Annotated in this window: 119 protein-coding genes, 1 tRNA gene and 1 pseudogene (2 of these 121 running past the window's edge); 57 read left to right on the forward strand and 64 right to left on the reverse strand. The window is 62.6% G+C overall.

Features of this window, described 5'->3' with window-relative positions; genetic code table 11:
- From FJ959_RS19935 to FJ959_RS19945, 3 genes are all read right to left on the reverse strand, one after another.
- Window positions 1-522 carry the 5' portion of a hypothetical protein gene (locus FJ959_RS19935; RefSeq protein WP_140493837.1) on the reverse strand. Its footprint begins 12 nt before the window's first position, so the window shows 522 of its 534 coding nt (coding positions 1-522); the start codon lies at window positions 520-522; its stop codon lies beyond the left edge, outside the window.
- A 47-nt stretch (window positions 523-569) separates the two neighbouring features.
- Window positions 570-2,801: a phosphoribosylformylglycinamidine synthase subunit PurL gene (gene purL, locus FJ959_RS19940; RefSeq protein ID WP_140517700.1), complete on the reverse strand. Its 2,232-nt coding sequence runs from the start codon at window positions 2,799-2,801 to the stop codon at window positions 570-572.
- Between the two features lie 214 nt (window positions 2,802-3,015).
- Entirely contained in the window at window positions 3,016-4,422 is a 1,407-nt protein-coding gene (locus tag FJ959_RS19945) for a PLP-dependent aminotransferase family protein (protein ID WP_140517699.1), read from the reverse strand.
- Window positions 4,423-4,516: 94 nt separating this feature from the next.
- Here FJ959_RS19945 and FJ959_RS19950 point away from each other — a divergent pair, with 94 nt between their 5' ends.
- The gene (locus tag FJ959_RS19950) at window positions 4,517-4,762 is read left to right on the forward strand and encodes a DUF1127 domain-containing protein (protein ID WP_140522056.1); all 246 of its coding nucleotides are present in this window, start codon (window positions 4,517-4,519) and stop codon (window positions 4,760-4,762) included.
- An 18-nt stretch (window positions 4,763-4,780) separates the two neighbouring features.
- Here the strand turns inward: FJ959_RS19950 and FJ959_RS19955 are convergent, their stop codons facing one another.
- The 5 genes from FJ959_RS19955 to purC form a co-directional block, all read right to left on the reverse strand.
- Window positions 4,781-5,437 (reverse strand): Pr6Pr family membrane protein, encoded by a 657-nt coding sequence (locus tag FJ959_RS19955; RefSeq protein WP_140631633.1) that lies wholly within the window; start codon window positions 5,435-5,437, stop codon window positions 4,781-4,783.
- Window position 5,438: 1 nt separating this feature from the next.
- On the reverse strand, window positions 5,439-5,849 hold the full coding sequence (locus FJ959_RS19960; RefSeq protein WP_140564697.1) for a hypothetical protein: 411 nt from the start codon (window positions 5,847-5,849) through the stop codon (window positions 5,439-5,441).
- 41 nt (window positions 5,850-5,890) lie between these two features.
- The gene (gene purQ, locus FJ959_RS19965) at window positions 5,891-6,559 is read right to left on the reverse strand and encodes a phosphoribosylformylglycinamidine synthase subunit PurQ (protein ID WP_140564695.1); all 669 of its coding nucleotides are present in this window, start codon (window positions 6,557-6,559) and stop codon (window positions 5,891-5,893) included.
- 59 nt (window positions 6,560-6,618) lie between these two features.
- On the reverse strand, window positions 6,619-6,858 hold the full coding sequence (purS, locus tag FJ959_RS19970) for a phosphoribosylformylglycinamidine synthase subunit PurS (RefSeq protein WP_140625559.1): 240 nt from the start codon (window positions 6,856-6,858) through the stop codon (window positions 6,619-6,621).
- A 69-nt stretch (window positions 6,859-6,927) separates the two neighbouring features.
- On the reverse strand, window positions 6,928-7,722 hold the full coding sequence (gene purC, locus FJ959_RS19975; protein ID WP_127282327.1) for a phosphoribosylaminoimidazolesuccinocarboxamide synthase: 795 nt from the start codon (window positions 7,720-7,722) through the stop codon (window positions 6,928-6,930).
- A 275-nt stretch (window positions 7,723-7,997) separates the two neighbouring features.
- Between purC and FJ959_RS19980 the strand changes: the two genes are divergently transcribed.
- Both FJ959_RS19980 and FJ959_RS19985 read left to right on the forward strand, forming a co-directional pair.
- Window positions 7,998-8,318 (forward strand): DUF1476 domain-containing protein, encoded by a 321-nt coding sequence (locus FJ959_RS19980; protein WP_140493820.1) that lies wholly within the window; start codon window positions 7,998-8,000, stop codon window positions 8,316-8,318.
- Window positions 8,319-8,481: 163 nt separating this feature from the next.
- Window positions 8,482-9,255 carry an HpcH/HpaI aldolase/citrate lyase family protein gene (locus tag FJ959_RS19985; RefSeq protein ID WP_140631634.1) on the forward strand — a complete coding sequence of 258 codons (774 nt, stop codon included), beginning with the start codon at window positions 8,482-8,484 and terminating at the stop codon, window positions 9,253-9,255.
- Between the two features lie 23 nt (window positions 9,256-9,278).
- Here FJ959_RS19985 and FJ959_RS19990 read toward each other — a convergent pair whose 3' ends face one another.
- Window positions 9,279-9,833, reverse strand: coding sequence for an alpha/beta hydrolase (locus FJ959_RS19990; RefSeq protein ID WP_140517696.1), 555 nt, complete (start codon window positions 9,831-9,833; stop codon window positions 9,279-9,281).
- A 244-nt stretch (window positions 9,834-10,077) separates the two neighbouring features.
- Between FJ959_RS19990 and FJ959_RS19995 the strand changes: the two genes are divergently transcribed.
- A complete protein-coding gene (locus FJ959_RS19995; protein WP_140631636.1) occupies window positions 10,078-10,890 on the forward strand; it encodes a VOC family protein in 813 nt (270 codons plus the stop codon).
- Between the two features lie 60 nt (window positions 10,891-10,950).
- On the opposite strand, the gene purB is transcribed toward FJ959_RS19995, so the two are convergent.
- Genes purB through FJ959_RS20010 form a run of 3 tightly spaced genes read right to left on the reverse strand, consistent with a single transcriptional unit; the run spans window position 10,951 to window position 13,564 of the window.
- The gene (purB, locus tag FJ959_RS20000) at window positions 10,951-12,258 is read right to left on the reverse strand and encodes an adenylosuccinate lyase (RefSeq protein ID WP_140631638.1); all 1,308 of its coding nucleotides are present in this window, start codon (window positions 12,256-12,258) and stop codon (window positions 10,951-10,953) included.
- 59 nt (window positions 12,259-12,317) lie between these two features.
- Window positions 12,318-12,842, reverse strand: a complete 525-nt coding sequence (locus tag FJ959_RS20005) for a hypothetical protein (RefSeq protein ID WP_224519150.1) — start codon at window positions 12,840-12,842, stop codon at window positions 12,318-12,320.
- The gene (locus FJ959_RS20010) at window positions 12,839-13,564 is read right to left on the reverse strand and encodes a DUF2259 domain-containing protein (protein WP_140493810.1); all 726 of its coding nucleotides are present in this window, start codon (window positions 13,562-13,564) and stop codon (window positions 12,839-12,841) included. Before FJ959_RS20010 ends, FJ959_RS20005 begins: the two co-directional genes overlap by 4 nt.
- Before the next feature lie 139 nt (window positions 13,565-13,703).
- On the opposite strand from FJ959_RS20010, the gene FJ959_RS20015 reads away from it, so the two are divergent.
- Window positions 13,704-13,958 (forward strand): DUF2171 domain-containing protein, encoded by a 255-nt coding sequence (locus tag FJ959_RS20015; RefSeq protein WP_140493808.1) that lies wholly within the window; start codon window positions 13,704-13,706, stop codon window positions 13,956-13,958.
- A gap of 11 nt (window positions 13,959-13,969) precedes the next feature.
- On the opposite strand, the gene FJ959_RS20020 is transcribed toward FJ959_RS20015, so the two are convergent.
- A complete protein-coding gene (locus FJ959_RS20020; RefSeq protein WP_140631639.1) occupies window positions 13,970-14,986 on the reverse strand; it encodes a P1 family peptidase in 1,017 nt (338 codons plus the stop codon).
- The gene (locus FJ959_RS20025; protein ID WP_140560990.1) at window positions 14,986-16,059 is read right to left on the reverse strand and encodes a branched-chain amino acid ABC transporter substrate-binding protein; all 1,074 of its coding nucleotides are present in this window, start codon (window positions 16,057-16,059) and stop codon (window positions 14,986-14,988) included. The genes FJ959_RS20020 and FJ959_RS20025 overlap by 1 nt, the downstream gene beginning before the upstream one ends.
- A 180-nt stretch (window positions 16,060-16,239) precedes the next feature.
- Here FJ959_RS20025 and FJ959_RS20030 point away from each other — a divergent pair, with 180 nt between their 5' ends.
- The 7 genes from FJ959_RS20030 to FJ959_RS20065 all read left to right on the forward strand — a co-directional run bounded on the left by FJ959_RS20030 (window position 16,240) and on the right by FJ959_RS20065 (window position 22,748).
- Window positions 16,240-16,767 carry a flavin reductase gene (locus FJ959_RS20030; RefSeq protein WP_140493802.1) on the forward strand — a complete coding sequence of 176 codons (528 nt, stop codon included), beginning with the start codon at window positions 16,240-16,242 and terminating at the stop codon, window positions 16,765-16,767.
- A complete protein-coding gene (locus tag FJ959_RS20035) occupies window positions 16,764-17,693 on the forward strand; it encodes a MoxR family ATPase (RefSeq protein ID WP_140493800.1) in 930 nt (309 codons plus the stop codon). Before FJ959_RS20030 ends, FJ959_RS20035 begins: the two co-directional genes overlap by 4 nt.
- A 5-nt stretch (window positions 17,694-17,698) precedes the next feature.
- Window positions 17,699-18,949, forward strand: a complete 1,251-nt coding sequence (locus FJ959_RS20040) for a VWA domain-containing protein (RefSeq protein ID WP_181165115.1) — start codon at window positions 17,699-17,701, stop codon at window positions 18,947-18,949.
- A gap of 57 nt (window positions 18,950-19,006) precedes the next feature.
- On the forward strand, window positions 19,007-19,345 hold the full coding sequence (locus FJ959_RS20045; protein WP_140493798.1) for an XdhC family protein: 339 nt from the start codon (window positions 19,007-19,009) through the stop codon (window positions 19,343-19,345).
- A 6-nt stretch (window positions 19,346-19,351) separates the two neighbouring features.
- Complete coding sequence (locus FJ959_RS20050; protein ID WP_140631641.1) at window positions 19,352-20,056, forward strand: XdhC family protein; 705 nt, start codon at window positions 19,352-19,354, stop codon at window positions 20,054-20,056.
- Window positions 20,053-21,663 carry a molybdopterin-binding/glycosyltransferase family 2 protein gene (locus FJ959_RS20055; protein WP_140631643.1) on the forward strand — a complete coding sequence of 537 codons (1,611 nt, stop codon included), beginning with the start codon at window positions 20,053-20,055 and terminating at the stop codon, window positions 21,661-21,663. The genes FJ959_RS20050 and FJ959_RS20055 overlap by 4 nt, the downstream gene beginning before the upstream one ends.
- Before the next feature lie 236 nt (window positions 21,664-21,899).
- Complete coding sequence (locus FJ959_RS20065) at window positions 21,900-22,748, forward strand: alpha/beta hydrolase (RefSeq protein ID WP_140631735.1); 849 nt, start codon at window positions 21,900-21,902, stop codon at window positions 22,746-22,748.
- A 16-nt stretch (window positions 22,749-22,764) separates the two neighbouring features.
- Here FJ959_RS20065 and FJ959_RS20070 read toward each other — a convergent pair whose 3' ends face one another.
- Window positions 22,765-23,802 (reverse strand): DUF1176 domain-containing protein, encoded by a 1,038-nt coding sequence (locus tag FJ959_RS20070; protein WP_140631644.1) that lies wholly within the window; start codon window positions 23,800-23,802, stop codon window positions 22,765-22,767.
- Window positions 23,803-23,944: 142 nt separating this feature from the next.
- On the opposite strand from FJ959_RS20070, the gene FJ959_RS20075 reads away from it, so the two are divergent.
- On the forward strand, window positions 23,945-24,451 hold the full coding sequence (locus FJ959_RS20075) for a DUF1993 family protein (RefSeq protein WP_140517685.1): 507 nt from the start codon (window positions 23,945-23,947) through the stop codon (window positions 24,449-24,451).
- Window positions 24,452-24,509: 58 nt separating this feature from the next.
- Here the strand turns inward: FJ959_RS20075 and FJ959_RS31860 are convergent, their stop codons facing one another.
- On the reverse strand, window positions 24,510-24,782 hold the full coding sequence (locus FJ959_RS31860; RefSeq protein ID WP_181171941.1) for a hypothetical protein: 273 nt from the start codon (window positions 24,780-24,782) through the stop codon (window positions 24,510-24,512).
- A 277-nt stretch (window positions 24,783-25,059) separates the two neighbouring features.
- Between FJ959_RS31860 and FJ959_RS20085 the strand changes: the two genes are divergently transcribed.
- Together FJ959_RS20085 and FJ959_RS20090 are read left to right on the forward strand one after the other, a co-directional pair.
- On the forward strand, window positions 25,060-25,527 hold the full coding sequence (locus tag FJ959_RS20085; protein ID WP_140494990.1) for a hypothetical protein: 468 nt from the start codon (window positions 25,060-25,062) through the stop codon (window positions 25,525-25,527).
- Window positions 25,528-25,647: 120 nt separating this feature from the next.
- Window positions 25,648-26,715 (forward strand): aldo/keto reductase, encoded by a 1,068-nt coding sequence (locus FJ959_RS20090; RefSeq protein ID WP_140631646.1) that lies wholly within the window; start codon window positions 25,648-25,650, stop codon window positions 26,713-26,715.
- Window positions 26,716-26,848: 133 nt separating this feature from the next.
- Here the strand turns inward: FJ959_RS20090 and FJ959_RS20100 are convergent, their stop codons facing one another.
- The 9 genes from FJ959_RS20100 to FJ959_RS20140 form a co-directional block, all read right to left on the reverse strand.
- The gene (locus tag FJ959_RS20100) at window positions 26,849-27,877 is read right to left on the reverse strand and encodes a histone deacetylase family protein (RefSeq protein ID WP_140631649.1); all 1,029 of its coding nucleotides are present in this window, start codon (window positions 27,875-27,877) and stop codon (window positions 26,849-26,851) included.
- Window positions 27,874-28,380 carry a GNAT family N-acetyltransferase gene (locus FJ959_RS20105; RefSeq protein WP_140631652.1) on the reverse strand — a complete coding sequence of 169 codons (507 nt, stop codon included), beginning with the start codon at window positions 28,378-28,380 and terminating at the stop codon, window positions 27,874-27,876. The genes FJ959_RS20100 and FJ959_RS20105 overlap by 4 nt, the downstream gene beginning before the upstream one ends.
- 52 nt (window positions 28,381-28,432) lie before the next feature.
- Window positions 28,433-29,362, reverse strand: coding sequence for a 3-keto-5-aminohexanoate cleavage protein (locus tag FJ959_RS20110; RefSeq protein WP_140560996.1), 930 nt, complete (start codon window positions 29,360-29,362; stop codon window positions 28,433-28,435).
- Window positions 29,363-29,366: 4 nt separating this feature from the next.
- Window positions 29,367-30,752 (reverse strand): aspartate aminotransferase family protein, encoded by a 1,386-nt coding sequence (locus tag FJ959_RS20115; RefSeq protein WP_140560997.1) that lies wholly within the window; start codon window positions 30,750-30,752, stop codon window positions 29,367-29,369.
- A 1-nt stretch (window position 30,753) separates the two neighbouring features.
- Window positions 30,754-32,394 carry a N,N-dimethylformamidase beta subunit family domain-containing protein gene (locus FJ959_RS20120; protein WP_140631655.1) on the reverse strand — a complete coding sequence of 547 codons (1,641 nt, stop codon included), beginning with the start codon at window positions 32,392-32,394 and terminating at the stop codon, window positions 30,754-30,756.
- Window positions 32,395-32,402: 8 nt separating this feature from the next.
- The gene (locus FJ959_RS20125) at window positions 32,403-33,167 is read right to left on the reverse strand and encodes an amino acid ABC transporter ATP-binding protein (protein ID WP_140631657.1); all 765 of its coding nucleotides are present in this window, start codon (window positions 33,165-33,167) and stop codon (window positions 32,403-32,405) included.
- Complete coding sequence (locus FJ959_RS20130) at window positions 33,164-33,823, reverse strand: amino acid ABC transporter permease (protein ID WP_140631660.1); 660 nt, start codon at window positions 33,821-33,823, stop codon at window positions 33,164-33,166. The genes FJ959_RS20125 and FJ959_RS20130 overlap by 4 nt, the downstream gene beginning before the upstream one ends.
- A gap of 12 nt (window positions 33,824-33,835) precedes the next feature.
- On the reverse strand, window positions 33,836-34,483 hold the full coding sequence (locus tag FJ959_RS20135) for an amino acid ABC transporter permease (RefSeq protein ID WP_140631663.1): 648 nt from the start codon (window positions 34,481-34,483) through the stop codon (window positions 33,836-33,838).
- A gap of 62 nt (window positions 34,484-34,545) precedes the next feature.
- Entirely contained in the window at window positions 34,546-35,328 is a 783-nt protein-coding gene (locus FJ959_RS20140) for an ABC transporter substrate-binding protein (RefSeq protein WP_140631666.1), read from the reverse strand.
- Between the two features lie 135 nt (window positions 35,329-35,463).
- Between FJ959_RS20140 and FJ959_RS20145 the strand changes: the two genes are divergently transcribed.
- The 9 genes from FJ959_RS20145 to FJ959_RS20185 all read left to right on the forward strand — a co-directional run bounded on the left by FJ959_RS20145 (window position 35,464) and on the right by FJ959_RS20185 (window position 43,102).
- Window positions 35,464-36,423, forward strand: a complete 960-nt coding sequence (locus tag FJ959_RS20145) for a LysR family transcriptional regulator (protein WP_140493763.1) — start codon at window positions 35,464-35,466, stop codon at window positions 36,421-36,423.
- 128 nt (window positions 36,424-36,551) lie between these two features.
- On the forward strand, window positions 36,552-36,800 hold the full coding sequence (locus tag FJ959_RS20150; RefSeq protein ID WP_006206067.1) for a ParB N-terminal domain-containing protein: 249 nt from the start codon (window positions 36,552-36,554) through the stop codon (window positions 36,798-36,800).
- A gap of 206 nt (window positions 36,801-37,006) precedes the next feature.
- The gene (locus tag FJ959_RS20155) at window positions 37,007-37,963 is read left to right on the forward strand and encodes an alpha/beta hydrolase (protein ID WP_140631669.1); all 957 of its coding nucleotides are present in this window, start codon (window positions 37,007-37,009) and stop codon (window positions 37,961-37,963) included.
- Window positions 37,964-38,111: 148 nt separating this feature from the next.
- Window positions 38,112-38,507 carry a GFA family protein gene (locus tag FJ959_RS20160; protein ID WP_140631672.1) on the forward strand — a complete coding sequence of 132 codons (396 nt, stop codon included), beginning with the start codon at window positions 38,112-38,114 and terminating at the stop codon, window positions 38,505-38,507.
- 268 nt (window positions 38,508-38,775) lie between these two features.
- Complete coding sequence (locus FJ959_RS20165) at window positions 38,776-38,973, forward strand: hypothetical protein (RefSeq protein WP_140493757.1); 198 nt, start codon at window positions 38,776-38,778, stop codon at window positions 38,971-38,973.
- A 251-nt stretch (window positions 38,974-39,224) separates the two neighbouring features.
- Window positions 39,225-40,097 carry an undecaprenyl-diphosphate phosphatase gene (locus FJ959_RS20170; RefSeq protein WP_140631674.1) on the forward strand — a complete coding sequence of 291 codons (873 nt, stop codon included), beginning with the start codon at window positions 39,225-39,227 and terminating at the stop codon, window positions 40,095-40,097.
- 208 nt (window positions 40,098-40,305) lie between these two features.
- Entirely contained in the window at window positions 40,306-40,932 is a 627-nt protein-coding gene (locus FJ959_RS20175) for a transglutaminase-like cysteine peptidase (RefSeq protein ID WP_140517673.1), read from the forward strand.
- A gap of 132 nt (window positions 40,933-41,064) precedes the next feature.
- Window positions 41,065-41,847, forward strand: coding sequence for a phosphodiester glycosidase family protein (locus FJ959_RS20180; protein WP_140631677.1), 783 nt, complete (start codon window positions 41,065-41,067; stop codon window positions 41,845-41,847).
- 172 nt (window positions 41,848-42,019) lie between these two features.
- Entirely contained in the window at window positions 42,020-43,102 is a 1,083-nt protein-coding gene (locus tag FJ959_RS20185) for a GH25 family lysozyme (protein ID WP_140631679.1), read from the forward strand.
- A gap of 295 nt (window positions 43,103-43,397) precedes the next feature.
- On the opposite strand, the pseudogene FJ959_RS20190 reads toward FJ959_RS20185, so the two are convergent.
- From FJ959_RS20190 to FJ959_RS20230, 9 genes and pseudogenes are all read right to left on the reverse strand, one after another.
- Window positions 43,398-43,762: pseudogene (locus FJ959_RS20190) on the reverse strand (VOC family protein).
- Between the two features lie 487 nt (window positions 43,763-44,249).
- Complete coding sequence (locus FJ959_RS20195) at window positions 44,250-44,873, reverse strand: ImmA/IrrE family metallo-endopeptidase (RefSeq protein ID WP_140631682.1); 624 nt, start codon at window positions 44,871-44,873, stop codon at window positions 44,250-44,252.
- Complete coding sequence (locus FJ959_RS20200) at window positions 44,870-45,235, reverse strand: helix-turn-helix transcriptional regulator (RefSeq protein ID WP_140631684.1); 366 nt, start codon at window positions 45,233-45,235, stop codon at window positions 44,870-44,872. The genes FJ959_RS20195 and FJ959_RS20200 overlap by 4 nt, the downstream gene beginning before the upstream one ends.
- Window positions 45,236-45,331: 96 nt before the next feature.
- Window positions 45,332-49,099 (reverse strand): vitamin B12-dependent ribonucleotide reductase, encoded by a 3,768-nt coding sequence (locus FJ959_RS20205; protein WP_140631687.1) that lies wholly within the window; start codon window positions 49,097-49,099, stop codon window positions 45,332-45,334.
- Between the two features lie 666 nt (window positions 49,100-49,765).
- Window positions 49,766-50,077: a PilZ domain-containing protein gene (locus tag FJ959_RS20210; protein WP_140493741.1), complete on the reverse strand. Its 312-nt coding sequence runs from the start codon at window positions 50,075-50,077 to the stop codon at window positions 49,766-49,768.
- A gap of 107 nt (window positions 50,078-50,184) precedes the next feature.
- The gene (locus FJ959_RS20215; protein WP_140493739.1) at window positions 50,185-50,673 is read right to left on the reverse strand and encodes an NUDIX hydrolase; all 489 of its coding nucleotides are present in this window, start codon (window positions 50,671-50,673) and stop codon (window positions 50,185-50,187) included.
- A gap of 209 nt (window positions 50,674-50,882) precedes the next feature.
- On the reverse strand, window positions 50,883-51,383 hold the full coding sequence (gpt, locus tag FJ959_RS20220) for a xanthine phosphoribosyltransferase (RefSeq protein WP_140493737.1): 501 nt from the start codon (window positions 51,381-51,383) through the stop codon (window positions 50,883-50,885).
- 113 nt (window positions 51,384-51,496) lie between these two features.
- Window positions 51,497-52,330, reverse strand: coding sequence for a universal stress protein (locus tag FJ959_RS20225; protein WP_140493736.1), 834 nt, complete (start codon window positions 52,328-52,330; stop codon window positions 51,497-51,499).
- An 81-nt stretch (window positions 52,331-52,411) separates the two neighbouring features.
- Entirely contained in the window at window positions 52,412-53,155 is a 744-nt protein-coding gene (locus FJ959_RS20230; protein ID WP_140631690.1) for a competence/damage-inducible protein A, read from the reverse strand.
- Window positions 53,156-53,330: 175 nt separating this feature from the next.
- Here FJ959_RS20230 and wrbA point away from each other — a divergent pair, with 175 nt between their 5' ends.
- Together wrbA and FJ959_RS20240 are read left to right on the forward strand one after the other, a co-directional pair.
- The gene (gene wrbA, locus FJ959_RS20235; protein ID WP_140517663.1) at window positions 53,331-53,930 is read left to right on the forward strand and encodes an NAD(P)H:quinone oxidoreductase type IV; all 600 of its coding nucleotides are present in this window, start codon (window positions 53,331-53,333) and stop codon (window positions 53,928-53,930) included.
- 171 nt (window positions 53,931-54,101) lie between these two features.
- Window positions 54,102-54,398, forward strand: a complete 297-nt coding sequence (locus tag FJ959_RS20240; RefSeq protein ID WP_140494988.1) for a hypothetical protein — start codon at window positions 54,102-54,104, stop codon at window positions 54,396-54,398.
- A 107-nt stretch (window positions 54,399-54,505) separates the two neighbouring features.
- Here the strand turns inward: FJ959_RS20240 and FJ959_RS20245 are convergent, their stop codons facing one another.
- The 3 genes from FJ959_RS20245 to FJ959_RS20255 all read right to left on the reverse strand — a co-directional run bounded on the left by FJ959_RS20245 (window position 54,506) and on the right by FJ959_RS20255 (window position 56,288).
- The gene (locus FJ959_RS20245) at window positions 54,506-54,745 is read right to left on the reverse strand and encodes a DUF2188 domain-containing protein (protein WP_140493732.1); all 240 of its coding nucleotides are present in this window, start codon (window positions 54,743-54,745) and stop codon (window positions 54,506-54,508) included.
- Between the two features lie 30 nt (window positions 54,746-54,775).
- The gene (locus FJ959_RS20250) at window positions 54,776-55,054 is read right to left on the reverse strand and encodes a DUF982 domain-containing protein (protein WP_032920128.1); all 279 of its coding nucleotides are present in this window, start codon (window positions 55,052-55,054) and stop codon (window positions 54,776-54,778) included.
- A 130-nt stretch (window positions 55,055-55,184) separates the two neighbouring features.
- A complete protein-coding gene (locus FJ959_RS20255) occupies window positions 55,185-56,288 on the reverse strand; it encodes an NADH:flavin oxidoreductase/NADH oxidase (protein WP_140522087.1) in 1,104 nt (367 codons plus the stop codon).
- A 153-nt stretch (window positions 56,289-56,441) separates the two neighbouring features.
- On the opposite strand from FJ959_RS20255, the gene FJ959_RS20260 reads away from it, so the two are divergent.
- Both FJ959_RS20260 and FJ959_RS20265 read left to right on the forward strand, forming a co-directional pair.
- Window positions 56,442-57,020, forward strand: coding sequence for an NUDIX domain-containing protein (locus FJ959_RS20260; RefSeq protein ID WP_140522089.1), 579 nt, complete (start codon window positions 56,442-56,444; stop codon window positions 57,018-57,020).
- Between the two features lie 135 nt (window positions 57,021-57,155).
- Window positions 57,156-57,241 (forward strand) — tRNA-Leu (locus FJ959_RS20265).
- Between the two features lie 173 nt (window positions 57,242-57,414).
- On the opposite strand, the gene FJ959_RS20270 is transcribed toward FJ959_RS20265, so the two are convergent.
- Window positions 57,415-57,714: a DUF1236 domain-containing protein gene (locus FJ959_RS20270; RefSeq protein WP_140493726.1), complete on the reverse strand. Its 300-nt coding sequence runs from the start codon at window positions 57,712-57,714 to the stop codon at window positions 57,415-57,417.
- 480 nt (window positions 57,715-58,194) lie between these two features.
- Here FJ959_RS20270 and FJ959_RS20275 point away from each other — a divergent pair, with 480 nt between their 5' ends.
- Window positions 58,195-58,431: a hypothetical protein gene (locus tag FJ959_RS20275; protein ID WP_140558506.1), complete on the forward strand. Its 237-nt coding sequence runs from the start codon at window positions 58,195-58,197 to the stop codon at window positions 58,429-58,431.
- Between the two features lie 177 nt (window positions 58,432-58,608).
- On the opposite strand, the gene FJ959_RS20280 is transcribed toward FJ959_RS20275, so the two are convergent.
- Together FJ959_RS20280 and FJ959_RS20285 are read right to left on the reverse strand one after the other, a co-directional pair.
- Window positions 58,609-58,899: a hypothetical protein gene (locus tag FJ959_RS20280; protein WP_140558505.1), complete on the reverse strand. Its 291-nt coding sequence runs from the start codon at window positions 58,897-58,899 to the stop codon at window positions 58,609-58,611.
- Window positions 58,900-59,558: 659 nt separating this feature from the next.
- Window positions 59,559-60,224, reverse strand: a complete 666-nt coding sequence (locus FJ959_RS20285; RefSeq protein WP_140631693.1) for an outer membrane protein — start codon at window positions 60,222-60,224, stop codon at window positions 59,559-59,561.
- A gap of 185 nt (window positions 60,225-60,409) precedes the next feature.
- Here FJ959_RS20285 and ade point away from each other — a divergent pair, with 185 nt between their 5' ends.
- Window positions 60,410-62,221: an adenine deaminase gene (ade, locus tag FJ959_RS20290; protein WP_140631696.1), complete on the forward strand. Its 1,812-nt coding sequence runs from the start codon at window positions 60,410-60,412 to the stop codon at window positions 62,219-62,221.
- 21 nt (window positions 62,222-62,242) lie between these two features.
- Here ade and FJ959_RS20295 read toward each other — a convergent pair whose 3' ends face one another.
- Complete coding sequence (locus FJ959_RS20295) at window positions 62,243-63,403, reverse strand: alpha/beta hydrolase (protein ID WP_140631698.1); 1,161 nt, start codon at window positions 63,401-63,403, stop codon at window positions 62,243-62,245.
- A 142-nt stretch (window positions 63,404-63,545) separates the two neighbouring features.
- Entirely contained in the window at window positions 63,546-64,619 is a 1,074-nt protein-coding gene (locus tag FJ959_RS20300) for an alpha/beta hydrolase (RefSeq protein WP_140493715.1), read from the reverse strand.
- 407 nt (window positions 64,620-65,026) lie between these two features.
- Between FJ959_RS20300 and ilvA the strand changes: the two genes are divergently transcribed.
- A complete protein-coding gene (gene ilvA / locus FJ959_RS20305; protein ID WP_140493713.1) occupies window positions 65,027-66,283 on the forward strand; it encodes a threonine ammonia-lyase IlvA in 1,257 nt (418 codons plus the stop codon).
- On the forward strand, window positions 66,280-66,834 hold the full coding sequence (locus FJ959_RS20310) for a DUF1697 domain-containing protein (protein WP_140522097.1): 555 nt from the start codon (window positions 66,280-66,282) through the stop codon (window positions 66,832-66,834). The genes ilvA and FJ959_RS20310 overlap by 4 nt, the downstream gene beginning before the upstream one ends.
- A gap of 31 nt (window positions 66,835-66,865) precedes the next feature.
- Here the strand turns inward: FJ959_RS20310 and FJ959_RS20315 are convergent, their stop codons facing one another.
- A complete protein-coding gene (locus FJ959_RS20315; RefSeq protein WP_140522099.1) occupies window positions 66,866-67,159 on the reverse strand; it encodes a DUF2218 domain-containing protein in 294 nt (97 codons plus the stop codon).
- A gap of 129 nt (window positions 67,160-67,288) precedes the next feature.
- Window positions 67,289-67,729, reverse strand: a complete 441-nt coding sequence (gene gloA, locus FJ959_RS20320) for a lactoylglutathione lyase (RefSeq protein WP_140558496.1) — start codon at window positions 67,727-67,729, stop codon at window positions 67,289-67,291.
- 268 nt (window positions 67,730-67,997) lie between these two features.
- Here gloA and FJ959_RS20325 point away from each other — a divergent pair, with 268 nt between their 5' ends.
- The 3 genes from FJ959_RS20325 to FJ959_RS20335 are packed head-to-tail and all read left to right on the forward strand — an operon-like array spanning window position 67,998 to window position 69,917.
- Window positions 67,998-68,543 (forward strand): cold-shock protein, encoded by a 546-nt coding sequence (locus tag FJ959_RS20325; protein WP_181165163.1) that lies wholly within the window; start codon window positions 67,998-68,000, stop codon window positions 68,541-68,543.
- 22 nt (window positions 68,544-68,565) lie between these two features.
- Window positions 68,566-69,129, forward strand: coding sequence for a DUF192 domain-containing protein (locus FJ959_RS20330; RefSeq protein ID WP_140522103.1), 564 nt, complete (start codon window positions 68,566-68,568; stop codon window positions 69,127-69,129).
- Between the two features lie 20 nt (window positions 69,130-69,149).
- Window positions 69,150-69,917 (forward strand): alpha/beta hydrolase, encoded by a 768-nt coding sequence (locus FJ959_RS20335; protein ID WP_140558495.1) that lies wholly within the window; start codon window positions 69,150-69,152, stop codon window positions 69,915-69,917.
- Window positions 69,918-69,960: 43 nt separating this feature from the next.
- On the opposite strand, the gene FJ959_RS20340 is transcribed toward FJ959_RS20335, so the two are convergent.
- Window positions 69,961-70,566 carry a hypothetical protein gene (locus tag FJ959_RS20340; RefSeq protein WP_140631701.1) on the reverse strand — a complete coding sequence of 202 codons (606 nt, stop codon included), beginning with the start codon at window positions 70,564-70,566 and terminating at the stop codon, window positions 69,961-69,963.
- Window positions 70,567-70,690: 124 nt separating this feature from the next.
- Here FJ959_RS20340 and cysE point away from each other — a divergent pair, with 124 nt between their 5' ends.
- Window positions 70,691-71,539, forward strand: coding sequence for a serine O-acetyltransferase (gene cysE, locus FJ959_RS20345; RefSeq protein WP_140522109.1), 849 nt, complete (start codon window positions 70,691-70,693; stop codon window positions 71,537-71,539).
- Window positions 71,540-71,687: 148 nt separating this feature from the next.
- Entirely contained in the window at window positions 71,688-71,891 is a 204-nt protein-coding gene (locus FJ959_RS20350) for a DUF3126 family protein (RefSeq protein ID WP_019857879.1), read from the forward strand.
- Window positions 71,892-71,941: 50 nt separating this feature from the next.
- Here FJ959_RS20350 and FJ959_RS20355 read toward each other — a convergent pair whose 3' ends face one another.
- Entirely contained in the window at window positions 71,942-72,673 is a 732-nt protein-coding gene (locus FJ959_RS20355; protein WP_140517650.1) for a hypothetical protein, read from the reverse strand.
- Window positions 72,674-72,775: 102 nt separating this feature from the next.
- On the opposite strand from FJ959_RS20355, the gene FJ959_RS20360 reads away from it, so the two are divergent.
- Together FJ959_RS20360 and FJ959_RS20365 are read left to right on the forward strand one after the other, a co-directional pair.
- A complete protein-coding gene (locus FJ959_RS20360) occupies window positions 72,776-73,096 on the forward strand; it encodes a hypothetical protein (RefSeq protein WP_140564634.1) in 321 nt (106 codons plus the stop codon).
- 43 nt (window positions 73,097-73,139) lie between these two features.
- Complete coding sequence (locus FJ959_RS20365) at window positions 73,140-73,667, forward strand: gamma carbonic anhydrase family protein (protein WP_140517648.1); 528 nt, start codon at window positions 73,140-73,142, stop codon at window positions 73,665-73,667.
- A 185-nt stretch (window positions 73,668-73,852) separates the two neighbouring features.
- On the opposite strand, the gene FJ959_RS20370 is transcribed toward FJ959_RS20365, so the two are convergent.
- The 3 genes from FJ959_RS20370 to FJ959_RS20380 all read right to left on the reverse strand — a co-directional run bounded on the left by FJ959_RS20370 (window position 73,853) and on the right by FJ959_RS20380 (window position 76,024).
- The gene (locus tag FJ959_RS20370) at window positions 73,853-74,461 is read right to left on the reverse strand and encodes a transglutaminase-like cysteine peptidase (RefSeq protein WP_140517647.1); all 609 of its coding nucleotides are present in this window, start codon (window positions 74,459-74,461) and stop codon (window positions 73,853-73,855) included.
- Window positions 74,462-74,654: 193 nt separating this feature from the next.
- Window positions 74,655-75,272, reverse strand: a complete 618-nt coding sequence (locus FJ959_RS20375) for a PilZ domain-containing protein (protein ID WP_140493689.1) — start codon at window positions 75,270-75,272, stop codon at window positions 74,655-74,657.
- Between the two features lie 119 nt (window positions 75,273-75,391).
- The gene (locus FJ959_RS20380; protein ID WP_140493687.1) at window positions 75,392-76,024 is read right to left on the reverse strand and encodes a PAS domain-containing protein; all 633 of its coding nucleotides are present in this window, start codon (window positions 76,022-76,024) and stop codon (window positions 75,392-75,394) included.
- A gap of 401 nt (window positions 76,025-76,425) precedes the next feature.
- Here FJ959_RS20380 and FJ959_RS20385 point away from each other — a divergent pair, with 401 nt between their 5' ends.
- On the forward strand, window positions 76,426-77,184 hold the full coding sequence (locus FJ959_RS20385; RefSeq protein WP_140561017.1) for a rhomboid family intramembrane serine protease: 759 nt from the start codon (window positions 76,426-76,428) through the stop codon (window positions 77,182-77,184).
- Window positions 77,185-77,271: 87 nt separating this feature from the next.
- Window positions 77,272-77,703, forward strand: a complete 432-nt coding sequence (locus FJ959_RS20390) for a CBS domain-containing protein (RefSeq protein ID WP_140493682.1) — start codon at window positions 77,272-77,274, stop codon at window positions 77,701-77,703.
- Between the two features lie 45 nt (window positions 77,704-77,748).
- Here the strand turns inward: FJ959_RS20390 and FJ959_RS20395 are convergent, their stop codons facing one another.
- Window positions 77,749-78,006: a YjhX family toxin gene (locus tag FJ959_RS20395; protein ID WP_140561018.1), complete on the reverse strand. Its 258-nt coding sequence runs from the start codon at window positions 78,004-78,006 to the stop codon at window positions 77,749-77,751.
- A gap of 279 nt (window positions 78,007-78,285) precedes the next feature.
- Between FJ959_RS20395 and gatB the strand changes: the two genes are divergently transcribed.
- On the forward strand, window positions 78,286-79,785 hold the full coding sequence (gatB, locus tag FJ959_RS20405) for an Asp-tRNA(Asn)/Glu-tRNA(Gln) amidotransferase subunit GatB (RefSeq protein WP_140631704.1): 1,500 nt from the start codon (window positions 78,286-78,288) through the stop codon (window positions 79,783-79,785).
- Between the two features lie 3 nt (window positions 79,786-79,788).
- Window positions 79,789-80,283 (forward strand): GNAT family N-acetyltransferase, encoded by a 495-nt coding sequence (locus tag FJ959_RS20410; RefSeq protein WP_140561020.1) that lies wholly within the window; start codon window positions 79,789-79,791, stop codon window positions 80,281-80,283.
- 56 nt (window positions 80,284-80,339) lie between these two features.
- On the opposite strand, the gene panC is transcribed toward FJ959_RS20410, so the two are convergent.
- A complete protein-coding gene (panC, locus tag FJ959_RS20415) occupies window positions 80,340-81,191 on the reverse strand; it encodes a pantoate--beta-alanine ligase (RefSeq protein WP_140517642.1) in 852 nt (283 codons plus the stop codon).
- Window positions 81,188-82,030 (reverse strand): 3-methyl-2-oxobutanoate hydroxymethyltransferase, encoded by an 843-nt coding sequence (gene panB / locus FJ959_RS20420; protein ID WP_140631707.1) that lies wholly within the window; start codon window positions 82,028-82,030, stop codon window positions 81,188-81,190. The genes panC and panB overlap by 4 nt, the downstream gene beginning before the upstream one ends.
- Before the next feature lie 230 nt (window positions 82,031-82,260).
- On the opposite strand from panB, the gene FJ959_RS20425 reads away from it, so the two are divergent.
- The 3 genes from FJ959_RS20425 to FJ959_RS20435 all read left to right on the forward strand — a co-directional run bounded on the left by FJ959_RS20425 (window position 82,261) and on the right by FJ959_RS20435 (window position 83,788).
- Window positions 82,261-82,659 (forward strand): NADH:ubiquinone oxidoreductase subunit NDUFA12, encoded by a 399-nt coding sequence (locus tag FJ959_RS20425; protein ID WP_140493670.1) that lies wholly within the window; start codon window positions 82,261-82,263, stop codon window positions 82,657-82,659.
- Between the two features lie 114 nt (window positions 82,660-82,773).
- The gene (locus FJ959_RS20430; RefSeq protein WP_181171934.1) at window positions 82,774-83,331 is read left to right on the forward strand and encodes a DUF2155 domain-containing protein; all 558 of its coding nucleotides are present in this window, start codon (window positions 82,774-82,776) and stop codon (window positions 83,329-83,331) included.
- 73 nt (window positions 83,332-83,404) lie between these two features.
- Window positions 83,405-83,788, forward strand: a complete 384-nt coding sequence (locus FJ959_RS20435; protein WP_140493667.1) for a hypothetical protein — start codon at window positions 83,405-83,407, stop codon at window positions 83,786-83,788.
- 12 nt (window positions 83,789-83,800) lie between these two features.
- Here the strand turns inward: FJ959_RS20435 and aat are convergent, their stop codons facing one another.
- The 6 genes from aat to FJ959_RS20465 form a co-directional block, all read right to left on the reverse strand.
- Entirely contained in the window at window positions 83,801-84,418 is a 618-nt protein-coding gene (gene aat, locus FJ959_RS20440) for a leucyl/phenylalanyl-tRNA--protein transferase (RefSeq protein ID WP_140517639.1), read from the reverse strand.
- A 27-nt stretch (window positions 84,419-84,445) separates the two neighbouring features.
- Window positions 84,446-85,789: an acetyl-CoA carboxylase biotin carboxylase subunit gene (gene accC / locus FJ959_RS20445; RefSeq protein ID WP_140493663.1), complete on the reverse strand. Its 1,344-nt coding sequence runs from the start codon at window positions 85,787-85,789 to the stop codon at window positions 84,446-84,448.
- A gap of 10 nt (window positions 85,790-85,799) precedes the next feature.
- Entirely contained in the window at window positions 85,800-86,261 is a 462-nt protein-coding gene (accB, locus tag FJ959_RS20450) for an acetyl-CoA carboxylase biotin carboxyl carrier protein (protein WP_140561025.1), read from the reverse strand.
- A gap of 26 nt (window positions 86,262-86,287) precedes the next feature.
- Window positions 86,288-86,722, reverse strand: a complete 435-nt coding sequence (gene aroQ / locus FJ959_RS20455) for a type II 3-dehydroquinate dehydratase (RefSeq protein ID WP_140522126.1) — start codon at window positions 86,720-86,722, stop codon at window positions 86,288-86,290.
- A 145-nt stretch (window positions 86,723-86,867) separates the two neighbouring features.
- Window positions 86,868-87,671 (reverse strand): DsbA family protein, encoded by an 804-nt coding sequence (locus FJ959_RS20460; protein WP_140522128.1) that lies wholly within the window; start codon window positions 87,669-87,671, stop codon window positions 86,868-86,870.
- Between the two features lie 62 nt (window positions 87,672-87,733).
- Entirely contained in the window at window positions 87,734-89,125 is a 1,392-nt protein-coding gene (locus FJ959_RS20465) for a M48 family metalloprotease (protein WP_140631710.1), read from the reverse strand.
- Window positions 89,126-89,271: 146 nt separating this feature from the next.
- Between FJ959_RS20465 and FJ959_RS20470 the strand changes: the two genes are divergently transcribed.
- Both FJ959_RS20470 and FJ959_RS20475 read left to right on the forward strand, forming a co-directional pair.
- A complete protein-coding gene (locus tag FJ959_RS20470) occupies window positions 89,272-90,420 on the forward strand; it encodes an aminotransferase class I/II-fold pyridoxal phosphate-dependent enzyme (RefSeq protein WP_140631712.1) in 1,149 nt (382 codons plus the stop codon).
- Between the two features lie 4 nt (window positions 90,421-90,424).
- Complete coding sequence (locus FJ959_RS20475; RefSeq protein WP_140631715.1) at window positions 90,425-91,354, forward strand: glutaminase; 930 nt, start codon at window positions 90,425-90,427, stop codon at window positions 91,352-91,354.
- 93 nt (window positions 91,355-91,447) lie between these two features.
- Here FJ959_RS20475 and FJ959_RS20480 read toward each other — a convergent pair whose 3' ends face one another.
- On the reverse strand, window positions 91,448-94,396 hold the full coding sequence (locus FJ959_RS20480; RefSeq protein WP_140584172.1) for a ribonuclease E/G: 2,949 nt from the start codon (window positions 94,394-94,396) through the stop codon (window positions 91,448-91,450).
- Window positions 94,397-95,046: 650 nt separating this feature from the next.
- Here FJ959_RS20480 and FJ959_RS20485 point away from each other — a divergent pair.
- The 7 genes from FJ959_RS20485 to FJ959_RS20515 all read left to right on the forward strand — a co-directional run bounded on the left by FJ959_RS20485 (window position 95,047) and on the right by FJ959_RS20515 (window position 102,656).
- Window positions 95,047-96,297, forward strand: a complete 1,251-nt coding sequence (locus tag FJ959_RS20485; protein ID WP_140493640.1) for an N-acetylmuramoyl-L-alanine amidase — start codon at window positions 95,047-95,049, stop codon at window positions 96,295-96,297.
- A 213-nt stretch (window positions 96,298-96,510) separates the two neighbouring features.
- Window positions 96,511-98,967: a penicillin-binding protein 1A gene (locus FJ959_RS20490; RefSeq protein WP_140493638.1), complete on the forward strand. Its 2,457-nt coding sequence runs from the start codon at window positions 96,511-96,513 to the stop codon at window positions 98,965-98,967.
- 124 nt (window positions 98,968-99,091) lie between these two features.
- A protein-coding gene (gene prfB / locus FJ959_RS20495) for a peptide chain release factor 2 (protein ID WP_140493636.1) occupies window positions 99,092-100,223 on the forward strand; the annotation gives its coding sequence in 2 pieces (ribosomal slippage) (window positions 99,092-99,157 and window positions 99,159-100,223; 1,131 coding nt in all).
- Window positions 100,224-100,260: 37 nt separating this feature from the next.
- A complete protein-coding gene (locus tag FJ959_RS20500; protein ID WP_140517633.1) occupies window positions 100,261-100,680 on the forward strand; it encodes a GFA family protein in 420 nt (139 codons plus the stop codon).
- Between the two features lie 308 nt (window positions 100,681-100,988).
- On the forward strand, window positions 100,989-101,360 hold the full coding sequence (locus tag FJ959_RS20505) for a hypothetical protein (protein WP_140493631.1): 372 nt from the start codon (window positions 100,989-100,991) through the stop codon (window positions 101,358-101,360).
- A 125-nt stretch (window positions 101,361-101,485) separates the two neighbouring features.
- On the forward strand, window positions 101,486-101,854 hold the full coding sequence (locus FJ959_RS20510) for a GFA family protein (protein ID WP_140631716.1): 369 nt from the start codon (window positions 101,486-101,488) through the stop codon (window positions 101,852-101,854).
- 151 nt (window positions 101,855-102,005) lie between these two features.
- Window positions 102,006-102,656, forward strand: coding sequence for an OmpA family protein (locus FJ959_RS20515; protein ID WP_140493627.1), 651 nt, complete (start codon window positions 102,006-102,008; stop codon window positions 102,654-102,656).
- Between the two features lie 102 nt (window positions 102,657-102,758).
- Here FJ959_RS20515 and FJ959_RS20520 read toward each other — a convergent pair whose 3' ends face one another.
- Entirely contained in the window at window positions 102,759-103,343 is a 585-nt protein-coding gene (locus FJ959_RS20520) for an HXXEE domain-containing protein (protein WP_210239534.1), read from the reverse strand.
- Between the two features lie 341 nt (window positions 103,344-103,684).
- On the opposite strand from FJ959_RS20520, the gene FJ959_RS20525 reads away from it, so the two are divergent.
- On the forward strand, window positions 103,685-104,290 hold the full coding sequence (locus FJ959_RS20525; protein ID WP_140631740.1) for a hypothetical protein: 606 nt from the start codon (window positions 103,685-103,687) through the stop codon (window positions 104,288-104,290).
- 71 nt (window positions 104,291-104,361) lie between these two features.
- Here the strand turns inward: FJ959_RS20525 and FJ959_RS20530 are convergent, their stop codons facing one another.
- Together FJ959_RS20530 and FJ959_RS20535 are read right to left on the reverse strand one after the other, a co-directional pair.
- Complete coding sequence (locus FJ959_RS20530; protein WP_181169650.1) at window positions 104,362-105,945, reverse strand: DEAD/DEAH box helicase; 1,584 nt, start codon at window positions 105,943-105,945, stop codon at window positions 104,362-104,364.
- Between the two features lie 203 nt (window positions 105,946-106,148).
- On the reverse strand, window positions 106,149-106,922 hold the full coding sequence (locus FJ959_RS20535) for an NAD kinase (RefSeq protein ID WP_140558695.1): 774 nt from the start codon (window positions 106,920-106,922) through the stop codon (window positions 106,149-106,151).
- 318 nt (window positions 106,923-107,240) lie between these two features.
- Here FJ959_RS20535 and FJ959_RS31865 point away from each other — a divergent pair, with 318 nt between their 5' ends.
- Complete coding sequence (locus FJ959_RS31865) at window positions 107,241-107,405, forward strand: hypothetical protein (RefSeq protein ID WP_181167386.1); 165 nt, start codon at window positions 107,241-107,243, stop codon at window positions 107,403-107,405.
- Between the two features lie 18 nt (window positions 107,406-107,423).
- Here FJ959_RS31865 and FJ959_RS20540 read toward each other — a convergent pair whose 3' ends face one another.
- Window positions 107,424-108,185: an MBL fold metallo-hydrolase gene (locus tag FJ959_RS20540; protein ID WP_140558696.1), complete on the reverse strand. Its 762-nt coding sequence runs from the start codon at window positions 108,183-108,185 to the stop codon at window positions 107,424-107,426.
- A 2-nt stretch (window positions 108,186-108,187) separates the two neighbouring features.
- On the reverse strand, window positions 108,188-108,973 hold the 3' portion of the coding sequence (locus FJ959_RS20545; RefSeq protein ID WP_140493613.1) for an ABC transporter ATP-binding protein. It continues 279 nt past the right edge of the window; only the last 786 of its 1,065 coding nucleotides appear in the window; the start codon falls outside the window, past its right edge; it ends in the stop codon at window positions 108,188-108,190.

Raw genomic sequence — 108,973 nt, forward strand, 5'->3', positions numbered from 1 at the left:
CTCGCTCTGACCGCCGGCGTCGTCCGCGGGGTCGTCCTCGGGCGTCGAGAAGGTCCGCCCAAGGCTGAAGGTCAGCACATAGAGGGGAAGGTTGATCGCCAGGTTGGCAATCGGCAGGTAGGCGGTCATCCGCCAGACGGGCGAGAAGAACGGCTGGCCGTAGCCATCGCAGGCCAGCGAGGAGCCATACTCCCACAGTGCCCCCAATGCGGCCGCGACGGCGAAAAGTTTTATGCAGGTGAAGATGTGCCTTGTCCGTGCCCGGTCCGGCAGAAGCCGGCTCCAAAGCATCAGGCAGACAAGCGGAACTGCATAGAAAAGGTTTTGCAGGCCAAGTATCGGAAGCGTGTCGTTGGCCGCGGCGAGGAACTCCGCGCGTGTATCCAACCGGGCGCAGACCTCGCTCGATGTCGTCGACAGCAGGAAAAAGACGAACGGGCCGAGAAACCAGAAGAAGAACAGCGATGGCCAGAAGACGACTGCAAGCAGTGCCCGGACGGCCAGTTTCCTGTGGTTGAGCATGATTTTTCCGAAAAAATCGGTTCCCACTTTTCGGGATCACGCTCTGCTCAAATGGCCTGATCCATGAAGCGCGGGAACCAGCCTTCGTGCGCGGCGGTCAATTCGCCGAGCGGGATCGCCCGTGCCTCGCCGAGTTTCAGCGTGTTGCCGCCGGTCGAGCCGATCCAGGGCGCGAAAATACCGAGTTCGCCTTGCTGTTTGCGGATCGCGTCCCAGTCCTCACTGTCTGGATCGATTGACAGCGTCAGGAGATAGCGGCCCTGGTCCTCGCCGAACCAGACCGGAATAGGATCGGTGCCGGCCAGTCCGGGGACCGTCGCGCCGATGCCTGATGCCATCGCCATCTCGGCCAGCGCGACCGCAATGCCGCCGTCGGAAACGTCGTGAGCCGCGGTGACGATGCCGGACGCGATGAGGGCGCGCACATGGTCGCCGACACGCTTTTCATGGTCGAGGTCGACCGGCGGCGGCGGGCCGTCGCTGCGGCCGTGGATGTCGCGCAAGTAGACCGATTGGCCGAGATGCGTGCCCCATGAGGCCGGCGCGCCGACCAGCAGGATCATCTGGCCTTGCGCAGCGAAGCCGGCCCGCACCATCTTCGACCAGTCGGCGATCAGCCCGACGCCGCCGATGGTCGGCGTCGGCAGGATGCCCTGGCCATTGGTTTCGTTGTAGAGCGAGACATTGCCGGAAACGATCGGGAAGCCGAGCGCGCGGCAGGCATCGCCAATGCCCTTCACCGCGCCGACCAACTGACCCATGATCTCCGGCCGTTCCGGATTGCCGAAATTGAGATTGTCGGTGGCGGCCAGCGGCAGCGCGCCGGTGGCGGTCAGATTGCGCCAGCATTCGGCCACCGCCTGCTTGCCGCCCTCATAGGGATCGGCCTCGCAATAGCGCGGCGTCACGTCCGACGAGAAAGCCAGCGCTTTGGTCGGATGGCCTTCGACCCGCACCACGCCGGCATCGCCACCGGGAAGCTGCAGCGAATTGCCCTGGATCAGCGTGTCGTACTGTTCCCACACCCAGCGGCGCGACGACAGGTCAGGGCCGCCGAGCAGCTTCAGCAGTGCGTCGGCGACATCGGCCTGCGGAATGTCATTGGCCGCAAGCGGCGCCGGCTTCTTCGGCTCGATCCACGGACGGTCATATTCCGGTGCCTTGTCGCCGAGATCCTTGATCGGCAGGTCCGCAACCTGATCACCCTGATGTAGGACGCGAAAGCGCAGATCGTCGGTCGTCTTGCCGACAATGGCGAAGTCGAGCCCCCATTTGTGGAAGATCGCCTCGGCCTCCTTTTCCTTTTCGGGGCGCAGCACCATCAGCATGCGCTCCTGGCTTTCCGACAGCATCATCTCGTAGGCGCTCATGCGCTCCTCGCGCACCGGAACCTTGTCGAGCTCGAGCTCGATGCCGAGATCCCCCTTGGCGCCCATCTCGACCGCCGAGCAGGTAAGGCCGGCAGCACCCATGTCCTGGATAGCGATGACCGCACCGGACGCCATCAGTTCGAGACATGCTTCAAGCAGGCACTTTTCGGTGAAGGGATCGCCGACCTGCACGGTCGGGCGCTTCTCGTCGATCTTGTCGTCGAATTCGGCCGAGGCCATGGTGGCGCCGCCGACGCCGTCGCGACCGGTCTTGGCGCCGAGATAGACGACCGGCAGGCCGACGCCCTTGGCCTCCGACAGGAAAATCGCGTCCGTCTTGGCAAGACCCGCGGCAAAAGCGTTGACCAGGATATTGCCGTTGTAGCGGGCGTCGAAATTGACCTCGCCGCCGACCGTCGGCACGCCGAAGGAATTGCCGTAGCCGCCGACGCCGGAAACCACTCCCGCCACCAGGTGCCTGGTCTTGGGATGATCGGGAGCACCGAAGCGCAAGGCGTTCATCGCCGCGATCGGCCGCGCGCCCATGGTGAAGACGTCGCGCAATATGCCGCCGACGCCTGTCGCCGCCCCTTGGTAGGGCTCGATAAAGGAGGGGTGGTTGTGGCTCTCCATCTTGAAGACGACGCAGTCGCCGTCGCCGATATCGACCACGCCGGCATTCTCGCCCGGTCCCTGGATGACCCGCGGGCCGGTCGTCGGCAGCGTGCGCAGCCATTTCTTCGAGGATTTATACGAGCAATGCTCGTTCCACATCGCCGAGAAGATGCCAAGTTCGGTGAAGCTCGGCTCGCGCCCGACGAGGTCGAGGATGCGCTGGTATTCGTCTGGCTTCAGCCCGTGCGCGGCAATGAGCTCGGGCGTGATCGGCACGGAATTGGAAATGGTCATGGGCGGCGGTTTTTATCCGTGGGAGCTTGGGATTTTGAGTCTCCTCTTATCGCAAGCTTTGCGGCCGATACACCCATGGACCGACGAAAAGTGGCTGAATCCGGAGAAAGCCGCGGCGCCTTGAACGCGCGTCCCACCGGACCGGACTCAACCGATGCGCCTCGGGTCTTGCCTGGAGGCATCCTGAACCGCCGGCGCTCCAAGGCGATGCGGATCAGGAAAAACTGTCGTAGCCGGCGCGGCCTTCGTCGAGGAGCCTCCGGATCGCCGCAACGCCGTCCGCGATGTCCTTGCGCTGCCTCGGCTGCGAAATGCCGAAGCGCACACCGTGGAAGACCTGCTCGGAACGGCCCGCCTTGAACTCGTCTTCGTCGTCGATCAGCACGCCGTGCTCGAGGCAGGCGTTCTTGAACGTGCCGGAAAGCCAGGGGTCGGGCAAGGTCAGCCAGACAAAGGGTATATTGTCCCGCGACTTGAATTCGAAGCCGGCCAAAGTCTCGCGCACGATGGCGGTGCGGGCGTTGATTTCGGCGATGGCGCGTTTGCGTATGTCCGCGGCCTGGCCCGACAGCACCAGCCGGGCATTCACCTCGGCCAGCAGGAAAGGCATGCCGCCGGTCATCATCTTATGGGCAACACGGATGCGATGGCGATAAGCAGGCGGGCAGGAAAGCCAGCCGCCGCGAACGCCGGCCGCTACCGATTTCGACAGGCCGCCTGCGACGATGGTGCGCTCGGGTGCATAGTCGGCCAGCATTGGCGTCGGATCTTCGGTCAGGCCGCCGTAAAGATCGTCCTCGATAATGACGACATTGTATTCACGCGCGATCCGCGCGATTGCCTCACGTCGCGCTGCCGGCAGGATCGCCAGCGTCGGATTCTGCACCGTAGGCATCAGAAAGATCATCTTCGGATGCTTTTGCGCGCAGACGCGCTCGAAATCGTCGGGGTCGAGACCCTGATGGTCCGATGCCACCAGCGCCGTGCGACGACCGATCAGGCCGGCGCTGCGCGAAATCTGCGAATAGGTCAGGTGCTCGAAGGCGACGTAATCGCCGGGCGTGGTCAGTGCGGCGATCGCCGCCATGACAGCGGCATGGGTACCGAGCGTCGGCACGATCGTATCGGCGCTCGGTCGAAACGAGTTGCGCGACAGCCAACTGGCGCCGGCCTCGAACCAGCGCTCGGGAAAATCCCGCGTGTAGCTCGAAATCTCATGCGCATGATCCGAAGCCGTGCGCGACAGCACTTCGGTGACGATGGCGCCCTGGCCGACATCGGGCGCCGCGGTGCTGTCGAAGCGCAGCTTGCCGCGCGGCGCATCGATGTCGCGCGTGCCTTGCGCGTCCGGCGCTATGAAGTCGGGCTTCGCGTTCTGCCGGCCGAGGACATAGGTGCCGCGCCCGACCTCGCCGCTGACCAGCCCGCGCTCGCGCAACAATTGATAGGCCCTGCCGACCGTGCCGACGGTTGCGCCGATGTCATAGGCGAGATCCCGCTGCGGTGGCAGCTTTGCCCCGGCGTCGATCACGCCGCGGTCGATATCTGACTCAATGCTGTCAGCAAGGCGCTGATAAAGCGGGCCGGAGCTGGCGGTGAGGTCGGGAAGCCAATTTGTCATGGTGACAATTTTGTATATTGCGTCGGACGATGAGTCAATTCACATGCATTGTGTGGAATAAAAGAGTGCAATTTGCAGCTTTGGTAGAGCGAAGATGGATACAATCGAGACAATCAGCCAGACAGCCGCAGGATTGTTCGCCGCGCGACCTGTGGGCCGCGGCGGCTTTGTCAGCCGCATCGTGCGTATGGTCAAATCGCTGGGGCGCTGGATCGACGGCCTGCTGGAGCGCAGGCGCAGCCGGCTCGCCTTGCTGGACATGACCGACGATCAGTTGAAGGACATCGGCATTTCCCGCTGCGACGCCCATCGCGAAGGGATCAGGCCATTCTGGGAATGAACAGGCGCGATGCTGTGTTCAATCCTGCTTGCGTGGCTGCACAACTGGCGCCCTGATCCGCGACAGGCCGCGGTCCGCAAGCACGGCGCCAACGCATAGCGCCAGGAAAAGGGCGGTGATGGCCAGCGAGGCGATGGCGACGCTGGCGATGCCGTTCCTGGCGGCATCGAGGAACGGGTAGGGCACTTCGCCTGTTATGGACGCCCGCGCCAGCGCATAGGCCAGATAGGCGAGCGGATAAAGCATCCACCAGGAAACGTCTTGCCATCGCGTCTTGCCGTCGGCACCGGCGGCCAGCCACCACAGCACGAACAGTGCAGGCGTCACATAGTGCAGCAGCACGTCGCACAGCAGGAACAGGCCCTGCGGCTGCCAGAGGCGTGCCAGCACGGTGGCGTAGACCATGAAGACCACGGTGATGGCGACGGTGACGCCTGCCCGCATCCGCGCTCCGGCAAAGGCCGGAAACCAGGCATGGCCGGCGGGCGACAGCAGCGACGCATGGACGAGCACCGCACCGATATTGGTCAGGATGGTAAAGAAGCTGAAGTAGAAGACGACCGAACCGATCAGGCCGCGGCCGGCTTCCATCGAGGCCGGAACGGTGATCGAGAACTGCAGGAAAAGACCGGCCAGCCCTGCGACCAGACCCGCGACCTGCAGCAGCCGGCCGATCTTACGCGGCGGCGGCGCAGGCCGGATTGCCGGCCTGCCAGCGGGCGATGTCGGAGCCGATGCGCGCGCCGAGCGGCTCGGCCATCAGCGGACCGAACACGTCTACACGGCTCGAATTGCCTTGCGCCTGCACCACCAGCAGCGGCTTGCCGCCATAATGCTTGGCCGGCACCAGCAGGAAGCGCGGCGTGCCGCTGAACGAATTCAGCTCATTGGCCATCTGGTAGGATTTGAAGGCCGGGTCCTTGCTGGCGATCCAGCATTTATGGGCGGAGATCGCCACCTGTTCCATGGCCAGCAGCGCCGCGCTCTTGCCGGAAGGCGGCGGAGCGCTCTTCGGACCCGACTGGCAGGATGCCAGCGCAAGGCCGGCGGCAGCCAGGAGAGCAAAGCGAGTAATCGTCAGTCTCATCGTCAGGCCGCCCCCAGGTTCTGAAAGAATTTCGGAAGATATCAGGCGGCGATGCCGAGCGCGCCTTCGAACAACGCCCGCCCGTCATTGCCGCCATGTGCCGCTTCGATCAGGTTCTCGGGATGAGGCATCAGGCCCAGCACATTGCCCCGGCTGCTGATGATGCCGGCGATGTCGTTGATCGAGCCGTTGGGATTGGTGCCGTCCGCATAGCGGAACACCACCTGGCCTTCGCCTTCCAGGCGTGCAAGCGTCTCGGCATCGGCGAAGTAGTTGCCGTCGTGATGCGCCACCGGCGAACGGATGATCTGGCCCGGCTGGTAGCGGCGGGTGAACATGGTGTTGGCGTTGGCGATCTCGAGCTTCACCTGCCGGCAGACGAATTTGAGCGAGGAGTTGCGCATGAGCGCTCCCGGCAGCAGGCCGGCCTCGACCAGGATCTGGAAACCATTGCAGACGCCGATGACCATGACGCCCTTGGCCGCCTTTTCAGCAACCGCCCGCATCACCGGCATGCGCGCCGCGATCGCGCCGCAGCGCAGGTAGTCGCCGAAGGAGAAGCCGCCGGGAATGGCGATCAGGTCGACATCCGGGATTTCGGTGTCGGTCTGCCAGACCGTGGCTGGCGCCTTACCGGAAATCTTGGTCAGCGCCGCGATCATATCGCGGTCGCGGTTAAGGCCAGGCAGGAGGACGACGGCTGATTTCATTTTGGTTCGTAAGGCCTCTGGTTTCGGCAAGTTGGGGCATCCGTACCTCCGGCACAACCTCAGGTAAGCGTCACACTATAGTTCTCAATCACCGTGTTCGCCAGCAGTCTGTCGCACATGGCCCTGAGATCGGCCTCGGCCTTGGCCTTGTCGGTCCCGGCGAGCTCGACGTCGAACACCTTGCCTTGCCGCACCGAGCCGATACCGTCAAAACCTAGCCCCGACAGCGCATGCTCGATCGCCTTGCCTTGCGGGTCCAGCACGCCGTTTTTGAGGGTTACGGTGATACGGGCTTTCATCGATGCTCCTGAATGATCGGTATCGGTCTGCGCCGGACCTGCCGTTTCCGGCAAGCCCGTTGCTGGCAATTAGTGCTTCATGCCCTTCGGCGGCTCGCTCGACGCGACGAGCACCGGTCCGGTTGGACGCGGCGGCTCGTTCTCGTTCATGATACCGAGACGGCGGGCGACTTCCTGGTAGGCCTCCACGAGGCCGCCCATGTCGCGGCGGAAACGGTCCTTGTCGAGCTTGTCCTGCGTCGCCACGTCCCACAGCCGGCAGGAATCGGGCGAGATCTCGTCGGCTACGACGATGCGCATCATGTCGCCCTCGAACAGGCGTCCGCATTCGATCTTGAAATCGACGAGCTGGATGCCGACGCCCATGAACAGGCCGGACAGGAAGTCGTTGACGCGAATGGCCAGCGCCATGACGTCGTCGATTTCCTGCGGGCTCGCCCAGCCGAAGGCAGTGATGTGCTCTTCAGAGACCATCGGGTCGTCGAGCGCATCGGCCTTGTAATAGAATTCGATGATCGAGCGGGGCAGGACCGTGCCTTCCTCGATGCCAAGGCGCTTGGACAGCGAACCGGCGGCGACATTGCGCACCACCACTTCGAGCGGGATGATCTCGACCTCCTTGATCAGCTGCTCGCGCATGTTGAGCCGGCGGATGAAGTGGGTCGGAATGCCCATCCGGTTGAGATGATTGAAGATGTGCTCGGAAATGCGATTGTTAAGCACGCCCTTGCCATCGACGACTTCGTGTTTTTTCTTGTTGAACGCGGTTGCGTCATCCTTGAAGAACTGGATCAGCGTCCCGGGCTCAGGGCCTTCATAAAGTATCTTGGCCTTGCCTTCATAAATGCGGCGGCGATTTTTCATTTGATTTTTCTCTGGATTTGCGGGCAGGCGGCAAGCGACCAGTTCCTGTCCGTCTGCCTAAATTAGTGTGGCGACGGTGGCGTTCAATGCCGGTGTCTATCGTAATCGCCTTGTTTGCTCAATCGGCAAATCCTTTCAATCAACTGCTTTCGGGACCGAAATGCCGCAGCGCAGCAAGCCACGAAGCGTATTGACCGGCCGCCAGCCTTTTGGTTTGTGCTTCGCCATCACATATTCATCAATGCCAGCGAATCGATTTCCATCGGAGGGACGCCATGAGCAACATGAAGGATCGCGAAGAGGGTTTTGAGCGCAAATTCGTGTTCGACGAGGAGCTTCGGTTCAAGGCGTCGGCGCGCCGCAACAAGGCTCTCGGCCTGTGGGCCGCGGAAAAGCTCGGGAAATCCGGCGCCGAGGCCGATGCCTACGCCAAGGAAGTGGTTGTTTCCGATATCGAGGAAGCCGGCGATCACGACGTCTTCCGCAAGATCCGCAAGGATTTCGACGCTGCCGGCGTCAGCCAGTCGGACCATCAGATCCGCCGCACCATGGACGAATTGATGGCGCAGGCCATCGAGCAGATCAAGAACACCTGATCCGGCCGAAGCAGGTTCCGCAAAAATGTCCCACAATTTTGCGACGGAACCTGCGGCAAAAGAATGACTGGACCAATCGACCGCCCGGCCCAGCCGGGCGGTTTTTCTTTGCGTTTCCCGTCGTTTCCGGCTGAAACTGCGATCCTTAGCGAGGAAAGAGCCGATGTCCCTGAAATCCCGCCTTGCGGCCGATGAAACGCTGGTCACCGCATGGTCAGGCGTGCCGGACGCGCTGACCGTCGAAATCCTTGCCAGGCAGGGCTTCGATGCGGTCACGCTCGACATGCAGCATGGCGGCCATCATGAAGACAGCGTGTTGCGCGGCCTGGCGCCCGTGCTTGCCACCGGCAAGCCGGCATTGGTGCGTATTCCCGTCGGCCGTTTCGACATGGCCAGCCGGGCGCTCGATTTCGGCGCCGAGGCGGTGATCGCGCCGATGGTCAACTCGGTGGCGGATGCAAAACTGTTCGCTGCGGCGATGAAATACCCGCCGGTGGGCGAGCGCTCCTGGGGCCCCACCTATGCCTTCCCACGCCATGGCAAGGGTGATCATACCGAATGGCTGCGCGACAGCGACCAGCGCACCATGGCCTTCGCCATGGTCGAGACGCGGGCGGCGCTCGATGCACTGGACGGCATCCTCGATACACCCGGTATCGACGGCATTTTCCTGGGGCCATCGGACTTCTCCATTGCCTGGTCGAACGGCGCGACCGTCGATTCGACGCTCGAAAGCATGATGGAAACGGTGGGTTCGATCGCCGAGCGTACCCGCAAGGCCGGCAAGCATGCGGCGATCTACGTCATCGAACCGGCCATCGCGGGCCGCGTCGTGGCGATGGGCTACCGCCTGCTGGCCACAGGGTCCGAGCACGCGCTGATTTCACTAGGGGCGAAGACGCTGTTGAAAGGCATCAAGGATTCGATCGGCGGCTGAGAGCCGCGATCCGGTCGGGGTCGTCAGGCCTTCAGTTCGGTGAGAAATTTGGCGAAGGTCATCGAACCTTCGGGCCATGGGCCGAAGCCTGAATCGGTGTTGAGGTGACCGGCTTCACCGGCATCGATGAACAGAGATCCCCAGGCGCCGGCAATGTCCTCGGCGACGTGGAAGGCGCAGAACGGATCGTTGCGGCTGGCAATCACCATGGACGGGAAGGGCAACGGCTCGCGCGAGTAGGGGCCGAACGTCATCAGGTGCCTTGGCCGTACCTCCGGATTGGCGACATCGGGCGGCGCCACGAAGAATGCGCCGGCGACCGGCTTGCGAAACTGCGGGACGGCTTGCACCGCCGCGGCAACGCCAAGGGAATGCGCGACGAGGACGACGGGCTTCTCGGCTTCATTGACCGCTTTTGCCACGCTCGCCGTCCAGTCATCGCGCACGGGCTTCGACCATTCCGCCTGCTCGACGCGCCGCGCGGTCGACAGCTTTGACTGCCAGCGGGTCTGCCAGTGCTCGGGTCCGGAGTTAGTGTAGCCCGGGATGATGAGAATATCTGCGTCTTTGACTTTCATGGCGCTGAGATAGCGAGCGTGATTGCCTCATGCAACCGTCGATGGACGCGCTCCTGCTTGCAATGGTGAACACCATGTTCGCTTTTCGCTGTCTTGTGTGAACGATCACGATCGCCGATTTGTCCTCTGGAAAGAAACAGCCGTGAAGGACCGCATTTGGTGCTGACACGATGTACAATGATCGCCGGCGCCGGGCTCCTGACCTCGGGGTTTATGCCAAAGCGTCGCCGCAACGGAGACAATCATGAGCGAACTGCCCTTTGCCGCCACCACGCCGGTGAGCGTTGCCCGGGTCGGGTTGAAGGCGCGCGACGCCGAAAGCCTAGCGGCCTACTATCGCGCTGTTGTCGGCTTGCAGGAATTGAGCCGCGCCGATGGCGCGATCACCCTGGGCGCCGCCAACCGTCCGCTGTTGGTGCTGGAGCCGGACGCCTCGGCCAAGCCTGACGATCCGCGCAGCGCCGGCCTGTTCCACACGGCTTTCCTGCTGCCCAGCCGTGCCGATCTCGGCCGCTGGATCAACCACGCCATATCAGACAAGATCGCCATAGAGGGCGCTTCGGACCATCTGGTCAGCGAAGCGCTGTACCTCACCGATCCCGAGGGCAATGGGATCGAGATCTATGCCGATCGCCGTCCGCAGGACTGGACGTGGAACGGCGACAAGATCGCGATGGCGACCGAACGGCTGAACATTCCTTCGGTCGTCGCCGAACTGCCGGCGGGCGATGCGGGCTGGCAGGGAGCGCCTGAAAACAGCATTGTCGGCCACGTCCACCTGCGCGTCGGCCGGCCGGAAGAGGCGGAAGCCTGGTGGAACCAGGAATTCGGCTTCGACACGGTGGCGAAGTATGGCGGCCAGGCTGTGTTCCTGTCGTCAGGCCACTACCATCATCATATAGGCGCCAATGCGTGGCAGAGCGCCGGCGCCGGCCGCCGCGACCCGGCCCGGTCGGGCCTTGCCTGGGTCGAGATGCGGTCCGACAACGTGGCCAGTGAAACGACCCGCGAAGATCCGTGGGGCACGGTGATCAGGACCATTCCCGGCAAAGCGTGATCGGCAGTTACGTCCTGCGGTACCTTCTCCTCGTATAGCGACGGGGAGAAGGAAAGCCCCTCACGCCTCTCCGAACACCCGCCGAAAGATCGTGTCGACATGCTTGGTGTGGTAGCCCAGGTCGAATTTCTCGCGGATCTCGGCTTCCGGCAAGACGGCGGTGACGTCCTTGTCGGCCAGTAGTTCTTCAAGAAAATCAGCGCCTTGCTCCCACACCTTCATGGCATTGCGCTGCACCAGCCGGTAGGCATCCTCACGGGAGACGCCGGCTTGCGTCAATGCCAGCAGCACGCGCTGTGAATGCACCAGGCCGCGGAACTTGTTCATGTTCTTCAGCATGTTGTCGGGATAGACGAGCAGTTTGTCGATGACGCTGGTCAGCCGCGCCAGCGCGAAATCCAGCGTCACCGTCGCATCCGGCCCGATCATGCGCTCGACGGAGGAATGCGAAATGTCGCGCTCGTGCCAGAGCGCCACATTCTCCATCGCCGGCAGCGCGAAGGAGCGCACCATGCGGGCAAGGCCGGTTAGGTTCTCGGTCAACACCGGGTTGCGCTTGTGCGGCATCGCCGACGAACCTTTCTGGCCAGGCGAAAAATACTCTTCGGCTTCCAGCACCTCGGTGCGCTGCAGATGCCGGATCTCGATCGCCAGCCGCTCCACCGACGATGCGATGACGCCGAGCGTGGCAAAGAACATGGCATGGCGGTCGCGCGGGATCACCTGCGTCGATACCGGCTCCGGCTTCAACCCGAGCTTTGCCGCGACATGCTCTTCGACATAAGGCTCGATATTGGCGAAGGTGCCGACCGCTCCCGAAATGGCGCAGGTGGCTATGTCCTCGCGAGCATGCACGAGCCGCTCGCGGCAGCGCGAAAATTCGGCATAGGCTTGCGCCAGCTTGACGCCGAAAGTGGTCGGCTCGGCATGGATGCCGTGGCTGCGGCCGATGGTGACGGTATCCTTGTGCTCGAAGGCGCGGCGCTTCAGCGCCGCAAGCAGCGCGTCGATGTCGGCCAGCAGCATGTCGCTGGCACGCGTGAGCTGCACCGCGAAACACGTGTCGAGAACGTCCGAGGATGTCATGCCCTGATGGATGAAGCGGGCGTCGGGTCCGACGAATTCGGCGAGATGGGTGAGAAAAGCGATGACGTCGTGCTTGGTGACGCGCTCGATCTCGTCGATCGCATCGACGTCGAACTTCGCGGCATTGCCTTTTTCCCAGATGGTCCTCGCCGCCTGTTTCGGGATGACGCCGAGTTCGGCCAGCGCGTCGCAGGCATGAGCCTCGATCTCGAACCAGATGCGGAACCGGGTTTCGGGCGACCATATGGCCACCATTTCCGGCCGGGAGTAGCGAGGGATCATCGGTCAGTCCTGACGTGTCGAGAAATTTGCCCGCGTCCTAACAGAGGCGGACAAAATGCTCAACGCCGCCGCCGCGCAAACCAGAGGCTGGCGGCAAACAAGGCGAGGAACCCGATCGGGAAATAGAGCCTGATGCCCAGCACCACGAACTGGTAGAGCGCCACCGCCATCGTGAAGACGAACTGAAGCCCCCAGGTGAGGGTGAAGGTGGGTGCATGCCATGCGGCATAGTAGGACCGGTATTGCAAGGCATACAGCCCGGCGGTCAGGCCGATCGTCGCGGCGGCGAGACCCACGAATGCCGCCGCGAAGGCGACTTCCCAGCTCCTTCCGCGCGAGACCAGCCGTGCCGCGAACAGGCCAACAGGAAAGGCCAGAGCGCCGCCGCCTGCAAACAGCAGCGTCACGGTGCGGATTTTATCTGGCGTCACCCAACTTTCCAGCAACAGGTTGAGGAGCGCGCTGGCGCCCATCGTGGCGGCCCAAAGCAGCGCGCCGAGCAGCGCCGTGCCCGGCGTTGGTATGGCGCCGCGGAGGCGGCCCAGGGCGCGATGACGCCTGGCGGGGTGGACGAGCGGTGTCACAGGCGGCCGGTCACCGCGATCCAGCGATAGTCCGGGCCTTCGAAGCCATATTGGCGCACCGCGATCAGCACCGCATAGGCGCTGGGATTGTCCATCGAAAATGTCTGCACGGCTCCGATGCGGTAGCCGTTCGGGCAACCCCGGCTCTTGGGGATCGATTTGTCCTCGTGCAACAGCTTCGTCGTACCGCCGGCTTGCGCCTCGACGCGCAGCAGCCGAAAGCCATTGATCTCACCCTGGCTCTCGCAGCCCTTAGTCTCGTTCATGCCGATCTCGTCCAGCCGGAACTCGAGCGGCTGGTCGACTGGCGAGAAGATCGGACGCGGATTGACCGCCATCCGATGCGGGTCGGCGGACATCTCCGTTACCGGGTTGAAGCCTGCGGTGATGCCCTTGTTCGCGGCCAACTCCGCCTGGCTGACGACCGCTTCGCCCTTCTCGCGGGCCTGAATACGAGCCGCCGTCAACGTGGCGTTCTCGTCGTCGAGCCGGACGCGAATAGGCGTTCCCTGGAGAAAGCTGTCGTTGCTGGTGTCGATATAATAGCGATTGGCGTAGGGAAATCCCGATCCATCCTGCACGCCATATTCTTCGAACGCGAAGATGCCGCCGTCCTTGGTGAAGCCCAGGATTTCAAGCTCGGCGACATCCCCGGCCCGGGCGGCGACGACTGCGCAAAACTGCGCAAGCAGGCAAACGGCAAACAGAAGAAGGTTTTGCATGAGGTTTTCCGCCGGGCCAACGATATCGCCATTCCCTATCACGGCAAGACGCCGGCGTCGCGCTGCCCGATAAAGCAAGCGCCATGCATCCAATCGCGGCCTCGTCTGTTATTGTCGGCAGTCCCAATGGAGAACCACCATGACCGACACCAGCAAAATTCGTGAGCATATGGAAGTGATCGGTGCCGATGGCGTTCATGTCGGCACGGTCGACAAAGTCGAGGGGCAGCGGATCAAGCTGACCAAGTCCGACAGCGGCATGGGCACGCATAAGGGGCACCATCATTTCATTCCCCTGAGCCTTGTTGCGGAGGTCGAGGGAAAGAAGGTCTGGCTGTCGGCGAATTCCGACGTTGCGGTCACTTTCGAGGAGGAAAAGTCCGACCCCACCTGATCGCGTATAAGTCAGCGCGAAGACCAGACCGGAAACAGATCGCCCTCGGCGGGCGTTGCGGCGAAAACGCCGCGCGTGATGGCGCGCGCCATGGTGGCGCCTGCCGCGGCATAAAGGTCGATTGCCGCGTCGGCTTCGAGCCGGATACCGCTCCTGCCGGTCGCCAGCGCGAAGACCAGATCGCCATCGGCCGGCGTGTGCGTCGGCCATATGGCCCGCACGAAACCGTCATGCGCCGACATGGCCAGGCGCTTTGCGGCGGCCTTGGTGAGAACGGCGTCGGTGGCGATGACGGCTATAGTGGTGTTGCCGCCCGTGCCCGCCTTCCCCGTGAACGCCTCGCGAAACTTCAGGAGGATGCTTTTGGCGTCGTCGGGCATCGGCGAGGGACAGCCAAGCCCGCCGAATTCATCGCCGATCTCGAACGGAGCCGCCCAGAAATGGCGGCTTCGGCTGATGGTCACCGAGCCGATCGGATTGACCGCCGCCAGCGCGCCGATGGTGACGCCATTGTCAAGCAGCGTCGAAGCCGAGCCAAGCCCGCCCTTGAGACCGGAGGTCAGCGCGCCGGTGCCGGCGCCGGTCGTGCCGATCTGGAAATCCGAACCGGCGGCCTGCACCGTCTCGTAGCCGAGGTCGCGGTATGGCGGATAGCGGCCCCAGTCCTTGTCGCCGCCATTGCGCAGGTCGAACAGGATCGCCGCCGGCACGATCGGCACGCGAAAGCCGCCGACCTCGAAGCCGATGCCACGCTCGCGCAGTGCTGCCTGTACGCCGGACGCTGCGTCGAGGCCGAAAGCCGACCCGCCCGACAGCACCACGGCATGGACCGTCTCAACCGAATTGTGGGGTTCGAGCAGGTCCGTCTCGCGCGTGCCCGGCGCACCGCCCAGGATCTGGACGCCGGCTACGGCCGGTTCGTCGCAAAGGACCGTCGTCACGCCGGATTTCAGTCGGGCATCGGAGGCATTGCCGACGCTGAGACCGGCGACATCGGTGATCAGGTTGCGCGGGCCGGTGCGAAACATCAGTTGCTTTCCAACGGTACGAAGCGGGCGCCATCGAACCGGAAGACGCGGTACGGATTCCGGCTGAGGTCGCCCTTCGCATCAAAGCGCACCGGCCCGATCGCCGTGGTGAAATCATGCCCGATGAGCGCTTCCGCAAGCGGCCTGCCGGAGCTTGCGGCTTCCGCCATCGCCGCCTTGGCGGTTTCTACCGCCGCATAGGCCGGCAGCGTGTAGCCGTCCGGCACGATCTTCTGCGAGGCAAACACCTCGAGCACCTTGGGATTGGCGACATCGGCCCATTCCGGGGGAGCGATCATCAGCGTTCCCGTGGCGTAGGGCACCGCTCCGGGCGGCGTGCGCAGGTTCTCGCCGCCGGCGAATACGATGCCGGCGTCGAGTTGCGCGGCGTCGCGACCCATGATGGCGATGTCGTCGCCATCGCCACCGGCAAAGACATGGGTTGCGCCGGCCTTCTTCAGCCGGCCAATCAGACCGATCTGGTTGTCGAGCTGCGGCCGGAACGTATCGACGAACACCGGCTTCAGCGCCGCCTGTTCGGCCGCCGCCCGCAACGTCTCGGCGATCTCACGTCCGTAGATGGTGCCGTCATCGATGACGGCGAACAGTTCGTTCTGCCAAAGCCGGGTAAGGGTGGTGGCGACGGCATAGCGCTCGTCGTCGCCCCTCGGTCCGAGCCGGTAGACCGGCCAGCCGGTCTTGGGACGACGGTCAGTCAGGCTTTCGGTTCGCACGCCAACGGTGATGACGGCGATGCCTGCGTCCTTCAAGATCGGCATCGCCGCCTCGATCGCTTCCGTACAGAGAAATCCCACGACGACATTGACCTTGGCGGTCGCGAATTCCCGGGCTGCCGCGGCACCCCCATCGGCCGTGCAGGCATCGTCGATGGTCTTGAGCTCGATGCCGTTCGCCTGGGCCGCCACTTCGGCGCCGGCTTCGATCTGCCTGCCAAGGATCGCCGAAGGTCCGGAGAGCGGCGCGGCAACACCGACGAGCAGCGTCTGGGCGTTGGCGGCGCCGGTCAGCAGCAGCCAGGCCAGCGCGGCAGATATCGTTGCCCCGGGTCGCATCCTGTCGAAGACTTCCTCCAAGCGAGCCCGGATGGTCCCGGCGCCACTCCCGCCAAGACCTAAAGGCTGCCCGGTCTTGGCGCAACACGCGAATTTCGGGATATGGGCCAAGCACTTCGCTTGTGGCATGTCATATCTAGCCATATATAGCGGTAGGGTTCAGGCTATGGAAAATCTCCGGTGTTGAAGAAGAACGACATAGGACCGCAGGCCTATCGCGACGCGATGAGCCATTTTGCCGGTCACGTCCATGTGGTGACCACCGACGGGCCGGCCGGCAAGCGTGGCGCGACAGTCATCGCCGCCTGTTCGGTTTCCGATACGCCGCCGACCATTTTGGTCTGCCTGAACCGTGAAAATCCCAAGAACGAGCCGTTCGTGAAAAACGGCAGGTTTGCCTTGAACACGCTTGCCTCGCACCAGGAGCCGCTGTCGATCGGCTTTTCCGGCATCACCGGCCTGCCGGTCGAGGAACGTTTCGCGCTCGGCGAGTGGGATGTGATCTCCACCGGCGCGCCGACCTTGAAGGGCGCGCTCGCCGTATTCGACTGCGAACTGATCGACACCAAGGACCTGGCCACCCATCGTGTGCTTTTTGGCAAGGTGACAGGCCTGCGCATGGGCGATAATTTACGGCCGCTGATCTATCACGCCCGCGGCTACCACGTTCTGGAAAGCGGGGCAGAGGCGTCCACGGAGAAGGAATGACCGAGCTAAAACCGCGCCCCGTGCCGCGGACGATCGACGAGACGCTCGATCTCCTGACCGGCGCGGACTATGTGGCGGACCGGTCGTTGGCCACCGTGCTTTTCCTGTCGCTGCGCATGAAGCGGCCGCTGTTCCTCGAGGGCGAGGCCGGCGTCGGCAAAACCGAGATCGCCAAGGTGCTGGCCGAGGCGCTCGGCCGCCGGCTGATCCGTCTGCAATGCTATGAAGGTCTCGACGTCTCGTCCGCCGTCTATGAGTGGAACTATGCCGCGCAGATGATCGAGATCCGCATGGAGGAGGCGGCCGGCAAGGTCGACCGCTCCGACATGGAGCGCAACGTTTTCTCGGAAAAATACCTGATACGCCGTCCGGTGCTCGATGCGCTGACCGGCAAGGCCGGCGCCGCCCCGGTTTTCCTGATTGACGAGCTCGACCGTACCGACGAGGCGTTCGAGGCGTTCCTGCTCGAGATCCTTTCCGATTTCCAGGTGACGGTGCCCGAACTCGGCACGATCAGGGCGGAGGAGCCGCCGATCGTCATCATCACCACCAACCGCACCCGCGAAATCCATGACGCGCTGAAGCGGCGCTGCCTCTATCACTGGGTCGATTATCCCAGCGCCGAGCGGGAGTTGGAGATCGTGCGCCGCAAGGTGCCGCAGGCGAACAGCCGGCTTTCGGCCGAGGTGGTCTCCTTCATTCAGAAGCTCCGCCAGATCGAATTGTTCAAGATGCCGGGCGTTGCCGAGACCATCGACTGGGCCGGCGCGTTGACCGAACTCGACAAGGTCGCGCTCGACCCGGAAACCGTCTCCGACACGATCGGCGTGCTGCTGAAATACCAGGACGACATTGCCCGCATCGGCGAGGGCGAAGGCCGGCGTATCCTCGACGAGGTGAAGGCCGAGCTTTCGGCGGCGGAGTAGGGCTCATGGCCATGCCTCGCGCGGAACCCAGGGAGGCGACTGTCGACGGTCACATCGCCGACAACATCGTCTATTTCGCCCGTGTCTTGCGCAAATCAGGCATGCGCGTCGGTCCGGCCTCGGTCAAGGATGCCATCGAGGCGGTACTTGCCACCGGCATCGGCGCGCGCGACGATTTCTACTGGACGCTGCATGCCGTGCTGGTGTCGCGGCATGAGGACCATGCCATCTTTGACGAGGCCTTCCGGCTATTCTGGAAGTCGCGTGAGCTGATCGAAAAGATGCTGGCGATGCTTTCGCCGGTGGCGCCCGATACCAGGGAGAAGCAGAAGCCACGCGCGGCCGAAAGCCGTGTCAGCCAGGCCATGTTCGCAGGCCACAGCAGGAACCAGCCGGCGCAGGAAATCCCCGAGATCGAGGTCGACGCGCGCTTTACTTTCTCCGGCAACGAGGTGCTGAGGGCCAAGGATTTCGCTCAGATGAATGCCGCCGAGATGGCCGACGCCAGGAAAGCGATCGCCGAACTGCGGTTGCCCTTCGATATGGTGCGGACGCGCCGTTTCAAGGCCGATTCGCACGGTCGCCGCATCGATCCGCGTGCCATGATGCGCTCGGCCGCACGCACTGGGGGCGAACTGATCCTGCCGAAATTCCGCTCGCTCCGCGAAGTGTATCCGCCGTTGGTCGTGCTTGCCGACATTTCCGGTTCGATGAGCCAGTACACGCGCATCTTCCTGCATTTCCTGCATGCTCTGACGGAAAAGCGCCGGCGCGTGCACACTTTCGTTTTCGGCACCAGGCTCACCAATCTGAGCCGACAGATGCGCCATCGCGATCCCGACGCCGCCCTGGCCGACTGTTCCACCGCGGTCAAGGACTGGTCGGGCGGCACGCGCATCGGCGACACGCTGGCCGAGTTCAACCTGATATGGTCGCGGCGCGTGCTAGGACAGGGCGCGGTGGTGCTTTTGATCACCGACGGGCTGGAGCGAGACGAGGTCGACGGCCTGTCGGAGGAAATGGAGCGTCTGCACAAATCCTGCCGGCGGCTGATCTGGCTGAACCCCTTGCTGCGCTTCGACGGTTTCCAGGCGCGCGCCCGCGGCGTCAGGGCGATGCTGCCGCATGTCGATGAATTCCGTGCCGTGCACAATCTCGACGCGCTTGCCGATCTCTGCGCTTCGCTGGACCGGAAGCCTGGATATGCCGTCGATCCGCGGCGATGGATGGAGGGTGGCGCGAGGCGCGCCGCGTAGCCATATGCTGCTGAAGACACATATTTCCGGGAAAAACAGACCCTGAGAGAAGCAACGATGAGCGACAGCATTTATCTCGACGAGGCCCGTGACCCGCTGATCATCGCGGAAGGCTGGATGAAGGACGGCAAGGATGTCGCCATCGCGACCGTTGTCGAGACCTGGGGTTCCGCGCCACGCCCGGCCGGCAGCCATCTGGTCATCGACGCCGACGGCAATTTCCACGGCTCGGTTTCGGGCGGCTGTGTCGAAGGCGCCGTGGTGACGGATGCCATGGACGTCATCGGCACCGGCAAGCCCAGAATGCTGGAATTCGGCGTCGCCGACGAGACCGCCTGGCAGGTGGGCCTTTCCTGCGGCGGCCGCATCAAAGTGTATGTGGAAAGGCTAGGCTGATCTTCGATGGATCCCTATGCGCTGAAAACACTCAACGCCGAGCGCCGCGCGCGCCGCGCCGCGATCCTGGTCACCGATCTTGGTGACGGCCGCGACCGTGTCGTGCGCGAGGGCGATCCGGTCGCCGGCGATCTCGGTGCCGCGATCAGCAAGGCGTTCCGCACCGGGAATTCCGGCTCGGTCGAAGCGGAAGGGCGGACCTTTTTTCTCAACGCGCATCTGCCGCATCCTCGCCTGGTGGTGATCGGTGCCGTGCATATCAGCCAGGCGCTGGCGCCAATGGCCAGGATCGCCGGCTATCCAGTCGAGATCATCGATCCGCGCACGGCTTTTGCCACGTCGGACCGCTTTCCCGATGTCGCTTTGCACGCCGAATGGCCTGAGGAGGTCCTGCAACGACAGCCACTCGACAGCTACACGGCAGTCGCTGCCATCACCCACGATCCCAAGATCGACGATTTCGCGCTGAAGGCGGCGCTCGACGCCAGGTGCTTCTATGTCGGGGCACTCGGCAGCAGGAAAACCCATGCCAAGCGTGTCGAGCGCCTGTTGGCGCTGGGCGCCAGTTCCGAGCAGATCGGTCGCATCCAGGCGCCGATCGGTCTCGATATCGGCGCGGCCAGCCCCGCCGAGATCGCCGTCGCCGTGCTGGCGCAGGTCATTCACGCGTTTCGCTCGCGCGGCCTTGAAGCCAGGGACGCCGCAGCGTGAAATTCGGCCCGGTTCCTATCGAACAGGCCGAAGGCGCCGTGCTTGCGCACGCGACGACGGTCGGCGAGCGACGTTTCCGCAAAGCGCATCGGCTGAGTGCAGAGGATGTCGGGGTGCTGAAAGCGGCGGGCATCAGCGAAGTCGTCGCGGCCGTGCTTTCTCCCGGCGATCTGGGCGAAGACGCCGCCGCCGAACGGATCGCGACCGGTATGCGCCACCGCAACGTAGAGGCCAAGCCTGCCGCGACGGGGCGGGTCAACCTCCATGCCGAAGCCGCTGGCGTCTTCACCGTCAACAGCGCGATGATCGACGCCATCAATGCCGTCGATCCAACCATCACCATCGCCACGCTTGGCCAGCATGCGCCGGTCGAAAAGGGCCAGATGGTGGCAACCGTGAAGATCATTCCCTTCGCCGTCGGGTCGGCGCTGGTCGATGCGGTCATGGAAATCTGCGCCGGCGGCGAGATCTTTGCCGTCAATGCCTATCGGCCCATTCGTGTCGGTGTTATCCAGACCGTCTTGCCGGGCGTCAAGCCGAGCGTGCTCGACAAGACGCTGCGCGTCACCGAGGCACGGCTGGCGCGTTCGGGCGGGCGGCTGACGGCCGAGCGCCGCACGCCGCACGAGGTTGCGCCGGTTGCCGAGGCGGCCGCCTCGCTGGCGCGCGATAACGACATGGTCGTGATCTTCGGCGCTTCGGCCATGAGCGATTTCGCCGACGTCGTTCCGGCCGCGATCGAGGAAGCGGGCGGTACTGTCATCCGCGCCGGCATGCCGGTCGACCCCGGCAATCTACTGGTGCTCGGCAGGCTCGCCGGCAAGCAGATCATCGGCGCGCCGGGCTGCGCCCGCAGCCCCAAGGAGAACGGCTTCGACTGGGTGCTCGACCGGCTGATCGCCGGCCTCGACGTAACGGCGACCGACATCGCCGGCATGGGCGTCGGCGGCCTGCTGATGGAAATCCCGACACGCCCGCAGCCGCGCGAACCGCTGCCGGCCGTAAGCCGGCTCAAGGTCGGGATCGTGCTTTTGGCGGCAGGCCGTTCGAGCCGCATGGGCGGGCCGAACAAACTTATGGCGCTTTTCGACGGCCAACCGTTGGTCCGCCGTACAGCAGAGCGTGCGCTCGCCTCGAAAGCTTCGGGCACGATCGTCGTTACCGGCCACCAGCGTGAGCGGGTGCGCGGCGCGTTATCGGGCCTGGACGTGACTTTCGCCGACAATCCCGATTTTGCCGATGGGCTCTCCACCTCCCTGAAAGCCGGTATGGCCTATCTGCCGGGAGATGCCGCCGGTGCGATGATCGTTCTCGGAGACATGCCGGGTGTCTCGACCGGCGATCTCGACCGGCTGATCGATGCGTTTCGCGGGGCGGGAGGCAATTTGGTCGTCCGCGCCTCGCACCTTGGCAAACGCGGCAACCCGGTACTTCTGCCGCGCTCGCTGTTCCCGGCTGTCGCCCATCTCGAAGGTGATACCGGCGCACGCCACCTTGTCGAAGCCGGAGGACTTGACGTCGTCGATGTAGAGATCGGCGAGGGCGCATCCGTCGATGTCGACACCCGCGAGGCGCTTGAGGGCGCCGGCGGCGTGCTGCAGGATTGACAAAGCGAAGTCGAAAAACGCATGCCTTGGGCATGGCTAATCGTACCGTCGCACCCCCCTCTGGCCTGCCGGCCATCTCCCCCTCAAGGGGGGAGATTGGACATCATTTCGGCTTTCGCCAATCTCGAAGGCCGGCAGAAGGGCGCAGCCACCGAAACTGCCAATCTCCCCCCTTGAGGGGGAGATGGCCGGCAGGCCAGAGGGGGGTGCTCACGCTCCCTGCCTTTCTGATTTCGATATTCTTCCTGTTTTCTGCTGCCCAGGCCTCTGCTCTCCAACTAAAACCCTTCAAGGACGATCTGTTCGCCTATCCCGCTACGCTCTCGTCAGACACCAACGGTGACTACACGGTGATCGACTACCGCGAGATGCGCGACATCAACCAGCGCGACGAGGTGCCGGAAAAGCGCGTGCATGCGCAGTATACCGATACCGGTGTGCGCAAGGTGCAGCAGGATCTGCTGTTGAAAACCGATGCCGGCGACGTCCGGCACATCGCCGTAGGCAAGACGCAAGGGGCTTCCGTCATCGTGCTCTACCTGCACGGGCAGGGCGGCAGCCGCAAGCAAGGTATCGATGACTTCACCTTCGGCGGCAATTTCAACCGCATCAAAAACCTGATGGCAGGCAATGGCGGCCTTTATCTCAGCCCTGACTTCCCCGATTTTGGCGACAAGGGCGCGGCACAGGTCGCGGCGCTGATCGATCACTATGCGCAACAGTCGCCGGGCGCGAAGATCTTCGTCGCCTGCGGCTCGATGGGCGGCGCATTGTGCTGGAAGCTTGCCGCCCGCACGGACACGGGCGGGCAAATCGACGGGCTTCTGCTGCTTGGCTCGCTTTGGGACGAGAGTTTCTTCTCCAGCCCAGCCTTCAGGCGCCACGTGCCGGTTTTCTTCGGTCAGGGCAGCCATGACGTGGTCTTTCCCGTGGCAAACCAGGAATCCTTCTTCCGGTCCATCATTGCCAAATCGAAAGCCTATCCGACCCGCTTCGTGCGCTTCGAGACGGGCACGCACGGCACCCCCATCCGCATGGTCGACTGGCGCGGCGCGTTGAACTGGATGCTGTCGAAGGCGCCCTGATCGGACGCCGCACGGCTCAAGGAGCGGTGTTGTAGTCGACAACCGTCTGCGGGTTCTCCTCGCCGTCGTAGGAAGCGTCGACGTCGTACTGGACGAGCGAAAAATCGCCGTTGCGGAACAGATAGGTGCCTGCTGACGAGGCATCGCCGGCGCCGCGCCACTTGTTGAAGGTGCTGATCGTGTGGGCGTCCTGGTCGTAGCTGGAATTGGTCGCCCAGCCAGTGGTCCGGAAGCCGACGATGTGCATGGATTCGACCTTGCCTTCGCTGTCGTTGTTCACGTAGCGGATGTCCATCTCCGGTTCGGTGAACTGCAATTGCCTGACACCGTTCGCCTCGTCGGTCATGTAGTAGATCGAGCTGTCATTGTAGGCGGCCGCCGAGCAGGAAAAATGGAACAGGCGCGTTTCCTTGTCGGGATCGCCGGCCGCCGCATCCTTGTCCCTGTATTTGATGGAAAAAATCTCCGGCTCCTTGGCCGCGAGATCCTTGTCGCATTGGTCGCTATAGCTGGCCAGGAAAGCCTTCTTGGCCTGCTCCAGCGCTGCATCCCTCTTCGGAGGTGGCGGGCCGTCGCCACAGCTAGCGGGCACAGCCTGCTCGAAATCCGCGCTCGACGGCTTCAGCGCTCCGCTGTCGATGAAGATCGGCTGGAATGGCGGCGCCTGAATCTGGGCATTGACCTGGCGCAGCGTGTAGCAGCCGGCAAAGACCTTCGCCTCGCCCTTCTTGTCGGTTGCCTGGATGGCGACCGGAACGCTGTAGTAGATGCTGCCTGCCGCGCCCTCGTTGGATACGGCGCCGGTCCTGACATCCACCTTGTCGGTACCGTCATAGCCCTTGACGAAGCTGTCGAAGTCCTTGGCCGGCTTGGTATCGCCATAGTAACCCCAGGCACGTGCGAATTCATGCCGGTTGATGGCACTGTAGAGCGAGCGGACAACTGCCTCGGCGCTCGACCTGTCATCGACGTAGGGCGCCTCGTCGGCAGGTGCCGACTGGGCGATCGAGGCAAGGGAGAACAAGGCAGTCGCTGCGAGAAAAGCGTGTCTCATCGGGAATCTCCACGCGGTAACGGAGATTCTACCACGGTGATTGCGGCGACGTGGTGACGCCTTGCGGGTATCGCTTGAAGAATCGCCCGGGAAGGCGCTAGTTCGCGCTCGCGGCGCTTCAACTGCCCTGGGAGATAATTGCGTGACCCTATCCATGTATGAAGTATCGGTGGCTGTGTTTTCGGCCCGGTTGAAAGCGCTGTCCAGCGTGCTGTCCACGGCCGAACAAAACGCCGGCGAGCGCAAGATCGACCCGCAGGTGTTCCTGACGGCGCGGCTGGCGCCCGACATGTTCGCCTTGACCAGGCAGGTGCAGATCGCCACCGACCATGCCAAGGGAGCCCCATCGCGGCTCGCCGGCCGGGAGGTTCCCAAATACGAGGACAACGAGGCGAGCTTTGCCGAATTGCATGCGCGCATCGCTAAGACGCTTGACCATCTGGCGACGTTCTCCGCGGCCGATCTGGAAGGTTCGGACGAGCGGATTGTCGAGGTCAGGCTCGGCGGGCGCGAGGTCTCGATGGCCGGTTTGCAGTATCTCCTGCATCTGGCCATGCCCAACTTCTATTTCCACCTCACCACCGCCTACGACATTCTTCGCCATAATGGCGTGCCGTTGGGCAAGGCAACGTTCCTGGGCTCGCGTTGACGGATCACGTCGTCAAGGCGTTGCCCGTCCGGAGCCGGAATATCCCTGGCTGGCCGAACTAGCGAACGGACATTTCGCGGGCGATGCGCGGGAAATCGGCGGGCTTGATGCCGATGTCGGCGCGGTCCGCATTGCTCATGGAATGCAGCAGCGCGAGCGCGGCACGATAACGCAGATGTTCCTGCGGCCGTGGCCGCGCGAACATTTCAGTGAAGAACCCCATAATCCAGGCCCCTGTTGGACCTCCCAGCGTCCGAATATAGGGGATTCGTGACGATTGTGCAGTGCAGCATTTGCATGCCTGCCATGCTCTGCAAAATTTTTCTGCCATGATCCTGCATCGCCTGAAACTTTCGCAGATCGCGAATCGTATCCCTCTCGCTGGCAGATGGCCGGTTTTTCCTCGCCGCTTCTGGCGAATTCCGGACTGCACCAACCGCAGTCCGGCTTTTTGTGACTGACCGGCGTGGTCCGGCCCCGTAAACCTTCAATTGTTAAAATCGGCGGCATGCATTTTTAACGAGCCGACCCTAAGGTGGATGTCTCGAACACACCGTGAGACTGGGGAGGCTGACATCGTTACCAGCGCCAAGCGGGATTTCGCTTCGTTGCTCGATGACCTCTTCGTCGCCTCCGACAAGGACGGGGGAGGCGAAGAGGCGGCCACTCGCCCATCCATTCCGTTTGACTATCTTTCCGTCGCCGACGAGCTCCATTCGGGCCGCATCAAGGTTTCTGGCAGCGGATTTGCCACGGAATATCGCGAGGCAGGCGCGGATCTCGCCGCAGAGTTCGCGGCCCTGCTCGATCATGCGAAGCTGGCACTTGCGGGCGAAGAGACAAGGCCCGAAGAAAAACTGCCTCCGATCGATCCCGAATCGATTGCCGTGGAATTGGGATTGGACACGCCTAAGGCTGTCGCCGACTTTGGTCGCATGCGCCGCAGTTTCGCCTTTTCCAACCATCCCGATCGCGTCGCGCCGCACCTGCGCCAGCGCGCCATGATCCGCATGCAGGTGGCCAACATGCTGATCGACGAGGCCAAGCGGCGCGCCCTGGCAGGGGCTCGCCGCTAGCGCAGTCTGGTTCACGCAAAAGTCGGCTTGCCGAGGCTTGGAGAGCGCCTCTGCTTTCTTGTAGGATGAAACTTCCTTCCCCGCGCAGCCGCGCAAACTTTCCCGCCGGAGCACACTTCCATGCACAAACGCCGTCTCGGTCGGACCGATCTTCTTGTCACCCAGATCTGCCTCGGTTCGATGACTTGGGGCCAGCAGAACACCGAAGCCGACGGCCACGCTCAGATGGACCTGGCCTTTTCGCGCGGGGTGAATTTCATCGACACTGCCGAGCTCTACCCGATCCCGCCCAAGGCGGAGACGCAAGGGCGGACCGAGAAGATCATCGGCAGCTGGATGAAGGCAAAGGGCAACCGCGACAAGGTGATACTCGCCTCCAAGGTCGTCGGCCGCACCGCAAACAGCTGGTTTCGCGGCGACAGGCCGTCGCAGCTGGTGCGCACCGACATCTTCGATGCCGTTGAAAAATCGTTGGCCAGGCTCGGCACGGACTATGTCGATCTCTACCAGATCCACTGGCCGGAGCGGGACATACCTTGGGGCGCCAATCCGACGCGCGTGGGGGCCGTGGCGCGCCGCGCTGATTCCGTCGGGGCGCCGACCGGTGAAACGCCGATCGCGGAGACGCTTGCCGTCTTCGATGAGCTGGTAAAGGCCGGAAAGATCCGTCATTTCGGCCTGTCGAACGAGAGCTCCTGGGGCGTCATGCGCTTCATTGCAGAGGCTGACAAAGCTATTGGTCCACGCGTCGCCTCGATCCAGAACGCCTATAATCTGGTCAACCGGACCTTCGAGGTGAACCTCGCCGAAGTCTGCGATCGCGAAGAGGTCTCGCTGCTTGCCTATTCGCCGCTCGCGCAGGGCTATCTCTCGGGCAAATACGATCACGGCGCGCGCCCGCAGGGGTCGCGCTCGCAGCTCTTCAACCGCGGCCAGCGTTACGAGACCCCCAATGCCGCAGAGGCGCAGCTTGAATACAACGAGCTGGCGCGCTCCTTCGGCCTGGAGCCGGCGCTGTTCGCCAACGCCTATGTATCGAGCCGGCCCTTTGTCACGTCGAACATCATTGGCGCGACGACCATTTCGCAGCTGGAAATGGCGCTGTCTTCAGTGGAGGTTGTCTGGACCGAAGAGATGCAGAAGGCAGTGGACGCCATTCATCAGCGGGTCGGCAATCCCTGTCCTTGATCGACTCGGAAGTTGAATTATCTGGGAATAACAGCGGGATGGAGACGATGGTGGATTTTCCGATCGAAACATTGCGTGGAAAATTTCCCGCTCTCGCTCTGACCGATGGAGGTCTCAGGCGCAGCTCGACCTGTCAGCATGCCTTGGTGCCGAACCCGGTCAGGAAAGCGGTGAGGTTGTCACAGAGTTCGTCGCAGAGATAGCCGCCTTCCTGAACGATTGTCGTCGGCAGGCCGAGCTTGGCGATGGCTTCGCCGATGCGCGAGAAACCTGGCGTCGTCACCGAAAGCCCGCCGAACGGATCACCCTCGAACGCGTCGAGCCCGAGCGCCACGACCAGCGCGTCGGGCGCGAAGGCGCGGATACGCTGGAACGCCACCTGAAGCGCTTCCAGAAATGCCGCGTCGGCGGATTTGCGTGGCAAGGGCAAGTTGAAATTATAGCCGAGACCGGGGCCTTCGCCGCGCTCGTCGGCATGTCCCCAGAAGAACGGATAAAACCGCACCGGATCGGCATGCAGCGAGACGGTGAGCACGTCCGGCCGCGCATAGAAAATGCCTTGCGTGCCGTTGCCGTGATGCAGGTCAACGTCAAGGATCGCCACGCGTGCCGCCTGTTTGCGCAGTACCTGCGCCGCCACAGCCGAATTGTTGATGAAGCAGAAGCCGCCGGCGACATCGGCGAACGCATGGTGACCGGGCGGGCGGCAAAGCGCATAGGCGGCCGGCGCGCCCGCCATCACCGCTTCCGCCGCCTCGACCGCGCTCCAGACGCTCCACAGCGCGCTTTGCCAGGTCTCGCCAGAGATCGGGCAGGCCGTGTCGGCCATGTGGTACCCAGCCTGGCCGACCGCGGAGGCCGGATAGGAGCCGTTGCGCACGATCGGGTGAATGTTGGGGATCACTTCCGCCGAGGCACCCTCGATGCGTTGCCAACGCGTGTAGATATGCTCCAGGAAATCGAGATATTCGGGCGTGTGCACCGCCGCGACCGGACCAAGTCCGTGATTGCGCGGCCGCTCGATCGTGCAGCCGGCCGATTTTGCGCCTGCTAACAATCTCTCGACGCGCTCCGGCTTTTCCGGATTGGGCTGCGGGGCGCCGCTGGAAAGGAAAGCCTTGGGGTCGTGGCGCTTCTGCTCCTGCGCGTAGAAGGCTTTCACTCTTTTTTCTCCGGCGCGTCGGCAAAGGCGAAGAAAGCGTCGCCGATGATCTTCTGCGTCTGCTCGTAGCTCGACCAGGCGATGCCCAGCCGTTCATAAAAGGCCTTTGCGCTCTCATTGTCGGTATCGACGGACAATCTGAGATAAGCGCCGCCTTGCTTGCGGCACTCGGCCGCGACGCGCCGCAGCAGGCGCTCGCCGATCCTGCGGCCGCGAAACCGGTCCTCGACATAGAGGTCCTGCACATAGACGCCGGGCCGCCCCATCCAGGTCGAGAAGATCGGGAAATAGAGGCACAGTCCGACGAATTCGCCATCGACTTCGGCGATCAGGGTCGAGAAGGCAGGTCTTTCGCCAAAGCCCCAGGTCCTGAGATCGTCTGGCGTTGAGACGATTTCTTCGGGCGCGCCGATATGGGTGCCGAGCTTCAGAATTGCGCCATGGATGGTTTCGACGTCTTCGATTCGTCCGGGGCGGAGGAGGATTTTTTCCGGACTTGTCATGGCAAGCAGGGAGCCAAGGTGTGACGGAGCACTATCATCTCAGCCAGTCGCATTAAAACGCTACCCTGTCGCCACCCTTCAGCGCCAGCATGTCGCGTGCTTCGGCCGGGGTGGCAACCTCCAGCGACAGTCCATCGAGAATGCCACGGATACGGCGCACCTGATCGGCATTGGATTTCGCTAGCTGGCGGCCGTCGTAGAGACTGTCTTCGAGCCCGACACGGACATTGCCGCCCATCGCCGCGGCGATCGAGATCAGCGGCATCTGGTGGCGGCCTGCGGCGAGCACCGAGAACTGGTAGCTGTCGCCGAACAGCTTGTCGGCGACGCGCTTCATGTGGATGAGATTGTCCGGGTCGGCGCCGATGCCGCCAAGAATGCCCAGCACGAATTGGATGAACAGCGGCCCCGACACCAGCCCACGGTCGCGGAAATGCGCCAGCGAATAGAGATGGCCGACATCGTAGCACTCGAATTCGAAACGCGTGCCGCAGCCCTTGCCCAGTCTCTCGAGAACGCCCTCCATATCGGCGAAGGTATTCTTGAAGATCGTGTCGCGTGTGGCTTCCAGCAGCTTCGGTTCCCATTCGTGTTGCCATTCCCTTGGCTTGTCGAGCATCGGGAACAGCGCGAAATTCATCGAGCCCATGTTGAGCGAACACATTTCGGGCTCGGCCCGCAAAGGTGCCGCCAGCCGCTGGTCCAGCGTCATCAGGGAGGAGCCGCCGGTTGTGATGTTGATCACCGCCGACGTCGCCTGCTTGATGCGCGGCAGGAACTGCATGAACACGTCCGGATCGGCCGTAGGCCGTCCGTTTTTTGGGTCGCGGGCATGCAAGTGCAGGATCGAGGCGCCGGCCTCGGCCGCGGCGATGGCATCCGCCGCGATCTGGTCCGGCGTTACCGGCAGATAAGGCGACATGGACGGTGTATGCACCGAGCCGGTGACGGCGCAGGTGATGATGACCTTTCTCGGCGCCATTGTTTTATCCCCGGCCTTCGACCGGAAGGTCGAGTTCGGCAGCCAGAACTTCGAGCGAGTCGCCGATGATGGAGATGATCTCGCCGACCTGCTCGCTGGTGACGATCATCGGTGGTGCGACCATGAAATTGTCGCCGTCGACACCGCCCTTGACCTTGCGGCCATAGATGATCAGCCCGCGCTCATAGGCGAGGTCGAGCAGGCGCTGCGTCGCCTTCCTGCTCTGGTCGATCGGCCGCAGCGTTTCGGGATCGGCAAGCATCTCGGCGCCGGTGAGCAGGCCCTTGCCGCGCACGTCGGCGATGAACGGGAAGCGCTTGGCTAGCTCTCGCAATCCGTCCATCAGCACATCGCCCATGGCGGCGGCATTGGCGATCAGGTCGAGGCGGTCCATTTCGCCGAGCACGGCCAGCCCTGCGGCGCAGGCGAGCGGATTGCCGGCATAGGTATGGCCGTGCTGGAAGCCGCCGGAGGCGAGCAGCGGCTGCACCAGCCGCATCGGCGCCGCCAGCGCGCCGAGCGGCGCGTAACCCGATCCCAGGCCTTTTGATAGCGCGACGATGTCCGGCTTGCAGTTCCAATGGTCGCCGCCGAGGAATTTTCCCGTGCGGCCGGCGCCGCTCATCACTTCGTCATGGATGAGCAGGATGCCGTAGCGGTCGCAGATTTCGCGGATGCGCCCATAATAACTGTCCGGCGCGACAAGCGCCGCTGTCGCCGCGCCGCCGATCGGTTCCATGATGAAGGCGACCACGCTCTCCGGCCCCTCGGCCAGGATCTTCTCCTCCAGCATGTCGGCATAGCGGAGACCGCGCTGTTCCATCGAGAGATTGTCGCGGTCGCGCCAGGCCGCCGGTGCCGGCACGGTCGGCATCACCCGCATCATTGGCGTGAAGGTCTCGGCCAGCGCGTAGTCGCCGGTGATCGACAGTGAACCCAGCGTGCCGCCGTGATAGGAGGGGAAGCGCGTGATCACCTTCCAGCGGCTGGCCTGGCCGGTGGCCACCGCCCACTGCCGCGCCAGCTTGATGCAGGATTCGGTCGCTTCCGAGCCGCCTGAGACGAAGAAGATGCGATCCATGCCTTCGGGCAGCTTGCCGGCCAGCTCACGCGCCAGCTCTTCTGCCGGTTCGTTCTCGAAATGCAGCCGGTAGGCGAAGGTGGCGCGGTCCATCTGCCGCTTCATGGCGTCGAGCACATTGCGGTTGGAATGACCGATATTGGCGACCATCGGGCCGCTTGATCCGTCGATGAAGCGGCGGCCGTCCTGCGTCCACATATAGATGCCCTCGGCACGGTCGATCAGCGGCCGGCGCAGGCTGGAGAGATAGAACAGATGCGATTGGCGCCGGGCTTCGGTGTCCGGGGCGGCGGTCTGGGCTTTCGACATGTCAGGACTTTCCGAGATAACGATCGAGGACATTTTGGGTAACGCGTTCGACCATCGGGTCCTGCCTCAGCAGGCCGGCGACCCATTCGCAGCTTCCGGCGTGGAAGATCTCGCCCTTGCCGCGCGGGAAATTGACGATCATGCCGTTGCCGCGTTTGACTTTTTCCAGATTGGCGTCGCTCCGATCGCCGAACAGCGTCTCGGCGCTGAAGCGACCATCCTCGTCGGTGAGAAACTGATCCTCGATCGGGATATCGCCGCTTTCCTCGACCTGGCTGGCCATGCCGACGGCGAGAACCTGCAAGCCGTCCGGCGCGCCGCTGGTCGCGGTCGGGTAGGGCAGGCCGCCGCGGATTTCGAAATCCAGCCCGTCGACCTCATAGCCATAGACATGGCTGTCGGCGCCAAGCAGGTCGCCATAGTAGATGCCGGTTCCGGCAAAGGCCCAGTGCTCGGGCCGATACACGGGAAAGCCGCGCACGCCGCGTGGCGCGCAACCGCCCCATCCGGCATAGAGGCCGCGTGTGGCATTGAGCCCGAAGGTCGCCGAACCCGGCCGGCCGATCTCGGGCGCCTCCCAGGAATTGGTGGCGCGGGTGACGTCGCCGCCGCGATAGGCGGGGTCCTCGGCTCGGGCGCGGTATTTGTAGCAGACCTGCCGCCGGCCTTCATCCTCCAGCCGCGTCTGCCACATGAAGTTGCCGGCGAAGCGCGCCGCATGGCCGCCACGTTCGACGTAGCTGTCGACCGCATCGCGCATTTCCCAGGTCCAGTACTCGTCATGGCCGACAAAGACGGCGCAGTCGTAGCCATCGAGAATGTCGGGCGAGAAATGCAGATCGTGCTGGCTGGCGAGATCGACGGCGTAGCCCGCCCGTTCGGCGAAGCGGAAGAAATGGCTGTCATAGCTCGCCCAGCCCGACGAGGCGTATTTCTTCGAATGGCCCGTCGCAAGCGCCCATTCCATGTGAGGATAGCGCGGCACGGTCCTGGGTGGCACCGCGACCTCCAGCGGCACGCGCGGCGCCTCCTTGGGGAGCACGACAAAGCCGCGGCACCAGGGGCGCTGCGTCGAGACGATCGGCGAGTACTGGTTGCGGCCCGGCCCGGTGATGCCCTGGTAGTGATTGGAGCCGCCCCAGGTGTTGTAGGCGAGCCAGGTGCCTGTCGCCGCCACCTGCAGCACACGGCCTGGCTTCTTGCCGGGCAGGGGCGCGACGATGAAAAGATGATAGGATTGGATCGGCTTGCCGTCACGGCCGTCCGCGGTCAGCGTCACGCGATAGGCGCCGGACGGCCAGTCGCTGCCGACGCGGAATTCGAACGAGGCTTCCCAGCCGCAGCCTTCGGCCGAGCACTGGTCTGGACTTTCCTGCCAACGCGCCGCAATGCCGGACTTCTCGAATACCTTTGTCTCGGTGCCACCGTCGCGGACGATCGTCATGATGAAGGACGGAGCCGTCGAACTGACATGCAGAGTCACTGTCTCGCCGGCGCGATAGGAAAACCGGTCGCTGTAGCACCAGATTTCACCGCGCTCGCCATCCATGCCTGGCCATTCGTAGTAGTGTCCGCGCACCGCGTGCCGGCGTTGCTCTGGCGTCAGTCCGAAATCGGGGAATTCAGTGGTCAATCTGGTCATTGTCATGCTCAGGCTGAAAGGTATTTCTTGAGGAAGGTGCGGGTGCGTTCCTTTTGCGGGGCGCGGAAGATGTCGCCCGGCGGGCCTTCTTCCACTACCACGCCGCCATCCATGAACAGCACCCTGTCGGCCACTTCGCCGGCAAAGCGCATTTCGTGCGTTACGATGAGCATGGTCATGTGCTCGGCGGCAAGCTGCTTCATCACCGCGTTGACCTCGTCGACCAGCTCCGGATCGAGCGCCGAGGTGGCCTCGTCGAACAGCATCACCTTGGGCTGCATGGCCAGCGCGCGGGCAATCGCCACGCGCTGCTTCTGCCCGCCCGAAAGACGCGAGGGATAGGCGTCGATCTTGTCGGAGAGCCCGACCTTGGACAACAGTTCAAGCGCCAGCGCACGAGCTTCGGCTTTCGGCATGCTTTTCAGGATCACCGGCCCCATCGTGATGTTCTCGATCACGGTCAAATGCGGGAACAGGTTAAAGTGCTGGAACACCATGCCCATCTGCTGGCGCACCTTATTGATGTGCCTTTCGAACGCCTGGCCCTGCAGCTTCTGGTTGACCTGCAGGCCGTCCAGCCAGACTTCACCGCTGTTCAAACTCTCGAGATGATTGATGGAACGCAGCAGCGTGCTCTTGCCGGAGCCGCTCGGGCCGATGATGGCGACGATCTGCCCACGTTCGACCGACAGGTCGATACCTCTGAGGACCTCGACGGCGCCAAACGATTTGCGTGCGCCGCGGACCTCGACCATTGGCCGCTGCGTGCTCATCGGGAAACCTCCACATGTCTTTCGAACCGATGCAGGGCCGCTTCGAGCACGAGGTTGAGAATATAGTAGAGCGCGGCGGCAGTGATGTAGAATTCGAAAGGGCGAAACGTTTCGCTGATCGCCAGTTGCGCCGAGTGAACCAACTCGGCAATGCCGATGACCGAGACGATGGAGGATTCCTTCAACAGCGCGATCAAATTGCTGCCGATCGGTGGCGCCGTGTTGCGGATGGCTTGCGGTACCACGACATGGCGCAGCGTCTGCCACTTGCCGAAGCCGATGCTGCGTGCGCCTTCCGTCTGGCCGACATCGACGGCCACGATGCCTGCGCGGATGACATCGGCATTGTAGACGGCAAAATGCAGTCCAAGGCCGACAATGCCGGCCGCAAGCGCAGGGATGTCAATGCCGACCTGCACCAGGCCAAAATAGATCAGGAAGAGCTGCAACAGCAGCGGCGTGCCCATGAACACCCACATGAAGGCGCGCACGGGGTAGGCCAGGATTGCCGGTGCGTAAAGTACGATCACGGCAAAGAAGATGCCGCCGACGAAGCTGAGCGCTCCCGCCGAGACCGTCAGCACTGATGTCCACCAGGCGCCGGTCAGCAGAAGATCCCAGTAGGGCGCGATGACTGTGAAATCCAGGCCTTGCATCGTTTTCCGCCCTCAGACGATTGCGAAGCGCTTGTCGAGCATGTCGACGATACGGGCGACGGCATAGACCATGACCATGTAGAGCAGGGCCGCGACGCCGAAGATCTCGAACGGCTTGTAGGTGGAGCCGATGAAGCGCTGGGCGGTGTAGGTCAATTCCACGACCGAGATGGTGGACACCAGGGCCGAGCCTTTCAGCAGCGCAACCGTGTTGACGCCGAGCGGGCGGATCATCAGCCTGGCGGCTTGCGGCAGCACCACCTTGCGCAAGGTCTGGAACCGGCCGAATCCGATCGTGCGCGCTGCCTCCGTCTGGCCGCGGTCGACCGCCACCACCGCGCCCCGGATTGATTCCGCCATATACGCGCCGATATTGAGACCGAGGCCGATCACGCCGGCCGCGAACGGATCCAGATTGATGCCGATCTGCGGGCCGCCGAAATAGAGCACGAAGAGCTGGATCAGGCACGGTGTGCCGCGAAACAGGCTCACATAGAGCGTGCCTACGGCCCGCAGGATCGCCGATCTCGACATTCTTGCGGTCGCGGCAAGTGCTGCCACGGCCAGCCCCAGAACCAGGGCCAGCGCTGTCAGTTCCAGCGTCACCAAGGCGGCTTCCACGAAGAACGGGAAGACGCGCTGCATCAAGGAGAAATCCATGGAATGGCCCGGCGCAGTGGCTTTCGGCTTCAGGCGGCCTGGACCGCCGAAGCCTGGCGAAGTTAGCGGATGTCGCTGCCGACCCAGTGCATCGATATCTTCTCGTAGGTACCATCGGCCATCATGCCGTCCAGCGCCTTCTGCATGGCGGCCTTGAGCTCGGGATTGTCCTTGCGGATGGCGATGCCGATGGCGACGCTGCCGCCTTCGATACCCGGCGTGTCGAGCTTGCGTACCTTCTCGCCGGTCTCCTTGACGGCGACCATGACCGGAATGTTGTCGACGACGATGGCGTCGACGCGGCCCGCCTTCAATTCCAGCAGCAATTCCGGCAGCCCCTTATAGGTGCGGAGGTCCCAGCCGCCCTGTTGGCGCGCCCATTTCTCATGTGTTTCGCCGAGCGTCACGCCAAGGGTCTTGCCCTTGAGTTCGTCGAGGCTCTGCACCTTGGAATCCTGGTTGACGAAAACCGCACGGCCGGCGTGATAGTAGGGGCCGACGAAATCGACCACCTTCTCACGCTCCGGCGTGATCGTCATCGAGCCGACCACGGTGTCGTATTTGTGGGCGAGCAGGCCGGCGATGATGCCGTCCCAGGCGGTCGTGATGATGGTGCCCTTGACGCCGATACGCTCGGCGATGGCCTTGCCGATATCGGCGTCGAAGCCGACGACCTCGTTCTGGTCGTTGACGAAGTTGAAGGGGGGATACTGCCCGCTCATGGAAATCTTCAATTCGCCCGCCGCCTTGACCTTCTCGAGGTCATCGGCCCTGGCCGAGACGTTAGCGAAGGAAGACGCAAACAGCAGCGCCGCGACGGCAATGCCGGAAAATACCTTGTTCATTTGAAACCTGTCCTCTGGATGGAGCGCGAAGGCTTGTTCTTGGGAGGCGTTGGGGCGCACTCCTGACGGCAATGATTGCCTTTGCGGTAGCATTGCGCAAATAGATAATGGAAATAGGGAGCATAGATATCAGGAATGGCATTGCCGCGCCCCGAACGGCTGGTCTGGGATCTGGACTGGAACCTTTTGCGGACATTCGTCGTCATCGCGGAGGTGAAGAGCATCACGCGTGCCGCCGAGAGGCTGAACCTCAAGCAGCCAAGCGTCAGCAATGCGCTGCGGCGGCTGGAAGACCGGGTCGGCCGGCGGCTGGTCGAACGCGATGCGACGCGCTTCGAGCTCACCGAGGTTGGACGGCTTCTCTACGAGCAGAGCATCGAGGTGTTCGGCACCATATCGCAGCTGCCGCTCTTGATGCGCGGCATCAGCGACGATGTCACCGGCCACGTCATGATCGCGACCGCCAGCCATGTGGTCTCGCCGCTGTTCGATCGGGCGCTGTCGGAATTCCACCGCAACTATCCGCGCGCCAGCATCACCATTTCGGTCGCGGCAAGCACCGAAGTGGCCAAGCAGGTGAGGGAGCGCCGTGCTTCGTTTGGCGTCTGCCTGGTCAGCCAGCGCGATCCGGCGCTGCAATACGACATGGTCTATCGCGAGTTCTTCGGCTTCTTTTGCGGGCCGCGGCACAGGCTCTATGGGCAAACCGGACTGACGCTCGCCGATCTCCGCGACGAGCCGTCAGTATCGTTCCAGACCGACCATATTTCGGATGCGCTGCGGCCGGTCGCACTGTTGCGTAGCGAAGCACGGCTGAACGCCGATGTCGTGGGCGTTTCGTCGAGCCTGGAGGAGGTGCGGCGCATGATCGTCGCCGGGCTCGGCATCGGCCCGCTGCCGCTGCATGTGGCGCGGCGCGATGTGGCCGACGGCGCGCTGTGGCGGCTGCCGCCCTATGATGCGCCGCCGGCCATCGATATCTTCCTGCTGGTCAATCCGGACAAGGCAATGAACCGCGCCGAGAAGGCGTTGCTATCAGGGCTGCAGGCGCTGATTGCCGAGACGCCGCTCGAGGACCGTATCTACAAAGGCTGATACGCAATATCGACTGCGCGGCGGCAGACAAACCCGGTTGCCTCCGCCCTATTCGTCGCCACGCCCTTGGCCCTCGTCAACAAAGCGACTATCTCAGGACAAGGCGGCGTTCCGCCCGGGGGGTCGACATGCTCAGAGTGCAGAAGGTCAAGGTCGACGACATCTACGTGCCGACGGCGCGTAAGAAGACGCTGCATCCCGAGACGGTCCGTCATCTCGCCGAGGACATTCTGGAAAATGGCATGAAGATGCCGATCCAGGTCCGTCACGACGGCAAGCGTCATATCCTGGTAGAAGGCCTGCATCGGCTGGAAGCGGCCAAGTGGCTCGGCGAGACCGAGATCGATGCCTATCTGGTGCAAGCCAAGCGCCACTGACGCGTCCTCGATTTCGCCGTTGGTCCTCATCCACGGGAAAGCCCCGGAATTTCTTCTTGATGATGTCGGTTTGCATTTCGCCGGTTCGTCCTTGGGACGGAAGCCGGTCAGACCAATATTCTCGATCGGTTTTTGCGCGGGTTGGGGCCGATGCACCAGCCAGCTCAAGAACGCACCGACACACGGACAGACTGGAGGAGATTGATATGTCCAAAGCCCTGCTTTTCGCCATTCTTGCTTCGGCCGCGGCGCTTCTCGCCTGTCCGGGCATCACCAACGCAAAAGAGGTAAAATCTGCCATGATGACCGAAGCGAAGACATCGCCGAAGCCTGAAAAATCCGGCCTGCTGCCGATCAACGGCCTGAATTACTATTATGCCGTCCACGGCAAAGGCGAGCCGCTGCTTCTGCTGCATGGCGGTCTCGGCACAGCGGACATGTTCGCCCCCATTCTGCCGAAGCTTGCCGAACATCGCACTGTCATCACCGTCGACCTGCAAGGCCATGGCCGCACCGCGCTTGGCGACCGGCCGTTCACGCTGGAGGCGATGGGCGACGACATGGCTGATATCGTCAAACGGCTTGGTTACGGCGAGGTCGACGTCATGGGTTATTCTCTGGGCGGCGGTGTCGCCTTCCGCATGGCCGTCCAGCACCCCGAAACGGTTAGGCGGCTTGTGCTGGTTTCGACCGGCTATGCCGCCGACGGGTTCTATGACGAGATGCGCCCGCAGCAGGCACAGGTGAGCGCGGCAGCGGCCGATTTCATGAAGGACACGCCGATGTACAAATCCTACGTCGCCGTGGCGCCGCATCCCGAGGAGTTCCCGAAGCTGCTCGACATGCTCGGCAACTTCATGCGCCAGAACTACGACTACTCGGCCGATGTTCCCAAGCTGAAGATGCCGGTCATGCTGGCCTACGGCGACAGCGACATGTACAAGCCCGAGCACGAGATCAAGTTCTACCAGATGCTCGGCGGCGGTTTGAAGGACGCCGGCTGGATGCGTGAAAACCTGTCACGGAACCGCTTGGCGATCCTGCCCAACCGCACCCATTACGACGTCTTCTTCGCTCCAGAGCTGACGGCCGCCGCGCTGCCGTTCCTCAACGGCGAGACCAAGGTGAAGAGCTGGGACGAGGTGGTCGGCGAAACCGAATAGCTTGCCGGCATTGGCTGCCGGCGGTCTCCCTCGAGGCGGCCGGCAGTTTTATCGCTGCAGTCAATGGGATCGTATCAATGCTTTTGAATTGACCCGATATCCGGCCTCGATAGTCTCGCATCAAATCTTCTCGGGAATGGATACGGCAATGGCTAACTATCAGGGCGGATGCCTGTGCGGGGCGGTGCGTTATCGCGCCGACGTCGAGCCTGTCAACGAACGCATCTGCCATTGTCGGCTTTGTCAAAAGGCGATCGGCGCCGCCTTCAATGCGCGTGTGCTGTTTCGCATCGACGATGTGACGGTCGAAGGGCCGTTCGCGATCGTGAACAGCTCGCCGGATATTAAGCGCGGGTTTTGCCCAAGCTGCGGCACGACGATGTTTTCGCGGCGCGATGCCGCCGGCATTATAGGCGTCACCACCGGGTCACTCGACGATCCATCCGTCTTCAAGCCGCAGATGCACATCTGGACCGCCTCCAAGCAGCCCTGGGTGGCGCTCGATGACGGCTTGCCGCAGCACGAAGGCGCGCCGCCTGCCTGAGGCCTCTGGCCTCCCTTCTCGCCTTAGGAAAGAAAATGGATCTGCGCTCGAGCGCCGAGACGGTTGAGCCGTGCTGGATGAAGTGCGGCATTGCCGCATCCACCCTTCGGGCCAACAGAAGGGTGAAGTTACGTTACCGTGACCAAAATTAATCGAAACAGTCACGAAATAACCGAAACAGTCACGCGAAAGCCGGCAAAGCGTCATTGGCGAGCCATCATTGTCTCCCTATTTAACCGGTGCGGGCCGGCATTCGAGGAGACGACGGATGAACGACAGCATCAGTACCCTGGACGAGCTTTTGAGCGATCCGATGGTCCTGCTTGTGATGGAGCGCGATCGTGTGCGCCCGGAACAGGTGCGCATGCTGCTCGAACGGGCGCGTCGGCCTTCCGTCGAGGAGCCGGTTGTCCCGCCGGCGCACGTGATCGCCAGGGCGTGCCAGAAACTCTGGCTGTGCCCCTGATCGCATCGTGATTTCCTCCAGTTTTTGCAGACCGGCCCGCCGGCCCGGTCTGGACACTGCCTGGCGCTGCCAGCGCGCCGAGGCGGCGCGGTGTTGATATTCGACACGCCTTCCGCACTCGGTGACCCATTCCCGGGCGCCAGTTCACAAATCCGTAAATTGATTTTCCGGCCCATGGCGGTATGGCTTGCCCGGGCCGATCGCCAGCGGTCGTCTTCAGCGCACTCGATCTCTCATATATGGAATTCGACATGGCCGACAGCTGCATGCAAGGCATGGACATGGGCTTTGTCGGCCTGGGCTACGCCAAGGTCGCATTTCTCGGCTTGGTGCAAGGCATCACCGAACTGCTGCCGATTTCCTCGACCGCCCACATGCGCGTCGTCCCGGCGATGCTGGGCTGGCGGGATCCCGGCTCCGCTTTCTCCGCCGCCATGCAGCTTGCAGCCCTCGCCGCGGTGATCAGCTACTTCTGGAACGATGTCAGGGACATCCTGTCCGGTTCGGTCAGTGCCTTGAAACGGCGCGATTTGGCCGACCGACATTTCCGGCTGGCGCTCTGGATCGTGCTGGCGACGATCCCGATCGTCATCGCCGGCGTGGCTCTGTCTGGCCTTCTCAACGCCTGCAATTCGCCGCTGCGCGGCCTCGGGGTGATCGGCTGGGCCTGCATCGTGATGGCACTCCTGCTGGCGCTGGCCGAACTCCGTGCCCGCCATGCGCGCACCATGGGCCAGGCTTCCATGGCCGATGCGCTGCTCGTTGGCATCGCCCAAATCGGCGCATTGATCCCGGGCGTCTCGCGGTCCGGTTCGACCTTGACGGCGGCACTGGGGCTCGGCTTCAAGCGGGAAGAAGCGGCGCGCTTTTCATTCCTGCTTGGGCTGCCGGCCATCGCACTCGCCGGTCTCAAGGAGCTTTGGGAACTGCACAAGGCCCATCTCGATGCCCATGGCTGGTCGATCCTCGCGGTCGGCCTGGTCGTCGCCTCGCTATCCGCCTTCTTCGCCATATGGGGCCTGATGCGCGTGCTGGAACGCTTCTCAGCCTGGCCTTTCGTCATTTATCGCGGCGTGCTCGGCATCGCCTTGCTGCTGGGCCTGGCGATGGGATGGCTTGCCTGAAGCAATCCCGGAAAGCGCGCAGCGGTTTTCCGCCGGCGTCAAACAAGGGACTAAAAGGCAACTCCAGGAATGTGCGAGCCGGTGTTGCTTCGGCGCAACCCCGGTCGGGCATGAGTCGATCGCCAAAGATGTGATCGGCCGCCTTCATTGACTCCAGGCAAAATCCATCTTTAACGTTCTGTTAACAAAAATAGATGGGTGGGGCCGTATGGCATCCTCGGTGGGTTGGCGCCGCAAGGCGAGGGGTTTGGGGTTTGCGTTGGCGCTGACGGCTTTTTGTTCGGCCGCGGGTTTGGCGAATGCGGGACCGCTTTCCATGACCATCGGCGGGCAAACCTCCCAGCCGATCGGGCACTATGATTTTTGCAAGGTCCATTCTGCCGAATGCTCCATCCGCTCGCCCGCCAACGCTCCGGAGAGCATGACCGGCCAGCTGTTGCGGGAAATTTCCGCCGTAAATCTCTCGGTCAACACCCGCGTCAAGCCGATGAGCGACATGGACAACTACGGCAAGGATGAGTGGTGGGCCTACCCCGATAACGGGTTTGGCGACTGCGAAGACTACGCGCTTGAAAAGCAGCGCGAACTCCAGGCCGCCGGCATTGCCATTGCCAATCTGCTGATGACGGTGGTGCGCAAGCCCGACGGCGAAGGCCACGCAGTGCTTACGGTGCGCACCGACAAGGGCGATTTCGTCCTCGACAATCTCAGCGACAAGGTTCGCCTCTGGAACCAGACAGGCTATCGCTACCTGAAGAGACAGGCGAGCGACAACAGCGGTCGCTGGGTTTCCATCCTTGGCGGCGACGAGCGGCTCGTCAGCTCTGTTCAATGATGTCGCCGATGTCTTGCGTCGGCAGCCGCACTTCGACCTTGGCCGTTTGATCCATTCCCGCTTGGGACCGTTCTTGCGTCGTGCCGGCGAATGCTGGCGGCGGCTCGTTGGAACTGGAAATCCGGTGCGCGCATGGATCTTTTGACTGTCCTCCAATCCGCGCCATTACTGCTCGCGCTGATCAAGACCGCGCTGCCGTCGGCGGCGGCGATCATGGGGGTCGGCCAATGGTTCGCCTCGTTGCCGCCGTGCCGCGACCTCGTCTTCGAGGCCACCAGCTACCTGGTCTGCGAGGTCGATCCCAGGCAATATCGGATCGAATTGTTCTGGAAGGATCCGGCCGGCAAGCCCTATCAATCGCTGCACAATCTCGACGACGCCCAGCGGCGGGCCGGGCGCACGATGCTGTTCGCCATCAATGCCGGAATGTACCATCCAAATCTCGCGCCGGTCGGCCTGTATGTCGAGCGCGGGCAGGAACTGGCCTCAGCGAAGGTCGGGTCGGGAAGAGGCAATTTTTCGCTCCAGCCCAATGGTATTTTCTACATCAGCGACGGCAAGGCCGCGGTCCGCGCGACAAGGGATTTCCTAAAGAAGCGTCCGCCCACCGATTATGCCACGCAGTCCGGGCCGATGCTGGTGATCAACGGCAAGTTGCACCAGAAATTCCGGGCCGACAGCACCTCGCGCAAGACGCGCGACGGTGTCGGGGTGCGAAAGGACGGCGTCGTCGTCTTCGCCATTTCGAATGGCACGGTGACATTCCATGCATTCGCACGCCTGTTTCGCGACGGGCTCGGCTGCGACAATGCGCTGTTCCTCGACGGGTCGATATCGAGCCTGCTCGCGCCGGCCATCGGCCGCAATGACGACTACTGGAACCTGGGGCCGATGATCGGCGTCTTCAGGCGATAGGATGGGGCAGGCGTAGATTGCGCTTGTCGTCGCGCACGGCCCACACCCGCAACCGTGCCGAACATGCTTAAAAACTTGATTCAATCTTTATTGGTAATTTCTCGTTCATAACTAGACCTGGTTTGTCCGTCGGCCGTTGCCTTCGGTCTGTTGTGTTTGAGTACAGGTCCAGATGCGGTTACCAGGCGCCGTCAGTTTCGTGATCGCAACGCTGTGCCTTGCCGGCTGCTCGTCGACATCCGGCATGGACGCGCTGGACATCCAGAAGCCGTCGAACGAGATCACCAACTCGGTGGTGCGACCAAGCGCGCCGATCGCATCCGCCCCAGTGACCAAGGCCGAACGGAGAATGGCAGCCGAACGGAGGGTGGCGGAAGCCACGCCGGTGGACGAGAATGTCCGGCCCTATGGCCTGGCGGAGGAAGAGACGGTGGCGTTTCCGGCGCCCGACCTGCCGGACAGCGTCGAGCCGCCGGTCGTCGAGCCGGCGGCGCTTGTATCGCCGCCGAAGCTCTTGTCGCGGGCGGCACCGCCGATGCTGGCCGGGCCTGTCACGCGCTACGGCTTTCGCGATGCCAAGCCGATCAATTTCGGCCGCTCCTCGCCCCGCCACCTTGCCGTGCATGGCGTCGACGTGTCGCGCTGGCAAGGCAACGTCAACTGGGAGAAGCTGCGCGCCCAAGGCGCCAACTTCGCCTACATCAAGGCGACCGACGGCGGCGACCATCTCGATCCGATGTTCACCAGGAATTGGCGCAACGCCGACGCCGCAGGGCTGAAGCGCGGCGCCTATCACTTCTTCTACTGGTGCCGCACCGCCGGCGAGCAGGCCGACTGGTTCATCCGCAACGTGCCCAGGGTCGAGGGCGCCTTGCCGCCGGTGATTGACGTCGAATGGAACGGCGAATCCAGCTGTAAGCGGCGCCCGACGCGCGAAAAGGTGCTGGAGAAGATGCAGGTGTTCATGGACAAGCTTGAACGCCATTACGGCCAGCGGCCCATCATCTACACCGCACCCGATTTCTACCGCGACAATCTTCGCGGCGAATTCCTCGATTATTCGTTCTGGCTGCGCGCCGTGGCACAGCACCCCTCAAAAGTCTATCCCGGCCGCAAATGGCTGTTCTGGCAATATTCCGGCTCCGGCCTGTCGCACGGCGTAACCGGCCGCATCGATCTCAACGTCTTCCACGGCGACGAACGGCAATGGCGCGCCTGGGCCGGCGGCCGCCAAATGGTGGCCGACGCCGATTAAACCGTCGGCTCCGTTTCAGTCGCTTTTGCGCCGCCGGATCGGCTGTCAGCGGCAATTTCAGGATTTCGCTGACCGCCCGCTCACCCTTTCCCTTAGCGAAGAGGCTCGCCCTGCGCCTTCGTCCTCCTCGGGCTCGACCCGAGGATCCATTCCGTGCCCTCGACGAAGAGTGCAAAGGGAGCAGGATTGCATCGCGGAAACGCTTCAAAGTCACGGAATGGATTCCAGGGTCTGCGCGCTTCGCTTCGCTCCTTGCTTCGCCCTGGAGTGACGAAGCGAAGGAGGCGCTGCCACGCTACGCGTCGTTGATCATCGCCTCGATATTATAACCATCGGATCGAGCACGAAGCAGGCGTGGTATTTTCCGCGTAATCCGGGCGCGGACCGGGCGCGCCATTGTCCGCCGCGCCCGCTTCGAGCGCCGCCCGATGGAACGCATCGACCTCCGCCTTGATCTTCACCCGGAACGCGACATGCACATGGGTGAGCGGCGGTGCCTGACCCGTGCTCTGGATCTCGAACAGGCAGCCCTTGCCGACATCGAAGGCCCAGAAGATGCCGTCCTTGCCGAAGGCGAGGCTGTAGCCCAAAGGGGCAAAGGCTTTTTCGTAGAAAAGCTTGCTCGAGGTCGCTCACTTCGATGGTGATGTGATCGATCATGCCTCCTCCCCGAGGCGCTTCGGATTGCAAACAGAAGTCCCCTGGAGACGATGGAGGGCGAGGAGTCGGACGTTCTCTTCTTCCCTCGTGGAAAAGTTGTTCGATGTGGCGGGGTCGGGTGAGGGGTGCATGACGGACTACCGTCAGAACACTACTCACCCGATTTGCCAGGATGGCTATTTTTTACGAGACGGCTCGCTTCCTGTGTCGCCGTATCCGGGTTTTGGAACCCGCTCTACAACGGTCGTACTAGGCCGGCGTTCGGCTTCTTTGACTGGAATAAACTGACCGGATTTGGAGTCCCGGCCAACGTCGAAGGTTTTACGCTCTTTGTTTGACATATCCACGTCCTCATAGCTGTTATGCGCCGGAGCTACCTCGACTCTAAGGAAGATGTTCCCCTATAATGACCTTGCTACAGGAGAGGGAAATCAACCTCTTCGCCCCGCGGGGGCCTCGGCCTTTTTCGCGGCAACCAAAGTCGGCTCTAACGAGTCGGCTTTGGTATTTCAGTTTTGTTTTGCAAATGCACAATTGCCGCTCTGACCTGAAGCGGAACTATCCGTGGTTCGGAAATCCCAAGGTTTTTGAGGCGATTCTCGGCCGCTGTTCGACTTACGGCGAAGAACGTCATAATTTCTGAAATGTCAGTGAAGTCTCGAATTAGGGTTTCCGGCATAAGAAACGCGGCGGCGAACGCGTTGGCCTGCCATTCCGCGCTCGCATATGCGGGTAACTCCTTCATTTTGGAATATCGGGTAGGAGCCCGATCGAGGGGAACAGCAGATTTGTGAAGGACCAAGTGCCCTAGCTCATGGGCAGCTGTCCATCTGCCGCGCCCTTCAAAGTTAGCCGCAGACTGATAAGTTGTTGCCGATAAGACAATGCGAGGAGGATCGAATTCGGTGTACCCTTCTGCTTCGTCCATATCGTAATCATCTTTGACGACCAGTGCGAAATCGCCAAACAGCCGTGGCATCTCGTTTTCAAGAACACTAACCAGATCAGGGGCTTGGCAAGCGGTTGGTATCCGCAACGCTTGGCGCCATGCTGCTGCCAATATCTCGATCTCAGCGCGGCTCTTTGGGGACACGCAATAGTCGTGACTCATCTTTCGTCTCCTGGGAGGTCCGTATCAAGTTTTCGAATCTCATCAGGAGACATCTTGTTGATCTTCCTGAATAATCTTCTGGCAAGTGCGGCGCGCTCTTTGTTGATCGGTGTAAATCGTATGACGTTGATTCGAGCATCTGCGAGAGCTTGCAGATGCTTTTTTGTAATGAGATCCAAGTTCAGCCAATTTCCAAATTTCTCTACATACCCTTCCGGAACCTGTTTAACTCCTGTTTCCACAGCAGAAATAAATGAAGGCGAGCAGTTGAACTCCTTTGCTTGATCGATCATCCGCAGCTTTCTTGCCATTCTGATTTCCCGGCACGCGGATCCAAATGCCGTCAGGGCTTTTTCGGACATTCTCTAGTTCCTCTTCTTTTTTTCACCCCTAGGTGAAACGCTCCCTCAAAAAAAAGCCTCACGATCGCGTTTCCGCGACCGTGAGACCTGTTGACGTTAACTGCACCCGCTGGTGCTTCCGCACGTGTCGCACTTCTCGCAGGTGCCGTTCCGCACCATGGTGAAGTTATGGCACTCGGAGCATTCGTTGCCGGTGTAGCCCTGCATCAGCGATTGCTGGCGCCGGGTGGCGGCAAGCGCCTTGGCTTCCGCGGCCTCATGCGCGGCGGTGTCGGTGAACAGCCCCTCGACGCCGGAGGCTTCGGCTTCCTCCTCGGCGATGTCCTCGACCAGCTCCCTGGCGCGTTCCTCATAGTCGCGCTTGTAGGCGATGGCCTCGTCGCTCGCCGGCTTCAGCGCCAGTACGTTGGAGCCGGAGAAGGCCGTCGGCGCCACGCGGGCAGGGGCCGTGGCCGGGGCGGAACCGCCGAATCCCTTGGGTTCGGCGCCCGACACCAGCTTGACCGGCGAGGCACCGCGGTAGAGGCCCTTGGAGAAGGGCGTGGCCTTGCCTTCGGTGATGCCGCGCCCAAGTGCCGTCTTGTCGAAATCCGACTGGTCGACATGGGCGAGATCGTGGCGGTTGAGATAGGACACGGCAAGTTCGCGGAACACGTAATCGAGGATCGACGTCGCGTTCTTGATCGCGTCATTGCCCTGCACCATGCCGGCCGGCTCGAACTTGGTGAAGGTGAAGGCTTCGACAAATTCCTCGAGCGGCACGCCATATTGCAGGCCGAGCGAGATGGCGATGGCAAAATTGTTCATCATCGCCCGGAAGGCAGCGCCTTCCTTGTGCATGTCGATGAAGATCTCGCCGAGACGCCCGTCGTCGAACTCGCCGGTGCGCAGGTAGACCTTGTGGCCGCCGACGACCGCCTTCTGCGTATACCCCTTGCGGCGGTTCGGGAGTTTTTCGCGGTCGCGGTAGAGACGCTCGACGACGCGCTCGACGATCTTTTCGGTGACCTGCACCGCACGCTGCGCGGCAGGCGCGGCGACCAGCTGTTCGATCGCCTCGTCCTCGTCCTCCTCGCCATCGGCGAGCAGCGAGGCATTGAGCGGCTGCGAGAGCTTCGAGCCGTCGCGGTAGAGCGCGTTGGCCTTCAGCGCCAGCTTCCACGACAGCATGTAGGCGTTCTTGGCGTCCTCCACCGTGGCGTCATTCGGCATGTTGATGGTCTTGGAAATGGCGCCGGAAATGAAAGGCTGTGCCGCCGCCATCATCTGGATGTGGCTGTTGATCGACAGCGAGCGCTTGCCGATCTTGCCGCAGGGGCTGGCGCAATCGAACACGGGGAGGTGTTCGGCCTTGAGGAAGGGCGCTCCCTCGAGCGTCATCGCACCGCAGACATGGATGTTGGCGGCTTCGATGTCCTTCCTGGAGAAGCCCAGTGCCGGCAGCATCTCGAACGAGAAGTCGTTGAGCTGCTCGTCGGTGAAGCCAAAGGTCTCCTTCACCCAGTCGGCGCCCAGCGTCCACTGGTTGAAGACGAACTTGATGTCGAAGGCCGACTTCAGCGCGGCATTCAGCGCCGCGATCTTGTCGTCGGTGAAGCCCTTGGCCTTGAGCGAGCCGGGGTTAATGCCGGGAGCCTGGTTGAGATTGCCGTGGCCGACGGCGTAGGCCTCGATCTCAGCGATCTGGCTTTCCGAATAGCCCAGCGTGCGTAGCGCTTCCGGCACGGCGCGGTTGATGATCTTGAAATAGCCGCCGCCGGCAAGCTTCTTGAACTTCACCAGCGCGAAGTCGGGTTCGATGCCTGTTGTGTCGCAATCCATGACCAGTCCGATCGTGCCGGTCGGCGCGATGACGGTCGCCTGCGCGTTGCGATAGCCGTGCTCCTCGCCGAGTTCGATGGCACGGTCCCAGGCAGCCTTGGCGTGCGTCGCCAGCTCCTGCTGCTTGAGGTCGGAAGCGACCAGCGGCACCGGGTTGACGGCCAGCTTCTCGTAGCCGTCCTTGTCGCCATAGGCGGCGCGGCGATGATTGCGCATGACGCGCAGCATGTTCTGCGCATTGCGGTCGTAATCGGGGAAGGCGCCGAGCTCGGACGCCATCTCGGCCGAGGTGGCGTAGGCGGTGCCGGTCATGACGGCGGTGAGCGCGGCGCAGATGGCGCGGCCCTCATCGGAATCGTAGGGAATGCCCGAGGTCATCAACAGGCCGCCGATGTTGGCATAGCCGAGGCCCAGCGTGCGGTAGTCGTAGGAGAGCTTGGCGATCTCCTTTGACGGGAACTGCGCCATCATGACCGAGATTTCCAGCACGATGGTCCACAGCCTGACCGTATGCTCATAGGCAGCGATGTCGATCGTGCCGTCGGCATTGCGGTAGGGGAGCAGATTGATCGAGGCGAGATTGCAGGCCGTGTCGTCGAGGAACATGTATTCCGAGCATGGGTTGGAGGCCCGGATCGCACCGGCGGAGGCGCAGGTGTGCCAGTCGTTCATCGTCGTGTTGAAGTGCAGGCCCGGATCGGCGGATGCCCAGGCGGCGTAGCCGATCTTTTCCCAGAGATCCCTGGCTTTCAGCGTCTTCAGCACCTTGCCGTCCTTGCGGGCGGTGAGATGCCAGTCGGCATCATCCTCGACGGCGCGCAGGAAATTGTCCTTCAGCGACACCGAATTGTTGGAGTTCTGGCCGGAGACGGTGAGGTAGGCGTCGGAATCCCAGTCGGTGTCGTAGGTCTTGAACGACATCGAGGTGTAGCCCTGCTTGGCGAACTGGATGACGCGGTAGATGTAGTTCTCCGGCACCGCGTCCTTCTTGGCCGCCTTGATCTCGCGCTTCAGCGCCGTGTTGATGGCGGGGTCGAAGCAGTCGTCGTCATGGCCTTCGCAGTTGACGCAGGCCTTCATGATCGCTTCGAGATGCTTCTTGACGATCTTGGAGCCGGTCACCAGCGAGGCGACCTTCTGCTCTTCATTGACCTTCCAGTCGATGAATTCCTCGATGTCGGGGTGATCGGCGTCGACGATGACCATCTTGGCGGCGCGGCGCGTCGTGCCGCCCGACTTGATGGCGCCCGCGGCGCGGTCGCCGATCTTGAGGAAGCTCATCAGGCCGGACGAACGGCCGCCGCCGGACAGCTTTTCGCCCTCGCCGCGCAGCAGCGAGAAATTGGAGCCGGTGCCCGAGCCGTATTTGAACAGGCGCGCCTCGCGCACCCACAGATCCATGATGCCGCCCTCATTGACGAGGTCGTCCTGCACGCCCTGGATGAAGCAGGCATGCGGCTGCGGGTGCTCGTAGGAGGATTTCGACTTCGTCAGCTTGCCGGTGAACGGGTCGACATAGAAGTGGCCCTGGCTCGGGCCGTCTATGCCATAGGCCCAGTGCAGGCCGGTGTTGAACCATTGCGGCGAGTTCGGCGCCACGCGCTGGGTGGCCAGCATGTAGGCAAGCTCGTCGCGGAAGGCGCGCGCGTCTTCCTCCGACTTGAAATAGCCGCCCTTCCAGCCCCAATAGGTCCAGGTGCCGGCCAACCGGTCGAAGACCTGGCGGGCGTCGATCTCGGACCCGTAGCGCTCGGCTTCCGGCAACTTGGCAAGTTCGGCCTCGTCGGCGACTGAGCGCCACAGGAAGGAGGGAACATCGTTCTCCTCGACCTTCTTCAGCCGCGCGGGGACGCCGGCCTTGCGGAAATATTTCTGCGCCAGGATGTCGGCGGCGACCTGGGAGAATTGCGCCGGCACGTCGATATTGTCCAAGCGGAACACCACCGAGCCATCCGGATTCTTGATCTCGGAGAGCGCCTTGCGGAATTCGATCTCCGCGTAAGCCGATTGTCCCTGTCTGGTGAAACGACGCTCGATGCGCATTGGTCCGGTCCCTTTTGTCTATATATAGCGCTTTCGTCAGGAGATTTCTGCTCCCAATGCGAAACGCGCATGTCCGCCGTCTGCCGGCGTTCGAAAACGGCCGGCTCTCCATTTTCGCGGTCTTCGTCCGCCTTGCTGGTCAAACTTCTTGCGAAGCGCCTGTCCAACTCACCGACGAACCCGCGGGTCCCTCAAAACTGATTTTTTCCGATTCCCTCACTCGAGGGAAATTCACATTATCTAGCGTCGAACCTGCCTGCAAACACTAAATATAGTGTTAACAGACAATTTATTCCAGTCCGACAATTCTCCCTTTTATCGCCCACGCCCCACAATCCCAACGCTTCCGCCAGCCTCGTAAACAGGCGGAAATGTGGGGAAAAACGCACATAATCCGGGAAAAAGACCGGGCTCAGAACTTTCCGGTCGCGCTCTCAACAGGAGCGCATGGCCTATAAAAGGCGACTCGTTTTGCGCCGTCAAGGATTCGTTTGCGTAGCTTTTGTGACCTCAACATCTTGTGTGTCACACATGTGGATAACGGGGATAGAATGGAGCTGCCGCGGTAGCCCCCGGCCGAGGGGACAAAGACGCGCTTGTCAGGCTTCGCGACGGCTCCGGGGCGTGATCCAGGCACAGACCATCTGGCGCATCCGGCGTCGCGGATCAGCCGTAATGCGTCCTGGGCTTCGGCTCGGTTCCGGTGAAGTGCACCCCGATCCGGCCGTTGCGGCGCCAGCGGACCTCGCATCGATAGCCGATGCCGTCGACGGGCACATAGAGAAGGAAATGATCCGGAATCGTTGCTTCGGGCGGAACCTTGAGTTCGGCGCCACCTTCATTTTGATTGCGCAGCGTGCAGCCAACTTCCGAATTCGAGATGCCCGTGATGATCGTGCCGCCCTTGAGCACGCGCTGGCGATGCTCGCGCTTGTGCTCGTCGGATCTCTCTGGATTGGGATTTGCGGGATTTGTCATCGGTAAAACGCCAGGATCGGATCAGATCCTATTACGTCTTCATTAGAAAAGCATTCACGCCGCAGGCGCCCCCGTCCGAGCTGCTTGGTGGCGCGGCCGGTCCCGGTTCAGGCAAACCGACGCGGGTCGGCGCAGAAATAGGCGATGATCTGGCAAAGATCCGGTTCGTTGACCATGCGCACCGCTTCGCTCGAACTGACCCATTTGCGGGTGCGGGAGCGTTTTTCCTTCCAATGGTCGGCGACCTTGTCGACATGCAGCGGGAACACCAATACCTCGCACGGCACTTCCTCGCCGGAGGCCAGGGCCTTGGCGTAGAAGTAGCGGCCGGCCTCGAGATGCGAGATCGTCCCGCGCAGTCCGGCTTCCTCGACAGCCTCGCGCGCCGCGGCTTCGCAAAGCGGCTCCCTGGCTTCAGGCCAGCCCTTCGGAAGCACCCAGCGGCCGGTATCGCGGCTGGTAATCAGCATGATCTCGACGCTGTTTCCGGTTTCGCGCCAGGGCAGGGCGGCTACCTGCAGACGGCACGGCGCGGTGCCGAAGAGTCGCCGGACCCTTTCGGCCAGATGGTTGTGCGTCGTTGGCCTCGTCAGCATCGGAGAAGCTAGCCCCAGCCTCCAGAATCGTTTGCCGTCTCACGAATCTTACGGCTAATTATCGGCAATAAAAGTAAAAACTTTCATCAGGATGGCCGATTTTCGCCAATAGACGCCGATTTCCGCGCGCCAGCCAGCCTCGCGAGACCCTTTGCCTAGTGGATGAGACTTCCCTGCGGCTCGATTTGCAGCAGGTTGCTTGCCGCGAATCAGCCGGCGTGATCGTCGGCGATCGGCTTCTGGTAGGTGAAGCCCATGTCCCAGGGAAAATAGATCCAGGTATCCTGACTGACCTCGGTGACGAAAGTATCGACCAGCGGCCGCCCCTTCGGTTTGGCGTAGACGGTGGCGAAATGCGCCTTCGGCATCATGGCGCGCACGATGCCAGCCGTCTTGCCGGTGTCGGTCAGGTCGTCGATAATCAGCACGCCCGCGCCGTCGTCGGCAAGCAGGGCCGGCGTGACCTCCTTCAGCACCTGCAGCTGACCCTGGCTGCTGTAGTCATGATAGGAGGCGACGCAGACCGTCTCGATAACGCGTATGCCAAGCTCCCGCGAGATGATCGCCGCCGGCACGAGGCCGCCGCGCGTGATGCAGACGATCGCTTTCCATTGCGCCTTGTTGGTGCCGGCAAGCCGCCAGGCGAGCGCGCGCGCATCGCGGTGGAACTGGTCCCAGGAGACCGGAAAGGCTTTTTCGGGAAGGGACATCTTTCGCGCACTCCGCAGCACGCGCGGTCGCGCGCAGAAAACAGGGGAATGCGCGCGGAAGTAACTGGAAAACCTCGCGCTTGGCAAGAGCGGCCGCAAACGACACTGTGAACTTACCGCGACAGGAAAGCCGCCACCGGCGCGGTGCGCAGCACGGAGCGCGTCACTCCGCCGAACAGGAGCTGGCGCAGCCACGAGTGGCTGTAGGCGCCAAGCACCAGCAAATCGGCGCCGGTCTCCGCGATCCTGGTCTGGATCACCTCGTCGACCGAGGTGCCGCCCGATCTCTGCACCGAGACACTCACGCTGGCGCCATGACGCGACAAGGCGGAAGCGATTTCCGCTCCGGCGGCCTCGGGGCGTTCATCGAGCGTGTCCGGCGGATCGATGACCAGAATGTCGGTTTTGTCGGCCTCGATGATGAAGGGCAGCGCATCGAAGGCGGCGCGTGCGGCCTCCTTGCTGCCGTTCCAGGCAAGCAGCACACGCTTGAAGGTGGTGATCAGCGGACCCAGGTGCGGCACTACCAGCACCGGCCGTCCGGCGTCGTAGACCAGTGTGTCGACGTCGGCGCTCGCATCGCCGCCCGTCTCGCGCTGCGCGGCGATGATCAGGTCGGCGGCACGCACGCTTGAAATGCCGGTCAGGGCGCTGTCGCCGGAAAAACTCTCCAGGCTGTGCCATTCGAAGGACAGGCCGGAATTCTCGATATGCCTGAGAAACGCGGCCCGCAGCTTTTCGGCCCGTTCACGGTTCATGTCGGCCGAAACCTGCAGGAACTCGGTGTCGGGGAAGCCGGTGGCCGAGGTGTAGGGCACCGGAAGCGCTTCGGCGTGGATGCCGATCAGATGGCTCTGGAAGCGGCCGGCAAGCGGAATGGCGAAGTCGAGCACGCGCTCCGCGTCCTGCTCGTTCTGCAGAATGGCGACGATGGTCTTGAAGCGCATGGTGATCCCCTCATTTTGCGAGCGATCCGCCCGCGGCAAGGAAACGTCGCCGCGTTGTGCTTGGTTCCGGCCTGGACCGGATCAGCTCGCGCTACTGGCAAAGCCGGCCACCATCGCCTCGACATCGGCGCGCGCAGCGTCCAGGGCCTCCTGGCTGCGGGCACGGACCACCAGTTCGGTCCAGAACTTGCCGTCGCCGTATTTCGGATAGGAGCCGATGATCGTGTCCGGATGCGCTTTCTGGATCTCGCCCAGCGGCCCGCCGACGAGACCTTCGCCGAACGGGCAATGCACCGCTGCCGACAGCATTTTCGTGCCGGCTTTCAGCGTCGGCACGACATTGTCGAGCATGGCCTGGAAGATCGAGGGCACGCCCGCCATCACGTGGACATTTCCGATGCGGAATCCGGGCGCGACCGACACCGGATTGTCGATATGGTCGGCGCCGCGCGGCATTCGGGCCATGCGCTTGCGGGCCTCGGTGTATTCGATGCCGCGAGCGGCATAGCTTGCTTCCAGCAGGGCATAGGCCTTGGCATCGTATTCGCACGGCACGCCGAAGGCCTTGGCAATCGAATCGGCTGTGATGTCGTCATGGGTCGGGCCGATGCCGCCGGTTGTGAACACATAGGTATAGCGGGCCCGCACTGCATTTACCGCTGCGACGATCTCGTCTTCCTCATCGGGAACGATGCGCACCTCCTTCAGGTCGATGCCGATGGCCGTCATGATGTCAGCCAGATGGCCGATATTCCTGTCCTTGGTGCGGCCGGACAGGATCTCATCGCCGATGACGAGCATGGCGGCGGTAACGATTTCAGACATCGAAGGCTCCGGCAAAAACGGGGTCGCCTGAAATAGCGCGGCACGCGGCCAGCGGCAATGCCACCCGACCGGTGAACAAACTGTGCCCGCCTACGCGGTATTCCCCGAATATTGGCGCCCTAAGTACCCTGGCGTGGCTGGGGCGGGCGAGGATCATCACGTCAAGGAGACGCAAATGGCCAAAGTACTTGTTCTCTACTATTCGAGCTGGGGTCACATGGAGCAGATGGCCAAGGCCGCAGCCGAAGGCGCTCGCGAAGCCGGTGCCGAGGTGACCATCAAGCGCGTCGCCGAACTCGTGCCCGAAGCGGTCGCCAAGGCCGCCCACTACAAGCTCGACCAGGAAGCGGCGATCGCCAGCCCGCTGGAACTGAGCGACTATGACGCGATCATCGTCGGCGCCTCGACGCGTTACGGAATGATGTGCGCGCAACTGAAGAACTTCTTCGACCAGACCGGCCCGCTATGGGTCAAGGGCGCGCTGATCAACAAGATCGGCTCGGTGATGTCTTCGACCGCGACCCAGCACGGCGGCGCGGAACTGGCGCTGATTAGCACCCAGGCCATGCTTCAGCACCACGGCATGATCATCGTTCCCCTGTCCTATGCCTATCAGGCTCAGATGGGCAACGATGTCGTGCGTGGGGGGGCGCCCTACGGCATGACCACCACAAGCGACAGCGACGGTTCGCGCCAGCCTTCGGCGCAGGAACTCGAAGGCGCGAAGTTCCAGGGCGGGCGCGTCGCCGAAATCGCCGCGAAGCTGCACGGCTGATCGTTGTGCCGCCGGTGCCTGCCGGCGTTGCTCCTGCTGGCGATGCTTGTGGTCCACGCCGTGGATCGTCGCTTCACCGACGCTTCACAACGAATTCAAGGAACCATTCGGCTGATGACTGGTTTGCCCCGTGTCGCACCCAAGGCGACGAAGACAAAACGGAGTGATCCAATGTACAAAAAACTTTTCGCGGCATTCGTTCTGACGGCCGGTCTTGCCACATCGGCGATGGCGCAGTCGACTGACGGCAGGTATTACAACCATGACAGTTGGTGGAACAATTGGTCGCTGTTCGGCAATGAGGATTCATCAGCCATCGACCAGAGCACCACCGGGAGCATCAACGCATACGGCTCCGGGTTGAGCACCCAAGGCAATACCGGTGGGATGGGCCCATGTGCTCACAACACTCCAGGTCCGGACGCCAATGCTCAAGGCAACGTCAATGACCAGTACTGCGGCAAATAATCAGCCGTAAGCTCCCTGCTGACCGTAGGACGTTTTCTCTCCCGACGTCCGCGGTCGGCGCTCCGGGGCGGCCGGCCTTTGGGGCGATCGGGCTTTGGGCTGAAAGATCAGTCGGAAACCTCGGTCTGCGGCCGGTCGCGTCCATCAGCCAGTTCCTCATGCCATTTGCCGTCGGCATCCTCGTACTGGATGCCGTCCGTCGACCCCGCGACCTGCTGCTCGGCTGAAGCGATCTCGGCGGCCCGCAACGCGTCCTGATGCGTGGGAAACGTCTCCGAGAAGGTCGCTCCGACCTTGTAGGCCCAGCCGCCGTCATGCTCGACTATCTTGTAAGTCAGCTTCGCCATCAAAAACCTCCGGTTTAAAGGTCCGTCCGCTCAATGCAGGCGGTCGTCGGACAGCTTGTCGTCTGGCACCAGCACTTCCGATTCCCTGGCGGCTTCGATAAGGGCCCGGCGCGCATCCGCTGTCGAACGATAACCTTCCAGCACTTTGAGGCAAGTGTCGAGAGCATCACGATGACGGGGGCCGCGATTGAGCGGCCAAACCGTCATCAGGCACTCCGCCGCCTCTTGGGTACTGCGGATGTGGCGATATTTGCCGACATGGCCGAGTTCGACCACGACCGGTGTTTCAAAAGGCTTGTTGTCCATCATGGCCGCAACGCAAAGCAGTCAATTTGGTTGCAACCGTGTCCTCAGCCTGCGCCCAAACGTCCCAGACCTCCTTGGAAGCTCCATTGCGCGGTCGTTCGACGACGCGTTCCGCCCTTCTCGGAAGGGTCGCTCAGCCCGCCGCCTTCATCCAGTGCTGCATCGTCGTCACCGAGCGCGCGAGCTGCGGCGCGGGATGGATCGTCTCGCTGAACGTGGCGGCCGCTCGCCACCCCCAGCGCGGGTCGGCGAGGAAGGCGCGCGCCAGCGCAACCATGTCGGCGCGGCCTTCGGCGATGATCGCCTCTGCCTGCTTGGGATCGTCGATCAGACCGACCGCGCGGGTAGGGATGCCGGCGCCCCTGCGCACGGCTTCCGCCAGATGCACCTGATAGCCGGGGCCGGAGGGCAGTTTCTGCAAGGGCGAATTGCCGCCGCTCGAGCAACAGAGATAAGCGACGCCTTCGGCCTTCAGCGCTTTCGCCACTTCGATCGCATCCTCGACGTCGAAACCGCCATCGACCCAATCCTTGACCGACAGCCGGGCGCCCAGCATCAGGTTTGGCGCTGCCTTTTTTACCGCCTTGGCGATCTCGACGACAAGACGCATGCGGTTTTCCAGCGAGCCGCCCCAGCGGTCCGTGCGTTGGTTGGAGAGCGGCGACAGGAACTGGAAGATCAGATAGCCGTGCGCCGCGTGCAGCTCGATGAAGTCGAAGCCCGCGCGTTCGGCCCGCCTCGCCGCCTCGGCGAACCGCTCGATGAGCTGGAGGATCTCCTCTTCCTCCAGCGCTCGCGGCACGTTCCAGCCGGTATCGTAGGCGATTGCCGAGGCCGAGACGGTCTGCCAAGGATCCTCGTTCGGCTGCAGCGGTCCGCCCCCCTCCCAAGGCTTGCGGTTCGAGGCCTTGCGGCCGGCATGGGCAAGCTGAGTGCCGAATTTGGTGCCGGGTGCGGCCACGCGCCTTGCTGCGTCCAGGGCGCGGCGCGCAGCGGCTTCATTGTCTTCGGAATAGAGGCCGAGGCAGCCATGGCTGATGCGGCCACGCCGCTCGACATCGGTCATCTCGACCGTGACCATGCCGGCGCCGGACATTGCCAGGTTCATCCAGTGGTGGAGATGCCAGTCGCTCGCCGAGCCGTCCTCGGCCGAATACTGGCACATCGGCGCGACGGCGATGCGGTTGGGAAAGCTCAAGCCATCGAGCGTGATCGGCTGGAAAAGCGATGTGGTCATGAACGAAACTCCGGGAATAGGATGCGCTATTTAGGCGATCGATCGCCGCCATGCCACACACGAGAGAGTGAAATGCTTACTGGACCAACCGCTGCCCCGATTGCGTGAACGCCGATTCGCGGCTACGCCTCCCGGGCAACGTGGAGGCAGCCGATGGAAGATCGTATCCGCATCCGTTCTGAAGAAATCCTATCCGACGACTGGGCGATTCTGAAGAAGACCGTCCTCGACTACCGTCGCCGCGACGGACAATGGGAGACACAAATCCGCCAGACTTACGATCGCGGCGATGGCGCGGTGATCCTGCCCTATGATCCCCAGCGTTCAACCGTGCTCCTGGTGCGCCAGTTCCGCTATCCCGCCTATGTCACCGGCCACCGCGAACCGCTGGTCGAGGCCTGCGCGGGACTGCTCGACGAAAACGATCCGGAGACCTGCATCCGCAAGGAGGCGGAGGAAGAGCTCGGCTATCGGCTGAACCATGTGGAGCGGCTGTTTTCGCCCTATATGAGCCCGGGCAGCGTCACCGAGCGGCTCTGGTTCTTCACCGCCCTCTATTCGCCCGCCGACCGCATTTCGGCCGGTGGCGGCGCAGCGGACGAAGGCGAGGACATCGAGGTGCTGGAAATGCCGCTCGACGAGGCTCTGGCCGGCATTGCCGATGGCCGCATCATCGACGCCAAGACCATCATCCTGATCCAGCATCTGAAGCTCCATCCGATCGCTGTTTGACCGATACCGGTCGCCCCTGCGGGACGAAGAATCGGTGCGGGGCGAATGAAAACGAACGTGTTTTGCACAACGCTTTTTTGGGACTGCATGGGCCCCGATTGACGAGATCGCCTAGGTAGTTGAAACGAAAGGCGCGCGGACGTGGCGGAATTGGTAGACGCAAGGGACTTAAAATCCCTCGATCTCTGATCGTACGGGTTCGATTCCCGTCGTCCGCACCACCTTAACTCTACTTCAATGCTCTGCAGAGCCTAGCCGCCACCAACGGGTGCCACCCGGGTCTCTTAGCGGCGGCTCGGCGACCGTGCGCCGAGGCGCGCCGTCGGCTATGGGCCCTCGGCGAACGTTGCCACGATCCGCCGACCTGAAACGACGGATCGTGGCGTTCAAGCGCTCACTGGATAATCTTTACGATCTTGCGTGTGCCGGGATCCACGACGACGGTGTGATTGTCCACGACGACGTAGCGATATTTGACGTTGGGAATTTCATGAAGCTCGACCGTGTCGGGCAGGGCGGTCCCGACGTTGAGCTCGACGCCGGGAATCTTGACTGAGGCCAGAGGCTGTTTCTTTACGTATTCTTGTATGACGGTTTCGTCCTGCGGCTGAATGACCACATCCTGTGCGGCGGCGGCACCGATGCCGGCAAGCAGCAGGAATCCCGCTACGACGGTTGTAAGATCGGTTCTCATTGTTGCTTCCTTTCTCTCTCGTTGGGCTTGACGCGAAGCGCGGTGGCGCCCGAAGGATTGCCAGGGTTGGCAAGGGCTCCCAATGCTGGCCATCGATCAGGGGAACCATCGTTCGATGGCCTGTCAGGCAATCGCTCTTAGACGCGTGAGTTCCAAACAACCGCGGGTTTGGGCCTTTTGCGCGCCACGATCTGACTTTGGTCGCATGTTCAATAGGACCCAAGCCCTAGCAGTGGAACCGCCGGTAGGAAGCGTGCGTTGCGTTTGCTAATGATCTTCAACTGGAGGCCGATCATGGCAGCCGGGCCCGCTGTGGTAAATTCTGGCGGCAGCGCTGCCGTGGCCATTGTTCTGGCAGGCGGAAAAAATATTCGGCGTCAAGATTGACGCTCCCAAAGCCAAAGTGCCGTCCGCATCGGCGAATCCGGCAGCTCCGTCGAATGGTGGCTGATGTCAATCCGACGCTTCGTGAGGCAAAGCATGACCCCTGGTTCCATCAAAACTGATGGCCGTGACCGTGTCACAATCCCCGACAACGACAATCACATGGCTGGCGTCGACACCAAGCCGCTCTTGAAAAGTATCCAGAGCGACGATTTTGCTGACGCGCTTTGCGCGAGAGCTGAGCGCTTCGCGACCAAGGTGGTCGTGGCAATGGCGATTTGTTTGACATCGACACTGGTCGCCGGCGCTTATTTTTTACTGGCGCCCTCTTGAGGGACCAGAAGCTCAAGCTGGAGAGCACGACCGGCCTCTCATACCCGGGCTGCGATTAAGCACTCATTTTCAACAGGGAAGACCCGCCTGGCTTCCTCCACTTCCCTTGTTGTCGGTCCGCCGCTCGCGGGCACGGCCCGGCAGGGTTGGCGATCAGCCGGGCCGGATTGCACAATATTAGTCGTTGCTGTCGTAGATCACCACTGGGTGACGCCGGTGGTGACGGCGTTCAGTTGAGCCCGTTATGACGACGGTGTCGCGGCGATGATGCCGGCGACCTTGGTCATAGAAAGCCACCGTGCCATGGCGCCGATGATGGAGGCGATGGCCCTGATCGTTGATCACTGCCACGTGACGGTGATGATGGCGATGGGTTTTGATGACGACGTCGGCTTCTGCCGCCGAAGCGACAACCGGCATTGCAACGAAAACGAGCGCCATGGCACTTGTCAGAAAAATCGCTTTCATAAGTGTTTCTCCATTCCAGATCCCTCGGGGTAGTTTCACGACAGCTCAAGCCGCACGAGATCTCGATTTGAGCTTTCTGCCTGCGAACTGAGCAGGGGGTTGAGGGTGCAAATGATTGTGTCCCTGCTCTCGTGGGCACATGAAGGACCATTGCTGCACCCGTTCAACAAATGAAAGGAATGCGAGTACGTTCCTTGCAGGAGAGCTGATCGGACCTCTGCTGTAGGTATTCGGACCAAGGTCTTGCTGATGTTCTTGGACCTTCGTCCGCACTTGCGGGTTCGATGGCTCTTTTCTCGATGCAATTCTTTGAGTGTTCACTGCGCGATCGGGCGCGGGTACTGCGATGGCGGACGCGCGCCTGCGTGCGAGGGCAGGATCATAAACGGCACGCGGCATCAAGTGCTGCGCCGGTGACGTTCAGACAAGCGGGCATGGTGATACTGGTGCGATCACGCAATTCCGCGCGCCGCAGGCAATGATACGGTGTCTGCGCGGCGGATCTGATCCGTCGAGGCCGGCGTCTACCAGGCCCAACCCATCCCCCCGCCCACTGGGGACGCCGGCCCCTCAGTCCTTGGAATTGCCGTAGAATTGCCGTCGCGGACCATGCGAGATCGAGCATGATCCTGCCCGGTGACCGGGCGCGGCGATGGGGCTCAGAACTTGTAGCTCAGATTGATGCCGACCGTATTCAGCTTCACATTCTGGTCGCGATCGAGAAAATCGTCCGGCGCATCGAAATGCTCCTTGCTGAAATCATAGTAGCGATACTGCGCCGCGACGACGAACCTGTCGGTCAGCGCATAGTCGACGCCGGCCCCAACCGTCCAGCCTATGCTGGTTCGCGTGTTGTCGAACGAGGTACCGGCATCTTGGGAGGTTTCGATGCCGGCAAAGGCGACGCCGCCGATGCCGTAGATCAGGAACCGATCCATCGCATAGCCGGCCTTGGCATTGATGGAACCGAACCACTTGACATCCGTGCCGAGCAGATTTCCCGCACCCAGTTCTTCGGCGCCCTTTGCCGAGGAATAGTTAAGCTCTGCTTCGGCGCCGAGCACAGCCTGGTCGAATTGCCACAGACCGGCGACATGGCCACCGACGAAACCGCCGTCGAGGTCTGGCGAGGCGGCAAACGGCTCGCCCTCGGTTCCCGAGACATCGGAACTGCCCCAGCCATAACCGCCTTGCAGGCCGGCATAGTAGCCGGTCCAGTCGAAACCGGGCGCGGTCATCGGCACATCGGCCACAGGTTCGGCTGCGAAAGCCGGTGCGGCCAGAGCGGCAAGAAAACCGACAGTTGCAAGCATTAGGCGACGCATCGAACTGCCCGAACGAAGAGCTGGAAGATCCTGGCAGGCACGGTAACCCGATTTGCGGCAAAACGGAATCGCATTTCTGTGCGGCCGATTTACGCTCTCCGTCGGTCTTGGAACAATCGGGAGAAAGTGTGAGGCTGGTCAAAACCGTGGCGGCTTGGCACAGTCGGGCAAACAGGAGTCGCTTCATGGCGAACACGCCGTCGGGCAGCAAACCCAGACCATGGACTGAAATGGCAACGCATCTGGTCGATGTCGCCATGGGCAGGAAACCCGCCGATCTCGTCATCCGCAACGGGCGCTGGGTCAATGTTCACTCCGGCGAGATCGTAGCCGGCACCGACATCGCTATTGCCGGCGGCCGCTTCGCCTATTGCGGTCCGAACGCCGGCCATGCCATCGGGCAGGGCACCAAGGTGGTCGATGCCGGCGGGCGCTATCTGGTGCCCGGCCTTTGCGACGCGCACATGCATGTCGAGAGCGGCATGGTGACGGTGACCGAATTCTGCCGCGCGGTGATCCCGCACGGCACGACTTCGATGTTTATCGATCCGCACGAGATCGCCAATGTGCTCGGCCTGCCCGGCGTGCGGCTGATGCATGACGAGGCCGTCGCCATGCCGATCAACGTGCATGTCCAGATGCCGTCCTGCGTGCCCTCGGCCCCCGGGCTCGAACATGCCGGCGCCGAACTGACGGTCGCCGACGTCGCCGAGGCGATGGGCTGGGAAAATATCATCGGGCTGGGCGAGGTGATGAATTTCCCTGGCGTAGCCGCCAACGATCCTGTGATGTCGGGCGAGATCGCCGCGACCGTGAAAGCCGGCAAGACCGTCGGCGGGCACTATGCCTCGCGCGATCTCGGCCTGCCGTTCCATGGCTATGTCGCCGGCGGCCCGGAGGACGACCATGAGGGCACGCGCGCCGAAGATGCCATCGCCCGCGTGCGCCAGGGTATGAAGGCGATGCTTCGGCTGGGCTCGGCCTGGTACGACGTCGCCTCGCAGATCAAGGCGGTTACCGAGGGCGGCATCGATCCGCGCAATTTCATGCTGTGCACCGACGACAGCCATTCCGGCACCTTGGTTCACCAGGGGCATATGGACCGCGTGGTCCGCCACGCCATCAGCCAGGGCTTGAAACCGGTGACCGCGATCCAGATGGCGACGCTCAACACCGCTCAGCATTTCCGGCTGGAGCGCGAGATCGGATCGATCGCGCCGGGGCGGCTGGCTGACCTTTTAATCGTCTCGGATCTCGCCGAAATGACCATCGACGAGGTCTATGCGCGTGGCGTCAGGCTGGCCAAGGCCGGCAAGCTCGACATCGACATTCCGGTCTACGACTATCCCAAGGCGGCGAAGAACACCGTCAAGCTCGGCAAGAAGCTGAAGGCCCACGATTTCGACATCACGGTACCCAAGGGCGCGAACGAAGTCCGGGTCCGGGTCATCGGGGTCATCGAAAATCAGGCACCGACGCGGGCGCTGGAAGCGGATCTCGCCGTCGAGGACGGGCTGGTCGCCATGGATCGCCGCAACGACGTCTGCCAGATCGCGCTGGTCGAGCGTCACAAGGGTACCGGCGGCGTCACCAATGCCTTTGTCTCCGGCTTCGGCTACATCGGCGATTGCGCGATGGCGTCGAGCGTGGCGCATGATGCCCACCACATCATCGTCGTTGGCACCAACAAGCGGGATATGGCGCTTGCGGTCAACCGGCTGGGCGAGGTCGGTGGCGGCGTCGTGCTGTTTTCCAAGGGTAAGGAACTGGCACTGGTCGAAATGCCGATCGCCGGGCTGATGTCGGACGAGCGGGCCGAAATCGTCGCGGCCAAGGCCGACAAACTGACCGAGGCCATGCGCCAGATGGGCTGCTCGCTGAACAACGCCTACATGCAGCACTCGCTGCTGGCGCTGGTCGTCATTCCGGAGCTCAGGATTTCCGATGTCGGCCTGATCGACGTGACGACCTTCCAGAAGGTCGACCTCTTCGTATAAGAGCAGTTGCGGTCGCTTCGCTCATCCGCCGGTGGCGATCGTCAGCACCTTGAACGGCGTGGTGATGACGATCTCGGCAACCGAGCCGACGGCCTTGCCGAGGCCTTGGCCGAGATTATTGAGCTGCACTGGAGGTTCGTCCGACGCCAGGCCGGCCGGGGCCCGCAGCCGGTCGCCGAGCAACTGAACCAGGATCGGATTGTCGGCGAATTTGGCGTGGTTCAGCCGGTCGCCACCCTTGGTCTGGCTGAGATCGACCACAGACACGCCATAGCTGGCGAGATCGGCCGCGTCGCCATAGTCGCCGACGCGGGGCTTGTCGCCCGAGATCAGGGAAGACAGTTTGAGCGCCCGGTCGTCCGCTGAAAGCAGGATGGCGAACGGTTTGTCCGGCTTGCCGTAGCGGATCATCTGTTTCTTGAACACGTCGACGTCGATGTCGGGCGAGGCCAGGACGACATAACCGAGCTTGCCGTCGAGATCGCGGTCGCCGGTGATGGCAAGCTGGCGCAGCGCCTCCATGGTCACCCATGTTCCCATCGAATGGGCAACGATGTCGATACTCTTGGCCCGCGTCTTGGCCAGCATCCTGAGCGTTGCCTCGAGGTCGTCACGCGCCGCGTTGGCGCTCTCCTTGTCATAGATGTAGCCCGTCGTCTTGCCGCTCGAGGCCCAGGAGAACAGCACCGGCGTGCCCGGATATTTCGTGTCGTGCGCGATCTGCGTCAGCCGGTAGATGCCGTCGTCGAAACCATTGTTGAACCCGTGCACGAAAACCAGCGCACGGTCGCCGCGCATGGCGATGTCGGCACCGACCGCCTTGGCGAATTGCGGCGCATCCGCGTAGAACGCGACATCCCTGGCGGTGAAATCCTTGGCTGGATTGCTGTTGGCAGACCCCCGGACACGCTCGATCATGCCGACCTTGTGACTTTTCGGCACGGTGACGTCGACCCGGGCGAAGCTGGTGGTCAAGGAGCGATCGCCGTCGAACACCTGCCGCGGGTCCTTGGTCGCCTTCTGGCGGGTGGTGGCGACGAATATCTCGTGGGTGGCCGCGATGTCGGACGCGGGTACGGCAACCGTCGTCCTGTTCAGCAGATCGTGCGTGTTTCGGCCGGCGCAGCCTGCGACCAGCAGCGTGAACGCAATGACGACGAAACTCTTCGAATGCACCGTCACACGCCGGCTCCCGCAAAGGAGGACGTCAAACGCGTGACGTCGCTGGATATTTCGATAAGGCCAGAGGCCGGCGCGGTCCAGTTCAAAGTTGGTCGACTCTGTCGCAAGGCCGAGCGGGCCACGCGAACCCGCGGCGATGCATCTATTGGCCGAGCAGGCTGATGCGGTCGGTCACGTCGCGGTCGCTGGCAAATCCATCGTCTTCGCGCAGCCGTTGGCCGATCATCTTCACCAGCGCGGGATTGTCGGCGAATTTCGTATGGTTGAAACTGTCCGCTCCCTTGATCTTGGAGAGGTCGACGACCGTTACGCCGTAGGATGCAAGGTCGGCGGCGTCCTTGTAGTCGCCGACGCGCGGCCGCGCGCCGGCAATCAGACCGGAGAGCCGGAGCGCGCGGTCATCATCGGACAACAACAGGATGAACGGCTTGTTGGGTTTGCCATAGCGGCGCATCTGGCTCTTGAACACGTCGACATCGATGTCGGGCGATGCGAGCACGACGTCGCCGAGCTTGCCGCCGAGATCACGGTCGCCGGTGATGGCGAGCTGGCGCAGCGTCTCCATGGTCACCCAGGTTCCCATTGAATGGGCGACGATGTCGATGCGCCGCGCGCCGGTCTGCGCCAGCATGCGCAACGTCACCTCGAGCTGGTCGCGCGCGGCGCTGGCGCTTTCCTTGTCGTAGACATAGTCGGTGGTCTTGGCGCCGGATGCCCAGGAAAACAGCACGGGTGTGCCGGGATAGCCGGAATCGTGGACGATCTGGGTCAGGCGGTAAACGGCGTCGTCAAAGCCGGTGTTGTAGCCATGGACGAAGACCATGACGCGGTCGCCGCGCGCCGCGATGTCAGCACTTAGCGCATTGGCGAATTTCGGCTGGGTGTCGTAGCCGACGACCTCGGAGGCCATGAAATACTTGGCCGGATCGTTCGACTTGCCGCGCGAGCGGCGTTCGATCTGCCCGGTCTGGTGGATGCCGGGCACGGTGACGTTGACGCGGGCGTAGTTCAGCGTGGCCGATCGCTCGCCGTCGAAGACCTTGTTCGGATCGTCGGATTTCTTGCGCGTGGTGGCGATGAAGATGCTGTGATTGCCGGCGATCTCGGTCACCGGCGCTGCCACGATGGCGCTGCCGAGCAGTTCCTGGGTCTGCTGTCCCGCGCAGCCCGCGACAAGCAAGGCTAGGCCAATGGCAAAAATCGTCTTCAACGGCACGTCTGAAATTCCACTCCGGCCCGAAAAGGCCAATCGCCTCCGCAAGTCTCCCCCGACAGCGCAAGTGCGGCGGAAGTAAGTCGTGCCCAGCCGAAAAGCGGTCGGCGTCTCGCGACCGCCGCCGCAGTGTTGCACGAAAGCCAGACTGCATCAGGGCGGGCCCTTTCGGGGCTTGGCACCCGCATGAATTTCAAGAATTACATTAACAATCGCCTCCAACTAACGGCAAATGCGTCACTAAATGCCGACCGCTTGGGAACATGAGTGACGGGGCAATGGTTTCACGGGGTCGCCTGTGCAATAGACGGAATCGGGTTGCTTGGCGGCAAGGCTCGCGACAAAAGGGCGTTCCGCAGCCAATCGATGATAGACGTTTTCAAACGACATGCGTTCAAGGTGGCTTTCCGATGACCAGCTTCTCTTCCCGTGTTGCCACCGCTGCTTCCGCGATCCGCCGGATCTTTCCGGAAACGCCGCTGCAGGAGAACGACTATCTGTCGAAGAAGACCGGCGCGCGGGTGCTTTTGAAGCGCGAGGACCTGAGCCCGGTGCGCTCCTACAAGATCCGCGGCGCCTTCAACTTCTTCCGCAAGGCACTTGGCGAAGGCAATCAGGCCGAACTGTTCGTCTGCGCTTCCGCCGGCAATCATGCGCAGGGTTTCGCCTTCGTCTGCCGTCATTTCGGTAAAAAGGGCGTTGTATTCATGCCGGTGACGACGCCGCAGCAGAAGATCGACAAGACGCGGCTGTTCGGCGGCGACTTCGTCGAGATCAGGCTCGTCGGCGATTTCTTCGACGATTGCTATCGCGCCGCCATCGAATTCACCGAAAGCGCCGGCGCTCATATGGTGCCGCCCTTCGACCACAAGGACATCATCGAGGGACAGGCGACGGTCGCCTATGAGATCGCCCACCAGATGCCCGGCGCGGGCATGCCCGACATCGTCATGCTGCCGGTCGGCGGCGGAGGTCTGGCCGCAGGGGTGACGCACTACTTCGCCGATCAGGGGCGTGAGGCGCGCTTCGTCTTTTGCGAACCGGCAGGGGCGCCAAGCCTGCGCGAGAGCCTTGCGGCGGGAAAACGGCTCAAACTCGCCAAGGTCGATAATTTCGTCGACGGCGCGGCGGTCGCCGAGATCGGCCGTGAGCCCCTGCGTCACCTCAAGGACTTCGCCGCCGACACGGTGCGGTTGATCCCGGAAAACCGGCTCTGCGCGACCATGATCGAGATGCTCAATGTCGAGGGCGTGGTGCTGGAGCCGGCCGGCGCGCTGGCTATCGATGCGCTGAAGGATTTTTCCAGGAAGGAAATCCGCGGCAAGACCATCGTGGCGGTGGTTTCGGGCGGCAATTTCGATTTCGAACGGCTGCCGGACGTCAAGGAACGGGCACTGCGCTTCGAGGGCCTGAAGAAATACTTCATCATCCGCTTTCCGCAGCGGCCGGGCGCGCTGCGCGACTTCCTTGAAATGCTGGGGCCGGACGACGACATCGCCCGGTTCGAATATCTGAAGAAGTCGGCACGCAATTTCGGCTCGGTTCTGATCGGCATCGAAACCAAGGATCGCCGCAATTTCGACCTGCTGAAAGCGAATTTCGAGGCCGAAGGCGTCCAGTATCAGGATATCACCGACAACGAGACATTGGCCGGGTTCATCATATGAGCGGAAACGTCTTCATCGCCCTGTTTTCAGGCATCAATGTCGGCGGCAACCGCATCGTCAGGATGGCCGAGTTGCGGGCGTTCTTGGAGGATCTCGGGTTTTGCGATGTCGCTACCTACGTGCAGAGCGGCAACGCGGTGTTCCGGGCGAAGGAGGGAGACGCCGCCACGCTGACCAAACAGATCGAAGCGGCTTTCGAGGAGAAATGGGGTTTTCATTCGCGCATCATGGTGCGCGATCTCGGCTGGGTCGAACGGCTGGTCAGGGAAAATCCCTATCCGGAGATTGCCGAGGAGCCGACAAAGCTGCACGCGTATGCGCTGGAGCGCGCGCCTACCGCCGAGGAGGCGGCACGGCTGGCCGAAAGATGTACGGGTCCGGAGCGGTTCGAGATCAAGGGCGACGTGCTTTACCTGCATGCACCCGACGGACTGGGCAAATCGGTGTTTGCCAATCTCATTCCACGCGTACTGAAGGTACCGGGCACTGCGCGCAACTGGCGCTCGGTGCTGGCGCTGCTGGAGATGGCCGGCAAGCCCGGCGGCGGCTGATTAATGCCTGCCGTAATGCGTAGACAAGAGCCTACGCCGCCTCGGCGCGTTTCCAGTCGAACGTCAGCTCCTCGCGAAACGCAAAGCGTTTGATGTGGTCGGCGACGACGCTTTCGAGGCGTTCGATAGAGCCGGGGTCGTCGCTCGATACGGTGATGTGCAGCGCAGCTCCATCGGCATCCATGATGGTGCGGCCGAGCGAAAGGTCGATGGCGCCATGATTGGGATCGAATTCCACGGGGAATTTGTGCGCCCAATGTTTGCACAATTGCTGCAGATAACGGCTTGCATGTGCGGTGGTGACATCGGCATGGCTGATCGTCATGAAGGGATCTCCGAGGGTGAAACGCACGAAACGGTGCCCGCTTTCGAGGCGGGCGCTATCGCCGCATAGATAGGCGCAAGCTCGCCCGCCGCCATAGGCCGGCTGCCGACCGCTCGAAAAGGTGATCGATCACCAGCTTCCGGTGTTCGGCATCGACGCCCACGGTTCGGCCTTTGCCTTCGCCGGACCTTTCTGCAGAAGTTCGATCGAGATTCCGTCCGGCGACTTGACGAAAGCCATGTTGCCGTCGCGCGGCGGCCGGTGGATGGTGACACCGCTGTCCATCAGCCGCTGGCAGGTGGCGTATATGTCGTCGACTTCATAGGCGAGGTGGCCGAAATTGCGGCCGCCCTTGTAGTCTTCCGGGTCCCAATTGTAGGTGAGCTCGACCAGCGGTGCTTTCTCGTCGATGCCGCTTTGCTCGTCTTCCGGCGCGGCCAGGAAGATCAGCGTATAGCGGCCCTGCTCGTTCTCGTAGCGGCGCACTTCCTTCAGGCCGAGCTTGTTGCAGTAGAAATCGAGCGAAGCATCGATGTCGGCGACGCGAACCATGGTGTGCAGATAGCGCATGTGATTTCCTCGACTTGTTGGGTTGCGGCGCAACATAGGGGTGGGCCGTCCAAAGGGCAAATCCCAGGCGGCTGCCGGCGCCGCCAAAGAACAAATCCGGTATTCGCATAATGAACCGTGAAAAAAGGCACGTCAGGTCTTGCACTCACCGGAAGCCGCAGTGTTAATCTGGTGTCAAGAATCAGTTGCGGTGTTCTTGAAAAAAGGGGGCATTCTTATGGGGGAAAAAGCCTCTTTGACGGGGCGGTCCGAAACCCTTGGCGACGCCATGAAGCGCGACGAAGGCGGCGATGCCGTCGATCTGACCGAAATATCCGGCGCCATCAAGTGGTTCGATGTAGCCAAGGGCTATGGCTTCATCCTCCCGGATGACGGCGTTTCAGGCGACATCCTCCTCCATGTGACATGCCTTAGACGGGATGGTTTCCAGACTGCTCTGGAGGGAGCGCGCGTTGTCTGCCTCGTCAAGCAGGGCGAGCGCGGATTGCAGGCTTTCCGGGTTCTCTCGATGGATGTCACCACAGCGGTCCATCCCGCGGAAATGCAGGAACAGCGCACCCATGTCTCGGTGACACCCGAAAGCGGGCTGGAACGTGCCTTGGTGAAGTGGTTCAACCGCACCAAGGGGTTTGGTTTCCTGACCCGGGGCGAGGGCACCGAGGACATCTTCGTCCATATGGAAACCTTGCGTCGCTACGGCATCACCGAGCTTCGGCCGGGGCAGGTCGTGCTTGTCCGCTTCGGGCGCGGCGACAAAGGCCTTATGGCTGCCGAAATCCACCCCGATATGGGAACCTTGCCGGTCGCGCATTAGGGCGGTTGCCGAGGATTTTCGCATGACACATAGGAACTGGCTGACGGCGGGCGCAATGTGCGTCCTGGCTGCCGTCATCGTCGCCGCGGGCGCCTATTTCTATTTGCCTGCACCGACGGCGGCCGACAGCCGGGTGATGACCCTGCCGGTGGACCCGACGCCGCTGGTCGTGGCGACGAAAGGCGGAGATCGCTCCTTTTCCATCGAAATCGCCGACACCGATGCTGAACGCGAGGCCGGCTTGATGTATCGCCAGGACATGGCGGACGATCACGGCATGTTGTTCGTCTTCGACATGCAGCAGCAGGTCAACTTCTGGATGCAGAACACGCCGATGCCGCTTGACCTGGTTTTTATCGGCCAGGATGGCAAGATCCGGGCGGTCAAGCACGGCGAGCCGCAATCCCAGGCGCTGATTTCGCCCGGCGTGCCGGTGCGCTTCGTGCTTGAGCTCAAGGCGGGCACCGCCGCCAGGAACGGTATCGATTATGGCGACCTGGTGCGCCATCCGGCCGTTGGCACCATATCAGGCCCCGAGGTGCCGCCATCGGACAATGGCGATGCGCCGAACGGCGGTGGCGGTTGAGGACGCGGGCAGTATAGCCGATGCAGTTTTTTTCCCATGACGGGTTCGATATCGCCTTCCTCGACCGCCAGCCGGAATCGGGCCGGGGCGATCCTGTGCTGATGATCCATGGCTTTGCCTCCAGCCATTACGTCAACTGGGTTTCGCCCGGCTGGTTCAAGACGCTGAACGATGACGGCTACCGCGCCATTGCGCTGGACAATCGCGGCCACGGCTCGTCATCGAAAAGCTACGAAGAGGCAGATTACACCCCGGCCCGGATGGCCTCGGACGCGGCTGCTTTGCTCGATCATCTCGGCATCGGGCGCGCCCATGTCATGGGCTATTCGATGGGCGCGAGGATAGCGGCATTCCTGGCGCTGTCGGATCCCGACAAGGTGGCGACGCTGGTCTTCGGCGGTCTCGGCATCGGCATGATCGACGGCGTCGGCGATTGGGATCCGATCGCGGCAGCCCTTCTTGCCGACGATCCGGCCAAGACCACTCATCCCCGCGGCCGTTCGTTTCGCGCCTTCGCCGACCAGACTCGCAGCGACCGCCGGGCGCTCGCGGCCTGCATCGCCACCTCCCGCGAGTTGCTGAGCGAGGATGAAATTGCCCGGATCGCCCAGCCGACGCTGATCGCCGTCGGCACCACCGATGACATTGGCGGCTCGCCCGACGAACTTGCCGCACTGATGCCCAACGCCAAGGCTTTCCACATCGAAGGCCGTGACCATATGCTGGCCGTCGGCGACAAGACCTTCAAGCGGCGTGTGCTGGAATTCTACGCCGAAAATCCGCTTTGACCCGGCGTAAGAGCCCGATAAACCGAAAGGCACAAGCCCGATATCACGCCGGTTTTTGCAGCGCTTCGAGCGACCGGGTGAGATTCAGCCTAGCCTGCTGCTCGAAGCGCCGGCGGAATTCCTCGCTGTGGAAGATGTGCGGGCGTGTCAGGAAGCTGTTCAGCACCGCGCCACGTCCGGCCCGCCATATCGGCTCCTCCACCCATTGATATTCGGCGCGGATCGCGCGCTCATAGGCATCGAATGCATCCGGCGCTGCGCCGAGGATCGACAGGTCCATGTCCAGGAAAAGAGCGGCGTCACGCACCGCGGCCGTGTCTTCGAAGTCCGGCAACTGGTGTGTTGCGGTGGCAAGGATCATGGCGCAGATGCAGCCGAGGCGCTGGGCGTCGATGCGGCCCGCGAGCTTTTTTTCCGCGAGCGCTGCGCTTTGCGCCTCGTTGTCCTTGGCCCGGCTGTCATAGACGGCGTCGTGGAACCAGATCGCCGCCTCGACGGCCTCGGGATCGCCGAGCAGCTTCTGGTACTCGCCGGCGAGCGCCAGCATCGCCTCGATATGGGCAAGGTTGTGGTAGTGGCGATCCCGTCCCTCATAGAGGACGGAAAGCTCGCGTTTGAGGGCATTGTCGAGCAAGAGTTCATTTTCCATGCCGGCTTGAATTCCCGCGAACCAAATCCATTTGACAGAGCACTAAGGAAAATTGAGTTCAATCGTGCTATGATCTGGCTTATATGTGCGGCCCGATATTAGGCAAGGCGGCAGGACGACGTCGATGAACAGCATCAGCATTTCCCGACACAGCGCGTTGCAGCCGGTCGATCCGATCTGGCGCTCGATCCGTGACGAAGCGATGGACGCGGTCAATCGCGACCCGCTGCTCGCCGCCTTCCTCTATTCGACCATCCTCAACCAGGAGAGCCTGGAGGAGGCGGTCATCCACCGGCTGGCCGAGCGGTTGGCGCACCAGGACATAGGCTCCGATCTCATCCGCCAGACCTTCAAGTCGATGCTGGCCGACGACAAGGACTGGCCGACCACCGTGCGTGTCGACATCCAGGCCTATTACGACCGCGACCCGGCCTGCGACCGCTTCATCATGCCGGTGCTCTACTTCAAGGGTTTTCACGCCATCCAGACCCACAGGCTGGCGCATTGGCTGTGGAACCAGGGGCGCAAGGATTTCGCGCTCTATCTGCAAAGCCGTTCGTCCTCGGTCTTCCAGACCGATATCAATCCGGCGGCCCGCATCGGCAAGGGCATCTTCATCGACCACGCCACCGGTCTGGTCGTCGGCGAGACAGCGGTCGTCGAGGACGACGTGTCGATCCTGCACGGTGTCACGCTCGGCGGCACCGGCAAGGCCGGCGGAGATCGCCACCCCAAAATTCGTCGTGGCGTCTTGATCGGTGCCGGCGCCAAGATTCTCGGCAACATCGAAATCGGCCATTGCTCTAAGATCGCCGCCGGTTCGGTGGTGCTGTCGCCGGTGCCGCATAACAAGACGGTCGCAGGCGTGCCGGCTCGCGTCGTCGGCGAGACCGGCTGCGACCAGCCGTCGCGCCAGATGGACCAGCTTCTGCCGTCGCAGACGATGGACCAGGTCGTCAGCTTCGACATCTAGTTTTACTGAGGGGCGTCGCGGAGTTTCGCACTGCTCGCGCCGGCGGTTTCGATTGCCGTGCAATACGGCGAGCTTGCCTTTACATGGCCATCGTCGACGTGTCAGAAGCGCCCTTCAAACGAGCAAGCCCGACGATTGGAGAAGACTGTTGAAGCCTGACGAAATCAGAAAGCTGGACGCCTATTTCAAGCGCGTCTTCCAGAACCCCAAGCTCGAGGTCAAGGCACGGCCGCGCAAGGAGGATTCGGCCGAAGTCTATGTCGGCGACGAATTCCTCGGCATCGTCTTCAAGGACGAGGATGACGGCGACTACAATTTCTCGATGGCGATCCTCGACATCGATCTGGGCTGATCCTTGCATCCCATGGCGATGCCGGACGCAAACGCGACCGGCCTTTCCCGTCAACGTCCGGCCTTTAGGACACGCCCGGCCTCGGCGGTGATTGCCGCGTCAAGCGCCTGCCAATCCCCCAGAAATTCCTTCGGGAAGCGATAGGTGAGGCTGAGATCCTCGCCGACATGGATGTCGCGCTCGCAAGGCGCCAGCGATTGTTCTGCTGCCGGCCCGCTCAGGCAGCGGGCCACGAATGGGTCCTTGCCGGGCCGGTTGCCGACAACGAGCACCTCGTTGAGGTAACCTGATTTCGCGTTGAAACCGTAAATCGTCGTGCCGCCCGGACCTGCCGTGCCGGGCTGCACGATCAGCGCGCTGTAGATCGGCCCGAAACGTCCGCTCATGTCGCGAGACATCATTTGCGGTTCGAAGGACAGGAAGACGATGCTTTTGGCTGGCCCCGTGTGGTTGAAATCGCCGCGGGCGGCCTCGCTGTAGCCATCCATCTGGGGATAGCGCAGATAGAGGTCGAGCCGCGAGGCGATGCCGTCGCGCCGCGCCTGTTCGAAACGGATAAAATTGGCAGGCACGGCGATGACATTGTTGCCGACCACCACCTTGCGCATCGTCGCATCATCCGTGTAGCCGGCCATGGCGATCGAATGGCCGAACCATTTGCCGCCCAGGCTGATTGCGACCGACAGCAGGGCGAGTGCTGCGAAGGCGTAGAACACCCGCTTCATCAGCGTGGAATCGACCACGGTGAATTGGGGGTCGTCGGCGATCGCTGCCTGCTTCATCTCTGTCCCCGGATTCCTGTCCCGTGACGGCACGCATCGCACGGCACGGCTCTTGCAGTCCTTCCAGCGACTGTGCGATTTCATGGTAAACGGAAGGTAAAGATGGGCCCGGTTGAGCTAACTGCGTTCGCTTTTCCTGTCGGGTTGACGGCTTGCGGGCTGGTCGGATCGGCGATGGAGTTGGTTGCCGGGCGCAAGGTCGCGTTCACCGAGCCTTATGTGTCCTCCGCGCACGTACTGCGTTCGCTCGCCGCCACCGCGTGCGCCGGGCCGTTCATGCTGCTCAACGATGCCTTGGACGCCCGCCGCGACGGTCGCATTTCGTCGGTGGCGCTGATTTCCTGTGGCTGCACGGCGGTCGCCTGGACGCTGGCGCTCGGCATCGTTCTTGTGGCCGTTGCGTGTTGGGAGGTGCCAACCTAGGGTCGTTCGACTTTCAGGCTTGAGACGAATCGGAGACCAGAAAATGCCGCTTTATGCGATCGATGGCACCGAACCGAACTTCGCGGATGCGGGCTCAAACTGGATCGCGCCCGATGCGACGCTGATCGGCGACATCAGCATCGGCCGCAATGCCGGCTTCTGGTTCGGCGTCGTCATCCGCGGCGACAATGAACCTGTCGTGATCGGCGCCGACACCAACGTGCAGGAGCACACGGTCATGCACACCGATCCCGGCTTCCCGCTGACCATTGGCGAAGGCTGCACGATTGGACACCGGGCCATGCTGCATGGCTGCACCATTGGCGACAACAGCCTGATCGGCATGGGCGCAATCGTGCTCAACGGCGCCAGGATCGGCAAGAATTCGCTGGTCGGCGCCGGCGCGCTGGTCACCGAAGGCAAGGAATTCCCGGACAATTCGCTGATCGTCGGCTCGCCGGCCAAGGCGATCAGGGTGCTGGACGAGACGGCGATCGCGAGGCTGCGAGCCTCGGCCGCGCACTATGTCGCCAACGGCAAGCGCTTCAAGGCGGGGTTGAAGAAGGTCTAGGCCAGAAATGGCGGAGCCGGCCCGGGGACGGGGCCGGCTCCTTAGACCCGGTCGTTGGGACGGGGAGGGTGGGGACTCGACCGGGTTTCTCCTTAGGCGCATCGCCTTGATGCGTAGCGCCTGGTCTCTGGTTCACGCGTGCCGGTCCCCTAACGCTGCGCGTTGATCGCCATGGATCGACGCCGTCAGCGGACGCTGGCGACCGCGTCGGCGCGGCCGTCGTTGATCGTCACCCAGACGCCGGAATTGGTATCCGACTGTCGCTTGAGGTAGGTGTAGTCGGTGTCCGTCCAGGACAGGACCTTGGTTTCCAGATTGTCGAGGATGAATTCGCCGAGGCTGGTGCGCACGGTCAGCACCGCGTGGCCGTCACCGTTCGGCTGGCGCGCGACCGTCATCAACAGGTTGCCGGCCGGAACGCCGGCGTCCATCAGCTCGCGGCGCTTTTCCAGCGCGTAGTCCTCGCAATCGCCATAGCCATTGTCGGGATAGGCCCAATATTCCTCGACGCCGTTGTTTTCCATGTCGGTGCGCGGCTTGACGCGGGTATTGACCGAATTGTTGATGCTGAGGATCGTCGCCCACAGCTTGCGGGTCAGTTCGACCGGCGCCCCCTTGGGTGTCCGCTCGCTGCATTCGCCCGGTATGCGCTGGCAGAATTCATAGTGTCCGACAGGCTGTGTGGTGCGGCCGCCGGTGTGCATATAGGCCGGTCCCGCGGCATATGCTGATCCCCAAGCGGAAAGCTGCATCGCCATTGCCATCAGCAACAGCTTGCCTCTCGTTTTCTTCATTGTTTTTGTCTCCCCGTTCGAGGGAGACATTGCCACAGGTGGATTTATTCGACGCAAAAGCGCGCAGTAGATATTGAGTAAAACGTCCCTAGAATAGGTATCAAATTTGAAACTTTTGAGTGGTCAATCGTTGTCGTGAAATACAAAAAAACCGGCCGCGAAGGCCGGTTTTGATCTTAACGCTGTTCGGCCTTCAGGCGCGCGGCGTGTTGAATTCCGAATCGAGCGTCTCAGGCCGCTGGATGACGGCGAATTCGATGGCGACGCCATCCTCGAAATGACGCACGATCTGTCCGCGCATGGTGCCGAGCATGACCTGGACGCCGATCGCCGGCTTGACGTCGATCTCGATCGCGGCGCCGGAGAGCGACAGGTCGATGATGCGGCACTGGTACTGACGGCCGTCGGTGAGCTGCAGGATGCTGGTCGGGTTGCGGGGGGCGACGCGCTCGTGGCGGCGGTCTTCCGGCAGATCGAGCTCGTGCTTGTTGGCGAGCCACGTCAATTGCGCGGCGAGCTTGTCCTTCTTGCGGTCCGACGCAATCACCGTCATTGCGAAACCGTCCTGCAAGGTGCGGGTGACGACGCCTTCTATGCGGCCGATATGGTCGACATAGGCGATGACCTTTTCACCGGGCATGCCGATGCGGTCCGTGCGAAACGCGACGTTACCCGGCGACATATCGACGACCTGGCAAGGATGTTCGGTGCGGTCTTCCAGCATGAAGCGCCCGTATATCTTGACCCGGACGCGCTGAAAGTTACGTCTCTCAGCTTGGGACGGCGCGTAGTCGACCGCCGCTGACCTCATGACTGCCTACACCCCGTTTGGCATCCCCGCGCGCCGATGCCAGGGACTTCATCCCAGAACTACAGCAAAGCGGGTTAACAAAGGGGAAAAACGGGCAGGCGGGGCTGTAGGATCGTCAACTATTCCTCGCGCCCGCCATCGAAGACGACGAGGTGGCGGATGCGGCGCGCTCGGCCGAGCGCGGAGATGGTTTCGGGCGCCTCCAGTTCGGCGGGAACAAGCGAGGGAACGTCGATCGCCGGCCGGCTCGCCAGCAACTCTTTTTCGGGATCGATGACACGGATCGAATCGATCAACGCGTCCGTGAGCGGGTCGGCGCCCAGCCAGAACGGCTTCTCCACAGCGCTGATCACGCCAAGGCAACGCGGGTTTTCGACGCCGCCATCCAGCGGCAAGGCAAGCAGTTCGAACTTGTTGGAACGGCCGTTGCGGCTGAAGCCCTCGAACATGATCAGCACGACGGATTTCTGGTCGAACACGCCATGGATCAGCTTCGAGACCAGCCGCTGGTCCTTCTCGCGCCATAGCGAGGGAAAGGAGAACCCCTTGAGTTCGCGGCCATAGGAGGCGCAGAGCCTTGTGCCGGCCAGCCGGAACACCGCTTGCCCACGCGTGTCCCTTTCCAGGATGAAGGTGTCGGCCAGCAGCGACTTGATATCGGCCGGCTCCACTTCCGAGCGCTTCGGGGCAGGGCGTCCATCACGCAAGCGGTTCCAATACTGGAACAGCGTGATCGATCCGTTCTGGTTCATGCTAAGCAGCTCCGCGCATTCTGTCGTCTGATGTCCCATCGGTGAACAGAAGGGCGCCCTCCGATGACCTACATGCGTTGCGGAGCAGGAAGCGTGCCAGCGTCGTTAACACTTGTTCACGGGTCGGGGCCGTTAAGGTTAACAAGTGGTTTACGTTGCGCCCGGTCGAGCCGCGTGGCACACAAAAACCACTCCAGAAGCGGTCGTTTCGCGACGATCGGCAGCACTTCAGTCAAGAGTTCGGGGGAACAGGGGACTCGACAGCCGTTCAAGGGAAACCTTGGACGGCTTTCTTTTGATTCGGCACTTTTGATTCGCGCTCGGCGATTCGCCCTTTGTGGTCCGGCGGGCAGTGGTCTAGATGCTCGCAACGACGAATCCTGGACCGAGTGCTAGTGCGCATGAGTGAACCTGTAAGCCCACCGGAAATAGAACAGGCGGATCGCGAGCCCGAGCCGCGTCGCGAGCCGATCTTCAACCTGCCGCCGATCGTGCTGGCGGTGATCGCCATTTGCGTGGCCATCTACCTGTTGCAGCAATACGTGCTGAGTGATGCTCAGCAAATGACACTGCTTTACGATGGGGCCTTCATCCCTGTCCTCTACACCGGCCAATACGGCTTCGACTGGTTCCTGTTCACGCGGCCCTTCACCTATGCCTTCATGCATGGTGGATTTGCCCATATCGCCATCAACATGGTCTGGCTCGCTGCCTTTGGCTCGCCGCTGGCCAATCGGCTCGGAGCCTTCTGGTTCGCGTTGTTCTTCGCCGCGACGGGACTGGCTTCAGTGGCGCTTTTCTGGGCCATGCATCCATATGGCGAAGCGCCGCTGGTCGGCGCTTCCGGTGCGATATCGGGCATGATGGGAGCGGCGGCACGCTTTGGCTTCCGTACGGATCGTTCGGCGGGCAAAGCCGCTTTCGCCGGCCCCGTGCTGCCGATCGCAATGGTGCTGCGCTCGCGTGGCGTGATGATCTTCCTTGCCGTTTGGATGGTGATCAACCTTGTCACCGGCCTTGTCGGCTTCGCCCCCGGGGTCGACAGCCAGATCGCCTGGGAGGCTCACATTGGCGGCTTTGTCGCCGGCTTCTTCAGCTTGCGCTGGTTCGACAGGCGCTGGCAGCCGCTCGACTGGGAGACGACCGACCACCGCACTTGAAATGCAACCGATCGCGGCGCACGATGTTCACTCTTACGTGAAAGCCGGTCACGGCAGGAACCGGTTGGCAGAGTAGAGGAGGACGCCATGACGGTTAAGGCCATTCTCGAGCAAAAAGGCCACGACGTGTTGACGCTCGGGCCGAACGAAAAACTGAGCGAAGCCATCCGTATCCTTGCCGAACACAGGATCGGGGCGTTGGTCATCACCAATGGAGACCGCAAGATCGTCGGCATCCTGTCCGAGCGCGACATCGTGCGCGTCGTCGCCAGGGAAGGCGCTGCCGCGCTCGACATAGCCGTTCGTTCCGCGATGACGCCGAAAGTGAAGATCTGCAACGAGAACCACACCGTCAACGAGGTGATGGAGATCATGACCCGGGGCCGCTTCCGCCATCTTCCGGTGGAAAAGGACGGCATGCTCGACGGCATCGTGTCGATCGGTGACGTGGTCAAGCGTCGCATCGAGGATGTCGAGCGCGAGGCTGAGGAAATCCGCGCCTATATCGCTACCGCCTGAGCGGCAAGCAACCGCCGGCCGCGCAAACGGTCGGCGGGGCGATAGTTACCTGTTGTCGAGTTCGGAGCGGACGAGTTGGAGCCCGCGCCGCGTGATGCGGTAGGGGCCGCCGCCCGACGACGAAACCGCCTTCTTGCGCTTCAGCTTCCGAAACAGGTCGAGATCGACGTCGGGGTAGTGCCAGCCGTCGCGGGTCAGGCATTTGACGGAGGCGATCCGTTTCTTCTCACTTTTTTCGATCTCAATGCGTCCGCCCTGCGCGAGCAGGTGCAGAACGCGTTGTTCAATACGCGAAATATCCATGGGAGAGTATCCGGGAAAACAACAAAAGCCGCCGCCGCGAAGCTTCGCGGCGCGGGGTTTCAGGTTTTCTGCCCTGCCTCGCTATGAGGTCAGGGCCTTACCGGGACTGAGCGTAAGTGGACATCCACTCTCCATTGGGATGGATGGCCTATAGGCGAAAGCGGCGGAAAAGGCCAGCGGGCGGCTTTACGCTTGTCTCGGGAGGCGGTTTGCACTAGCGAAGTTGCAAATCAGGATGTGCAAAACGCACGTTTCCATCGTTCTACTACGCAGGCCACCATGAGCATCATCGATACCCGCACGCCCGACGCGAAACGCCTGATCCCCGGCGCCACCGGCGACTGGGAAATCATCATCGGGCTCGAGGTCCATGCGCAGGTGACATCGGAAGCAAAACTGTTTTCCGGCGCTTCGACGTCGTTCGGTGCCGCCCCCAACGCCAATGTCAGCCTGGTCGATGCCGCAATGCCCGGCATGCTGCCCGTCATCAACGAGGAATGCGTCAAGCAGGCGATCCGGACCGGCCTCGGGCTAAAGGCGCAGATCAACCACAAGTCCGTCTTCGACCGGAAGAACTACTTCTACCCGGACCTGCCGCAGGGCTACCAGATTTCGCAGTTCAAGCAGCCGATCGTCGGCGAGGGCACGGTGATCGTCTCCGTAGGGCCCGACCGCCAGGGCGAGTTCGAGGACATCGAGGTCGGCATCGAGCGCCTGCATCTGGAGCAGGATGCCGGCAAGTCGATGCACGACCAGCATCCGACCATGTCCTATGTCGATCTCAACCGCTCCGGCGTGGCGCTGATGGAAATCGTGTCGAAACCGGACATGCGTTCGGCCGACGAAGCCAAGGCCTATGTCACCAAACTGCGCACCATCGTGCGCTATCTCGGCACCTGCGACGGCAACATGGACGAAGGCTCCATGCGCGCGGACGTCAATGTTTCGGTGCGCCGGCCGGGCGGCGAATTCGGCACGCGCTGCGAGATCAAGAACGTCAATTCGATCCGCTTCATAGGCCAGGCGATCGATTTCGAGGCGCGCCGGCAGATCGCTATCATCGAGGATGGCGGCACGATTGACCAGGAAACGCGGCTGTTCGACGCCGTCAAGGGCGAAACCCGTTCGATGCGCACCAAGGAAGAGGCGCACGACTACCGCTATTTTCCAGATCCCGACCTGTTGCCGCTGGAATTCGACCAGGCCTATGTCGAAGCGCTGGCCAAGGAACTGCCGGAACTGCCCGACGACAAGAAGGCGCGATTGATCTCCTCGCTCGGCCTCTCGACTTACGATGCCTCGATCCTGGTGTCGGAAAAGCCGATCGCCGACTATTTCGAGAAGGTGGCCGCCGGCCGCGACGGCAAGCTCGCCGCCAACTGGGTTATCAACGACCTGCTTGGGCAATTGAACAAAGCTGGAAAGGACATTGAAAATGCTCCGGTTTCGCCGGATCAGCTCGGTGCCATCATCGATCTGATCAAGGACGGCACCATCTCCGGCAAGATTGCCAAGGACCTGTTCGAGATCGTCTGGAACGAGGGCGGCGACCCGCACCAACTGGTCGAGAGCCGCGGCATGAAACAGGTTACCGACACCGGCGCTATCGAAAAAGCGGTGGACGAGGTGATCGCGGCCAACCCGGACAAGGTCGAGCAGGCGCGCGCCAAGCCGACCATGGCCGGCTGGTTCGTCGGCCAGGTGATGAAGGCGACCGGCGGCAAGGCCAACCCACAGGCCGTCAATGACCTGGTCAAGGCCAAGCTGGGCATCGAGTAGGCTATGTTCGTGCGCACCGCCGGGGATCGCGACCTCGCCGCCATCCGGGCGCTGCTGGTCGAGACTTGGCATGCGACTTACGACGCCATCTATGGCGCCGAACGGGTGACAGAGATCACCGATGCGTGGCATTCGATCGCCTCGCTCAAGGCGCGGCTGGCGAAGCCAAACAGCGAGTTCCTCGTCGCCGACGATGGCCAGCGCATTGGCGGCATGGCATTTGCCGAAGCGCTCGATGGCGGCGGCGTGGTCATGCTGAAGCAGCTTTACGTGCAGCCCGGCCTGCAGGGCCGGGGCATCGGCGGCATGCTTCTCGACGAGATCATCGAAAGCTTCCCTGAGGCCCGCGCCATCCGGCTGGAAGTGGAAGAGAAGAACACGCGCGCAATTGCCTTCTACCAGGCGAACGGCTTCGTCCAGACCGGCCGCACCGACAATTGCGGTTCGGCCCAATCCGCTATACCGGCGCTCGTCTATGAAAGGCCGCTTGCCGCATAGCGGCGGACCTTTCGGGTGCGCAATCCGGCGGTCGAATTCAGCGATCGAGCCGCAGCCTAACTGGTGGAGACGTCCACATTGTCGATCAGCCTGGTCTTGCCCAGCCAGGCGGCGGCGAGCAGGCGGCCCTCGTGCCCGCGGCGCCACGGCGTCAGCGTCCGGCTCTCGCGAGCTTCGACATAATCGATCTTGTGGAAGCCGGCCGCGAGTAGGGCGCGGCTGGCTTCGCCTGTCGCGCCGTTCTGGTCGGCGCCGGCCGCCAGCGCCGCGGCTGCCTTGCGGAGGATCACGTTGAGCCGGCGGGCGATCTGGAGTTCGGCCTCACCGAGATAGGCGTTACGCGATGACATGGCGAGGCCATGCGCGTCGCGGATCGTCGGCGCGCCGATGATTTCGACGGGCAGGTCGAGGTCGCGGCAGAGCTGCCTGACGACGCACAATTGCTGATAATCCTTTTCGCCAAAGACCGCGACGTCGGGCGACGCCTGCAGGAGCAGCTTCGCCACGACGGTGGCGACGCCTTCGAAAAAAGTCGGTCGAAAATCCGATTCGAGCCCGGCGGAGGGACCGCCGACCGAGATTTTGGTGGCAAAGCCGGCAGGATACATCTCACCAACCCCAGGCGTGTAGGCAAGATCGGCTCCGGCCAAAGCCAGCTGGTCGAGATCGCGGGCGAGCTGACGTGGATATTTGTCGAGATCCTCGCTCGGCGCGAACTGCGTCGGGTTGACAAAGATCGAGACGATGCAGCGCTCGGCTCTTTCAAGCGCGATCCTGACCAGCGATAGGTGCCCTTCGTGCAAGGCGCCCATTGTCGGCACCATGGCGACGCGAAGGCCGTCGCGCCGCCAGTCGCGGATCCGCGCGCGAAGGCCGGCGACCGTGTCGACGACGAGGGGCCGGCTCATCGGTTGTCCTTGCCCAAGGTGGCCGAAAACACATTTTCGGAACCGGGGAATGTCCGGTCTCGTACCTCGCTGGCGTAACGTGCGGCCGCCTGCGAGACCACGCTGCGCAAATCGGCGTACTCCTTGACGAATTTCGGCACGCGGTCGACGGTGAGCCCGACCATGTCGTCTATGACCAGGATCTGGCCGTCGCAAACGCCACTCGCGCCGATGCCGATAGTCGGAATGGCGATGCGGCGGGTGATTTCGGCCGCGACCGCTTCGACCGTGCCCTCGATGACCATCGAAAAGGCGCCGGCTTCTTCGACGGCGCGCGCATCGGCAAACAGCGCTGCCGCATTCTCGTCGGTCCGGCCCTTGATCCTGTAGCCGCCATCCTTCTCGACGGATTGCGGCAGCAGGCCGATATGGCCCATGACCGCGATGCCGGCATCGACGACTGCGGTGATCTGCCGGGCCATACCGACGCCGCCCTCGAGTTTCACAGCCTGGCAGCCGGTTTCGCCAACGATACGCCGCGCCGAGGCAACCGCTTGGGCCGCCGAATCCTCATAGCTGCCGGCCGGCATGTCGACGACGACGCAAGCCCTGGCCGAGCCGCGCATCACCGCTTGCCCATGCGCGATCATCATCTCCAGCGAGGCGCCCAGCGTCGTTTTGTGGCCATGCAGGACCATTGCGACGCTGTCGCCGACGAGGAGCAGATCGACATGCTCGTCGAGCAGGCGGGCGATGGGGTAGGTATAGGCGGTGAGACAGACGATCGGCACGTCACGCTTTCGGCGGCGAATGGCATCGGCGCCGATGCGAATGTCGGCGGTCGGCGATTTCCTGGCCAATCGTCACCTCCCTCGGCCAACGGTCGGCCGGATACCCGCACGGGGCGCGCGCAGAGCTTTAGAAAGGCTGAGGGTGCTTGGCAAGCACCATACGGCGCCGGCAATGCATCACAGGCTTGTGTCGCCTTACCGGCGCGCCATTTGCGCCCTCTTGGCGGCAAGCCCCTTGCCTTCACGAAGGGCTGACGCCATAAGCAGGAAACGGACGCCATCGGCGCGAGGGTTTGAAGATGAAGACTTTCCTTACGCAGTTTTTCACCTGGTGGAACGGCCAGACGCTTGGCACGCGCCTGCACACTTGGCGGCACGGCAGGAAGGTCGGGCAGGACGAGGTGGGCAACGTCTACTACGAAGGCGGTGTCGATTCCGAAGGACGCACGCGCCGCTGGGTCATCTATCGCGATTATTCCGAGGCTTCTTCTATCCCGCCCGGCTGGCACGGCTGGATTCATCACCGCGTCGACGTCGCGCCGCCGAGCGACGATTACAAGCCGCGCGACTGGCAGAAACCGCATCAACCGAACCTGACCGGCTCGCCCTCAGCCTATCGTCCGAAGGGCTCGGTGCTGACCAACCAGCACCGCCCGCAGGTCACCGGCGACTACGACGCCTGGACGCCCGGATCATAAGCGGGCGTCGATCCTTTATCGCCACAATTGGTGTTTAGCTGCTTGCTGATCAGAAAACGGCGACTAGCCTTTGTGATAGAGAATCACCCGGGCGCTAACCACCGGTATCCCTGCATGAGCATTTCCAGCCTGACATCGATGGGCGCACTGATAGTAGCCGCCGGGCTCACCGTTAGCACCGCGGCACTTGCCGCTTCGCCAACGCCGGCCGCACCCGCGCCGGCGCCGGGATCGGACCGAATCACCAACCCGGTCGCCGAATTCGCCGGCATCGACAAGATCACCGGCCGCATCATCACCTTCGACGTCTATATCGACGAGACGGTGCAGTTCGGTGCTTTGCAGGTGACGCCGCGCGTCTGCTACTCCCGGCCGCAGAACGAGGAGCCGAAGACCGATTCTTTTGTCGAAGTCGACGAGATCACGCTCGACCGCAAGATCCGCCGCATCTTCACTGGCTGGATGTTTGCCGAAAGCCCTGGTCTCAATGCCGTCGAGCATGCCGTCTATGACGTCTGGCTGAAGGCCTGCAAGCAGAAGTCGGATGTGCCAGCGCCCGATTCGGCCAAGACCGATGCGGCCAAGCCCGATACGGCCCAGCCGAATGCCACGGCCGCTCCGGCTGCGGCCGAACCGGAAGCCACGGAACCGCCTACGACCAGCACCAACTGATCCTTCGGAACCGCCCTGAGGGCAACGCGTTGGGCCCTGACGGCCACACGATGCGCGCCGGGAGGATTTTCCGATGTCTGCCAGAAAGCGGATCACCGCCAGCATCAAGGAACTGCTTGAGCTCGAAAAGGGCTTCTGGACAGGCGATTCGGCATTTTTCGCGGCCAATGCCGACACCGAGTGCCTCGTGGCATTTCCGCAGATGGCCCAGACCATGAGCAATGCCGATCTCGCCGAAACCGCCGCCGATCCCAAGCGATGGCGTGATCTCGAGATCGATCTCAAGGGCGTGGTCGAACCAGGCAGCGACATCGTCATCCTGGCCTATGAGGCGCATGCCGTGAAGGGCAATGGCGAAGCCTACGCGGCGCTGGTCAGCACCGGCTATGTCCATCGCGTCAACGGCTGGAAGATGATGTTCCATTCGCAGGCTCCGCTGGAAACGAAGGTCCGCTGACGGGCTGGATCATCAGGGGAAAAACACCGCTTCACCCTTCAGCGCGTCGGCCAGCATCTTCTCGTATTTGCCGCGCGGCACGTCGATTGCGCCGAAGCGCTTGAGGTGTTCGGTGGTGAACTGCGTGTCGAGCAGTGCGAAACCGCGCGCCTGCAGGCGTTCGACGAGATGCACAAGGCAGATCTTCGAAGCATCCGTTTCCCGGGAAAACATGCTTTCGCCGAAGAACACCCTCCCCAGGGAGACACCGTAGAGGCCGCCGACCAGCCGCTCCTCGCGCCAGGCCTCGACAGAATGGCAATGGCCGATGCGATGCAACTGCACATAGGCCTCCCGGATCGGCGCGTTGATCCAGGTGGAACGGCGCTCCTCGCGCCTTTCGGCGCAGCCATCGATCGTCGCCTCGAAATCGAAGTCGAAACGGATGTCGAAGAGGTTTCGCCGAAGCGCCTTCTTCAGACTTTTCGGCGTGTGGAAGCGGTCGAGCGGAATGATGCCGCGCGTCTCCGGCCGCACCCAGAACACTTCCGGATCGGCGGCGCTTTCGGCCATCGGGAAGACGCCCGAGGCGTAGGCCTTGAGCAGAAGGTCGGTCGGGATACGATAGCCTGGCGCGTAGGGGCGAGTCATCGCTTCATTATAGCGGCAAGTCCGGGGCTATTCGCCTTTGGCCAGATATTTTTCCAGCCAGTGGATGTCATAGTCGCCATTGGCGATGTCGGCGTTGCCGACGAGGTCGCGAAACAGCGGCAACGTCGTCTTGATTCCGTCGACGACGAATTCGTCCAGCGCCCGGCGCAGCCGCATCATGCATTCGACGCGGTTGCGCCCGTGCACGATCAGCTTGCCGATCAGGCTGTCGTAGTAAGGCGGGATCTTGTACCCTGAATAGACGCCGGAATCGACACGGATGCCAAGGCCGCCTGGCGTGTGGAAATGGGTGATCGTGCCGGGCGAGGGCGTGAAGGTGCGCGGATCCTCTGCATTGATGCGGCACTCGATGGCATGGCCCTGGAAGCGGATGTCTTCCTGCTTGACCGAAAGACCGCCGCCCGAGGCGACACGGATTTGCTCATGCACCAGATCGATGCCAGTGATAGCCTCCGTCACCGGATGCTCGACCTGCAGGCGCGTGTTCATCTCGATGAAATAGAACTCGCCATTCTCGTAGAGGAACTCGATCGTGCCGGCGCCGGAATAGCCGAGGTCGGCGATGGCGTTGGCGCAGATATCGCCGATGCGCGAGCGTTCCTCGGCGTTGAGGGCGGGTGAGTTGGCCTCTTCCCAGACTTTCTGGTGGCGGCGCTGCAAGGAGCAGTCGCGCTCGCCGAAATGCACGCCCCGGCCAAAGCCGTCGCCGAACACCTGAACCTCGATATGACGCGGTTTTTGCAGGTACTTTTCAATATAGACGGCGTCATCGCCGAAGGCCGCGCCCGCTTCCGAGCGGGCCGTCTGCAAGGCGACTTCGAGGTCGGCCTCGGTATGCGCCACTTTCATGCCGCGTCCGCCGCCGCCGGCCGACGCCTTGATGATCACGGGATAGCCGATCTCTGCGGCGATGCGCTTGGCCTCCTTTTCCTCGGTCACCGCACCATCGGAGCCGGGAACCACCGGAATGCCGAGTCGCTTGGCGGTGCGCTTGGCTTCGATCTTGTCGCCCATGATGCGGATATGGTCGCCGGTCGGACCGATAAAGGTAATGTTATGCGCGGCCAATATGTCGGAAAACTTGGCGTTCTCCGACAGGAAACCGTAGCCGGGATGCACGGCGTCGGCGCCGGTGATCTCGCAGGCGGCGACGATCTGGTGGATATTGAGGTAGCTGTCGCGCGATGGCGGTGGCCCGATGCATACGCTCTCGTCGGCGAGCCGAACATGCATGGCGTCGGCGTCGGCGGTCGAGTGCACCACCACCGTCTGGATGCCAAGCTCCTTGCAGGCACGCAGCACCCGAAGCGCGATTTCGCCGCGATTGGCGATGAGAATCTTCTGGAACATTAGGGCCGCTCTACTCGATCACGACGAGCGGCATGCCGTATTCGACCGGCTGTGCGTCCTCGAACAGGATCGCCGTCACCGTGCCGGCGCGCGGCGAGGGGATCTGGTTCATCGTCTTCATCGCTTCGATGATCAGCAGCGTCTGCCCTTCCTTGACGTTCTGGCCGATCTCGATGAACGGCTTGGCATCCGGCGAGGGCGCTAGATAGGCAGTGCCGACCATGGGGGAGGCCACGGCGTTTTTCGACACGTCGGCCGCGGCCGGAACGGCTGCGGTGGCAGATTGGGCCGCCGGCGCCGGCGCAAAGGCCGGCTGCGGCGCGGCTATCGCGTGAACCGCCGGCGCCTGCCGCGATACGCGCACCTTCAGGTCACCCAGCTCGACTTCGATCTCCGTGAGATTGGTGTCGTTCAGTATGCCCGCGAGGTCGCGGATCAGCTGCTGGTCAACACCGGTCTTCTTTATCGACATTTTCGAGCCTTCTGTTTGTTGGCCGGTCATAGGCGTGCGGCCAGCGCCTGCAGCGCCAGCGTGTAGCCGAGCGGCCCAAAGCCACAGATCATGCCGACAGCGACCGGCGCGACCATGGAGACGTGGCGGAATGGTTCCCGCGCATGGATATTGGAAAGATGGACCTCGGCGACCGGCAGCGGCGCCACGGAACGGATGGCGTCGTGAATCGCGATCGAGGTGTGGCTATAGGCGCCGGGATTGATGACGATGCCGACGGCCTTGTCGCCGGCTTCCTGGATCCAGTCGACGAGGTCGCCCTCGTGGTTCGACTGGCGGAAATCGATTTCGAGCCCGAGCGCCGCGCCCGCCTCTCTGCAGTCCTCCGCGATGGCGGCAAGCGTCTTGCCGCCATAGATGCCTGGCTCGCGCTTGCCGAGCGCGTTGAGATTGGGACCGTTCAGGACGAAAACCGTTTTCAAAAAATGCCGACCTTTTCCGGCACCGGCGTCAAACCGGCGCTGGGCCCTCTATAATGGGCATAGACGCCCGCGGAAAGAGCGCAAGTGCGTTCTTTCACTGTCCACAACAGGCGGAAATGCGCCCGTGAAGAAAACCCGCGGCCGATCAAAGCGCGGCTTTCGCCGCCTCGATCTTCTCCGCCAGGACTTCCTGTCCGAGCGCCCCGAACACGACCTCGTTGCCGACGACATAGGACGGCGTTCCGGTGATCGCCAGCTTGTTGGCGAGATCATAGGTCTTGGAGAAGGCTTCGGTGATGGACGGGTCCTTCATCTTTTCACGCAGCGTCGCTTCATCGGCGCCGAGCGAAAGCGCGACCTTGATCGCCGCCGCCTCGGTGGCGCGACCCTGGCCGCCGAGCAGCGCATTGTGGAACTCGCCGTACTTCTGCGGCATCATCAGGTGGAAGGCCATCGAAACGACGCTGGCCTTCTGCGAATCCGGGCCGAGGATCGGGAACTCCTTGAGCACGAAACGCAGGTCCGGATCGGCCTTGGTCAGCGCCTGCATGTCTTCGATGGCGCGTTTGCAGAAGCCGCAATTGTAGTCGTAGAACTCGACGATCGTGACCTTGCCGTTCGGGTTCCCGACCACGCCGTCGAAGGAGGAGTTGAAGATCTGCTCCTTGGCGCCCTTGATGACGCCGAGATGGGCAATGCGCTGCTCTTCCTTCTGCTTGGCCTCGAGCGCATCCTGGACTTCCAGCAGCACTTCCGGATTCTTCAGGAGATAATCGCGGATGATGCCTTCGACCTCGGTGCGGTCGATCTTGGTATCGTCCGCTGCCGTCTGAAGCGGTTGCGCCGCACCGGCTTCCGCGATTTGCGGGCTGCCGGCCACGAAACCGAACGCCAGCATGGCAAGGGCTATCGCAACTCCCGTGGTGCCCAGCAGCAGTGCCTTTTTCATCGTTCCGTTCCTTTGCCTGTTTTCCGGTCTGGCTGCGTCGCAGCGCACGGCCGGAAGGTTCACTATACCTTGCCCGACGGCTTGTAGTTTATGATGTCCTGGGCGCGTATCCATCGCGGCTCGCCGCGTTTGAGTTGCTGCTGCGCTCGCATGGCGAAGATCTTCGCATCCTTGTAGTTACCGGAATAGAAATGACCCTCGGCCGTGGCGAGCTCGGCGCCCGGTATGTCTCCCAATTCGCCATAGGCCTGAGCCAGATAGCGGTATCCCACGGAATTTTCCTTGTCGCGTCGCAAGCCGTTGTTGATCTGCACCACGGCCTTTTTCAGAGCGTCTGGGGTGCCCGTCGCCATCAACGCCTGGCCGAGCGAAACCGGCAGCAATCCAGATCGCGCCTTGTCGAGGCTGACTGCCTTGGCGTAGGCATCGGCAGCTTCCTTGGGCTTGTTCGCCTTCATCAATATATCGCCGCGCAATTCCTGGAAATAGGCGTTGCCGGGCTGGGCTTTGATCAAGGCGTTGGTCTTGGCGAGTGCGGTGGCGATGTTGCCGAAAAGATAGGCCGATTGGGCCTCGCCATACTGCGCGGCAAGGCTGCCCTGCATCTTTCGCATCAGCCGCGACGCGGCGGCCTGGCCTTCCATGTAGACAGCGATCTTCACCCGCATCATGTCGTGGCGCAATTGCAGTGCCGGCGCATCGACCTTGTCGAGATAGGGGCTCTGCTTGACCAGCACTTCGAGGTTGGAGATTCGATCGCGCGGCATTGGATGGCTGATCCGGTAGGGATCGACCTGCGCGCCCGACAGCGACAAGGCCGTCTGGAAACGCTGAAACGTCTTCAGCATGCCCATGCCGGACTGGCCAGTGGCGTTGAGATAGGTGATCGCCGAGCGGTCGGCCGTCATTTCCTCGGTGCGCTGATAGGCGAGAATGCTGCGCTGCGCCATCTCGCCGCCGCCAGCCGCCACGCCCACGCCGGCGCCGGCAAGTCCGCGGCTGTTGGTGGTCGCCCCGGCGACCATGGCGCCGGCGCCCAGCAAGGTTGCGATGATGGCCATCGTCTTGGCGCGCTCGAGCTGGTCACGCAGTTTCTGCTGGTGGCCGCCGGCGATATGGCCGGCCTCGTGGGCGATGACGCCGACGATCTCGTTGGGCGTTTCGGCTTCCATCAAGGCGCCCGTGTTGATGAACAGCCTGCGTCCGGTGACGAAGGCATTGAAGCTCTGGTCGTTGACCAGGACGATGTCGATACCGTCATTCGCCAGACCGGCGGCCTTGAAGATCGGGCGGGCGTAGTCGCGCACCAGCGCCTCGATCTCGGCATCGCGCACCACCGGCACGTTCTGGGCCAAGGCGCTGGTGGAACCAGACACCGCGACGGCGACGCCAAGCGAAAGCGTCGCAACGACGCGCGCTACCCGGGCAACCATCGATTTGGGTCGGCTCAACATGACGTGTCCACTGGTAGACGAGCGGGCGAAAGATGAAAAGTCGGCACCGGAAAAACTTCCTCAGCTTGTGATCCTCACACCAATCGGGCATTTGTGCGGCGCATGCGCCAGGACGTGGTGCGCTCAATCGTCGGATCGAGGTCAAAATGGTCGTTTCGCTCTCACGCCGTGGCAATGTCGAACCCTTCCACGCCATGGATGTGCTGGCCGAGGCGAACCGGCTGAGAGCGACGGGCGCGCCGGTCATTTCCATGGCCGTCGGCCAGCCGTCCGATCCGGCTCCGGCCCGCGTTCGTGCCGCGGCGGCCAGGGCTTTGCAGGACGGGCGTATTGGCTATACCGATGCGCTGGGCCTGGCTGGATTGCGCAAGGCGATCGCGGAACACTATGGGGATCACTATGGGCTTGATGTCGCGCCCGACCGGATCGCGGTCACCACGGGATCCTCGGCCGCCTTCAATCTCGCCTTCCTGGCAATGTTCGATCCCGGTGACCGCGTCGCCATCGCAGCGCCCGGCTACCCCGCCTATCGCAACATCATGGCGGCGCTGGGCATCGAAGTGATCGAGATCGAGCTCGGCGACGCGGCCTATCTTCATGCCGCTCACCTGGAGACCGCGCATCGCGAAAAACCGCTGAAGGGCGTGCTGTTCGCAAGTCCCGCCAACCCGACCGGCGCGGTCATTCCGGCCGATGATCTCGCGGACCTGGTCCGGACGGCGGAGGCGCTCGGCATTGCCGTCATCTCCGACGAGATCTACCACCGGCTGGCCTATGCGGCGCCCGACACCACGGCACTCGCCTTTGGAGCCGGTGTCACGGCGATCAACTCCTTCTCGAAATACTATTGCATGACCGGCTGGCGCATCGGCTGGATGGTGCTGCCGGAAGCGGTGGTGCGGCCCATCGAGCGCATTGCGCAGAGCCTCTACATCTCGCCGCCGGAACTGTCGCAGGTCGCCGCAATCGAGGCCTTTGCCGCTACCGAGGAGCTAGAAGCGGTCAAGGGTCGCTATGCCTGGAACCGCGAGCTCCTGATGAAGCGTCTGCCGGAGCTCGGTTTTCCGCTCGCAGCACCGATGGATGGCGCCTTCTATGCCTTTTGCGACGTCACCAGGCACAGCAACGACAGCATGGCTTTCGCCCGCAAGATGCTGGCCGAGGCGCATGTCGCGGCCACGCCCGGCCGTGATTTCGACACCCAGGCCGGGCACCGCACTATGCGTTTCTCCTATGCCGGCAGCCATGACGACATGGTCGAGGCATTGGCGCGCATCGAACGCTGGCTGAGGTAGATCCATGCCGGAACTCGAGCAGGCCCTGGCCGAAGTCGCGGTCGAAATGGCCGAACGCACCGATCGCGGCGAGGTCGCCACCTATATCCCGCAACTCGGCAAGGTTGATCCCAAGAAATTCGGCATCGCAGCCGTCACCAATGACGGCCGTGTGCTGATGGCGGGCGACGCCGACCAGCCCTTTTCGATCCAGAGCATCTCGAAAGTGTTCACCTTGACGCTGGCGCTGGGCAATGTCGGCGACGCGCTGTGGAAGCGGGTAGGGCGCGAGCCTTCGGGCAATCCGTTCAACTCGATCGTGCAGCTCGAGCATGAGAACGGCATTCCGCGCAATCCCTTCATCAATGCCGGCGCCATTGTCATCTCCGACATCCTGCTTGCCGGCCACCAGCCGCGCGAGGCGATCGGCGAGATCCTGCGCTTCATCCAGTTCCTCGCCGACGACGAGACCATCATCATCGACCGCGAGGTGGCAGCGTCGGAGCGCGCCACCGGCTATCGCAACTTCGCGCTCGCCAACTACATGAAATCCTTCGGGAGTCTTCATCATGCGCCGGAGCTGGCGCTCGGCGTCTATTTCCACCATTGCGCCATCGCCATGAGCTGCCGGCAGCTGGCGATGGCCGGCCGGTTCCTCGCCAATGGCGGCAAAAATCCGGCGACCGGACATTCCGTGGTGTCGGTCGAGCGGGCACGCCGCATCGGCGCCATGATGCTGACCTGCGGCCACTATGACGGCTCCGGTGATTTTGCCTTCCGCGTCGGCATTCCGGGCAAGAGCGGCGTCGGCGGCGGCATATTGGGCATCGTGCCCGGCGTCGCCTCGCTCGCCGTCTGGTCGCCCGGCCTCAACGCCAACGGCAATTCCAAGCTGGGCTCGATCGCCCTGGAAAAGCTTGCCAGGATGATGAACTGGTCGATCTTCGCGCCGTAACGTTCCGGCAAACCGGATATGAAAATCCCGCGCCGTCTTTCGACCGGCGCGGGATTTTTTTTATTCAGGAAGTCAGTTCAAAGGGCTGAAATCTCAGAAGAAACCTTTCCGCTGCCACCAGCCGGCGCGCTTCGGCTTCTCTTCGGTCTTGGTTTCCGGCTCTTCGGCGACGGTCGAGGAAACCACCGGCACGATCGGCGCATCGATGGCCGCCGGCTTGCGTCGTGACGGACGGGCCTTCGGTGTTTCCTCGGCGGTCGCTGCCGCCGCCTCGTCCGATGCCGTGGCTGGCGTCTCGGCGGGTGCCGGAACGGCCAGTTCAGCGATCGGCTCCTCGGCGACAGCCTCGGCGGCTGCCTTCTTCGGCTTGGCTGCGCGCCGCGGCTTCTTGGGCTTCTCGGCGGTCGTCGCCTCGTCGCTCACTGGAGCCACCGGCTCTTCCGCAGCCACGACGGTTACCGGCTCGATCGCAGGCTCGCTTTCGGAAGCATCGACCCCGGAAGGTTCGGTCGCTTCATCGGCGCTTGCCTCGGCCTCGCCTTCGCCGTCCTCGCGCCGGTTGCGTTTGCCGCCGCGCTTGCCGCGGCGACGCTTCTTGCCCTGGCCCTCGTCGGATGCTTCCGCCGTTTCGGCAGTTCCGGCCGCGGGGACCGGAGCCTCGTCGCCGGCTTCCGCCTCGTCACGGCTCACCGGGCTTTCCGATGTGGACAACTCGTCGGCCTGCGCCGACACGGAAGCACCGTCGGTGTGGCCATGTTCTCGATCGCGATCCTTGCCGCCGCGGCGTCTGCGACGCTTGCGGCGCTTGCGGTCGCGGCCTTCGCCCTCTTCGCCGGGCCTCTGCTGGTGCTGACCTTGCTGCGGCTGACGCGGCTGTTCGGCCTGGGCCGGTGCTTCGTCTTCCTCCTCGACGATGGTCTCATCCTCGGGCTCTTCCGGTTCGACATAGGCCGGCAGGGTGCGTGCCTCGACGAAGCCTTCAGGCTTTTCGGCCAGCGCGCCGCGGAAGATCGCATAATGCTGCGAACCGACCGTGTCGTCGGCCTCGAGCGTGATGGTCAGGCCGAAGCGGCTTTCCAGTTCCACCAGCGTGCCGCGCTTGTGGTTGAGCACATAGAGCGCGGTCGCCGCGGGCGTGCGAACCGTGATGTGGCTGCGCGAATCCTTGAGCAGGAACTCCTCGATCGCCCTGACCACCATCAGCGCGACAGACGAATCGGAGCGCACATGGCCGGTGCCGCCGCAATGCGGGCAAGGCTTCATGGTCGATTCCAGCACGCTGGCGCGGATGCGCTGGCGCGACATCTCCATCAGGCCGAAATGCGAGATGCGGCCGACCTGGATGCGCGCGCGGTCGTTCTTGAGATGATCCTTCAACCGCTTCTCGACGGCACGGTTGTTGCGGTTCTCCTCCATGTCGATGAAGTCGATGACGATCAGGCCGGCAAGGTCGCGCAGCCTGAGCTGGCGGGCGACTTCCTCCGCCGCTTCCAGATTGGTGTGGAGCGCGGTGTCCTCGATCGAGTGCTCCTTGGTCGAGCGGCCCGAATTGACGTCGATGGCGACCAGCGCCTCGGTCTGGTTGATGATGATGTAGCCGCCGCTCTTCAGCGTCACTTGCGGCTGCAGCATGCGGTCAAGCTGCGCCTCGATGCCATTGCGCACGAAGATCGGCGTCGTATCGCGGAACGGCTGAACCACCTTCGCGTGGCTCGGCATCAGCATGCGCATGAAGTCCTTGGCCTCGCGGTAGCCCTCTTCGCCGGAGACGAGGATCTCGTCGATGTCCTTGTTATAGAGGTCGCGCACCGAACGCTTGATCAGGCTGCCTTCCTCGTAGACGAGGGCAGGGGCCGTGGACTGGAGCGTGAGATTGCGCACGTTCTCCCAAAGCCGCATCAGATATTCGTAATCGCGCTTGATCTCGGCCTTGGTGCGGCTCTCGCCTGCGGTGCGCAGGATGACGCCCATGCCTTGCGGCACTTCGAGATCGGCGACCACTTCCTTGAGGCGCTTGCGGTCCACAGCACTGGTGATCTTGCGCGAAATTCCGCCGCCGCGCGCCGTGTTCGGCATCAGCACGGAATAGCGGCCGGCAAGCGACAGATAGGTGGTGAGCGCTGCGCCCTTGTTGCCGCGCTCTTCCTTGACAACCTGCACCAGCAGGATCTGGCGGCGCTTGATCACTTCCTGGATCTTGTACTGGCGGCGCATCGGCTTACGGCGGTTGCGCGCTTCCTCCAGGGCATCCTCGGCGCCGACCGATTCGACCTCGTGATCGTCCGGATGCGAAGACTGAACCTCTTCCAGCATGCCGCGATCATCGTCGCTGGATTCACTGCCCTGTTCCGTCAGCGGGACGGGTTCGGAAATCACGTCGGCGTCGACGGAGGCGGCGATCGACGTCGGGCCGCCCTCGCGGGTCTCGCCTTCGTCCTGTCCGGACGATTCGTCGCTCTGCTCGGGGGAGGCTTCGCCATGATTGGATGCATCCGCGGCCTGTTCCGGGATATCGGCCGCATGTTCGATGGTTTCCGAACCGTGGGAAGTGTTCTCCGAGACGGCGTCATTGCCATTGTCGGCGTCGCCTGCCTCGCCGGCCGTTTCGGTTGCCTCGTCGGCATCGGCCCCGCTCGCATCGCGCTTGTGTTCTGCGCGGTCGCGGCCCTTGCCGCCGCGCCGGCGCCCGCGCCGGCCGCGATCGCGGCTCTGGCGGTCGTCGCCTTCGCCGTCCTCATCGTCCTCGTCCTCGGCTTCCTGCGCTTCGGCGCGCAGCAGCGCCTGACGGTCGGCGACGGGGATCTGGTAGTAGTCGGGGTGTATTTCACTGAAGGCGAGGAAACCGTGACGGTTGCCGCCATATTCGACAAAGGCTGCCTGAAGGGAGGGTTCGACGCGCGTTACGCGGGCGAGATAGATGTTTCCTTTGAGCTGCTTCTTGTCCTGTGATTCAAAGTCGAATTCTTCGATACGATTACCGCGTACGACGACAACGCGTGTTTCCTCCGGGTGGGAGGCGTCTATCAGCATTTTGTTGGGCATTATTTCGTTTCCCCCCGGCAGCCGTCAGCCGCAGCTTGCGGCGCAAGGGCCGCTGCTGTGTGTCTGGATGAATGTGGGTGCCGGATGTCTGAATGTCCGCCGGACGGTGCCTGCGCGCCATGGCGGTGCCGCCCGCAGCCATATTGGCGCGGTTTGATGCGGACCTTTCCATGATTGCGCTTGAAGCCATCGTCACCAGCAGAACCTTTTGAACCAAAGCCCGGAAACCGGACCAGCTTGTTTGCTCATACAGAGCCGGCGCGGGACAAACCCGGCCGTTTTCCTCACGCAGGCGATTCCCCCGCCACGGGCGCACACCTGCGAAATTCGTCGCGATCACCTGAACCCTTCTCGCATGGAGCGAAAGGAGCCGCCTTTCGTCTCACCTGTAGCGGGAAGCTGCGGAGGAGGGCGGTTCCAGGATTGCAGTGATCCACTATCGCTTTTATGATTTGGCGGGTTGGAAGGCAACCCCGTTTTCCGACGCCGGCAAAAGCGGTTCCGCCACGTAAGCACGGGTCCGGGCCTCGCGTGAAAAGGCTTGGTTAACCTTCTCTGGATACCAATCGTTAATCGAGTTCGCGGCCTAACCGGCACTTCGACTACATGACCGGGCGCCTTGGCGCCAAACCGGGAGCGACTGCAAAGAGATGGGACTGGCAGGCTTCACAGACAAGGGCAGTCGTGCCGGCGGCCGTTTGCTCGCGATCTTCTGCCTCCTGCTGTCGATGACCATTTCGTTGGTCGCCAACGCCGCCGATGCCCCGCTCACGGCAACCGGTTACAAGATGGCGGGCGATGCCACCAAGATGCGCATCGTCATGGATTTCGACCGCGAGCCCGACGTCAAATGGTTCCTTTTGCGCGGGCCCAATCGTCTGGTCATCGATCTGGCGAATACGAAGTTAGCCATCGATGCCAAGGATTTGAAGCCTCGCGGGCTGGTCAAGGGCGTGCGCCTGGGTGAGTTGGAGGCAGGCGTGTCGCGGCTGGTTCTCACCGGGAAGGGGCCGTTCGCGGTCGACAAGCTCGATGTTCTCAAGAACGAGGACGGCGCGGGCTACCGCATCGCCATCGACATGTCGGCGGCCTCCGAACGCGAGTTCGACACTGCCCTTGCCAATCAGGCGCTGACCACCGGTTCCACGGTTTCGACCGACAAGGGCGGGCGGGTCGGCACCGGGCCGGTCTCCAATCCGGGCCATCGCTTCACCGTCGTCATCGATCCGGGCCATGGCGGCGTCGATGGCGGTGCCGAGGGCCTGAACGGCACCGTCGAAAAGAACGTCACGCTGGCTTTCGCCACGGAACTGCGCGACAAGCTCGCCGCCGTCGGCAGATACGATGTCTTCATGACGCGCGACACCGACGAATATTTGCGGCTGGACGACCGCGTGCGCATCGCTCGCCAGCATGAGGCCGACCTGCTCATCTCCATTCATGCCGACACCATCAGCCTCAAGGGCATCCGTGGCGCGACCGTCTATACCGTTTCCGACAAGGCTTCGGATCCGGAAGCGCAGGCGCTTGCCGACCGTGAAAATCTCTCGGACCAGTTCGCCGGCATGGTGATCAAGGACGACAACAAGGAAGTCACCGATATCCTGATCGACCTGATCCGCCGCGAGACCCACACCTTTTCGATGAGTTTCGCCCACACGCTGGTCGGCCAGTTGTCGACCAGCGTCGGCCTCATCAACAATCCGCAGCGTTCCGCGGGATTCAAGGTGCTGAAAGCGCCTGACGTCCCCTCCGTGCTGGTCGAACTAGGCTATCTCTCGAATGCCAAGGACGAGGCGCAACTGCTCGACGCCGACTGGCGCGGCAAGGCGGCGCAAAGCATCACCAACGCCGTCGCGCTGTTCGCTTCCGCGCGTGCCGGAACGGGAACCGGGGGCTGAAATGCCTGACGACGCCTGCAACCACAGGCAGCGTTGCGCGGCGACAACACCCGACGCTTTTATTTCCGACTCACGGCCGCGAAATCCGGCCTTGCCGTATTTTGCCCACATGGTAGCGACATGGGTTTTCGATTACGGGTTGGGACCGGCTCGAATGCTTGCGCGGAAGGCGGCTTCGTTTAGGAAATTCCCGAACCAAGGACTGGAGCGGGCATGATTCGTCTCATTGGCTATTTCTTCGGTATCGGCACGACGCTGGCCCTGCTGGTCGCGGCGGGGGTTGCCATCTATATCGGGCATTTGTCCAAGGATCTGCCCGACTATGAGGTGCTGGCCAAGTACGAGCCGCCGGTGACCACCCGAATCCATGCCTCGGACGGCGCGCTGATGGCCGAGTACGCGCGCGAACGGCGCCTGTATTTGCCGATCCAGGCCATCCCCGACCGCGTCAAGGCGGCCTTCCTGTCGGCCGAGGACAAGAATTTCTACAACCACCCCGGCATTGACGTGACCGGCCTGGGCCGCGCTATCATCGTCAACCTGCAGAATTTCGGCTCGGGCAGGCGTCAGGTTGGCGCCTCGACGATCACGCAGCAGGTGGCGAAGAATTTTCTGCTGACCTCGGACCAGACCTACGAGCGCAAGATCAAGGAGATGATCCTCGCCTTCCGCATCGAGCAGGCCTATTCCAAGGACCGCATTCTCGAACTCTACCTCAACGAAATCTTCTTCGGTTTCGGCGCCTATGGCGTGGCGGGTGCGGCGCTCACTTATTTCGACAAGTCGGTGAATGAGCTGACCGTGGCCGAGGCCGCCTATCTGGCCTCGCTGCCCAAGGGGCCGAACAACTATCATCCCTTCAAGCATGCCGACCGCGCGCTTGAGCGCCGCAACTGGGTCATCGACCAGATGGTGGAGAACGGCTACGTCACGCGCGAGGAAGGCGACAAGGCCAAGGCGGAGCCCCTCGGCGTCACACCGCGCCGCAACGGCACCTATCTGTTCGCCGGCGAATACTTCACCGAGGAGGTGCGCCGCCAGATCATCGCCCGCTACGGCGAGAACGCGCTCTATGAAGGCGGCCTGTCCGTCCGCACCACGCTCGACCCGAAGATCCAGCTCATCGCCCGCAAGGCGATGCAGAACGGCTTGATCAAATACGACACGCTGCGCGGCTACCGCGGGCCGCTGAAGACGATCGACGTGTCCGGCGACTGGGGTGTGCCGCTGGGCAATGTGAAGGGACTGGAAGACGTTCCCGAATGGAAGCTCGCAGTCGTGCTCGACAGTTCGGCATCCGGCCTGTCGATTGGCTTGCAGCCGGCACGCCAGGCGTCGGGCGACATCGTCAAGGAGCGCGTCGAAGGCACCGTCAGCAAGGAAGACATGGGCTTTGCCATGCGCCATGTGGTCGGCGGCAAGACGGTCAGGGCCAAGTCGCCGGCCGATGTGCTGAAGCCGGGCGACGTCGTCTTCGTCCAGAAGAACGAAGGCTCCGACGACGCCTACAGCCTGCGCCAGGTCCCCGAAGTGGAAGGCGGCCTGATCGCCATGGATCCACACACCGGCCGCGTGCTGGCCATGGTCGGCGGCTTCTCCTACGCGCAGTCGGAGTTCAACCGCGCCACCCAGGCCATGCGCCAGCCCGGCTCTTCGTTCAAGCCGATCGTCTATTCCGCGGCGCTCGACAATGGCTATACGCCGGCGTCGGTGATCATGGACGGACCGATTACCATCCAGAGCGGCAACACGACCTGGACGCCGAAGAACTACGACGGCACGGTCGCTGGTCCGGCAACCCTGCGCTCCGGCATCGAAAAGTCGCGCAACCTGATGACTGTGCGCCTCGCCAACGACATGGGCATGAAGCTGGTCGTCGAATATGCCGAGCGTTTCGGCGTCTATGACCATCTGGCGCCGTATTTGCCGATGGCGCTGGGCTCCGGCGAGACGACGGTGATGCGCATGGTTTCGGCCTATTCGATCATGGCCAATGGCGGCAAGTCGATCAAGCCGACATTGATCGACCGTATCCAGGACCGCTACGGCAAGACCGTCTTCAAGCAGGACGAACGCGGCTGCGAAGGCTGCAACGCGGCCGAATGGCAGAACCAGCCCGAACCTGAGCTTGTCGATAATTCCGAACAGGTTCTCGATCCGATGACCGCCTACCAGATCACCTCGATGATGGAAGGCGTCGTCCAGCGCGGCACCGGCGCCACCATCGCCGAGCTCGGACGCCACATCGCCGGCAAGACCGGCACCACCAACGACGAAAAGGACGCCTGGTTCATCGGTTACACGCCGAACCTCGTCGTCGGCCTCTATATGGGCTACGACACGCCGCGCGGCCTTGGCCATGGCGCCACCGGCGGCGGCCTCGCCGCTCCTATCTTCAAGGATTTCATGCGCGTGGCGCTGGATGGCACGCCCAATGTCGACTTCAAGGTTCCCGAAGGCATGAATCTGGTCGCCATCAACCGCAAGACCGGCATGCGGGCCAATTCGGGCGATCCCGGCACCATCATCGAGGCCTTCAAGCCGGGCACCGGGCCAGCCGACAGCTATTGGGTGATCGGCATGGGCGCCGACGGGTCCAATGCCTCCGGCGGCGCGCTGTCGCCTCAGGCCAACCAGGCCATCCAGTCGGGCGGCGGCGGCCTCTACTGACGGGTATGCATGCAGGATTGGGCCGGCCCTGGGCCGGTCCAATTTGCTTTACAGGCGGCGGCGCCGTCCCTATGTATCGCGCCGACCAGGCGTCACTTTCAGCAACAGGATAAAACATCAGGCCATGCGCGCGGAAACGCAGAATATTGTCGACGAGATCAGGCAGGCAATTACCCTGCTGAGGAGGCATCTTTGACTGGGATCAGGCCATAAAGCGGCTTGAATATCTCAACGTCCGCGCCGAGGACGCCAGCCTCTGGAACGAACCGCTGGAAGCGCAGAAGCTGATGCGCGAGCGCCAGGGCCTCGAGGAAGGCATCGCGGCGGTCAGGGGCCTGACCCAGGCGCTGGAAGACAATATCGGCCTGATCGAACTCGGCGAGGAAGAGGGCGACGAGAGCGTCGTTGCCGAGGCTGAGGCAGCGATCCGTTCGATGCAAGGCGAGGCGAAGGCCCGCCAGGTCGAGACGCTGCTGTCGGGCGAAGCCGACGCCAACGACACCTATCTCGAAATCCACGCAGGCGCCGGCGGCACCGAAAGCCAGGACTGGGCCTCGATGTTGCTGCGCATGTACACGCGCTGGGCCGAGCGCCGCCGCTTCAAGGTCGAGGTGCTGGAAGTGCATGACGGCGAAGAGGCCGGCATCAAGTCTGCGACGCTGCTGATCAAGGGCCACAATGCCTATGGTTGGCTGAAGACGGAATCCGGCGTCCATCGCCTGGTGCGCATTTCACCCTATGACAGCAACGCGCGCCGGCACACATCCTTCGCCAGCGTCTGGGTCTATCCCGTCATCGACGATACGATCGAGATCGACGTTTCCGAATCCGACGTGCGCATCGACACCTATCGTTCGTCCGGTTCAGGCGGCCAGCACGTCAACACCACCGATTCGGCGGTGCGCATTACCCATCTCGCAACCGGCATCGCGGTCGCCTGCCAGGCCGAACGCTCGCAGCACAAAAATCGGGCAAAGGCCTGGGAGATGCTGCGCTCGCGGCTTTACGAGGAAGAGCTGAAGAAGCGCGAAGCCGTCGCCAACGCCACCGAAGCATCGAAGAGCGACATTGGCTGGGGTCACCAGATCCGCTCCTACGTGCTGCAGCCCTATCAGCTGGTGAAGGATCTGCGTACTGGCGTCGAAAGCACCAGCCCGTCGAGCGTGCTCGATGGCGACCTCGATGACTTCATGGAAGCCTCGCTGTCGCAACGCATCGAGGGTGGTGCTGGGGAAGCGGTGGCGGACCTGGATTAGGGCCGGCGCCTACAGTGCCACACATTTGGATTGGATGATGGCTCGCAAGCTTGTTGGAAAGTGCTTCTGCGGCGCGGTGCACTATGCGGTCGCTGACGAGTTCCTGTACGCGGCGAATTGCCATTGCTCGAACTGCCGGCGCACGACAGGTTCGGCTTTCAAGCCCTTCGCGGGCATCGAACGCGCCAAGTTTGTCCTGACCAAGGGCCACGACATGTTGCTGGTCTTCGGCGACGACAACGGCCATGACGCGCACTGCAAGCGGTGCGGTTCGCTGCTCTATTCGGTCGTGCGCCAGGGCGCCTTCGTCCATGTCGCGATGGGAACGCTCGTCGACAACCCGAGCATCCGCCCGACCGAGCATATCTTCGTCGGTTCCAAGGCGCCGTGGTACACGATCAGCGACGGCCTGCCGCAGTATGACGAACACGTGATCACAGGACCTGCTGGCGAATAGGCCGGAACTTCTCTCGCTGAATCTCGTTATCTGCGATCCCGTCTGCTGGGCATGGTTGTGCCTGCCTATCCAATCGAGAGACGGCGCCTGTTTTCTGTTGCCGATGCGCGGCATTCAGCCTGCGACATCGGCATGCAGTGGTTTCTTGCGCCGACTCACAAATCGGCCCACCATCCATGGTCGAGGGGAGACAAAAGCATCTATGGCCGGGCGCGGCAGAAATGCCTGCTGACGATCCGGCCGCTGGGAAGACACGTTTCAGGAACGGGCAAGCGAAACGCTTGATGCTCGTCGAAAGGAGCGCTTCCATGTCTGCTGCCCCATCAAAATCGGCTCGGGCCGCGGTGGGCCGACTCATGCTCTGCCTGCTTGCAATCGCAGCGATTGCGTTGCCGATGGCGCCTGCCTTCGCCCACGACGCCAAGCCTACAGCGGCGAAGCCGCTGGGTTGGAGCTATCCATTCGCATGCTGCGCTAACTACGATTGCCGCACGGCCCATACTGGCGAGGTTTTGGAAAAACCCGAGGGTTATGTGATCGCCGGCACGGGGGAAGTTGTCCCGATGACCGACAAGCGTGTGAAGGACAGCCCGGACGGCGAATTCCACTGGTGCGCGCATCAAGCGGGTCTAGACGCCGGTAAGACGATCTGCCTGTTCGTGCCGCCGCGCTCCTACTAGGCCCGGGAGGCGCAGCGGCGACCGGCCCGGACCGCGATGGGCGGGGCCTGCTGACGGACGGTTGCCAGGACCGCTCCTTTGTGTTGCGTTGCCTGCGGGCGGCGGACAAGGGAGAGGTGACGTCCATGATCATCAAGGGAAGCTGCCACTGCAAGGCGACGATATTCGAGGTTTCGCAAGCACCGCAGACGCTGACGCAGTGCACTTGTTCGTTCTGCTCGAAACGCGGCTCGCTTTGGGCCTACTACACTCCTGCGCAGTTCAAGCTCCTCACGCCGCAGAAGAATGTTTCCTTCTATCAGTGGGGATCGAAGACCGTTAAGCACGGTTTTTGCGACACCTGCGGCTGCGGGACCTTCACCGAAACACCGGACTGGTCGAGCGGAGAGCCGGATTTCGACAATCCCAAGATCAGCGTCAACTCGCGGTTGTTCGACGATTTCGACCTGGACAAGGTCGAAGTGGTGGCCATCGACGGCAAGAATCTCTGGTAGATTCCCGGACGCCCAATCGGGAAATCGTGCCCCGGGGAAAAGCCGTCGCCGGTGCTTTTCCCGTTCCGCTTTTCGCCGCATTTCATGGTACAAGTCGCGCGAAGGGTGATTTGGCGCCACCGCAAGGCGTGACTTGGAGAGGGACAATCCTATGAAGAAGACCGTGCTCGTCGTCGTGGCGACGGCTGTGCTAGTGAGCGCCTGCACCACCACCGATCCGTATACCGGCGACCAGAAGATTTCCAATACGGCGGCCGGTGCCGGCCTCGGCGCCCTGGCCGGCGCCAGCCTTGGCCTGCTTGCCGGTGGCAATGACCGCCGCAACGCGCTGATCGGCGCCGGCATCGGGGCGCTGGCCGGCGGCGCCATCGGCGCCACCATGGACCAGAACGAAGCCGAACTGCGCCGGCAGTTGGAGGGCACAGGCGTCAGCGTCACCCGCTCCGGCGACCAGATCATCCTCAATATGCCGTCCGATATCACCTTCAACGTCGATCAGGATGCGGTGAAGCCCGGCTTTTACCAAGTGCTGAATTCGGTCGCGCTGGTGCTGAAGAAGTTCAAGCAGACCACGGTCGACGTGTTCGGCCATACCGATTCGACCGGCGGCGACCAGCATAATTTCGATCTGTCGCAGCGCCGCGCGCTGGCGGTCGCCAACTACCTGGCTGGCCAGGGCGTCGATTCGCGCCGCTTCGCCGTCACGGGATTCGGCAAGACCCGTCCGGTAGCGTCCAATGCCACCGCCGAGGGTCGCGCTCAAAACCGTCGCGTCGAGATCCAGCTTTCGCCGCTCACCTGAGCAGCATCGATCAGAATGGAAAAACGGCCTCGCAAGGGGCCGTTTTTGTTTGCAAAATGCGACCGACGGCCAGGCCTGCGGCCCCCGGGTTCTTCCATGATGTTACGGTGAGGTCGGCTTATCGACCGTCGCTCGTTGGGTCAGGCGCTGCCGCCGGACGACATGGGCAACGATCAGTCCATGAATGAGCAGCCCGACCGTAAGTCCAAGGATATGGAAGCCCGTTCCCGAACCGGAAAGCGTCAGGATCGACCAGATGGATGCGGGTACGAACAAGACAATTGCGGTGATGAGCCCGGGGTTGTAGCTGCGCATCCTGATGGCCTGCGCGACGTGAACCAAAGCGTTGATCAGGGTGGTGTAGGCGGCGATCAGCCCTATCCCGGCATTGACCGTGACAGCGAGGGTGAAAACCAGGGAATAGATGCCCCATACACCCGGTACGTTGATCACAAAGACATCGAAGCGGGTAAGCAGCGGCGCCCCACCGCCGAGCATCTTGTTGACGAAAAGCCGGAACCGGTCCTCGGCATGCTCCTCGTATTGGTGGAGCATGTAAATCGGAATCAGCAGGAAGACGGCGAACTCGGCTATCTCCAATTGAGCGGCCAGCCCGATCGCCACCACGAACAGAGTGAGGCCGGCGAGCACGCCACCATAGACCCAATCTTCCACCAGACGCTTCATCACGCCATCTTCGGCGAGGCCGTGCGTCCTTGCAACACACGACGATATCAGACCTTGGCGACAATGCGTATGAAGGCCGGTGTGTCGTAGCCGAAGCCAACGGTGGCGTCGCTTGGCGATGACGGCAACAGCTTCACCGGCCGCGACCGCCGCGCTCAGATTGAGATTGGCGTGCCAGAGAATTAGCCAGTCCTAAATAAGCGCTTTCCCGCAGCCATGGAAAGGAATAGCATCGTCGCTGTTCCGGAGGGGATGAGGCGGTACACTTGGCCGCGCAATAAGCATTTTCTTTTTCAGCCTCGGTCTTGCACGGCCAGATCAAAAAAATCTGGGAGGAATGCATGACAAGAACAGCCAGCCTTGGGCGCTGCGGCGTCTTCGCTTTAACAGGTCTTGTAAGCGCATGGTTGGGCGTCGCGGCGGCTCGAGCCGAGGATGCCAACAAAGCTGACATCGAGGCCTTGAAAAAGTCGCTCGCCAAATATGAGGACTACACCGCGGCCGTCCGCGACCTTTATCTGTCGACGGTCGGCTGCGTCTACTATAGCGGAGAAAAGATATCCGGAGCGATGTACTACCCGAAAGGCGCCATGGGCATCCATTTCGTCAACGTCCCAAGTGTCAGCCAAAAACTCGACCCGATGCGCCCCAATGTGCTGATCTACGAGCCGACGAAAAACGGTCTGCGCCTGGTCGGGGCGGAATGGCTTGTGCCGCTGACGCCGGACGTCAAAGAGCCACCGAAGCTGTTTGGCCAAACCTTCATGGGTCCGATGGAGGGACACTATCCGCTCATCCCGAGGGAGTTCGTCCACTACGATCTTCACGCTTGGCTGGGTGATAATCCCAACGGCATGTTCAGTCCGACGAACCCGAACGTGAAATGCAACAAGGCCGAGTTTCCGATGTTGGAGAAACCGACCAAGATGATGCCTGGGCCGATGTAACGGCCAGCCCAGCCAGGAGCTTGCCGGGAGGGCAAGCCGGATGGCCGTCTTGTCTTGGAACCACTCGTCGGTCAGCCCTTGGCGACGATGCGCATGAAGGCCGGCATGTCGTCGCCGAAGCCAACGGTGGCGTCGTTTTCGTCTTCTCGGTTGCGGGCAGGGCGACGGTCATCGCGCTGGGGCCTGGTGTCGCCGCGCTCCGGTGCACGTCGCTCGCTGCGCGCCGCGGAGCTCTTGCGCTCGGAATTTTCCGAGCGGATAGCGTCCTTGCGCGTGCGCCGCTCACCAGTGCCGGCGACCGTTTCCTCGGCCGCGACCGGCTGTTCCTCGCGCACGGTTTCCGGTGCCGCGTCTTCGCCGTGCTTGGCCTGGCGTCCGCCTCTCTTGCGCTCGCCCCTGTCCTTGCGGTCGTCGTCCTTGCGGCCGGCGCGCCGCGGCGCACCGCGGCCACGGCGCGGTGCTTCGTCCTCGCCTTCGCTGGCCACCACCGTCGACAGGTCACCGTCATGCCACTCGATCTTGGTGCCGATCAGCCGTTCGATGGCGTCGATGTACTTGGTGTCGGACTTGGTCGCGATGGTGAAGGATTTTCCGGAGCGCCCGGCGCGGCCGGTACGGCCGATTCGGTGGACGTAATCCTCGGCATGGATCGGGACGTCATAGTTGAAGACGTGGCTGACATCGGGAATGTCGAGGCCGCGCGCGGCCACGTCGGAGGCGACCAGATACCGCAGCTTGCCGTCGCGGAAATTGGCCAGCATCTGCATGCGCGCGCGCTGGTCCATGTCGCCATGCAGCGCGCCGGCGTCGAAGTCATATTTCAGCAGCGAGCGGAACAGCTCCGACACCTCGATCTTGCGGTTGCAGAAGATGATGGCGTTCTTCAGTTCTGCATCCTCGGCCTTGATCAGGTTGCGCAGCGTCTCGCGCTTGTCCCAGGGTTTGGAACCGGACTTCACCAACCGCTGGATGATGTTGGTCGCGGCGGAGGCGGCCTTGGAGACCTCGACACGCACCGGCGCGTGCAGGAATTTTTCGGTGAGCTTGGTGATCTCGGGCGGCATCGTCGCCGAGAAGAACAGCGTCTGCCGGGTGAAGGGGATCATCTCACAGATACGCTCGATATCGGGAATGAAGCCCATGTCGAGCATGCGATCGGCTTCGTCGATGACGAGGATCTCGACGCCGTTGAGCAAGAGCTTGCCGCGCTCGCGGTGGTCGAGCATGCGGCCGGGCGTCGCGATGAGCACGTCGGCGCCACGCTCCAGTTTCTTGTCCTGTTCGTCGAACGACACGCCGCCGATCAGCAGTGCGATGTTGAGCTTGTGGTTCTTGCCGTATTTGATGAAGTTTTCCTCGACCTGCGCCGCAAGCTCGCGGGTCGGCTCCAGGATCAGCGTGCGGGGCATGCGGGCGCGGGCGCGGCCCTTTTCCAGTCGTGTCAGCATCGGCAGCACGAAGGAGGCGGTCTTGCCGGTACCGGTCTGTGCTATGCCAAGCACATCCTTGCCCAGAAGCGCGTGCGGAATGGCGCCGGCCTGGATCGGCGTCGGCTTGAGGTAGCCGGCGTCGGTGACTGCGGAAAGGACCTTCGGCGATAGGCCGAGGTCCGCGAAAGTCAACGCTTCTTGAGCGGTCTGGGTGTCTGAGGACAAGTTCTGGCTGTCTTTGGCTGTTCGGGGAAGCGCAACGGCATCCGTCGCGGCAGGCGCCGCGCGCCCGCAAGATCATCACTGCAACTAGGCGCAAGCCCGCGATTTGTCAACACAAACGGCCGGCAATGGCTCGATTGTGAAGTCGTAACCTTAATTACTATGTGTGATCCGGCCGCTTATCCGCGCGCCGGCTCAATATCGGGTCAATAACGGAACTGTTCCGCCAGTATGCGTTCGTTCCACGAGTGATTGGGATCGAACAGCAAAGTTGCGGTCGCCGTCGCAGATTCCCTCACCGTCACGGAAGCTACGGCCTTGACCTCCGTATGGTCGGCGGCGGCGTTCACCGGCCGCTTTTCCGCCTCTAATATGTCGAAGCGCACGGTCGCCTTGTTGGAAAGCAAAGCGCCGCGCCAGCGGCGCGGGCGAAACGGGCTGACGGGGGTAAGCGCCAGCAGCGGCGCGTCGAGCGGCAGGATGGGCCCATGCGCCGAAAGATTGTAGGCGGTGGAGCCAGCCGGCGTGGCGATCATCACGCCGTCGCAATTCAGTTCCTCGAGCCGTACCTGGTCATCTATGGTGATGCGGATCTTGGCCGTCTGATAGGACTGGCGCCATAACGCCACTTCGTTGATGGCCAGCGCCGAGACGGTTTCGCCATCCGAGGTAACGGCCTGCATCTCCAGCGGACGGATCGTTTCGGCGACCGCGGCCGCGATGCGCTCGGCGAGACCTCCGGAACGATATTCGTTCATCAGGAAGCCGATGGTGCCACGGTTCATGCCGTAGACCTTTTTGCCGGTTCCCATTGTATCGCGCAAAGTTTGCAGCAGGAAACCGTCGCCGCCCAGGGCCACGACGATATCGGCTTCCGCGACCGAATGCTGGCCATAGCGCGCCGACAGGCTTTCCAGCGCCGCTTTGGCGTCAGGCGTGCCGGACGAGACGAAGGCGATGCTGTTGGCGGCTTTGCTCATGGCTCCCCGACGGTGACCGGTTGGCGGCTGGGCCGGGGTAGCATGGGCGGGCCTGTGTGCAAAGAGAGCCCACAGACGTGCGGTTCGAACCGGCAGTCGCGAATCATATCAGGGAACGAGCCAATGTGATGGTTAAGGCCGGGCTTAAACTCTCGTAAAGCCGCATCGATCATGTTAGCCGGCATGGTGGCGTGGGGGCGCCCACAGCGATTTTATGCCTTTCAGGATACGAAAGACGCTGTGGCACTTTTGATCGTGCGTGAATCCTTCGAGAGTCGAGCCCGATTCCGGGGACACGCGCCAGCCGGGACCAACATATTGCTGGTAACACGCCTGATCATCATCTCCGTCGTGCTGGGAAGCTTCGCGCTTGTCTTCGCCGAACTGGTGCGCCGCTCGGAAGAAACAAGCCTCAGGCCCTTGCCCACGGCCTCGCGCTGCGGCGATGCTGCCGGAATGCCTTGTCCGCAAAGGGCGCTGTAGATCAAAACAAGCTGATTGTTAGGAGCGTGGTTGCAGATGGCAGCCGGCCTGGCGTTTCTGTGCCAGATACTCGTCGATCAGCTGGCGATAGCGCATCTTGCCGAAACTCGGGAAATGGCCGCCATGCACGACCGAGACGTCGAGGTCGCGCATGGCAAGCAGCGTCTGCAAATAATCATCGATATCGGAATGGTAGACGTCGTCGATCAGCGGGCCGTCATAGATGATGTCGCCGGAAAGCAGGATGCGGGTCTTCTTCTCGTACAGAGCGATACCGCCTGGCGAATGGCCGGGCGTGTGGATCACCTCGAAGGCGCGATCGCCGAGGTCGACGATATCGCCATGTTCGAGCAGGCGGTCCGCCGGGGCGGGCATGATGCGATAGCGCGCCGTATCCCAACCTTGTGGCTGGCGATCGAACATCTCTTCATTGGCGTAGCGGTCAGCCACCGTCCATTCGTTGCGCGGATCGGTCAGAATCTCCGCCTCGGCGCGGTGCACGCAGCGGTCGGGAAATTCATGGTGGCAGCCTATATGATCGAAATGCGTGTGGCTGGCGACGCAGGTGAGCTTGCGCTCGCTGACCAGCGGCACATGGCGCCTGAGGCTGAAATGGCCAAGCCCGGTATCGAACAGCAGGTCGCGGTCGCGACCGCGCACATGCCACATATTACAGCGGAAGAACGGTTTGATCCATGGCTCGTGGATCAGCGTGACACCGTCGCCCATGCGGATGGTTTCGTACCAGTCAGGTGCGTCGACGACCGCAAGCATGCCCATGTTCAATCCGTCAGCAGGATGATCTTGTCTGTATCGCAGGAAACCGAGACCGTGTCGCCCGGCTGCACGACGGACGTCGCGGGCAGTTTGGCGATGAATTGCAGCGTGGCGTCTTCAGTGGAGACCGCGAGCACGCGCTTGAAGCTGCCCTGGAAAACGACATCGCTGACCTGCGCCTTGCCCAGCTTTGTGGCGCCTGAGGTCGCGCCCAGGGCAAGGTGCTCCGGCCGGATGGCCAAGGCAACCGCCGATCCCACCGGCAACGCTCCGGACGCCGAGACCGGCCCGACCTGTGTTGCGACAGTGCTTGTCCTGTCCATCATCTCCGCCACCGTTCCGCGAAGAATGGTGCTCTCGCCCATGAAAGTCGCCGAAAAGCGTGTCTTTGGGCGCGCATAGACGCGTTCGGGCGGCCCTTCGTCCTCGATGCGGCCGTCACTCATCACCACGCAGTGGTCGGCCAGCGCCATCGCTTCTTCCTGGTCGTGGGTGACATGGATGAAGGCGGTGCCGACGCGCTTCTGGATCGCTTTCAATTCGTCCTGCATCTGCCGGCGCAGCTTGAGGTCGAGCGCGCCGAGCGGCTCGTCGAGCAGCAGCACGGCGGGCTCGATCACCAGTGCGCGCGCCAGCGCTACGCGCTGCCGCTGGCCGCCGGAGAGCTGGTGCGGCTTCTTGTCGAAGGCGGCATCCAGCCCGACTAGCGCCAGCGTCTCACGCGCCCGCGCGGCGCGTGTCGCGCCATCGACGCCTTGCATGCGCAGGCCAAAACCGACATTGCCGCCGAC

Source organism: Mesorhizobium sp. B2-2-4, assembly GCF_006442375.1.
Taxonomy (GTDB): Bacteria; Pseudomonadota; Alphaproteobacteria; order Rhizobiales; family Rhizobiaceae; genus Mesorhizobium.

What these genes read in the sequence shown, in the direction of transcription:
- FJ959_RS20120 (WP_140631655.1), bottom strand. Translation starts at nt 32,394, where the DNA reads ATGACCAGATTGACCACTGAATTCCCCGATTTCGGACTGACGCCAGAG.
- FJ959_RS20365 (WP_140517648.1), top strand. Translation starts at nt 73,140, where the DNA reads ATGCCGCTTTATGCGATCGATGGCACCGAACCGAACTTCGCGGATGCG.
- FJ959_RS20125 (WP_140631657.1), bottom strand. Translation starts at nt 33,167, where the DNA reads ATGAGCACGCAGCGGCCAATGGTCGAGGTCCGCGGCGCACGCAAATCG.
- purB (WP_140631638.1), bottom strand. Translation starts at nt 12,258, where the DNA reads ATGATCCCTCGCTACTCCCGGCCGGAAATGGTGGCCATATGGTCGCCC.
- FJ959_RS19995 (WP_140631636.1), top strand. Translation starts at nt 10,078, where the DNA reads ATGAGCGAACTGCCCTTTGCCGCCACCACGCCGGTGAGCGTTGCCCGG.
- panC (WP_140517642.1), bottom strand. Translation starts at nt 81,191, where the DNA reads ATGAGCCGGCCCCTCGTCGTCGACACGGTCGCCGGCCTTCGCGCGCGG.
- FJ959_RS20240 (WP_140494988.1), top strand. Translation starts at nt 54,102, where the DNA reads ATGTACAAAAAACTTTTCGCGGCATTCGTTCTGACGGCCGGTCTTGCC.
- FJ959_RS20090 (WP_140631646.1), top strand. Translation starts at nt 25,648, where the DNA reads ATGCACAAACGCCGTCTCGGTCGGACCGATCTTCTTGTCACCCAGATC.
- FJ959_RS20385 (WP_140561017.1), top strand. Translation starts at nt 76,426, where the DNA reads ATGAGTGAACCTGTAAGCCCACCGGAAATAGAACAGGCGGATCGCGAG.
- FJ959_RS20020 (WP_140631639.1), bottom strand. Translation starts at nt 14,986, where the DNA reads ATGTTTCGCACCGGCCCGCGCAACCTGATCACCGATGTCGCCGGTCTC.
- FJ959_RS19980 (WP_140493820.1), top strand. Translation starts at nt 7,998, where the DNA reads ATGAGCAACATGAAGGATCGCGAAGAGGGTTTTGAGCGCAAATTCGTG.
- FJ959_RS20215 (WP_140493739.1), bottom strand. Translation starts at nt 50,673, where the DNA reads ATGCTGACGAGGCCAACGACGCACAACCATCTGGCCGAAAGGGTCCGG.
- FJ959_RS20355 (WP_140517650.1), bottom strand. Translation starts at nt 72,673, where the DNA reads ATGAAGCAGGCAGCGATCGCCGACGACCCCCAATTCACCGTGGTCGAT.
- FJ959_RS20115 (WP_140560997.1), bottom strand. Translation starts at nt 30,752, where the DNA reads ATGTCGAAAGCCCAGACCGCCGCCCCGGACACCGAAGCCCGGCGCCAA.
- FJ959_RS20540 (WP_140558696.1), bottom strand. Translation starts at nt 108,185, where the DNA reads ATGGGCATGCTTGCGGTCGTCGACGCACCTGACTGGTACGAAACCATC.
- FJ959_RS20130 (WP_140631660.1), bottom strand. Translation starts at nt 33,823, where the DNA reads ATGCAAGGCCTGGATTTCACAGTCATCGCGCCCTACTGGGATCTTCTG.
- ade (WP_140631696.1), top strand. Translation starts at nt 60,410, where the DNA reads ATGGCGAACACGCCGTCGGGCAGCAAACCCAGACCATGGACTGAAATG.
- purQ (WP_140564695.1), bottom strand. Translation starts at nt 6,559, where the DNA reads ATGAAATCAGCCGTCGTCCTCCTGCCTGGCCTTAACCGCGACCGCGAT.
- FJ959_RS20195 (WP_140631682.1), bottom strand. Translation starts at nt 44,873, where the DNA reads ATGAGTCACGACTATTGCGTGTCCCCAAAGAGCCGCGCTGAGATCGAG.
- FJ959_RS20460 (WP_140522128.1), bottom strand. Translation starts at nt 87,671, where the DNA reads ATGAAAAAGGCACTGCTGCTGGGCACCACGGGAGTTGCGATAGCCCTT.
- FJ959_RS19985 (WP_140631634.1), top strand. Translation starts at nt 8,482, where the DNA reads ATGTCCCTGAAATCCCGCCTTGCGGCCGATGAAACGCTGGTCACCGCA.
- FJ959_RS20425 (WP_140493670.1), top strand. Translation starts at nt 82,261, where the DNA reads ATGAAGACTTTCCTTACGCAGTTTTTCACCTGGTGGAACGGCCAGACG.
- FJ959_RS19945 (WP_140517699.1), bottom strand. Translation starts at nt 4,422, where the DNA reads ATGACAAATTGGCTTCCCGACCTCACCGCCAGCTCCGGCCCGCTTTAT.
- FJ959_RS20050 (WP_140631641.1), top strand. Translation starts at nt 19,352, where the DNA reads ATGGATCCCTATGCGCTGAAAACACTCAACGCCGAGCGCCGCGCGCGC.
- FJ959_RS20410 (WP_140561020.1), top strand. Translation starts at nt 79,789, where the DNA reads ATGTTCGTGCGCACCGCCGGGGATCGCGACCTCGCCGCCATCCGGGCG.
- FJ959_RS20245 (WP_140493732.1), bottom strand. Translation starts at nt 54,745, where the DNA reads ATGGCGAAGCTGACTTACAAGATAGTCGAGCATGACGGCGGCTGGGCC.
- FJ959_RS20310 (WP_140522097.1), top strand. Translation starts at nt 66,280, where the DNA reads ATGAGCGGAAACGTCTTCATCGCCCTGTTTTCAGGCATCAATGTCGGC.
- FJ959_RS20015 (WP_140493808.1), top strand. Translation starts at nt 13,704, where the DNA reads ATGACCGACACCAGCAAAATTCGTGAGCATATGGAAGTGATCGGTGCC.
- FJ959_RS20280 (WP_140558505.1), bottom strand. Translation starts at nt 58,899, where the DNA reads ATGAAAGCGATTTTTCTGACAAGTGCCATGGCGCTCGTTTTCGTTGCA.
- FJ959_RS20140 (WP_140631666.1), bottom strand. Translation starts at nt 35,328, where the DNA reads ATGAACAAGGTATTTTCCGGCATTGCCGTCGCGGCGCTGCTGTTTGCG.
- purL (WP_140517700.1), bottom strand. Translation starts at nt 2,801, where the DNA reads ATGACCATTTCCAATTCCGTGCCGATCACGCCCGAGCTCATTGCCGCG.
- FJ959_RS20500 (WP_140517633.1), top strand. Translation starts at nt 100,261, where the DNA reads ATGGCTCGCAAGCTTGTTGGAAAGTGCTTCTGCGGCGCGGTGCACTAT.
- FJ959_RS20520 (WP_210239534.1), bottom strand. Translation starts at nt 103,343, where the DNA reads ATGAAGCGTCTGGTGGAAGATTGGGTCTATGGTGGCGTGCTCGCCGGC.
- accB (WP_140561025.1), bottom strand. Translation starts at nt 86,261, where the DNA reads ATGTCGATAAAGAAGACCGGTGTTGACCAGCAGCTGATCCGCGACCTC.
- FJ959_RS20515 (WP_140493627.1), top strand. Translation starts at nt 102,006, where the DNA reads ATGAAGAAGACCGTGCTCGTCGTCGTGGCGACGGCTGTGCTAGTGAGC.
- FJ959_RS20340 (WP_140631701.1), bottom strand. Translation starts at nt 70,566, where the DNA reads ATGGAAAATGAACTCTTGCTCGACAATGCCCTCAAACGCGAGCTTTCC.
- FJ959_RS31860 (WP_181171941.1), bottom strand. Translation starts at nt 24,782, where the DNA reads ATGGCAGAAAAATTTTGCAGAGCATGGCAGGCATGCAAATGCTGCACT.
- FJ959_RS20380 (WP_140493687.1), bottom strand. Translation starts at nt 76,024, where the DNA reads ATGAACCAGAACGGATCGATCACGCTGTTCCAGTATTGGAACCGCTTG.
- FJ959_RS20155 (WP_140631669.1), top strand. Translation starts at nt 37,007, where the DNA reads ATGTCCAAAGCCCTGCTTTTCGCCATTCTTGCTTCGGCCGCGGCGCTT.
- FJ959_RS20175 (WP_140517673.1), top strand. Translation starts at nt 40,306, where the DNA reads ATGGCATCCTCGGTGGGTTGGCGCCGCAAGGCGAGGGGTTTGGGGTTT.
- gloA (WP_140558496.1), bottom strand. Translation starts at nt 67,729, where the DNA reads ATGCGCTATCTGCACACCATGGTTCGCGTCGCCGACATCGATGCTTCG.
- FJ959_RS20135 (WP_140631663.1), bottom strand. Translation starts at nt 34,483, where the DNA reads ATGGATTTCTCCTTGATGCAGCGCGTCTTCCCGTTCTTCGTGGAAGCC.
- FJ959_RS20255 (WP_140522087.1), bottom strand. Translation starts at nt 56,288, where the DNA reads ATGACCACATCGCTTTTCCAGCCGATCACGCTCGATGGCTTGAGCTTT.
- FJ959_RS20285 (WP_140631693.1), bottom strand. Translation starts at nt 60,224, where the DNA reads ATGCGTCGCCTAATGCTTGCAACTGTCGGTTTTCTTGCCGCTCTGGCC.
- gatB (WP_140631704.1), top strand. Translation starts at nt 78,286, where the DNA reads ATGAGCATCATCGATACCCGCACGCCCGACGCGAAACGCCTGATCCCC.
- FJ959_RS20330 (WP_140522103.1), top strand. Translation starts at nt 68,566, where the DNA reads ATGACACATAGGAACTGGCTGACGGCGGGCGCAATGTGCGTCCTGGCT.
- gpt (WP_140493737.1), bottom strand. Translation starts at nt 51,383, where the DNA reads ATGTCCCTTCCCGAAAAAGCCTTTCCGGTCTCCTGGGACCAGTTCCAC.
- FJ959_RS20390 (WP_140493682.1), top strand. Translation starts at nt 77,272, where the DNA reads ATGACGGTTAAGGCCATTCTCGAGCAAAAAGGCCACGACGTGTTGACG.
- FJ959_RS20160 (WP_140631672.1), top strand. Translation starts at nt 38,112, where the DNA reads ATGGCTAACTATCAGGGCGGATGCCTGTGCGGGGCGGTGCGTTATCGC.
- accC (WP_140493663.1), bottom strand. Translation starts at nt 85,789, where the DNA reads ATGTTCCAGAAGATTCTCATCGCCAATCGCGGCGAAATCGCGCTTCGG.
- FJ959_RS20475 (WP_140631715.1), top strand. Translation starts at nt 90,425, where the DNA reads ATGCCGGAACTCGAGCAGGCCCTGGCCGAAGTCGCGGTCGAAATGGCC.
- FJ959_RS20525 (WP_140631740.1), top strand. Translation starts at nt 103,685, where the DNA reads ATGACAAGAACAGCCAGCCTTGGGCGCTGCGGCGTCTTCGCTTTAACA.
- FJ959_RS20145 (WP_140493763.1), top strand. Translation starts at nt 35,464, where the DNA reads ATGGCATTGCCGCGCCCCGAACGGCTGGTCTGGGATCTGGACTGGAAC.
- FJ959_RS20430 (WP_181171934.1), top strand. Translation starts at nt 82,774, where the DNA reads ATGAGCATTTCCAGCCTGACATCGATGGGCGCACTGATAGTAGCCGCC.
- FJ959_RS20045 (WP_140493798.1), top strand. Translation starts at nt 19,007, where the DNA reads ATGAGCGACAGCATTTATCTCGACGAGGCCCGTGACCCGCTGATCATC.
- FJ959_RS20185 (WP_140631679.1), top strand. Translation starts at nt 42,020, where the DNA reads ATGCGGTTACCAGGCGCCGTCAGTTTCGTGATCGCAACGCTGTGCCTT.
- FJ959_RS20505 (WP_140493631.1), top strand. Translation starts at nt 100,989, where the DNA reads ATGTCTGCTGCCCCATCAAAATCGGCTCGGGCCGCGGTGGGCCGACTC.
- FJ959_RS20485 (WP_140493640.1), top strand. Translation starts at nt 95,047, where the DNA reads ATGGGACTGGCAGGCTTCACAGACAAGGGCAGTCGTGCCGGCGGCCGT.
- FJ959_RS20040 (WP_181165115.1), top strand. Translation starts at nt 17,699, where the DNA reads ATGGCCATGCCTCGCGCGGAACCCAGGGAGGCGACTGTCGACGGTCAC.
- FJ959_RS20170 (WP_140631674.1), top strand. Translation starts at nt 39,225, where the DNA reads ATGGCCGACAGCTGCATGCAAGGCATGGACATGGGCTTTGTCGGCCTG.
- ilvA (WP_140493713.1), top strand. Translation starts at nt 65,027, where the DNA reads ATGACCAGCTTCTCTTCCCGTGTTGCCACCGCTGCTTCCGCGATCCGC.
- FJ959_RS20370 (WP_140517647.1), bottom strand. Translation starts at nt 74,461, where the DNA reads ATGAAGAAAACGAGAGGCAAGCTGTTGCTGATGGCAATGGCGATGCAG.
- FJ959_RS20225 (WP_140493736.1), bottom strand. Translation starts at nt 52,330, where the DNA reads ATGCGCTTCAAGACCATCGTCGCCATTCTGCAGAACGAGCAGGACGCG.
- FJ959_RS20230 (WP_140631690.1), bottom strand. Translation starts at nt 53,155, where the DNA reads ATGTCTGAAATCGTTACCGCCGCCATGCTCGTCATCGGCGATGAGATC.
- FJ959_RS20010 (WP_140493810.1), bottom strand. Translation starts at nt 13,564, where the DNA reads ATGCAAAACCTTCTTCTGTTTGCCGTTTGCCTGCTTGCGCAGTTTTGC.
- FJ959_RS20470 (WP_140631712.1), top strand. Translation starts at nt 89,272, where the DNA reads ATGGTCGTTTCGCTCTCACGCCGTGGCAATGTCGAACCCTTCCACGCC.
- FJ959_RS20210 (WP_140493741.1), bottom strand. Translation starts at nt 50,077, where the DNA reads ATGACAAATCCCGCAAATCCCAATCCAGAGAGATCCGACGAGCACAAG.
- FJ959_RS20110 (WP_140560996.1), bottom strand. Translation starts at nt 29,362, where the DNA reads ATGGCGCCGAGAAAGGTCATCATCACCTGCGCCGTCACCGGCTCGGTG.
- FJ959_RS20465 (WP_140631710.1), bottom strand. Translation starts at nt 89,125, where the DNA reads ATGTTGAGCCGACCCAAATCGATGGTTGCCCGGGTAGCGCGCGTCGTT.
- FJ959_RS20335 (WP_140558495.1), top strand. Translation starts at nt 69,150, where the DNA reads ATGCAGTTTTTTTCCCATGACGGGTTCGATATCGCCTTCCTCGACCGC.
- FJ959_RS20150 (WP_006206067.1), top strand. Translation starts at nt 36,552, where the DNA reads ATGCTCAGAGTGCAGAAGGTCAAGGTCGACGACATCTACGTGCCGACG.
- aat (WP_140517639.1), bottom strand. Translation starts at nt 84,418, where the DNA reads ATGACTCGCCCCTACGCGCCAGGCTATCGTATCCCGACCGACCTTCTG.
- FJ959_RS20250 (WP_032920128.1), bottom strand. Translation starts at nt 55,054, where the DNA reads ATGATGGACAACAAGCCTTTTGAAACACCGGTCGTGGTCGAACTCGGC.
- FJ959_RS20360 (WP_140564634.1), top strand. Translation starts at nt 72,776, where the DNA reads ATGGGCCCGGTTGAGCTAACTGCGTTCGCTTTTCCTGTCGGGTTGACG.
- FJ959_RS20205 (WP_140631687.1), bottom strand. Translation starts at nt 49,099, where the DNA reads ATGCGCATCGAGCGTCGTTTCACCAGACAGGGACAATCGGCTTACGCG.
- FJ959_RS20070 (WP_140631644.1), bottom strand. Translation starts at nt 23,802, where the DNA reads ATGAGACACGCTTTTCTCGCAGCGACTGCCTTGTTCTCCCTTGCCTCG.
- FJ959_RS20035 (WP_140493800.1), top strand. Translation starts at nt 16,764, where the DNA reads ATGACCGAGCTAAAACCGCGCCCCGTGCCGCGGACGATCGACGAGACG.
- FJ959_RS20260 (WP_140522089.1), top strand. Translation starts at nt 56,442, where the DNA reads ATGGAAGATCGTATCCGCATCCGTTCTGAAGAAATCCTATCCGACGAC.
- FJ959_RS20480 (WP_140584172.1), bottom strand. Translation starts at nt 94,396, where the DNA reads ATGCCCAACAAAATGCTGATAGACGCCTCCCACCCGGAGGAAACACGC.
- purS (WP_140625559.1), bottom strand. Translation starts at nt 6,858, where the DNA reads ATGAAAGCCCGTATCACCGTAACCCTCAAAAACGGCGTGCTGGACCCG.
- cysE (WP_140522109.1), top strand. Translation starts at nt 70,691, where the DNA reads ATGAACAGCATCAGCATTTCCCGACACAGCGCGTTGCAGCCGGTCGAT.
- FJ959_RS20315 (WP_140522099.1), bottom strand. Translation starts at nt 67,159, where the DNA reads ATGACGATCAGCCATGCCGATGTCACCACCGCACATGCAAGCCGTTAT.
- FJ959_RS20510 (WP_140631716.1), top strand. Translation starts at nt 101,486, where the DNA reads ATGATCATCAAGGGAAGCTGCCACTGCAAGGCGACGATATTCGAGGTT.
- FJ959_RS19950 (WP_140522056.1), top strand. Translation starts at nt 4,517, where the DNA reads ATGGATACAATCGAGACAATCAGCCAGACAGCCGCAGGATTGTTCGCC.
- FJ959_RS20270 (WP_140493726.1), bottom strand. Translation starts at nt 57,714, where the DNA reads ATGAGAACCGATCTTACAACCGTCGTAGCGGGATTCCTGCTGCTTGCC.
- FJ959_RS20375 (WP_140493689.1), bottom strand. Translation starts at nt 75,272, where the DNA reads ATGAGGTCAGCGGCGGTCGACTACGCGCCGTCCCAAGCTGAGAGACGT.
- FJ959_RS20325 (WP_181165163.1), top strand. Translation starts at nt 67,998, where the DNA reads ATGAAGCGCGACGAAGGCGGCGATGCCGTCGATCTGACCGAAATATCC.
- FJ959_RS20180 (WP_140631677.1), top strand. Translation starts at nt 41,065, where the DNA reads ATGGATCTTTTGACTGTCCTCCAATCCGCGCCATTACTGCTCGCGCTG.
- wrbA (WP_140517663.1), top strand. Translation starts at nt 53,331, where the DNA reads ATGGCCAAAGTACTTGTTCTCTACTATTCGAGCTGGGGTCACATGGAG.
- FJ959_RS20275 (WP_140558506.1), top strand. Translation starts at nt 58,195, where the DNA reads ATGACCCCTGGTTCCATCAAAACTGATGGCCGTGACCGTGTCACAATC.
- FJ959_RS20490 (WP_140493638.1), top strand. Translation starts at nt 96,511, where the DNA reads ATGATTCGTCTCATTGGCTATTTCTTCGGTATCGGCACGACGCTGGCC.
- FJ959_RS19990 (WP_140517696.1), bottom strand. Translation starts at nt 9,833, where the DNA reads ATGAAAGTCAAAGACGCAGATATTCTCATCATCCCGGGCTACACTAAC.
- FJ959_RS20165 (WP_140493757.1), top strand. Translation starts at nt 38,776, where the DNA reads ATGAACGACAGCATCAGTACCCTGGACGAGCTTTTGAGCGATCCGATG.
- FJ959_RS20200 (WP_140631684.1), bottom strand. Translation starts at nt 45,235, where the DNA reads ATGTCCGAAAAAGCCCTGACGGCATTTGGATCCGCGTGCCGGGAAATC.
- FJ959_RS20105 (WP_140631652.1), bottom strand. Translation starts at nt 28,380, where the DNA reads ATGACAAGTCCGGAAAAAATCCTCCTCCGCCCCGGACGAATCGAAGAC.
- FJ959_RS20395 (WP_140561018.1), bottom strand. Translation starts at nt 78,006, where the DNA reads ATGGATATTTCGCGTATTGAACAACGCGTTCTGCACCTGCTCGCGCAG.
- purC (WP_127282327.1), bottom strand. Translation starts at nt 7,722, where the DNA reads ATGAAAAATCGCCGCCGCATTTATGAAGGCAAGGCCAAGATACTTTAT.
- FJ959_RS20535 (WP_140558695.1), bottom strand. Translation starts at nt 106,922, where the DNA reads ATGAGCAAAGCCGCCAACAGCATCGCCTTCGTCTCGTCCGGCACGCCT.
- FJ959_RS19960 (WP_140564697.1), bottom strand. Translation starts at nt 5,849, where the DNA reads ATGAGACTGACGATTACTCGCTTTGCTCTCCTGGCTGCCGCCGGCCTT.
- FJ959_RS20435 (WP_140493667.1), top strand. Translation starts at nt 83,405, where the DNA reads ATGTCTGCCAGAAAGCGGATCACCGCCAGCATCAAGGAACTGCTTGAG.
- FJ959_RS20025 (WP_140560990.1), bottom strand. Translation starts at nt 16,059, where the DNA reads ATGCGACCCGGGGCAACGATATCTGCCGCGCTGGCCTGGCTGCTGCTG.